At 66.6% G+C, this 114,075-nt stretch carries 111 protein-coding genes and 1 pseudogene (1 of these 112 running past the window's edge); 48 read left to right on the forward strand and 64 right to left on the reverse strand.

The genetic code is table 11. The annotated features are described in order from the left end of the window. The 3 genes in view from GON09_RS05100 to GON09_RS05110 are tightly spaced (each overlapping or abutting the next) and all read right to left on the reverse strand, a layout consistent with a single transcriptional unit that may run on beyond the window. On the reverse strand, window positions 1–413 hold the 5' portion of the coding sequence (locus GON09_RS05100; protein ID WP_213930876.1) for an SRPBCC family protein. The gene continues 49 nt to the left of window position 1, outside the view; 413 of the gene's 462 nt are visible here — the first part of the coding sequence; it begins with the start codon at window positions 411–413; its stop codon lies off the left edge, out of view. Further along, window positions 410–1,405, reverse strand: coding sequence for a patatin-like phospholipase family protein (locus tag GON09_RS05105; protein WP_213930877.1), 996 nt, complete (start codon window positions 1,403–1,405; stop codon window positions 410–412). Before GON09_RS05105 ends, GON09_RS05100 begins: the two co-directional genes overlap by 4 nt. After that, window positions 1,402–1,794 (reverse strand): hypothetical protein, encoded by a 393-nt coding sequence (locus GON09_RS05110; RefSeq protein ID WP_374195387.1) that lies wholly within the window; start codon window positions 1,792–1,794, stop codon window positions 1,402–1,404. The genes GON09_RS05105 and GON09_RS05110 overlap by 4 nt, the downstream gene beginning before the upstream one ends. Window positions 1,795–1,948: 154 nt before the next feature. Here GON09_RS05110 and GON09_RS05115 point away from each other — a divergent pair, with 154 nt between their 5' ends. Together GON09_RS05115 and GON09_RS05120 are read left to right on the forward strand one after the other, a co-directional pair. After that, window positions 1,949–2,644, forward strand: coding sequence for a helix-turn-helix transcriptional regulator (locus tag GON09_RS05115; protein ID WP_213930879.1), 696 nt, complete (start codon window positions 1,949–1,951; stop codon window positions 2,642–2,644). A 40-nt stretch (window positions 2,645–2,684) separates the two neighbouring features. Further along, on the forward strand, window positions 2,685–3,866 hold the full coding sequence (locus GON09_RS05120; RefSeq protein WP_213930880.1) for an MFS transporter: 1,182 nt from the start codon (window positions 2,685–2,687) through the stop codon (window positions 3,864–3,866). Window positions 3,867–3,987: 121 nt separating this feature from the next. Here GON09_RS05120 and GON09_RS05125 read toward each other — a convergent pair whose 3' ends face one another. After that, complete coding sequence (locus GON09_RS05125) at window positions 3,988–4,401, reverse strand: lipopolysaccharide assembly protein LapA domain-containing protein (protein ID WP_213930881.1); 414 nt, start codon at window positions 4,399–4,401, stop codon at window positions 3,988–3,990. A 306-nt stretch (window positions 4,402–4,707) separates the two neighbouring features. Here GON09_RS05125 and GON09_RS05130 point away from each other — a divergent pair, with 306 nt between their 5' ends. Continuing rightward, window positions 4,708–6,555 carry a flavin-containing monooxygenase gene (locus GON09_RS05130; RefSeq protein ID WP_213930882.1) on the forward strand — a complete coding sequence of 616 codons (1,848 nt, stop codon included), beginning with the start codon at window positions 4,708–4,710 and terminating at the stop codon, window positions 6,553–6,555. 85 nt (window positions 6,556–6,640) lie between these two features. Here GON09_RS05130 and GON09_RS05135 read toward each other — a convergent pair whose 3' ends face one another. Further along, a complete protein-coding gene (locus GON09_RS05135; RefSeq protein ID WP_213930883.1) occupies window positions 6,641–7,225 on the reverse strand; it encodes a dihydrofolate reductase family protein in 585 nt (194 codons plus the stop codon). A 95-nt stretch (window positions 7,226–7,320) separates the two neighbouring features. Between GON09_RS05135 and GON09_RS05140 the strand changes: the two genes are divergently transcribed. Next, on the forward strand, window positions 7,321–8,022 hold the full coding sequence (locus tag GON09_RS05140) for a TetR/AcrR family transcriptional regulator (protein WP_213930884.1): 702 nt from the start codon (window positions 7,321–7,323) through the stop codon (window positions 8,020–8,022). A 17-nt stretch (window positions 8,023–8,039) separates the two neighbouring features. Here GON09_RS05140 and GON09_RS05145 read toward each other — a convergent pair whose 3' ends face one another. Next, a complete protein-coding gene (locus GON09_RS05145; protein ID WP_213930885.1) occupies window positions 8,040–8,291 on the reverse strand; it encodes a DUF6480 family protein in 252 nt (83 codons plus the stop codon). A 366-nt stretch (window positions 8,292–8,657) separates the two neighbouring features. On the opposite strand from GON09_RS05145, the gene GON09_RS05150 reads away from it, so the two are divergent. Both GON09_RS05150 and GON09_RS05155 read left to right on the forward strand, forming a co-directional pair. Next, a complete protein-coding gene (locus GON09_RS05150) occupies window positions 8,658–9,926 on the forward strand; it encodes a cupin domain-containing protein (RefSeq protein WP_244865388.1) in 1,269 nt (422 codons plus the stop codon). 66 nt (window positions 9,927–9,992) lie between these two features. Then, complete coding sequence (locus GON09_RS05155; RefSeq protein ID WP_244865389.1) at window positions 9,993–10,832, forward strand: sucrase ferredoxin; 840 nt, start codon at window positions 9,993–9,995, stop codon at window positions 10,830–10,832. Between the two features lie 218 nt (window positions 10,833–11,050). On the opposite strand, the gene GON09_RS05160 is transcribed toward GON09_RS05155, so the two are convergent. Then, window positions 11,051–11,914 carry an oxygenase MpaB family protein gene (locus GON09_RS05160; protein ID WP_307854315.1) on the reverse strand — a complete coding sequence of 288 codons (864 nt, stop codon included), beginning with the start codon at window positions 11,912–11,914 and terminating at the stop codon, window positions 11,051–11,053. A gap of 566 nt (window positions 11,915–12,480) precedes the next feature. Here GON09_RS05160 and GON09_RS05165 point away from each other — a divergent pair. Next, the gene (locus GON09_RS05165; RefSeq protein WP_213930887.1) at window positions 12,481–13,728 is read left to right on the forward strand and encodes an IS256 family transposase; all 1,248 of its coding nucleotides are present in this window, start codon (window positions 12,481–12,483) and stop codon (window positions 13,726–13,728) included. A 603-nt stretch (window positions 13,729–14,331) separates the two neighbouring features. Here the strand turns inward: GON09_RS05165 and GON09_RS05170 are convergent. Then, window positions 14,332–15,324, reverse strand: coding sequence for an NAD-dependent epimerase/dehydratase family protein (locus GON09_RS05170; RefSeq protein WP_213930888.1), 993 nt, complete (start codon window positions 15,322–15,324; stop codon window positions 14,332–14,334). Window positions 15,325–15,365: 41 nt separating this feature from the next. Between GON09_RS05170 and GON09_RS05175 the strand changes: the two genes are divergently transcribed. Continuing rightward, a complete protein-coding gene (locus GON09_RS05175) occupies window positions 15,366–16,022 on the forward strand; it encodes a ScbR family autoregulator-binding transcription factor (RefSeq protein ID WP_213930889.1) in 657 nt (218 codons plus the stop codon). Window positions 16,023–16,029: 7 nt separating this feature from the next. Here GON09_RS05175 and GON09_RS05180 read toward each other — a convergent pair whose 3' ends face one another. From GON09_RS05180 to GON09_RS05190, 3 genes are all read right to left on the reverse strand, one after another. Next, window positions 16,030–16,998, reverse strand: a complete 969-nt coding sequence (locus GON09_RS05180; RefSeq protein ID WP_213930890.1) for a ScbA/BarX family gamma-butyrolactone biosynthesis protein — start codon at window positions 16,996–16,998, stop codon at window positions 16,030–16,032. A 50-nt stretch (window positions 16,999–17,048) separates the two neighbouring features. After that, window positions 17,049–17,657: a TetR/AcrR family transcriptional regulator gene (locus GON09_RS05185; protein ID WP_307854316.1), complete on the reverse strand. Its 609-nt coding sequence runs from the start codon at window positions 17,655–17,657 to the stop codon at window positions 17,049–17,051. A gap of 169 nt (window positions 17,658–17,826) precedes the next feature. Then, entirely contained in the window at window positions 17,827–18,615 is a 789-nt protein-coding gene (locus GON09_RS05190; RefSeq protein ID WP_213934287.1) for a crotonase/enoyl-CoA hydratase family protein, read from the reverse strand. Between the two features lie 576 nt (window positions 18,616–19,191). Here GON09_RS05190 and GON09_RS05195 point away from each other — a divergent pair. The 6 genes from GON09_RS05195 (at window position 19,192) to GON09_RS05220 (ending at window position 24,406) form a co-directional block, all read left to right on the forward strand. After that, window positions 19,192–19,515: a hypothetical protein gene (locus GON09_RS05195; RefSeq protein ID WP_244865390.1), complete on the forward strand. Its 324-nt coding sequence runs from the start codon at window positions 19,192–19,194 to the stop codon at window positions 19,513–19,515. Window positions 19,516–19,766: 251 nt separating this feature from the next. Continuing rightward, a complete protein-coding gene (locus tag GON09_RS05200) occupies window positions 19,767–20,021 on the forward strand; it encodes a hypothetical protein (RefSeq protein ID WP_213930891.1) in 255 nt (84 codons plus the stop codon). Between the two features lie 91 nt (window positions 20,022–20,112). Further along, the gene (locus tag GON09_RS05205; RefSeq protein WP_213934289.1) at window positions 20,113–20,871 is read left to right on the forward strand and encodes an HAD-IIA family hydrolase; all 759 of its coding nucleotides are present in this window, start codon (window positions 20,113–20,115) and stop codon (window positions 20,869–20,871) included. A 185-nt stretch (window positions 20,872–21,056) separates the two neighbouring features. Then, on the forward strand, window positions 21,057–21,992 hold the full coding sequence (locus tag GON09_RS05210) for an ABC transporter ATP-binding protein (protein ID WP_213930892.1): 936 nt from the start codon (window positions 21,057–21,059) through the stop codon (window positions 21,990–21,992). Then, the gene (locus GON09_RS05215) at window positions 21,989–23,620 is read left to right on the forward strand and encodes an ABC transporter permease (protein ID WP_213930893.1); all 1,632 of its coding nucleotides are present in this window, start codon (window positions 21,989–21,991) and stop codon (window positions 23,618–23,620) included. Before GON09_RS05210 ends, GON09_RS05215 begins: the two co-directional genes overlap by 4 nt. 33 nt (window positions 23,621–23,653) lie before the next feature. Continuing rightward, complete coding sequence (locus GON09_RS05220) at window positions 23,654–24,406, forward strand: DUF6544 family protein (protein ID WP_244865391.1); 753 nt, start codon at window positions 23,654–23,656, stop codon at window positions 24,404–24,406. A gap of 47 nt (window positions 24,407–24,453) precedes the next feature. Here the strand turns inward: GON09_RS05220 and GON09_RS05225 are convergent, their stop codons facing one another. The 3 genes from GON09_RS05225 to GON09_RS05235 form a co-directional block, all read right to left on the reverse strand. Beyond that, window positions 24,454–25,062, reverse strand: a complete 609-nt coding sequence (locus tag GON09_RS05225; protein WP_213930894.1) for an Rv1733c family protein — start codon at window positions 25,060–25,062, stop codon at window positions 24,454–24,456. Between the two features lie 222 nt (window positions 25,063–25,284). Further along, window positions 25,285–26,184, reverse strand: coding sequence for a phosphatidylinositol mannoside acyltransferase (locus GON09_RS05230; protein ID WP_213930895.1), 900 nt, complete (start codon window positions 26,182–26,184; stop codon window positions 25,285–25,287). 68 nt (window positions 26,185–26,252) lie between these two features. After that, entirely contained in the window at window positions 26,253–26,960 is a 708-nt protein-coding gene (locus GON09_RS05235; protein ID WP_244865392.1) for a phosphatase PAP2 family protein, read from the reverse strand. A 125-nt stretch (window positions 26,961–27,085) separates the two neighbouring features. Between GON09_RS05235 and GON09_RS05240 the strand changes: the two genes are divergently transcribed. Continuing rightward, the gene (locus tag GON09_RS05240; RefSeq protein ID WP_213930896.1) at window positions 27,086–27,505 is read left to right on the forward strand and encodes a glutaredoxin domain-containing protein; all 420 of its coding nucleotides are present in this window, start codon (window positions 27,086–27,088) and stop codon (window positions 27,503–27,505) included. Between the two features lie 75 nt (window positions 27,506–27,580). On the opposite strand, the gene GON09_RS05245 is transcribed toward GON09_RS05240, so the two are convergent. Then, the gene (locus GON09_RS05245; RefSeq protein WP_213930897.1) at window positions 27,581–27,853 is read right to left on the reverse strand and encodes a GlsB/YeaQ/YmgE family stress response membrane protein; all 273 of its coding nucleotides are present in this window, start codon (window positions 27,851–27,853) and stop codon (window positions 27,581–27,583) included. 110 nt (window positions 27,854–27,963) lie between these two features. Here GON09_RS05245 and GON09_RS05250 point away from each other — a divergent pair, with 110 nt between their 5' ends. The 3 genes and pseudogenes from GON09_RS05250 to GON09_RS05260 all read left to right on the forward strand — a co-directional run bounded on the left by GON09_RS05250 (window position 27,964) and on the right by GON09_RS05260 (window position 31,074). Beyond that, a complete protein-coding gene (locus GON09_RS05250) occupies window positions 27,964–28,662 on the forward strand; it encodes an SIMPL domain-containing protein (protein WP_213930898.1) in 699 nt (232 codons plus the stop codon). Between the two features lie 76 nt (window positions 28,663–28,738). Further along, window positions 28,739–29,413: pseudogene (locus GON09_RS05255) on the forward strand (replication protein); the annotation flags it as partial. A 128-nt stretch (window positions 29,414–29,541) separates the two neighbouring features. Continuing rightward, window positions 29,542–31,074, forward strand: a complete 1,533-nt coding sequence (locus GON09_RS05260; RefSeq protein WP_213930899.1) for an adenylate/guanylate cyclase domain-containing protein — start codon at window positions 29,542–29,544, stop codon at window positions 31,072–31,074. 76 nt (window positions 31,075–31,150) lie between these two features. Here GON09_RS05260 and GON09_RS05265 read toward each other — a convergent pair whose 3' ends face one another. Continuing rightward, window positions 31,151–31,750 carry a TetR/AcrR family transcriptional regulator gene (locus GON09_RS05265; protein ID WP_307854317.1) on the reverse strand — a complete coding sequence of 200 codons (600 nt, stop codon included), beginning with the start codon at window positions 31,748–31,750 and terminating at the stop codon, window positions 31,151–31,153. 97 nt (window positions 31,751–31,847) lie between these two features. Between GON09_RS05265 and GON09_RS05270 the strand changes: the two genes are divergently transcribed. Both GON09_RS05270 and GON09_RS05275 read left to right on the forward strand, forming a co-directional pair. Continuing rightward, a complete protein-coding gene (locus GON09_RS05270) occupies window positions 31,848–32,729 on the forward strand; it encodes an oxygenase MpaB family protein (RefSeq protein ID WP_307854318.1) in 882 nt (293 codons plus the stop codon). A 186-nt stretch (window positions 32,730–32,915) separates the two neighbouring features. Beyond that, a complete protein-coding gene (locus tag GON09_RS05275) occupies window positions 32,916–34,199 on the forward strand; it encodes a competence/damage-inducible protein A (RefSeq protein ID WP_213930900.1) in 1,284 nt (427 codons plus the stop codon). A gap of 193 nt (window positions 34,200–34,392) precedes the next feature. Here the strand turns inward: GON09_RS05275 and GON09_RS05280 are convergent, their stop codons facing one another. Continuing rightward, entirely contained in the window at window positions 34,393–34,974 is a 582-nt protein-coding gene (locus GON09_RS05280; protein WP_307854319.1) for an ester cyclase, read from the reverse strand. A gap of 113 nt (window positions 34,975–35,087) precedes the next feature. Between GON09_RS05280 and GON09_RS05285 the strand changes: the two genes are divergently transcribed. Next, on the forward strand, window positions 35,088–35,846 hold the full coding sequence (locus tag GON09_RS05285; protein WP_213930901.1) for a cutinase family protein: 759 nt from the start codon (window positions 35,088–35,090) through the stop codon (window positions 35,844–35,846). Window positions 35,847–35,902: 56 nt separating this feature from the next. Here GON09_RS05285 and GON09_RS05290 read toward each other — a convergent pair whose 3' ends face one another. Continuing rightward, a complete protein-coding gene (locus tag GON09_RS05290) occupies window positions 35,903–37,309 on the reverse strand; it encodes a selenium-binding protein SBP56-related protein (RefSeq protein ID WP_213930902.1) in 1,407 nt (468 codons plus the stop codon). 280 nt (window positions 37,310–37,589) lie between these two features. Then, window positions 37,590–39,071 (reverse strand): glyceraldehyde-3-phosphate dehydrogenase, encoded by a 1,482-nt coding sequence (locus tag GON09_RS05295; RefSeq protein WP_213930903.1) that lies wholly within the window; start codon window positions 39,069–39,071, stop codon window positions 37,590–37,592. Window positions 39,072–39,736: 665 nt separating this feature from the next. Here GON09_RS05295 and ppnP point away from each other — a divergent pair. Continuing rightward, window positions 39,737–40,060, forward strand: a complete 324-nt coding sequence (gene ppnP / locus GON09_RS05300; RefSeq protein WP_059383442.1) for a pyrimidine/purine nucleoside phosphorylase — start codon at window positions 39,737–39,739, stop codon at window positions 40,058–40,060. A 102-nt stretch (window positions 40,061–40,162) separates the two neighbouring features. Here the strand turns inward: ppnP and GON09_RS05305 are convergent, their stop codons facing one another. The 6 genes from GON09_RS05305 to GON09_RS05330 all read right to left on the reverse strand — a co-directional run bounded on the left by GON09_RS05305 (window position 40,163) and on the right by GON09_RS05330 (window position 47,339). Then, window positions 40,163–41,647 carry a DHA2 family efflux MFS transporter permease subunit gene (locus tag GON09_RS05305; RefSeq protein ID WP_213930904.1) on the reverse strand — a complete coding sequence of 495 codons (1,485 nt, stop codon included), beginning with the start codon at window positions 41,645–41,647 and terminating at the stop codon, window positions 40,163–40,165. A 64-nt stretch (window positions 41,648–41,711) separates the two neighbouring features. After that, window positions 41,712–42,431: a PadR family transcriptional regulator gene (locus GON09_RS05310; protein ID WP_213930905.1), complete on the reverse strand. Its 720-nt coding sequence runs from the start codon at window positions 42,429–42,431 to the stop codon at window positions 41,712–41,714. Window positions 42,432–42,651: 220 nt separating this feature from the next. Then, entirely contained in the window at window positions 42,652–44,826 is a 2,175-nt protein-coding gene (locus GON09_RS05315) for an FG-GAP repeat domain-containing protein (RefSeq protein ID WP_213930906.1), read from the reverse strand. 48 nt (window positions 44,827–44,874) lie between these two features. Next, on the reverse strand, window positions 44,875–45,336 hold the full coding sequence (locus GON09_RS05320; RefSeq protein ID WP_213930907.1) for a hypothetical protein: 462 nt from the start codon (window positions 45,334–45,336) through the stop codon (window positions 44,875–44,877). Window positions 45,337–45,348: 12 nt separating this feature from the next. Further along, window positions 45,349–46,548, reverse strand: a complete 1,200-nt coding sequence (locus tag GON09_RS05325) for a S8 family peptidase (protein ID WP_213930908.1) — start codon at window positions 46,546–46,548, stop codon at window positions 45,349–45,351. A gap of 95 nt (window positions 46,549–46,643) precedes the next feature. Further along, a complete protein-coding gene (locus GON09_RS05330; protein WP_213930909.1) occupies window positions 46,644–47,339 on the reverse strand; it encodes a winged helix-turn-helix transcriptional regulator in 696 nt (231 codons plus the stop codon). Window positions 47,340–47,447: 108 nt separating this feature from the next. Here GON09_RS05330 and GON09_RS05335 point away from each other — a divergent pair, with 108 nt between their 5' ends. Continuing rightward, window positions 47,448–48,464: an alpha/beta fold hydrolase gene (locus GON09_RS05335; RefSeq protein ID WP_213930910.1), complete on the forward strand. Its 1,017-nt coding sequence runs from the start codon at window positions 47,448–47,450 to the stop codon at window positions 48,462–48,464. Here GON09_RS05335 and GON09_RS05340 read toward each other — a convergent pair. The 3 genes from GON09_RS05340 to GON09_RS05350 are packed head-to-tail and all read right to left on the reverse strand — an operon-like array spanning window position 48,373 to window position 51,256. Further along, window positions 48,373–48,996: a LutC/YkgG family protein gene (locus tag GON09_RS05340; protein WP_213930911.1), complete on the reverse strand. Its 624-nt coding sequence runs from the start codon at window positions 48,994–48,996 to the stop codon at window positions 48,373–48,375. The two genes, GON09_RS05335 and GON09_RS05340, sit on opposite strands and share 92 nt — an antisense overlap. Continuing rightward, on the reverse strand, window positions 48,993–50,495 hold the full coding sequence (locus GON09_RS05345) for a LutB/LldF family L-lactate oxidation iron-sulfur protein (RefSeq protein ID WP_213930912.1): 1,503 nt from the start codon (window positions 50,493–50,495) through the stop codon (window positions 48,993–48,995). The genes GON09_RS05340 and GON09_RS05345 overlap by 4 nt, the downstream gene beginning before the upstream one ends. Beyond that, complete coding sequence (locus GON09_RS05350) at window positions 50,492–51,256, reverse strand: (Fe-S)-binding protein (RefSeq protein ID WP_213930913.1); 765 nt, start codon at window positions 51,254–51,256, stop codon at window positions 50,492–50,494. Before GON09_RS05350 ends, GON09_RS05345 begins: the two co-directional genes overlap by 4 nt. Before the next feature lie 226 nt (window positions 51,257–51,482). Between GON09_RS05350 and GON09_RS05355 the strand changes: the two genes are divergently transcribed. Then, window positions 51,483–52,193 (forward strand): FadR/GntR family transcriptional regulator, encoded by a 711-nt coding sequence (locus GON09_RS05355; RefSeq protein ID WP_213930914.1) that lies wholly within the window; start codon window positions 51,483–51,485, stop codon window positions 52,191–52,193. 76 nt (window positions 52,194–52,269) lie between these two features. Here GON09_RS05355 and GON09_RS05360 read toward each other — a convergent pair whose 3' ends face one another. Beyond that, the gene (locus GON09_RS05360) at window positions 52,270–52,725 is read right to left on the reverse strand and encodes a MarR family winged helix-turn-helix transcriptional regulator (protein ID WP_213930915.1); all 456 of its coding nucleotides are present in this window, start codon (window positions 52,723–52,725) and stop codon (window positions 52,270–52,272) included. A 164-nt stretch (window positions 52,726–52,889) separates the two neighbouring features. Here GON09_RS05360 and GON09_RS05365 point away from each other — a divergent pair, with 164 nt between their 5' ends. After that, window positions 52,890–54,116, forward strand: coding sequence for an MFS transporter (locus GON09_RS05365; RefSeq protein WP_213930916.1), 1,227 nt, complete (start codon window positions 52,890–52,892; stop codon window positions 54,114–54,116). A gap of 39 nt (window positions 54,117–54,155) precedes the next feature. After that, complete coding sequence (locus tag GON09_RS05370) at window positions 54,156–54,986, forward strand: aldo/keto reductase (protein ID WP_213930917.1); 831 nt, start codon at window positions 54,156–54,158, stop codon at window positions 54,984–54,986. Window positions 54,987–55,047: 61 nt separating this feature from the next. Here GON09_RS05370 and GON09_RS05375 read toward each other — a convergent pair whose 3' ends face one another. Together GON09_RS05375 and GON09_RS05380 are read right to left on the reverse strand one after the other, a co-directional pair. After that, the gene (locus tag GON09_RS05375; protein ID WP_213930918.1) at window positions 55,048–57,375 is read right to left on the reverse strand and encodes an arylsulfatase; all 2,328 of its coding nucleotides are present in this window, start codon (window positions 57,373–57,375) and stop codon (window positions 55,048–55,050) included. Between the two features lie 88 nt (window positions 57,376–57,463). Further along, window positions 57,464–58,375 (reverse strand): formylglycine-generating enzyme family protein, encoded by a 912-nt coding sequence (locus GON09_RS05380; protein WP_213934294.1) that lies wholly within the window; start codon window positions 58,373–58,375, stop codon window positions 57,464–57,466. A 131-nt stretch (window positions 58,376–58,506) separates the two neighbouring features. Here GON09_RS05380 and ligD point away from each other — a divergent pair, with 131 nt between their 5' ends. From ligD to GON09_RS05400, 4 genes are all read left to right on the forward strand, one after another. Beyond that, window positions 58,507–59,475: a non-homologous end-joining DNA ligase gene (gene ligD, locus GON09_RS05385; protein WP_213930919.1), complete on the forward strand. Its 969-nt coding sequence runs from the start codon at window positions 58,507–58,509 to the stop codon at window positions 59,473–59,475. 284 nt (window positions 59,476–59,759) lie between these two features. Next, a complete protein-coding gene (locus GON09_RS05390) occupies window positions 59,760–60,161 on the forward strand; it encodes a TIGR03668 family PPOX class F420-dependent oxidoreductase (RefSeq protein WP_213930920.1) in 402 nt (133 codons plus the stop codon). Between the two features lie 96 nt (window positions 60,162–60,257). Beyond that, window positions 60,258–60,620 carry a RidA family protein gene (locus tag GON09_RS05395; RefSeq protein ID WP_213930921.1) on the forward strand — a complete coding sequence of 121 codons (363 nt, stop codon included), beginning with the start codon at window positions 60,258–60,260 and terminating at the stop codon, window positions 60,618–60,620. Between the two features lie 100 nt (window positions 60,621–60,720). Further along, entirely contained in the window at window positions 60,721–61,242 is a 522-nt protein-coding gene (locus GON09_RS05400; RefSeq protein WP_213930922.1) for a MarR family winged helix-turn-helix transcriptional regulator, read from the forward strand. A gap of 94 nt (window positions 61,243–61,336) precedes the next feature. Here GON09_RS05400 and GON09_RS05405 read toward each other — a convergent pair whose 3' ends face one another. From GON09_RS05405 to GON09_RS05460, 12 genes are all read right to left on the reverse strand, one after another. Next, complete coding sequence (locus tag GON09_RS05405) at window positions 61,337–62,362, reverse strand: aromatic ring-hydroxylating oxygenase subunit alpha (protein WP_213930923.1); 1,026 nt, start codon at window positions 62,360–62,362, stop codon at window positions 61,337–61,339. A gap of 2 nt (window positions 62,363–62,364) precedes the next feature. Beyond that, entirely contained in the window at window positions 62,365–62,580 is a 216-nt protein-coding gene (locus GON09_RS05410) for a recombinase-like helix-turn-helix domain-containing protein (RefSeq protein WP_213930924.1), read from the reverse strand. A 13-nt stretch (window positions 62,581–62,593) separates the two neighbouring features. Continuing rightward, on the reverse strand, window positions 62,594–63,544 hold the full coding sequence (locus GON09_RS05415) for a PDR/VanB family oxidoreductase (RefSeq protein ID WP_244865395.1): 951 nt from the start codon (window positions 63,542–63,544) through the stop codon (window positions 62,594–62,596). 94 nt (window positions 63,545–63,638) lie between these two features. Continuing rightward, entirely contained in the window at window positions 63,639–65,300 is a 1,662-nt protein-coding gene (locus GON09_RS05420) for a thiamine pyrophosphate-binding protein (protein WP_213930926.1), read from the reverse strand. Further along, window positions 65,293–66,075 (reverse strand): SDR family oxidoreductase, encoded by a 783-nt coding sequence (locus GON09_RS05425; RefSeq protein ID WP_213930927.1) that lies wholly within the window; start codon window positions 66,073–66,075, stop codon window positions 65,293–65,295. Before GON09_RS05425 ends, GON09_RS05420 begins: the two co-directional genes overlap by 8 nt. Window positions 66,076–66,115: 40 nt before the next feature. Then, on the reverse strand, window positions 66,116–66,877 hold the full coding sequence (locus GON09_RS05430; RefSeq protein WP_213930928.1) for a 3-oxoacyl-ACP reductase family protein: 762 nt from the start codon (window positions 66,875–66,877) through the stop codon (window positions 66,116–66,118). A 2-nt stretch (window positions 66,878–66,879) separates the two neighbouring features. Next, complete coding sequence (locus tag GON09_RS05435) at window positions 66,880–67,386, reverse strand: cupin domain-containing protein (protein ID WP_016692243.1); 507 nt, start codon at window positions 67,384–67,386, stop codon at window positions 66,880–66,882. A 35-nt stretch (window positions 67,387–67,421) separates the two neighbouring features. Next, window positions 67,422–68,216: an alpha/beta fold hydrolase gene (locus GON09_RS05440; RefSeq protein ID WP_213930929.1), complete on the reverse strand. Its 795-nt coding sequence runs from the start codon at window positions 68,214–68,216 to the stop codon at window positions 67,422–67,424. After that, complete coding sequence (locus tag GON09_RS05445) at window positions 68,213–69,142, reverse strand: VOC family protein (protein WP_213930930.1); 930 nt, start codon at window positions 69,140–69,142, stop codon at window positions 68,213–68,215. Before GON09_RS05445 ends, GON09_RS05440 begins: the two co-directional genes overlap by 4 nt. Before the next feature lie 87 nt (window positions 69,143–69,229). Further along, entirely contained in the window at window positions 69,230–70,681 is a 1,452-nt protein-coding gene (locus tag GON09_RS05450) for an aldehyde dehydrogenase (protein ID WP_213934295.1), read from the reverse strand. Between the two features lie 62 nt (window positions 70,682–70,743). Beyond that, a complete protein-coding gene (locus GON09_RS05455; RefSeq protein WP_213930931.1) occupies window positions 70,744–72,120 on the reverse strand; it encodes an MFS transporter in 1,377 nt (458 codons plus the stop codon). A gap of 232 nt (window positions 72,121–72,352) precedes the next feature. Then, window positions 72,353–73,231, reverse strand: a complete 879-nt coding sequence (locus GON09_RS05460; protein WP_213930932.1) for a LysR family transcriptional regulator — start codon at window positions 73,229–73,231, stop codon at window positions 72,353–72,355. A 186-nt stretch (window positions 73,232–73,417) separates the two neighbouring features. Here GON09_RS05460 and GON09_RS05465 point away from each other — a divergent pair, with 186 nt between their 5' ends. The 12 genes from GON09_RS05465 (at window position 73,418) to GON09_RS05520 (ending at window position 85,013) form a co-directional block, all read left to right on the forward strand. After that, complete coding sequence (locus GON09_RS05465) at window positions 73,418–74,737, forward strand: MFS transporter (RefSeq protein ID WP_244865888.1); 1,320 nt, start codon at window positions 73,418–73,420, stop codon at window positions 74,735–74,737. A gap of 16 nt (window positions 74,738–74,753) precedes the next feature. After that, window positions 74,754–76,457: an acyl-CoA dehydrogenase family protein gene (locus tag GON09_RS05470; protein WP_213930933.1), complete on the forward strand. Its 1,704-nt coding sequence runs from the start codon at window positions 74,754–74,756 to the stop codon at window positions 76,455–76,457. After that, window positions 76,457–77,635, forward strand: coding sequence for a CaiB/BaiF CoA transferase family protein (locus GON09_RS05475; protein WP_213930934.1), 1,179 nt, complete (start codon window positions 76,457–76,459; stop codon window positions 77,633–77,635). The genes GON09_RS05470 and GON09_RS05475 overlap by 1 nt, the downstream gene beginning before the upstream one ends. A gap of 253 nt (window positions 77,636–77,888) precedes the next feature. Next, the gene (locus tag GON09_RS05480) at window positions 77,889–78,191 is read left to right on the forward strand and encodes an urease subunit gamma (protein WP_213930935.1); all 303 of its coding nucleotides are present in this window, start codon (window positions 77,889–77,891) and stop codon (window positions 78,189–78,191) included. A 13-nt stretch (window positions 78,192–78,204) separates the two neighbouring features. Then, window positions 78,205–78,534, forward strand: coding sequence for an urease subunit beta (ureB, locus tag GON09_RS05485; protein ID WP_213930936.1), 330 nt, complete (start codon window positions 78,205–78,207; stop codon window positions 78,532–78,534). Window positions 78,535–78,538: 4 nt separating this feature from the next. Further along, window positions 78,539–80,239 carry an urease subunit alpha gene (locus GON09_RS05490; RefSeq protein ID WP_213930937.1) on the forward strand — a complete coding sequence of 567 codons (1,701 nt, stop codon included), beginning with the start codon at window positions 78,539–78,541 and terminating at the stop codon, window positions 80,237–80,239. Next, window positions 80,239–80,934 carry an urease accessory protein UreF gene (locus GON09_RS05495; RefSeq protein WP_213930938.1) on the forward strand — a complete coding sequence of 232 codons (696 nt, stop codon included), beginning with the start codon at window positions 80,239–80,241 and terminating at the stop codon, window positions 80,932–80,934. Before GON09_RS05490 ends, GON09_RS05495 begins: the two co-directional genes overlap by 1 nt. Then, complete coding sequence (gene ureG / locus GON09_RS05500) at window positions 80,927–81,667, forward strand: urease accessory protein UreG (protein WP_213930939.1); 741 nt, start codon at window positions 80,927–80,929, stop codon at window positions 81,665–81,667. The genes GON09_RS05495 and ureG overlap by 8 nt, the downstream gene beginning before the upstream one ends. A gap of 2 nt (window positions 81,668–81,669) precedes the next feature. Next, window positions 81,670–82,401 carry an urease accessory protein UreD gene (locus tag GON09_RS05505; RefSeq protein ID WP_213930940.1) on the forward strand — a complete coding sequence of 244 codons (732 nt, stop codon included), beginning with the start codon at window positions 81,670–81,672 and terminating at the stop codon, window positions 82,399–82,401. Next, window positions 82,388–83,323, forward strand: a complete 936-nt coding sequence (locus GON09_RS05510; protein WP_213930941.1) for an energy-coupling factor ABC transporter permease — start codon at window positions 82,388–82,390, stop codon at window positions 83,321–83,323. The genes GON09_RS05505 and GON09_RS05510 overlap by 14 nt, the downstream gene beginning before the upstream one ends. Window positions 83,324–83,447: 124 nt before the next feature. Next, window positions 83,448–84,152 carry a DUF899 domain-containing protein gene (locus tag GON09_RS05515; protein WP_213930942.1) on the forward strand — a complete coding sequence of 235 codons (705 nt, stop codon included), beginning with the start codon at window positions 83,448–83,450 and terminating at the stop codon, window positions 84,150–84,152. 12 nt (window positions 84,153–84,164) lie between these two features. After that, a complete protein-coding gene (locus GON09_RS05520) occupies window positions 84,165–85,013 on the forward strand; it encodes an alpha/beta fold hydrolase (protein WP_213930943.1) in 849 nt (282 codons plus the stop codon). A 15-nt stretch (window positions 85,014–85,028) separates the two neighbouring features. Here the strand turns inward: GON09_RS05520 and GON09_RS05525 are convergent, their stop codons facing one another. The 4 genes from GON09_RS05525 to GON09_RS05540 form a co-directional block, all read right to left on the reverse strand. Then, complete coding sequence (locus GON09_RS05525) at window positions 85,029–85,580, reverse strand: dihydrofolate reductase family protein (RefSeq protein WP_213930944.1); 552 nt, start codon at window positions 85,578–85,580, stop codon at window positions 85,029–85,031. A 58-nt stretch (window positions 85,581–85,638) separates the two neighbouring features. Next, window positions 85,639–86,445 carry a glycoside hydrolase family 19 protein gene (locus GON09_RS05530; protein WP_244865397.1) on the reverse strand — a complete coding sequence of 269 codons (807 nt, stop codon included), beginning with the start codon at window positions 86,443–86,445 and terminating at the stop codon, window positions 85,639–85,641. A gap of 726 nt (window positions 86,446–87,171) precedes the next feature. Beyond that, entirely contained in the window at window positions 87,172–88,221 is a 1,050-nt protein-coding gene (gene rsgA / locus GON09_RS05535; RefSeq protein WP_307854320.1) for a ribosome small subunit-dependent GTPase A, read from the reverse strand. 102 nt (window positions 88,222–88,323) lie between these two features. Further along, window positions 88,324–88,986 (reverse strand): class I SAM-dependent methyltransferase, encoded by a 663-nt coding sequence (locus GON09_RS05540; protein WP_213930945.1) that lies wholly within the window; start codon window positions 88,984–88,986, stop codon window positions 88,324–88,326. A gap of 130 nt (window positions 88,987–89,116) precedes the next feature. Here GON09_RS05540 and GON09_RS05545 point away from each other — a divergent pair, with 130 nt between their 5' ends. Next, on the forward strand, window positions 89,117–90,424 hold the full coding sequence (locus GON09_RS05545; protein ID WP_213930946.1) for an alpha-hydroxy-acid oxidizing protein: 1,308 nt from the start codon (window positions 89,117–89,119) through the stop codon (window positions 90,422–90,424). 8 nt (window positions 90,425–90,432) lie between these two features. Here GON09_RS05545 and GON09_RS05550 read toward each other — a convergent pair whose 3' ends face one another. The 6 genes from GON09_RS05550 to GON09_RS05575 all read right to left on the reverse strand — a co-directional run bounded on the left by GON09_RS05550 (window position 90,433) and on the right by GON09_RS05575 (window position 96,772). Then, complete coding sequence (locus GON09_RS05550) at window positions 90,433–91,506, reverse strand: YeiH family protein (RefSeq protein WP_213930947.1); 1,074 nt, start codon at window positions 91,504–91,506, stop codon at window positions 90,433–90,435. Next, a complete protein-coding gene (locus GON09_RS05555) occupies window positions 91,496–93,064 on the reverse strand; it encodes a long-chain-fatty-acid--CoA ligase (protein ID WP_213930948.1) in 1,569 nt (522 codons plus the stop codon). Before GON09_RS05555 ends, GON09_RS05550 begins: the two co-directional genes overlap by 11 nt. A gap of 13 nt (window positions 93,065–93,077) precedes the next feature. After that, the gene (locus GON09_RS05560) at window positions 93,078–93,689 is read right to left on the reverse strand and encodes an RBBP9/YdeN family alpha/beta hydrolase (RefSeq protein ID WP_213934298.1); all 612 of its coding nucleotides are present in this window, start codon (window positions 93,687–93,689) and stop codon (window positions 93,078–93,080) included. A gap of 59 nt (window positions 93,690–93,748) precedes the next feature. Continuing rightward, window positions 93,749–94,801, reverse strand: a complete 1,053-nt coding sequence (locus GON09_RS05565; RefSeq protein WP_213930949.1) for a 3-keto-5-aminohexanoate cleavage protein — start codon at window positions 94,799–94,801, stop codon at window positions 93,749–93,751. Window positions 94,802–94,854: 53 nt separating this feature from the next. Beyond that, window positions 94,855–95,703 carry a TauD/TfdA dioxygenase family protein gene (locus tag GON09_RS05570; protein ID WP_213934299.1) on the reverse strand — a complete coding sequence of 283 codons (849 nt, stop codon included), beginning with the start codon at window positions 95,701–95,703 and terminating at the stop codon, window positions 94,855–94,857. Window positions 95,704–95,797: 94 nt separating this feature from the next. Next, window positions 95,798–96,772 carry a quinone oxidoreductase family protein gene (locus GON09_RS05575; protein WP_213930950.1) on the reverse strand — a complete coding sequence of 325 codons (975 nt, stop codon included), beginning with the start codon at window positions 96,770–96,772 and terminating at the stop codon, window positions 95,798–95,800. A gap of 173 nt (window positions 96,773–96,945) precedes the next feature. Between GON09_RS05575 and GON09_RS05580 the strand changes: the two genes are divergently transcribed. From GON09_RS05580 to GON09_RS05590, 3 genes are all read left to right on the forward strand, one after another. Then, window positions 96,946–97,956 (forward strand): AraC family transcriptional regulator, encoded by a 1,011-nt coding sequence (locus GON09_RS05580; RefSeq protein WP_213930951.1) that lies wholly within the window; start codon window positions 96,946–96,948, stop codon window positions 97,954–97,956. 241 nt (window positions 97,957–98,197) lie between these two features. Continuing rightward, a complete protein-coding gene (locus GON09_RS28290) occupies window positions 98,198–98,338 on the forward strand; it encodes a hypothetical protein (RefSeq protein ID WP_244865398.1) in 141 nt (46 codons plus the stop codon). Window positions 98,339–98,367: 29 nt separating this feature from the next. After that, entirely contained in the window at window positions 98,368–99,765 is a 1,398-nt protein-coding gene (locus GON09_RS05590) for an MFS transporter (protein ID WP_213930952.1), read from the forward strand. Between the two features lie 59 nt (window positions 99,766–99,824). Here the strand turns inward: GON09_RS05590 and GON09_RS05595 are convergent, their stop codons facing one another. From GON09_RS05595 to GON09_RS05625, 7 genes are all read right to left on the reverse strand, one after another. Next, a complete protein-coding gene (locus GON09_RS05595; protein WP_213930953.1) occupies window positions 99,825–101,240 on the reverse strand; it encodes a phytoene desaturase family protein in 1,416 nt (471 codons plus the stop codon). After that, window positions 101,237–103,054, reverse strand: a complete 1,818-nt coding sequence (locus GON09_RS05600) for a DUF3556 domain-containing protein (protein ID WP_213930954.1) — start codon at window positions 103,052–103,054, stop codon at window positions 101,237–101,239. Before GON09_RS05600 ends, GON09_RS05595 begins: the two co-directional genes overlap by 4 nt. Before the next feature lie 73 nt (window positions 103,055–103,127). Continuing rightward, window positions 103,128–104,591, reverse strand: a complete 1,464-nt coding sequence (locus tag GON09_RS05605; RefSeq protein ID WP_213930955.1) for a class I adenylate-forming enzyme family protein — start codon at window positions 104,589–104,591, stop codon at window positions 103,128–103,130. A 130-nt stretch (window positions 104,592–104,721) separates the two neighbouring features. Then, window positions 104,722–106,032 carry a PucR family transcriptional regulator gene (locus tag GON09_RS05610; protein WP_213930956.1) on the reverse strand — a complete coding sequence of 437 codons (1,311 nt, stop codon included), beginning with the start codon at window positions 106,030–106,032 and terminating at the stop codon, window positions 104,722–104,724. Between the two features lie 106 nt (window positions 106,033–106,138). Continuing rightward, a complete protein-coding gene (locus GON09_RS05615) occupies window positions 106,139–107,398 on the reverse strand; it encodes a hypothetical protein (RefSeq protein ID WP_374195281.1) in 1,260 nt (419 codons plus the stop codon). Window positions 107,399–107,476: 78 nt separating this feature from the next. After that, a complete protein-coding gene (locus tag GON09_RS05620) occupies window positions 107,477–108,328 on the reverse strand; it encodes a hypothetical protein (protein ID WP_213930958.1) in 852 nt (283 codons plus the stop codon). After that, a complete protein-coding gene (locus tag GON09_RS05625; RefSeq protein ID WP_213930959.1) occupies window positions 108,325–109,164 on the reverse strand; it encodes a MerR family transcriptional regulator in 840 nt (279 codons plus the stop codon). Before GON09_RS05625 ends, GON09_RS05620 begins: the two co-directional genes overlap by 4 nt. Before the next feature lie 143 nt (window positions 109,165–109,307). Between GON09_RS05625 and GON09_RS05630 the strand changes: the two genes are divergently transcribed. Continuing rightward, window positions 109,308–110,279: a pirin family protein gene (locus GON09_RS05630; protein ID WP_213930960.1), complete on the forward strand. Its 972-nt coding sequence runs from the start codon at window positions 109,308–109,310 to the stop codon at window positions 110,277–110,279. Between the two features lie 63 nt (window positions 110,280–110,342). Here GON09_RS05630 and GON09_RS05635 read toward each other — a convergent pair whose 3' ends face one another. From GON09_RS05635 to GON09_RS05645, 3 genes are all read right to left on the reverse strand, one after another. Further along, window positions 110,343–110,849 (reverse strand): 2-phosphosulfolactate phosphatase, encoded by a 507-nt coding sequence (locus GON09_RS05635; RefSeq protein ID WP_307854321.1) that lies wholly within the window; start codon window positions 110,847–110,849, stop codon window positions 110,343–110,345. A gap of 129 nt (window positions 110,850–110,978) precedes the next feature. Continuing rightward, window positions 110,979–111,377 carry a DUF1304 domain-containing protein gene (locus tag GON09_RS05640; protein WP_213930961.1) on the reverse strand — a complete coding sequence of 133 codons (399 nt, stop codon included), beginning with the start codon at window positions 111,375–111,377 and terminating at the stop codon, window positions 110,979–110,981. Continuing rightward, window positions 111,374–111,832, reverse strand: coding sequence for a hypothetical protein (locus tag GON09_RS05645; protein ID WP_213930962.1), 459 nt, complete (start codon window positions 111,830–111,832; stop codon window positions 111,374–111,376). The genes GON09_RS05640 and GON09_RS05645 overlap by 4 nt, the downstream gene beginning before the upstream one ends. Before the next feature lie 87 nt (window positions 111,833–111,919). Here GON09_RS05645 and GON09_RS05650 point away from each other — a divergent pair, with 87 nt between their 5' ends. Then, complete coding sequence (locus GON09_RS05650) at window positions 111,920–112,984, forward strand: helix-turn-helix transcriptional regulator (protein ID WP_213930963.1); 1,065 nt, start codon at window positions 111,920–111,922, stop codon at window positions 112,982–112,984. Here GON09_RS05650 and GON09_RS05655 read toward each other — a convergent pair. Next, window positions 112,881–114,023, reverse strand: coding sequence for an ABC transporter ATP-binding protein (locus GON09_RS05655; RefSeq protein ID WP_307854322.1), 1,143 nt, complete (start codon window positions 114,021–114,023; stop codon window positions 112,881–112,883). The genes GON09_RS05650 and GON09_RS05655 overlap by 104 nt on opposite strands. Window positions 114,024–114,075 lie beyond the last annotated feature (52 nt).

The raw sequence follows: 114,075 nt of genomic DNA on the forward strand, positions 1-114,075 counted from the left end.
CCGCGCTGCTCGATGAACTCTTTGAACTTCCTCATGTCGTTCTTGATCCGGTTGCCGAGAACACCGAGTTTGTCGGCTGCATTCTCGACGAATCCCTCGGGGTCGACATCCATTTGGGCTGTCACTCGGGTCTTCTCGTCATCGAGGCGATGGAACGTGATCACTCCCGCGTGGTTGGGTCCCGAGTCGGAGGTCCAGGCCACCCGCTCGTCCGGATGTTGCTCGGTGATGGTGGCATCGAACTCGCGGACCTGACCTGCGATATCGATGACCCAATGAACATGCGTGTCGTCGAGTTGCCGGATCTCTCGCACCCCTTCCATGAAATGAGGAAACGATTCGAACTGCGTCCACTGGTTGTACGCGACCCGGATCGGTACATCGACATCGATGGCTTCTGTGATTGTGCTCATGACGATCGCGTACCCCTCTCCCGAGAAGGCCACACCCGACACGATGCCGCAGGCGTCACGTATCCGCGCTGTCGACCCATCGGATCGGAACCGCGGCCGGGAATGCGACCGCTCGACGCGTCCGGCTCCCCGAGCCGGGGCCGGTGATTGTGCAGGGACAGAATACGTTCGGGGTGGGGCCGCCGATCTCCCCCGGCGGCAATCCAGGCTTGCGTCGCCCGATGGGCCCGCTCGATCAACTCGCCGGCATGGCTGAAGTCGATCGGCGACACGGACACCGGGCACAGCGGTGGTAGCACGTGCAGCTCGACCCGTGCGGAGAAGTCGGCGACCTCGAGCAGCAAGCGTTGGTGAGTGAGCAGCGTCAGAGCCTGCACCGCATTCGCCAGCGCGGTGGTCGGTGGATGTTGCAGGGCGCAGGCGTAGCCGGCGGGCAGCACCCACACGTCGTCGGCACCCAGGGCGACGGCTTGGGAGAGAGCAGCATCGTCGGCGATACCCCCATCGACCAGGTTCAGTCCCTCCCGTTGCACGGAGGGCAGCACACCGGGGACGGCAGCACTGGCCAGCACGGCGCTGACGGCCTCACCGGTCGAGAGCAGGACCTCCCGGCCGGTGAGCAGGTCGGTGGCCACGAGGTGCACGGGGATCGCCGCGTCTTCGAGGTCGCGATAGGACAGGTGAGACTCGATGAGCCGCTTCAGATTCCGGTCGGAACACAGCGAGGGGCGGACCCCGGCCGCGGCCAGGAGTTGACGCACCGGATCGAGCGGGAAGACGTCCTGCCGGCGCAGACTCCGCCAGATCGCCGCCAGGTCGTCCAAAGCCGGGATACCGGTGCCACGACCGGCGAGGTACGCGGCGTTGAGAGCTCCGGCCGACGTGCCGATCATCAGGTCGGGATGTATGCCTCTTTCGGTGAGCGCATAGAGCATGCCGACCTCCACGGCACCGAGACCGGCCCCTCCACCGAAAACGAAAGCGGTGGTCATCGCCGGGGCGGGTCGTACACGGAGGCCAATCGGCCAAGGGTCAGTGCCGCAAGCAGCAGGCCGACATCCCGCAGGGCGACATCATAGAATCCGGAATAGCTCAGCAGGTTGATCACGATGCCGGCAAGCCAAGCGGCGACGATGTAGGCCGCGTACCGCGGTTTGATCGCGACGGCGACACCGGCGACGATCTCGATTACTCCGACCACCAGCATGACCTGGTGCGCGCCGAGGGGACTGATGTCGACGATCCACGGTGCCAGATAGTTCTGCCAGGTGGTGAGCACGTTCGTGAACTTGTCTACGCCCATGGCGATCGGGAGCACGGCGAATCCGATGCGCAGCAGGATGAATGCCCCGTAGGCGGGATCGCTGCGAGCGCGGTGCATCACGTCGCCGCGTACGGATGAAGCGGCCGAGATGGCAGATGAGTGAGCTGCGGGAGTGGTCATCACAGACCCCCTTGTAAAAACAATAGTTACTGCTTTTAGAGTCGTCCCGCCGATCCTATTTGTCAATACTTTTTGGTGTTAGCGTTGGGGTATGTCCACTTCCCGGTCCGCTGCACCGGCGGCGCTGGCGGCGTTGAGCAACCTCGACGATCCGTTGCGGCGCAGGCTGTTCGAGTATGTGTGCGAGAGCGAGGAACCGGTCTCGCGGGAGCAGGTGGCGAGCGCACTCGATATCGGCCGAACCCTGGCGGCCTATCATCTGGACAAGCTTGCCGATGCCGGCTTGGTGACGGTCGATTACCAGCGGCCCGCGGGGCGCAGCGGACCCGGCGCTGGACGGCCTGCGAAGTTCTACACCAGGACGACGACGGAAATGACCGTCAGTGTTCCGCCGCGCGACTACGAACTGCTCGCCCGATTACTCGTCACTTCGGTCGAACAGGACACCGACGGAGCGGTGCGAGCGACGGTGAACGAGGCTGCACGCGACGCCGGGCGGCGAGCCGTCGCCGCCTCGGGTGGTGATCTCCTGAAGGCGCTGCACGGCTGCGGATATCTGCCCCGGGCCGACGCCGACGGCGATATCGATCTGCGTAACTGTCCCTTCCACCTCGTCGCCCGAGACCATCTGGATGTGGTGTGCGGGTTGAATCTGCGTCTGGTCGAGGGCCTGATCGCCGGTAGCAGCGAACCCCATGCGCATGCCGAACTGAACCCGAGACCGGACCGGTGCTGCGTGGTGATCCACAAGGCACCGGCCGGCACGAGGAATACGCCGAACAGGTAATGGCGGCGTTGCATACCGCACCCCACAGCAGTGAGACCGGATGACCGGAAACATCTCCGTGTCCGCGGAGCGATATCGGGTGTGGCCGCTGTACGCCGCGGGATTCACCACGGCCTTCGGCGCGCACAGCATCGCCGCCAACCTCGGCGCCGAAGGGTCGGACCTGCACACCTCGCTGCTGTATCTCGGTGTGCTGCTGGCCCTGTACGACGGCGCCGAGGTCGTCCTCAAGCCGATCTTCGGCACCCTCGCCGACCGCATCGGGGTGCGCCCCGTACTCATCGGCGGCCTGGTCGGATTCTGCGTCGCCTCCACAATTTTCGTGATCATCGACGAGTCCGCATGGCTTTGGCTCGCGCGCCTGGGCCAAGGCGCAGCCGCATCCGCCTTCTCCCCTGCCGCCGGCGCACTCGTCGCCAGGATGAATCCGGTCGCCGCGCACGGTCGGGCCTACGGTACCTACGGCTTCTACAAGAGTCTCGGCTACACCCTCGGTCCGCTCCTCGGCGGCGCCCTCGTCTGGTCGGGCGGCCTGATCACCTTGTTCGCCGCGCTTGCCGTCCTGTCCGCATTCGTGGCCCTGTGGGCCTCGGTCGTCGTGCCCGCCCTGGCGCCACTTCCGAAATCCCGGCAGACGCTCGTCGACCTGGCGCGCCGACTGGCCGAAGGCGCCTTCCTGCGCCCGACGCTGGCCTTGGCGCTGGCCACCGCCGCGCTGTCCGTCGGTGTCGGATTCCTACCCGTCTCCGGTGCTGCCGCCGGGCTCGGCCCGATCATGACCGGCGCTGCAGTCTCCGTTCCGGCCGCGTGCGCCGCGATCGCGCAACCCCGCGCCGGGCGCGCCCTCGACTCCGGTCGTCTCCGCTCGGATATCGGTCTGGCTACCGGACTCGTACTCACCGCGACCGGGCTTGCGTGCGCTCTGATCCCGGGCATCGTCGGAGTGCTTGCGGCCGCGGTCGGTATCGGGGTCGGCACCGGGATGATCACCCCGATCGGCTTCGCCTCCCTGGCGGCTTCGACCCCCGAGAACCGCATCGGCCAGACGATGGGCGCAGCGGAACTCGGTCGCGAACTCGGCGACGCCGGCGGGCCCCTGCTGGTCGCGAGTGTTGCCGCTACCGTGACCCTGACCGCGGGATATGCCGCACTCGCTGCACTCACCATTGTTGCGCCGGCCGCCATGCTCACTCGCCACCGACAACACCCGCCACCGGCGTGACGACGACGCGACTTTCGTCATTGCATCGCTGAGGCCTCGTCGATGTCGTCTCCTCCTCGCAGGTGCCTCGCAACGAACCCGACCGGACAGCACACCGCGGAAGTGCCGTAACCGGGGTCCGTCATCGACCGGCGCCGAGCGTGCGTTGCCGGTTGGCGGCGTGGCGGAGCTGCAAGATCCGCAGGCCCCCGGCGATTCCGACTATCGCCGCTCCGGCGATCGCAGCAAACAGCAGTGCCACACCCAGCGGCAACGAGAAGTCCCACCCGAAGAGTTCGAGGGTGATGCTGTCGAGATTCTGCAGGATGAACACCAACAGCAACAGCAGAATCAGGACACCGACGATCAAAGCGGTCCACAGCGCCCCGGTACGGGTGCCCCTGATGCCTTTCCGCCGAGCGAGGTCGGGATGCAGTTCGGCGGTCGCGTCCGGATCCGGTGTCGTGCCCGATGGGGGAACCGGAACGTCGTTACGCCGCGCGGAAGGCGAGAAGTCGGAATTCGAATCGCCTGGGCCTCTCGGGCTGGTTGTCATGCCGGTCGAGTACCCCCTCGGGCTCCGGTTATCCCGTCCCATTCGGTCACCCGACGAGTGCTGCGGACGGACATGCCGCCACGCGAGCGGTCGAGGCGTCCCCGAGACGAGTCGGCTCGATCGGTCGGCCGGATAACGCGCGGCTCGTCGCCATCGACTTCGGGTGTTGCACCGATCACACGAACCACGTAACCTCGGTCACAACTTGACACACCGTCAAGTAATATTGACTGGTCGTCCAGCGCCGTTTCCCCACGAATACTGCCCACGACTCGGCTCAGGATGCACGCACGCAAAGGATTCCCCATGGCGTTCACACTCCCCGACTCGAAGCTCCCCCTCGACCTCGACTTCGATCCGCACCTTCTGCGTGAGCGCTTCGAAGTGGACAAGAACAAGCGAATCCGGCCCGATACTCTCGCCCAGTTCCAGGGACTCTCCGACGTGCTCGAGCTCGACGATCGAGACCCCTTCGTCGAGCCGATCAACCGCGAGCCCGTGACAGAGGAACTCGACGCCCTCGTTCTCGGCGGCGGCTTCGGTGGCCTCACCGCCGGCGCCTATCTCACCCAGAACGACATCACGAACTTCCGCATCGTCGAGTACGGCGGCGACTTCGGCGGCACCTGGTATTGGAACCGCTATCCGGGCGTGCAGTGCGACATCGAATCGCACATCTACATGCCCCTCCTCGAGGAAACGGGATACGTCCCCAGCCAGCGCTATGCCGACGGCTCCGAGATCTTCGAGCATCCCCAGCGCATCGGGCGCCACTACGGCCTCTACGACCGGACCTACTTCCAGACCCGCGCCACGAAGGCCACCTGGGATGAGGAAGAGCAACGCTGGGAGGTGACCACCGATCGCGGAGACCGCTTCCTGACCAGGTTCCTCCTGCGCTCCAACGGCGCACTGACCAAGCCGCAACTTCCCAAGGTCCCCGGCATCGGCGACTTCGAGGGCAAGATCTTCCACACCAGCCGCTGGGACTACGAGTACACCGGTGGATCACCCGCCGGGAACCTCGAGAACCTGCGCGACAAGCGCGTCGCCGTCGTCGGCACCGGCGCCACCGGCGTCCAGGTCGTCCCCTACCTCGCTGCCGACGCGCAGGAACTCGTCGTGGTCCAACGGACCCCGAGCGTCGTGCAGCCCCGCAACAATCGGAAGACCGACCCTGCCTGGGCCGCGTCGCTGAAGCCGGGGTGGCAGTACGAGCGGCACGACAACTTCAACGGAATCATCTCCGGCCATGAGGTCGAGGGCAACCACGTCGACGACGGCTGGACGCATCTCTTCCCGGCCCTGCAGGGGCAGCATCTGATCGATACGCGCATCTCGGAACTCTCCGCCGCCGACCAGGCCGTCGTCGCCGAGATCGCCGACATGCAGTTGCTCATGAGCGCACACCGACGGATCGACTCGATCGTGACCGACCCCGCCGTCGCCGACGGGCTGAAGCCGTGGTTCGGATACATGTGCAAGCGACCCTGCTTCAACGACGAATACCTCGACGCCTTCAACCGCGAGAACGTGACGCTGGCGGCCGCACCGACGGGTATCGACGGCATCACGGTCGACGGCATCGTCGTCGGAGGCAAGCACTACGAAGTCGACTGCATCGTGTTCGCTACCGGATTCGAGACCGGGTCCGGACCCGCCGGAATCTACGGCTACGACGTCCTCGGACGCGATGGCCGGTCGATGCAGGAGTACTTCTCCGACGGCGCCAAAACCATGCACGGCTTCTTCACACACGGTTTCCCGAACTTCGTCGAGCTGGGCATGAGCCAGACCGCATACTACGTCAACTTCGTGTACATGCTCGACCGGAAGGCGCGGCACGCAGCGCGGCTGATCCGGCACGTGCTGGACACCGGGATCGGCTCGTTCGAACCCACCACGGAGGCCGAGTCGTCGTGGGTCGCCAAAGTCCGTCAGTCGAACGAGCCGCGAGTCGCGTACTGGGCGGCGTGCACGCCCGGCTACTACAACGGCCAGGGCGACGTGTCGAAGGCCGTGTTCAACGAGGTCTACAACTCGAGCGAGATCGATTTCTGGAACATGATCGAGGGTTGGTGGGAGGCCCGTGAGTTCGAAGGCCTGACGTTCGAACCGTCTCGCTCGGTCGTTCCCGTCGAGGTCCAGGCCTGATCCGAGACGTGCTCTTCTCTGTCGACTCGTCGAGCGCTACGGCGTGGCCACTGTCCGGTCGACAACCGGACAGTGGCCACACGTTCTATCGGCGGCGCACCCGATAGCGCAGGTGGAGCACTCTGTTGCCCCGAATCACCACGTCGGGATCCTCCAGCAGGTGCTGTGCGTGCATCGACCCGAAGTAGCGTTTACCCGAACCGAATACGACGGGTACGACATCCATGCGCACCTCGTCGACGAAGCCCGCAGCCAGGACCTGTCCCCCGACGTCGCCGGCAGCGAGCTCGACGATGCGGTCAGCCGCGAGCTCCTGCGCCTGGACCACCGCTGCCTCGACGCCGTCCACGAAACGGAACGGCGTCTCCGGATCCCACCCTTCGGGCATCGGCCGGTGCGTCACGACGACCACGTGGTCGACCCCGCTCGGAGGCTCCCCGTCCCAGCCGCCCGTCATGTCGAAGACGTGTCGGCCGACGATCGTCACCCCGATCTCGTCCCAGTACGGCCGGATGTACTCGTAGGACGTCCGGGACACCTTCACGAAGCCACTGTCGTCCAATGGGACGTCGCCACTGGTCAGCCAGTCGAAAAGCTTTCCGGGCCGGTCGTTCTCGTCCGCGATGAAGCCGTCCACCGATACCGAGGCGTACATGACCACTTTGCCCACAGCGCCCTCCGGGGAGTTCGACGTTCCCGACGCTACTCCCGAGCCGGGTCTTGCCTGCCCCGATCGGACCGCACCACGACACTAGGATGCGAGCCATGGAGTCGATCACGTCCCCGGCAGCGGCGAGCGACGGGGATGCCGGACAACGGATACCCGATCCGGAGAGTGGGCGGCGTCGGCGGATACCTCGCGGCGAGATCCAGCGGCAGTCCATTCTCGACGCGTTCGAGCGATGCCTGCGCGAGATGCCGGCCGTAGACATCTCGGTCAAGGACATCACGGAGGCTGCGGGGATCAAGCGACCGAACTTCTATTTCTATTTCGAATCCAAGGACGAGGTTCTCGGCGAACTGGTCGGCAGAGCCTGGGACGATTGGGCCGACAGCATCGGTGGCTATCACCGCCGCGCCGGAGAGTCCCATGCCGACTATTTCGACCGGCTCTTCGGCACGTCCTATCGCGCATGGGTGAAACGCGACCGCGTGATGGTCGCCGGCATGCAGGCCGTCAATTACGACGACAAGCTGCGGGCTCGATGGACGTCGTTGGTCACGGATCTCAACAGCCAGTTGGCAGCACAGATGAGCAGGGACGCCGATGCCGGCGAGATCACTCCGCTGTCGGACGACCACGAAGGCCTCGTCACGACACTCACAGACATGCTGGTCATGGCCTTCTTCAAGGACCGGTCGCTCAGGCCCCCCGGAGCCGAGTCGACACGAATGCTGACCAGTGTGAAGACGATCTGGCTCGGAACATGGGGCGCACCGAACTCCTCGTCACATCGAATTCACTGATTCGCATCTTCGACGGTTCAGAACAGGCCGATCGCTCGGACGATCAGCCCGACCGCAACCATCAGGACCACGATCACTGCAATCGCAATAGCAACGAGGGCACCGACACTGCGACGTTGCGGAGGCTCATGTTGCGGACCACCCACGGCGGTCTCGGCCGGCGGAGTATCTCCCGGCGCCACGCCGCCTCCGGGTTCGAGACCTGGCGTATTCGCGGGATCGGGGTTCTGCGGATCGAACCTGGACGCATCGGGAGTCTCGTCAGCCATGCTTTCGTGTACCCGAAAATCAGCGGCCGACGCCTCAGCTGCGCCCTTCACAATTCGACTGCTCACTCAGCTCGTGAGTACAACCCCTGGGACAACAATTCGATGATCTCGGATTTCACATGTCCGCTGATTCGCGCAGATAAGCTGAAATCGGCCGAAGGATGCGCCGGTACGGGGCTTCGGCGCCGATAACGCCACTGTTCCCAAGCCTTTTGATCTCGGGAGGAAGCATGACCGATTCACCGCAGGATCCCAGCAAAGAGGAAGGCCAGGAGGGGCCGGCGGACGGCGGCGCAGCCGGCGTCCCGGGCGTTCACGACGGGGGCGCCGATGGCGGAGCCGACGGAGGTGCCGACGGAGGTGCCGATGGCGGAGCCGACGGAGGTGCCGACGGAGGTGCCGATGGCGGAGCCGACGGAGGCAGCTAGGTGTGAGCACCCCTCACACCGCATCCAGGACTCCGGCATCGAGGCAGACGCCGGAGTCCTGGAAACACGCTTGATCGATATCGGCCGGGAGAAGTTCGCGTCCGAAGTCTGGGGACACTCACCGCTGCTCACGCGGCGCGCGAGCACATTCAGCGATCTGTTCTCGGCTGACGCAGTCGACGAACTCATCTCGCGCCGCGGACTCCGCACACCCTTTCTTCGTGCCGCCAAGGACGGGACGACATTCACGGACTCGTCGTTCACCTCCCCCGCCGGCGTCGGCGCTACTATCGCCGACCAGCTCGACGACACCAAGCTCTGGCGCAGCCTCGCCGACGGCGCCACCCTGGTCCTGCAAGCTCTGCACCGTACATGGGAGCCGATCGCACAGTTCAGCACTGATCTGAGCAGCGAACTCGGACATCCCGTCCAAGTCAATGCCTACATCACTCCCCCACAGAACCAGGGATTCGACCACCACTACGATGTCCACGACGTCTTCGTCGTGCAGATCGAGGGAACCAAGCGGTGGGTGATCCACGAGCCTGTCCACCCGGCTCCGCTGCGCCATCAACCCTGGACCGATCACCGCTCCGCCGTCACCCGAGCCGCGACAGGGCCGGCATGTATCGACACCGTACTCGAGCCCGGCGATTGTCTCTATCTGCCGCGCGGCTGGATCCATGCCGCCGAAGCCCGAGGTGAGATCTCCATCCACCTCACTGTCGGCATTCACACTTGGACGCGCTACGCACTGGCCGAATATCTGAGCCGAGCCGCGCTTGCCGAACTTGCCGACGATCCCGAGATGCGTCGCGCACTACCTTTGGGTATGGACGGTCCGGACAACGAAATCGATTCTGTCCGAGACAGTCTTCTCGACGGCATAGCCCGAGCCGACGCCATTTCCCTGTTTCACCGTGCCCGGCGAGAACAGGGACGTCCGGCGCCGCTGGGCCCGTTGGCCCAACTCGCTGCTGTGCACGATCTCGGTCCCGACACCGCGGTGCAGATTCGCGGTGCGCTGCATGCACGTCTGGAGGGTCCGCAGCTGGTTACCCGTGTGGGCCGTTTCGCCGTATCGGACGATGAACTGCCGTGCATCACGCGCCTACTCGACGGCGAGCCCCACCTGACGAACACTCTCGGAATCGACCTGGTCGAGCGGCTGTTGCGCGCGGGGATTCTCGTCCCCGCGGAACAGTGACGGTGCACTGTGTCCTCAGCCGAACGATTCTTCTGCGCAGACAGTGCCCGAACACGCGGCGACCCGATGGCCGGCACAGCACCGCGCGGCTTCGTCTGGGTTCTCATCGAATACCGAGGTCGGTGGCCGCTCAACGGATTCGACGGTCTGGATCTCGAGCCTGCAACCAAGACGCTCGTCTTCTCCGCCGCGCAGACCGCACGCGCGCGGATATTGCTGGTCAAGCGCCCGGGTCGCCGCCGTCGCGAAGGTCCCGACCGTTGGGCAGTGCTGCGCCATGAGACGTCGGGTGTCGCACGTCAGCACTGGGGAACGTGGAGTCGTGACGAGGATCTGGCGCAGATCGCCACCGCCCTCGATACTCCCGGACGTCTGGGCGGACCACCCGTCCTGCTGGTCTGCACACACGGTCACCACGATCCGTGCTGCGCCGTACGTGGGCGACCGGTGGCACGCGCCCTCGCGAAGCACTGGCCGGAACAGGTGTGGGAATGCACCCACGTAGGCGGAGACCGGTTCGCAGCCAATGTCGTCATCGTGCCTGACGGTGTTTATTACGGCGGTCTCGATGCCGAGTCGTCCGTCGTCACGATCGAGGAACACTTCTCCGATCGCATCCACCACCATCACTTGCGCGGGTACACCGACCTCGCCCCGCCCCAACAGGCTGCGATCGCTGCCACGCTCGGACGCTTCGGTCCGGCCGGGCGCAGTGATTACACGATCGCCGAGAGTGCCCGCGAGGGTGACCTGTGGCGGATCCGGCTCATCGGTCGTGCACCGCACCCGGAGTGTGTCGAGGTCGAGTTGCAGGTCCACCGTTCCCCACCGTGTCGATTGACCTGCCGTGGAACGGCGACGAGTTCGGCTGTGGTCTACGAACCCACGTCGGTCCGCACAGTGTGAGAGGGCGGCCCGACGAACGGAACCGCGACGGGATCGACGAGGGAGGTCGCCACCACAACGAGTACATCGACATCGACGGACACCACCGCACTTCGAAAAGACCCGAGGGCCCGAGTCCGGTGCATTACCGGGTCAGGCCCTCGAAGTACAGCCTTCGCATTGCCGATCCAACTGACGGGGACAGAGCCCCTCCCGTCCTTGGTGCTGTGCGGCGACACTCAGGACTTGCGCGCACGGACCTTACGGTACGGAGTCTCATCGATGCGCGTGGTGATCTCGGCGACCATCTTGTCGTACGACTCGTTCTTGCGGGCGATGCCGATGAGTCGCTTCGTGGTGCTCGCGGCGGCACGAAGGTTCATCGGGCGCCCCTCGATGCCATACATCAGGCGTGCCCACTCCGGCAGGATCGACAGCATGCCGTCCTGCACGACGACGAAGGTGAACACCTTCACCGGGTTGCCACGGAGGCTCGGTTTGCGGAGTGCATGCGTCACCTCGGCGGCTGCGAGCGACAGCGACAGCCAGTGACGTTGCTCGTCGACATAGGCCTCGAGGTCGGCACGCGTCGCAGGCAGACGGGCCGGGTCTGCGCCGACGAGTTCCGCGGCAATATGCTGCTCGATAACGAATTTGTCCTGTTCGGCCGGGGTCAGTTCGAGACCGAAGGCCTCCGCACCGCGCAGCAGAGCGAACGCGAGGGCGTTGTGCGTCCAGTCGATCCACGCGGGTTCGTCGGCGCGCAGCGTGGTGCCGGTGTGCGGGTCCTCCCAGACCGCATGCGCGTGCATGCGTCGCACCGACGCAGCAGCGGCATCCGCATGGGCCCTGTCGCCGAACATGACCGTGTCGAGATAGCGGCCGGTGCGCTCGTCTCGACCTTTCGGGTCGGCGTACGCGGCCGACGCGTGCTCGAACAGCCGCATCATGCCGGGGTTGAGCGCCTGCAGCAGCAGGCCCGCCATGCCGGCGACGCGAGAGGACGGGTCGGCGTACACCTTCCAGGAAACGGAACCTGGGCCGAAGTAGCCGTCGTCTTCTCGGGGGGCGTTCTGGGCGGGTCTGGGGGTGGTTGCGGTCACGGGCGTAGGGCTCCTTTTCAGCACCGGGGGTGTGCTTTCGTGAGAATGTTATTGCGATGTGCGGATTTATTCGCGTCGAGAAATATCCGATTGGGATGCGCTCCTCTGCCGACGTCGGAATCCCACAGTTCGAATTCACTTTCGGCCGGTGACCCGACGTCGTTTTCCACAGCGGTGACAGCCATTCGGACGACACTCCGCCCGGCACGATCAGCGCACGTGCTCAGTCTGTGGTAATTCGTCGGATGCAGCGGTATCGAACGTCGCCGTCCAGGACGTTCTGCCATAACCGGTGCAGGCATAGGCACCTCGAGGCTGCGGTGTTTCGGTCCGAAGTTGATTCGGCGACCACGCCGGCATCGGAAAAGACGTCGAAAGCGGTCTCGACCACATGCACGTGGTCCCAGCTCCCCCGTGCCCCGATGGCCTCACTCGGGTTGCGTCCATGAAGATGGTGTACGAGCCGCAGCTGAATGAGTCTGTGGGCGTGTCGTAACCGAACGAAAGACGGCCATCGCGTGATTCTCGAAGAGACCGACCAAAGTCACTCGAGACAGGACCACGCGATGACCACTGCCCACGATATCGACCTGCGCCGCCTTGTCGAAGACCGACTCACCGGCGCCAGCCCCGATCTGCTGCGCGAGTTGTTGTCGATGTTCATCGACGCTCTGATGAGCGCCGAAGCCGACGTGTTGTGCGGTGCCGACTACGGCCAGCGTTCCGGCGAACGCGTCAACGTCCGTAACGGTTACCGGCACCGGGATTTCGATACCCGGGTCGGCACCCTCGATGTGGCGATCCCGAAGTTGCGGCAGGGCTCGTACTTTCCGGATTGGCTGCTGCAGCGCCGCAAACGGGCCGAACGGGCACTTACCTCGGTGGTGGCGACATGCTATCTGCTCGGGGTCTCCACCCGACGGATGGAGAGACTCGTCGACACCCTCGGCATCACCTCGTTGTCGAAATCGCAGGTCAGCGTCATGGCGAAAGAGCTCGACGAGCAGGTCGAGGCCTTCCGTAACCGGCCCCTCGACGCCGGTCCCTACACCTTCGTCGCCGCCGACGCGCTGGTGCTCAAAGTCCGGGAGAACGGGCGGGTGGTCAACGTCCACACCCTGGTCGCGGTCGGGGTCAACGCCGAGGGCTACCGCGAGGTACTCGGTGTCGATGTCACCTCCGCCGAGGACGGCGCCGGCTGGTTGGCCTTCTTCCGCGGACTGGTCGCCCGGGGCCTGTCCGGCGTGTGCTTGGTGACCTCCGACGCGCATACCGGCCTGGTGTCCGCGATCGGCGCGACCCTGCCGGGCGTCTCCTGGCAGAGATGCAGGACGCACTATGCAATCAACTTGATGGCGGTGACCCCGAAGGCCTCGTGGCCCTGGGTGAAGACCCTGTTGCATTCGGTCTACGACCAACCCGACGCCGATTCGGTTCACGCGCAGTACGACCGGGTGATCGATGCCCTCGAATCGAAGCTGCCGAAGGTCGCGGAGCATCTCGATGCTGCGCGAGCGGACCTGCTGGCGTTCACCGCGTTTCCGAAGCAGATCTGGCGCCAGATCTGGTCCAACAATCCGCAGGAGCGGTTGAACAAGGAGATCCGGCGTCGCACCGATGTGGTCGGGATCTTTCCCGATCGGACGGCGTTGATCCGGCTGGTCGGTGCGGTTCTTGCAGAGCAGCACGACGAGTGGATCGAAGGGCGTCGCTATCTCGGCCTCGACGTCCTTGCCCGATCCCGCAGCAACAACCAGTCTGCTGAGACCGTCACCGAGCCCGCCGAGGAGGTGACACCCGCGTTGACCGCATAGCCCGACGATGAGGAATCACGCGACAAGGTCGCACACCACCTGCCGGGACTTGACCCTCACTCGACTCCAGCTGAGAGCATCGAATCTCGGGACAGTGGCGAAGATCGATGTCGACACGTCGGACGGTCTCGCCACGTCCTGTACGTCGGCACCCTTCATCGAGATCTACGTAGAAACGAGGGGTGGTTGTGCGCTCGGTCGAGTTCTCGAATAGTCTGTGCGGTGCCCCCATGCTCCCTACGTGGGGGCATAGTTCGCGCGCTTTCCCCCCCCGACGCGCGGACGAAGGGTTCCGTCGGCGCCGTATGCCGACGGAACCTCGCAGGCCAGTGATGGTGAGCACCCCTCGTAACTCTCGCCATCACTGGCCTGTCGCAACTCCCGATGCACAACATCCGCCGATGCGTGCGAACACTCCCGATATCCATACGCATCGGTGCCATCCGAGACAAACAATACCATTCGACCGGTATTGCGCACCGGGTAGAGAATACCGCATGTGCGACACATAGGGAACGCCCCACCGACACATGTCCGCTGCACGCTCGATACCCCCCGGAGAACCCGTCGAACGCGATCCATTTCAAGGCTTCACGAGGTCCCCTACGGTGACATGGGAGTCGCCGGAAAGGCATCCGGCGAGGGCTCCAGTGCAGTCTCGGCCCATATTCGGGCACTGACGTAGTGATGATCGTGCCCGATCAGATCGACGTGACGTGCGGACAGTCCCCGCTCCCGACCTATCCGCAATGCCTGCTCGAAGTCGACGGAGTCGGCCGGGGGTGCGAGCAGCCCACGCGTAGCGGCAGTGTGGACGAGTTCGCGGACGGTCACCGCGGTCGGATGCGTGAGATGACGCATGCCCCCTCGCCACGCACTGGGTAGAGGACGCGCCGCGATCGCGGCGGCGAGCCGACCGACATCGCGACGTGAAATCACCGATTGCCGTGCGGCGCCGTCGTCGACCCACACCCCGAGAGTCGAGACGATGTGCGCCAACCCGGGCAGGAACCACCGGTCGCCGGGGCCGTGCACGAATCCGGGACGCAGCACCAGACCGCCGTGCTTGCGCACATGGTTTTCGGCAGTCAGGCGACTCGCGCTCAGCGCAGTGACCGGAGCCGGGGCAAGCTCTCCCTCGACGACGTTGCGATGCGGTCCGGGGCCGTAGACGCCGATCGTGCTCAGATACACGATGTGCTCGATGCCGTGGCCGGCGGCGGCCGTCACCAGATTCTCGGTACCGAGAGCGTTGACCTCTTCACACCGGGCTGCGTCGGAGCCCGTGTAGGAGGCTGCATGCACAATCGTGTCGACACCGGCCAGCGCATCGCTCAAAGCCTCCACATCGAGTAGATCTGCCGCCACGACCCGCATCGACGGTCCCGAGGACGTGGGCGGACGGCGCGCTATCGATGTGCATGTCACCCCTATGCTCAGTAGGGCGTCGAGCACCGCCCCACCGAGGAAACCACTCGAACCCACCACTGCGACGCGCAATGCGGATGTCGCCGACGACGATGCGCGGTCCGCGATGTCGTTCCGGTCCGGTGGTACGGTTCGCCTCAGGGGAGGCAAAGGGTCGAGGTGGTCCATGACTCGCCTTTCGGTAGATCTTCGAGTAAAGGACACGGGGTGTGGCCAAACAAGCTCGGGCAGTAGAGACCCGGCAGCAGATCGTGGCGGCAGCGGCCGCCACGTTCGATCGGCTGGGATTCGACGGCGCCAGCCTCGGGGCGATCGTCGACGCGAGTAGTGGGCTCACCAAAGGCGCCCTGTACTTCCATTTCAAATCGAAGGACGAACTCGCACACGCCGTTGTGGAACAACAACACGCCATCTCCATCGCCGCGGTCGACGCGATCGCCGCCACACAGGCCTCGGCGCTCGAGCAGATCGTGATGCTCTGCCACGAAATGGGGCGGCAGATCGTCGAGGATCCGATCGTCCGGGCCGGCATCCGGTTGACCCTCGAATTCAGCGCGGGCGCCGAACCGGACCAGCCGGGACCGTACCAGGACTGGATCGAAGCCTGCCGGCACCTCGTCGAGACCGCGATCGCCGAGGGCGACCTGCTCCCTGCAATCGACCCCCCCGAGCTGGCACGGTTCGTGATCTCGGCGTTCACCGGGGTCCAGATGGTCTCGAATGTCCTCGATCGACGCATCGATCTCGAACAACGCATCGACCAGATGCTGCAGTTCCTGTTCAACGGCATCCTGACCTCCGACTGCCGCCCCGACAGCGACAGGATCCGACACGCCCGCTGGAGCAACACCCACCAACCCGTCTGACACGCCGCTACCCGCCGAACCCTGCTCCCGGCGCACGACACGCGCCGGCGGCGCACCTCAGCGTCGCCGTAGCCATCACCACGCCACCCTGCTCGAGCACGACATGCGCACCCGCGGGCTCCCCCTCGACGCCCGAGACCACCATCTCCGCCGGAACGTCGAGTTCGACGAACCGGTGAAACTGCACGCTCATCGACACCGGATCCGCCTCGGGGTTCCCGCGTTCCGCTCGTGCGGCCTGACGGGCAGCCTCGAGAACGAGCATGCCCGGCAGATGATCGGACGGATGGTCGAACAACACCGGATGCGACAGATCCGGCAACACCCGCCAGCGACCCGGCCGCGTCGTCGCACCCACCACCACATCCCCGACCACCGGCACCCCGATTACGACTGGATCGACCGGCGTTCCCCCTGGTACCGACCCCAACGTCCGCGGCCCACCGGCACCCCAACGAACGACGTCGTACTCCTCGTTCGTCAAGACCGCGGTTCGGCCTCTGCCGGACCCCACACGGCGACCGGCGATCGTGAATTCGAGCGCCGCGCTCAATGCGGTGACTTGCGAGCCACGACGTCGAACATCCGAGATCACCGCGGTGACGGCGACCTCCGCGGCACCGGCACCGATCACCAATCGCTCCAACTCGGCGGTGATCTCGATCGTCTGCATCACGAACCGCCGACCGAGCGCGACCCGATACCGCGTGTGCGCCAGATAGATCACGCATTGGCGCAGCGTCTCCGCGAGCAGCATCGGGTCGTAGCGACCGGCCCGGCTGCGATAGAAGCCGTGCAGACGCGGCCATTGCGCACCCAGGACGAACCGGTCCGGTCCGGGACCGCGAACGCAATCGGTGAGGAAGACTTCGGATACCGCCTGGCGGTGGACGTGCCTGCGCGCCACCGTCGACTCGAACGACAACACCGCGACATCATCATCCCTTAAACCGGACGAACCGTTCACTACTTCCATACCGCAAGTATCACCATGCGGGCGGGACGTGGTGGCACCCGAGGTCACCCCTATTGCCCACCGGGCAGACCGGTCTTCTCGAGAATCTTGCGCATTTCGGCCTGCACGATTGTGTGGTCACGCTTCGGGTCATCGGTATGTGCCAGGTACAACATTGCCTCTTCGACTGCGGCAACCAGGAGGCGGGCAAGCATTGCGGCGGGAATCGACGGTCCTCGCTCGTTCGTTTCGGGCGGTTCCAGCATGGCCGCGATGCCGTGTAGTAGGGGTTTCTGAGCTCTACGGATGTCGATCCACCCGAGGACGGCCGGCGCTTCGATCAGCAGCAACCGACGCGTCGCCGGGTCATGAGCGGAATCGAGAGCAGTGAGCACCCGACCGATGAATGCCTCCCACGAAGCGTCTACCGGCCCGGTCGGCACAAGGGCTTCCGCAATCTCCCTTTGCACGCGCTCGATCACAGCTCGGAACAATTCGTGCTTGTTCGCGAAGTGATGGTAGAGAGCTCCTCGGGTCACCCCTGCAAGGTCCGCGATCTCCTCGGTCGTAGCCTTGCCGTACCCGTCCCTGAGAAAAACCTGGAGCGCTGCATCCAGCAGCGCGGTCTGTGTCCGAGCCGCGTTCCGAACGTGTTCGGCTGCCTCTGTCGTTCTCTTCACCGACGCCCCTTGCGATTACGATTGCATGTGCAAAATTCAGGCTGATCGAGCCGAATCATGGTGTCCAGGCCCACCCGAGCCCGGGGGGTACGGCGGCTGGAGACGGTCGTGGAGGTCTACACACCAGCCCTCGGTCGACGAGTTGTTACGACGAGAAGCTGTGCATAGTTCAGCGGTTTCGCCATACGGGCGGTCGTTTCTCAGTGAATGCGAAGGCACCTTCCAACGCGTCCTCGCTGGCGCACACAGCGTCGGACTCGGCTGAATTGACGTTCCAGACAAGGTTTTCGAGTCCTGATGTTTGCGCGTGTGACATGATCTTCTTGCTCGCGCGTACCGCGACGGGTGCGTTGGCTGCGATGACATGGGCCAGACGCAATGCTTCGGGAAGTACTTCCGAGGGCGGAACTATCGAGTTGACCAGCCCCCAACGCAGGGCCGCCTCGGCCGAAACAGGTTCGCCGGTGAAGACTGCGTGCGCGGCGATCTTCGGGGGAATCTGCCCCGGAAGACGTATGAGACCTCCACCTCCGGCGATGAGGCCGCGTTTGACCTCCGGCAATCCGAGCGTGGCCTCGGAGCTGAGCACGGCGAGATCACACGCCAGTACGATCTCGGTACCACCGCCGACCGCCACGCCGTTGACAGCGGCGATAAGCGGCTTGGACACGTAGTGCTGGACCAAGCCCGCAAAACCCCACTCCGGATGATGTGTCGGCAACACGGATCCACCATCGGCGAAGGCCTGGAGATCGGCGCCGGCACAGAACGCCCGTCCCGCTCCAGTCAAGACGCCGACTCGCAGACCGGGGTCACGATCGATCTCGTCGAGAACGGCACCCAACGCATCGGACAGAGCGGCGTTGACGGCATTGAGAACCTGGGGCCGGTTGAGGGTGATGACTCCTACAGGTCCGTCTCGGTGGAGCAGTACGACGTTCTTCTCCTCGTCCTGCATTGCCGTGTTCGCGTCATCGGACGTGGGACCTCGTGCAATGTCCCGACCGACTCCCGGCCCAGCGCCGGTCACGGAAGCGAGTTCGCCGTCCACGATATTCATTTGATCCTGTCCCTCCATCGGCATCGAATCTCGTCACGACATCAGCAGTCACGTTCACGTGGCAACCCGACTCTTGAAGACCGGGACCGATCCGCCGTCCTGACGCTGGTGGGGTCGATAAGCGCTGCGCACGCACGGAGCCTCCACAAGGCCCGGGCGACTTCGGAATCGAGGTCACCATCGGCCGGCACGGCGTACGACGACGAACACTCGGACGTCAAGACGATGTGCATGATCTGCGTCCGAACGCCGCAATCCGGCAGGCATGCCGCTCCGCGCCCGATAGAGTAGACAGCGACAACCCCGGAGCGGCCTCTGCACCCTCGGTGCACGTCCCCGGGGTTTTGCCTTTCGTCACCCGCACATGCGCGCTCAGCACCAGCTCCGCGCCCACCACCGAGCACACATCTCCGGTACGCGTAATCCCCTACCTCCGCGGCCGGTCCTACTCGTCCCCCACGCGAAGGAGAATCGATGAGCGACCCTCGCGACTCGGATTCGGCCCGCCCCCTGCCTTCGGAAGCACGGGGACGTCGGGGACCGCATCGACCGCACTTCCCGCTGCCCGCTGTATCGGTCTGGCTGGGAGTGCTGTCTCTTGCCTTCTTCTGGTTTTTCGAACTCGGCTTCATCCTCGGGATGATCGCAGCCGTCTGCGGGGCACTTGCTACCTCGCGACCGACCGTTGCCGAGGACGAAGCCGCCTCACTGCGAGCCCTGCTCGCAATCGTCACCGGAGTCGCGGGAATCACCGCCGCCTGCGCGATCGCCCTGTTCCCTACCCTCCAAGCTCTGTGACCCGCCTCCGACCACCCGCGTTCATGCTCGCTGCCGAACAGGCGGTGTCGAAGGCCAGGACCGAGCGGCGGTCCCGTGGCACACCGAGGTGCTCGAAACCCGCCCTTGCGACCGATGAGCCGCGCTTCCGGGTTGCACCGACCCGCTACGCTCCGCCGACCGAGGATCACCGGGTTCAGCCGACACTCGACCGGGTATCTCCGCAGGGGCCCAGCGCTGGGTTCACGAGGACTGCAAGTGAAGGAGGATATGTGCCTACCAACCTGACCGTCGCCGACCTACGAGAACTCCTCGATTCGACACGCGACGACCCCGCACTCGTTCTGGAAAAGGGACGATTCCGCGTTGTCGGAGGCCAGGACGTAACCGATCAGGACCGAGCCTTCCTCGTGGTCACGCGAGAAGAGCTCCGAAAACAGCTGCCGCAGGATCGGGACTACGACGAGAGCGACCTCGAGCTACAGGCGGGTGTGCTCGACTCGACCATCGCCAACCTCGGTGGGTGATCGACTTGTATCGGCTCCCGAGCCGAGCGGTCGGTGACACACTCGAACGGTGAACGACGAGCCCGTATCCGCGCCGGTTTGGAACTACCTCATGGACATGGACGGGGTTCTGGTGCACGAGGATCATCTGATTCCCGGCGCGGACGCGTTCCTGACCGAACTGCGCGAGAGCGGCACGCCGTTCATGGTGCTCACCAACAACTCCATCCGCACGCCACGAGACCTCCGCGCCCGCCTGTTACGCAGCGGGCTCGACGTTCCGGAAAGATCGATCTGGACCTCGGCGTTGGCGACGGCGACGTTTCTGGCGAATCAGCGGCCCGGCGGTAGCGCGTACGTGGTGGGCGAATCCGGATTGACGACGGCCCTGCACGACATCGGATACGTCCTGACCGACAGCGACCCGGACTACGTCGTCCTCGGAGAAACCCGCACGTACTCTTTCGAAGCGATCACCACCGCGATCCGCCTCGTCGAGCGCGGCGCCCGCTTCATCGCCACCAACCCGGATCCGACCGGCCCCTCCAGGGAAGGCTCGCTCCCTGCCACCGGGGCCGTCGCGGCGCTGATCACCCGCGCAACGGGCCGCGAACCGTATTTCGTCGGCAAACCGAACGCCCTGATGATGCGGTCGGCCCTGCGCGCGATCGGTGCGCACTCCGCCCACACGCTGATGATCGGCGACCGCATGGACACCGATATCGTCTGCGGCCTCGAGGCGGGCATGCAGACCCTGTTGGTTCTGACCGGCATCTCCACGCGCGAATCCGTCGAGATGTTCCCTTATAGACCTACCCGCGTCATCAACTCGGTCGCAGATCTGGTGGGGTCCACAGCGAATCCGTTCTGATCGCCGTACCGGTGGATTCGGCCCATCGAGGCCACCACCGGATCGGAGCGTCCGGATCTCCCGACGAAGGACTCTTGCAGTCCGACCGGCGAACTCGCCACAGTGGATGGCAGATCGGTGCCCGAGCCCCACCGTCCGGTCCGGCCGACGGATGTACCGACCTGCACGACAGGACGGGAGCGCAGATGGACGCGCAACACGTGATCGAGGTACGCGATCTCCACAAACATTTCGGTCGGGTCCACGCGCTGGACGGACTCGATCTCATGGTCGACGCCGGAGAGATCCACGGCTTCCTCGGGCCGAACGGAGCCGGCAAGTCCACCACCTTGCGTGTCCTGCTGGGGATTCTGCGGCCCACCTCCGGGTGGGTACGGATGCTCGGACGCGATCCGTGGTCCGAGGCGGTCACCCTGCACCGTGATGTCGCGTACGTGCCGGGCGATGTCACCTTGTGGCCGTCGCTGACCGGGGGCGAAACGATCGATCTGTTGGCCCGGTTGCGGAGCGGACTCGACGAGCACCGCCGCGACGAGCTGATCGAGCGGTTCGCACTCGATCCCCGCAAGAAGACCCGAAGCTATTCCAAGGGAAACCGGCAGAAGGTCGCGCTGATCTCGGCGTTGTCGTCGCATGCGCGGGTGTTGCTGCTCGACGAACCCACCTCCGGCCTCGATCCGTTGATGGAACAGGTCTTCCGCGACTGTGCCCGCGAGGCAGTGGCCCGAGATTCCACCGTCCTGCTGTCGAGCCACATCCTCTCCGAGGTCGAGGCATTGTGCCACAAGGTGACGATCATCCGCGACGGCCGAACCGTCGACTCCGGCGCGGTCGCGGAGATGCGTCACCTCGGACGCATGTCGATCACCGCCGAACTCGTCGGTGATCCGGGCGATCTGCGTCGCATCCCAGGTGTCACGGATGTCGTCTTCGACGGCACCACTGTGCATTGTCGGGTGGACGAGGACGGCCTCGGCGATCTCGTCCGTCTGCTCGGCGACGCGGGTGTGCGCAGCCTGATCAGCACACCACCGACGCTCGAGGAACTGTTCCTGCGGCACTACCGGGTGGAGAGCAAACCGGAACACCGAGTTGCCGCCGAGATCGAGGAGCGGACATGACCACGATTCCGGCACCTGTCCCCCTCGACACCGGCCCCTCCCACACCAGTTTCACCGGCACACCCCAGCTGGTGCGTCTGTGCCTGCGCCGCGACAGGATCGTGCTGCCACTGTGGGTCCTGATCATCGGGGTGCTGCTGCCGATGACCTATGCCGGCAGCATCGAGTCGATCTACCCCACCGCGGCGGATCTGGAGCGTTTCGCCGTCGCGACCGCGGCCGGCCCGGCCCTGATCGCGATGTACGGGCCGATTTTCGAGGCCACGACCGGCGCGGTGGCCATCTGGAAGGCCGGTGCGCTGTATACCGCGATCGGGGTCGCGGTGATTCTGACCGTCATCCGGCACACCCGCGCCGAGGAGGAATCCGGCAGGTCCGAGCTGGTCGACTCGACCGTCGTCGGCCGGTACGCGGAGCTCACGGCCGCACTGCTCGTCGCCGCAGGCGCGTCCATCCTCACGGGAGCGGGATTCGCGCTCGTCCTGTGGCTGTACGACCTACCGGCAGCGGGCTCGGTCGGATTCGGGAGTGCCCTGGCGGCAAGTGGTCTGGTGTACACCGGGGTCGCAGCGGTTGCCGCACAACTGACCGCCTCGGCCCGTCCGGCCCGCGGTCTCGCGCTCGGAACCCTGGGGGTGTTCTTCGCGCTGCGTGCCGTCGGGGACGCCGGGTCCGGGACGCTGTCGTGGCTGTCCCCGCAGGGCTGGTCGCTGCAACTGCGCCCGTTCGCCGACGAACGCTGGTGGGTGCTGCTGCTGCACGCGACCGCCACCGTAGTCACGGTCACCGCTGCCTACGTGCTGCTTCACCGCCGTGACCTCGGCGGCGGACTTCTCGCCGAGCGACCCGGCGAGAAGTCCGCCGGTCCGAGCCTGGCCGGACCTGTCGGACTCGCGCGGCGGATGCACCGCGGCTCCATGCTCGCGTGGAGCATCGCATTGTTCCTCTACGGGCTGCTGTTCGGCAGCGCTGCCCACGGGCTCGGCAACCAGCTCGGCGACAACGAGACTGTCGATGCGGTCATCGCACGGCTCGGTGGCACAGCCGTGCTCGAAGATGCATTCGTGGCGCTGGCACTGACCATGCTGGGCATCGCGGCGTCGGCCTATGCCATCTCCGCCACCCTGCGACTGCACTACGAAGAAACCGCGCACCGCGCCGAGTCGGTCATCGCCGGCTGCGTCGGTCGACTTCATTGGGTGCTGAGCCACCTGATGTTCGCGATGTTCGGCCCAGCGGTGGCACTGCTCACGGCGGGTGTAGCCGTGGCCCTCACCTACGGCGCCGCGGTCGGAGACATCGCCGGCACCGCCCCCGCCTCGCTCGCCGGTGCCGTGGTGCAACTGCCCGCGGTCTGGATCTGCGTCGGCGTCACCATGGTGCTGTTCGGGTGGCTACCGCGGTTCACCCCGGCCGCGTGGGCGGTCTACGTGATGTTTCTACTGATCTTCAGCGTCGGCTCGCTCGCAGAGCTTCCGCAGTGGGCACTCGACGCGGAACCGTTCGGGCATCTGCCGAAACTGCCCGGAGCGGCGTTCACTCCGGCACCGGTGATGGGAGAAATACTGCTCGCGATCATTCTGATCATTGTCGGAGCGGTCGGATTCCGCCGGCGCGATCTCACATGATGGGTGTGGGTAGAGGATTCGGAGGGATGGGTCGTGATCGAACTGTTCCTCGCGCCGCTCGCCATGTCGACGCACACTGGGCGCACCCTGTCCGAGGTTCGGGGCAGCAGCGAACCGTTCTCCCCGGCCCTGATCGAATCCCTGCCACCTGCTGCGCGGCGCTGGATCACCCATGCGGTTGCCGGGGGCACACCGATGGCCGCAGCAGTACGACTGGAGATGTCCGGGCAGATCCGGCTCGGATCCTGGCGGCCGTTCACCGCCGTGCAACTTCTCGCCCCGGCGACAGGATTCATCTGGGCTGCGACCACCCGGATCGGCCCTGTGCCCATATCGGGATACGACCGTTTCACCGCCGGAACAGGTGAGATGCGATGGCGGCTCGGAGAATTCATTCCGATGGTGTCCGCCACCGGCCGGGATGTGAGCGACAGTGCGATCGGCCGCCTGGCCGGAGAGAGCATCTTCGTGCCTACGACTTTTCCCCTCGCGCGGTGGAGAGGCGACGAAATCCTCGCGTCCGCGACCTGGACGGTGGCGGGCCGCGAGGAGACGGTACGCCTGGACATCGCCGAGGACGGGGCGCTGCGCGGGCTGCGGATGCTGCGGTGGGGCAACCCCGACGGGCATGGCTTCGGCCGGTACCCATTCATCGTCACCGTCGAGGCCGAGCGCCGGTTCGGTGGCATGACCATCGCCTCGCGCATCGGCGCGAGGTGGGACACGGGCACCGGCTCGGACGGCGAGTTCTTTCGTCCCGAGATCATCGGAGCCCATTTCGCTTGACCGTCCGATACACCGAATCCGGCGCGTGGGTCCACCCGGCGGCACGCTCAGCCGATGGGCCATCCAGGAAGTTGTCGCGCGTCCTGCCACTCCCGGTGCCACTGAGAGATTCGATGCCTGTTCATCACGCCGTGGATTCCGAGCAGTGTGACCACGCATCCGACGGTTTCGAGGACGAGGAATGCCAGTGCCGCACCCAGCGCAGCGATCGCGTTCTCGGTTCCGGTGCGGGGAGCAGGCATATAGTCGCCCTTCTCGTCGACCCGGATGCGCACCGTCTCGCCTGTCTCGCCCCGAGAGTCGAGACCCACCAGGCCCGTGTGCTCGACGCCTTCCACCTCCCATCGCGCAAGTACCGGCCCGAGACGCGATGGAGACTCGGACAACGGGTCACGCACCGCCACATCGTCCGGATCATCATCGAGAACGATCGCTGGCACCTGCCGCGCTTCGATCACCTGCTGGTGCGATCGTTCGGTCAGCTGCGCATACGAGGCGGTACCGATGACCCCGGCGACAGGCACCAACAGCAGCAAGATTGCGATCAGAAGCACGACCGCGACAGCCTCGAGGCGGTCACTGCCGCGCATGAGCGGGTTCGCGCTCCACGGTCGCAAGCGCCACCACCGAACCGCTGCCGTGTCTCCGCGGATCATCACACTCTCCGGACATCGTGCTTCCGTCCTCAGTGTCGATCGCGCGCCACCGTCCTTGTAGGGCCGAAAGTCGCATCGCCGCTGGGCCCACCCGTCGGGATCGAGGGACATCGGTAACGAACCGTCTCCGTGTGGGCAGTATCAGCGCGCCACCGGAGGCACGTCGCAGCACACTGCATTCCGGAGCCCCTCTTGCGGATCCGTCCGCGAGAACCGACGTCGTCACTCGCTACCGGGCGTCTGTGCGTGGCCCCGCCGGTCGGCCGTCCACACCGGTTGCAGCATGTGCCAGTCGGCGGGATGCGCGGCGATGCCGGCGGCAAACCGGTCGGCCAGGGACTGCGTCGTGGCCTGTACGCTGCCTGCGGTATCGATCGGCGCGTCGACATGGAATCCCCAGCCGCCCGGAGTGAACCAGCAGTGCACCGGCAGCAGCGGTGCGCCGGTGTCCATCGCCAGCCGGGCCGGGCCGGCCGGCATGCAGGCCGGCTCGCCGAAGAAAGTGACCGGAACGCCCACTCCTGTCAGATCACGCTCGCCGAGGAGCCCGACGAACCGTCCCTCCCGAATGCGGACGGTCAGCCGCTCGAACGGTGGAACCGTGCCACCGGTGAGCGGGATGATCTCGAAACCCAGACGTTCACGGAACCGGACGAAGCGGCGGAACAACGATTCCGGTTGCAACCGCTCGGCCACGACAGTCGGTGTGCCGATCCGCTGTACGATCCATACTCCCGCCAGGTCCCAGTTGCCGCTGTGCGGAAGCGCCAAGACAGCTCCGCGTCCACGAGCGACGGCCTCGTGAATGTGTTCGAGTCCGGTGGCCGCGGAGTCGATGGTCTCGGCCAGCCGTACCGGGTCCATCGACGGCAACCGGAATGCTTCACACCAGTACCGCGCGTAGGAACGCAGGCTCGCGCGTACGAGTTCGTCGGGCACCTGATCCGGAGTAGTGGACAACACCCGAGCAAGATTGCGTCGTAGTTGGATCGGCCCACCGTCTCGCGCCGCACGATCCGCGGCCATCTCGAACAGGCGCGTCGCCGGTTTCTCCGGAAGCGCGCATACCGCCCGCCAACCCGCTGCGTACCCGAGATCCCGGACCCGGTCCTTCGTAGTCATCGAGCACCATCGACGCGGAAGCCGACAACAATGCCCATGACGGCCTCCCGAGCCCGGACTGTGTACCTTCAGTCAACGCCCTGGGCCACCCGGTGTCCAGACTCCTCCCCGTTCGACGGGGTTTCGCGGGACAGGATGGGAAGCCGCGATGCGAAGGGCAGGAGCAACGCGACGACGAGTGACACCACGAGTACACCGAGCGCCATGCCCGACAACACGTCGTGCACGTAGTGCACCCCCACCGTCACCCGGGAGAACGCGAGCACCGCCGCGAGCGGCGCGACCAGCCAGATCAGACGCGGAGCCGCAAGCACACACGCGGTGGCGAACGAGGCGGCGATGACGGAATGGTTGGACGGCCAGGACCAGTCACCCACCTCGGGACACTCCAGGACCGTCGCGATCCCGAGAGCGCGACACGGGCGCGGCTCCGTCACCACCAGTTTGACGAGTTCACTCGACAGGTAGGCACCCACCACTCCGATTCCGCCGACGGCGAGGGTGCCGAAGCCCCGGCGGTCGTTCCGCCACAACCAGGCCGCCAGTACACCGGTGAAGGCGACGAGGACGAGCAGTCCCCTGTCGGCGACGAGACCCGCGAGGGGCCCGAGAAACGATCCTTCCACCGCCTGGGCGACGGACAGATACAGGCGATCGCGGATCGGCACCGTCGCTGCCGCGAGCAGAGTCAGCACGAGTGCGACCCCTACGGCAGGGATGAACATCGAACGGACCAACCGTGGGGAGACAGGAGGTGAACTCTCGGTGACGACCATGACCGAATACGCTAGCGCGCACTCTCCTCTACGCGCAGACCCGCAGGTAGCGTCATAGGAGCGGGCGTGAGGGCGGCTGTGTCCTGCTGTGAAACCCCGCATTCGACGGAACTAGGCTCGCCGCTATGTGGCGAACCTGGATCCTGTCCGCGGCGATGGTGGCCGTCGCGACCGTCGTTCTACTCACCGGTTCATTCGATGTGACCTCGGGGGTGACTGCGGTAGTACTGCTCGCGATGGCGTGGGTCGCTTCTCCCCTGTTCTTCCCCCATCATGTCGACGACGCGACCGCTCGTCGCGACGCAATGGACCGCGGCGTTCCCGTGGTGTACTGGCGCCCGGGATGCACCTTCTGTATCCGGCTGCGCGCCACCCTGCGCACGCGAGCACATCGCGCGATCTGGGTGAACATCTGGCGGGATCCCGCCGCCGCGGCACGGGTGCGAGAAGTCAACGGCGGGAACGAAACGGTGCCCACCGTGTTCGTCGGCGATGTGTCGCGTACCAATCCCGACCCGCGCTGGTTCCGCGACCAGCTGGGCTGACGGACGCCGGAGGTCCGGACACGCTTGAGGTCCCGGACCCTGTGCGGATCCGGGACCTCGAGCGGTGCAGAACGGTTAGCGGCGCACGCCCCGGCCGGTGGCGGCCTTGACGACGAACAGCAGGATGACCGCGCCGAGGAGGCAGGTCAGGAAGCTGAAGATCAGTCCGCCGCCTTCGACATCCACGCCGAAGACCTTGAGCAGGAAGCCACCGATCAAGCCGCCGATGACGCCGACAACGATATTGAGGAGAATGCCCTGCTGGGCGTCGGTGCCCATGATCTTGCTACCGATCCAGCCGGCGAGACCACCGATGATGATCCAACCGAGGATTCCGAGTCCGAGCATGTGCAGTCCTTTCGTGAACACTGGCTGGTTCGACTCAACTCAGATACCCAGTCGTCCCACCAGTCACACCTCTCACTTCTGAAAACTTTCGCGGTGGCACACTCGTGCGCATGACCCAGCCTCCCGTCACGATCACCGTCACCGGTCATGCCGAACGCACCATCGCGCCCGACCGGTGCACGGTGGTGTTGCGCGCGCACGCCGACGGCACGTCGCGCAAGCAGGCCGCAGAACCGGTGGCCGCGGCGGTCGCCACGATCACCGATCTCGTGACCGAATTGCGGGAGCACTCCCCGAGCCCGGTGAAGCGGTGGACCTTCGATCGGGTGCGCCACAGCCGGCGACGCCCGTTCAGCCGCGAGGGCAAGAATCGGCCCTGGGTGTACAACTCGTCGGCGTCGATCACCGTGACCTTCCACGAGTTCGACGCGGTGGGCGCCTTCGTCGAGCGGGTTGCGGCGCTCGAGGTGGTCACCGTCGCCGATATCCGCTGGTGGATCACCCGCAAGGCCCAGCAGAAGCGACTCGCGCGGGTCCGCGATCTCGCGGTGGGCGACGCACTGGCCAAGGCGAAGGCGTATACGGCGTCGCTGGGCCTCAACACGATTCGCGCGGTGGCTATCGCCGATCCGGGCATGCTCGGCTCCCAGCCCTCCCCCGTCCACACGGCGGGCGCTCCCATGATGCACACCGCGATGTTGCGGTCGGATGCGATCGGTGCGCCCGAGTCCGCCGAGCCGGAGTTGGTGTTCGAACCCGACCACGTCACCCTCACCGCCGACGTAGAAGCGCGGTTCGAAGCCCATTAGCCGCGCCGGATGTCCGATTCCTTGCGCGAGTTGTACGGACGCTGGCACGATGCCACCACGCCGCCGGTTCGGGCGGCGACAATCGAATAAGGCCCGCCAGGTGCTCGTCTGGTTGCTGTCCAAACCGGACGACTGGCGCACCCGCGCCGACTCGATAGCGGCGCAATCGCCGAAGGAAGGACGCGACGCGATCCGGTCCGCCCTTCGCGAGCTCGCAGACCTCGGCTACTTGGTGCGAGAGAAGATCCAGAACGAACTCGGCCAGTGGATCACCATCCAGACCGTCTGCGAGCGTCCCGTCGCCGACCCGGCGCCTGAGAATCCGACCCGCGGCGGCGCGGACATCGGAGAGCCAGGCGCTCTTTCAAGTACCGATACACCAAGGACGGAAACCGACCGCACACCGCGCGTCGCGAAGGCACCGCTGAGTCCTGCGGTGGTCGAGCTCGCCGCGGCATGCAGACGGGCCGGCCTCACAGCGACCTTCGTCTACCTCAAACCTGATGCGGCAGCGGCGATCGAGGCACTCGTCTCGACGTACGGAGTGCCGGCGCTGGTGTCGGCAGCGAAATCTGTGCACAGACCGGGCAATCCGATGCGCCTGGCGCACGGCTGGTTGCCGTTGTGGCGGTCGCTGCCGACGCCCCGTGTCGTCCAACCGAAGTGCGACGACTGCGACGAGTACGGGTGGTTACCCGATGACGAGCTGGGGCGCGCAGTGCGGTGTGGGTGTCGGGCAGCTGCGGCCTGAGACTTCACGTCCCGCCGATCGCGTACAGGACGTCGCACGCGTCCTCGGGGCGACCGAAGCGCATCGCCGCAGGCTGCCGCAGTCGTACACAATGGTCGCGCGGCCGGTCGGCGCCTATTGTTGTTCCTATGGACCCGCCCGTGACGCGGTACATCCAGCGCGACGGCCACGCACTGGCGTATCAGGTGGTGGGCGAGGGGCCGCATCCGATCGCGTGGTTCTTCGAAGACATGATGCATCCGGACCTGATGTGGACCGATCCGCACTTTCACTACAACTTCGAACGCTGCTCCCGCTTCGCGCGTTCGTTGTTCTTCCAGCGCCGCGGATTCGGCCTGTCCGACCCTGTCGACCACGTCCCCACCCTCGAGGAGCAGGCCGACGACGTCGTCGCGGTGCTCGACGACGCCGAGGTCACTCAGGCCACACTCGTCGGCGCGGCCAGCACCTGCGGCGCCCTCGCCTTGGTCGCCGCTCGGTACCCCGACCGTGTCTCCGGACTGGTTCTCGCGGAGCCCTGGTCCGACGCCCTGCTGCCCGAGGACGGCGGTCCGCCACCGGGGTGGACCGCCTGCGAGCGAGACCGGTTCGTCGAGTCGTATCGGGATGTGTATGCATGCTGGGGCCAAGGGCAGCTCACGTCCCTTACGCACCCGACCCTCGACACCCCCCACAATCGACGCATCATGGCGTTACTCGAACGTTGCTCTGCCACACCGAGAACCGCCCGGGAACATCTCGAGTGGGCTCTCCGAGCGAACTACTCGTCGGTTCTGCCGGCAATCCAATGCCCGACGAAAGTGCTGCACCAGCCGGACAGCCTGTTCGCACGAGAGGCCGTTCGCAGGGTTGCCGCGCACGTCCCGAACGGCCGATTCTACGATCTGCCGCCGATCCCGGTCGGCGCAACGCTGGGTGAAGTGCTGATCCCTGTTCTCGACCACGTGGAGGAGCTTGCCAGCGGCGTGGACCATCCGGTCGATGCGGATCGGTTTCTGGGCACGGTCCTGTTCACCGATGTCGTCCGCTCCACCGACCTGCTCGCGGAGGTCGGTGACCGCCACTTCGCGAGGTTGCTGGGCGCGCACGACAGACTCGTGCGTGTGGAGGTCGAGGCCGGCGGAGGCACGCTGGTGGGCATCGCGGGCGATGGAACCCTCAGTGTGTTCGACGGTCCGGTGGCCGCCCTTCAGTGCGCACACCGGATCATCCGAACGACGACGACTCTCGGATTGACCTTGCGTTCCGGTGTGCACGTCGGGACGGTGACCCGCGCCGGTCCCGAGTTGACCGGCATGACGGTCCACATCGGAGCGCGGATCGCCGCTTCCTCCGGGCCTGCGGAGGTGCGATGCTCCCAGGCGGTCCGCGATCTCGCGGTAGGTGCGGAGTTCGATTTCACCGACCTGGGCCGGCATCGACTCAAGGGTGTGCCCGTTCAGGTGCAGATGTTCACGGCGACGATCAGGGCCCGGCCCACACAACCTGCGCTGCCACCACGCCCGACCGTCTCGGACCGCGCAGTACTGACCATGGCACGCCGGGCTCCCAGCATGCTTCGTGAGCTCGCCCGCCTCACCGACCGTCGTAACAGGGCACGGAACGTCAGGAACTCTCGTCGTGGCGACCCTCCGGAAGACAACGTGTCGACAAGGCCCTGAACGTGAGATGTCCACTCGCACTGTGGTGGCATGGCGTTCTGCTTTGCACACTGCCCGGGCTCCAGGGATGTCCAGATCAGGTGGGCAGGCCCTTCTCCATGAACGAGCGGAAAGCCCACCCGAGCGCGTCGCGGTCGCGGTAGGTACCGCTTTCGTAGCCGACCAGCAGATACATCGCGACCGTCGCGTTGCGCTCGGCGAGGTCACGATCGCCGGTGGCCTCGAAGTAGGCGTCGGCAATGATCCGGCGACGTTCCTCATCGGTGCCGGTCTGGACGGCGCGCACGTCGGGATCGTGAGCGGCCCACACCCGGATCGCGGCCTCGGAATCGTGGGGCAACTGCAGTCCGATGTCGATGAGCGCGGTGAGCCGTTCGACAGGATCGGAAATCTCCGCGGCGCGGCGGATGAGCAGGTCGCTCTTCTCTTCGCGCCAGTAACCGATGAGCGCTGTGGTGAACTCCGGCCAACTGGGAAACGCATGGTAGAAGGACCCGGTGGTGGCGCCGGCGGCCTTGCAGACGGTGGCGAGTTTGAGTCCGGCGTGGCCTTCGCGGCCGAGCACGTCGAGTCCGGCGTCGAGGAAGCGCAATTGGGCGCCGCGTGTGGGCCCCTTCCCTTTTCCGCCGTCCTTCGCCATACCCCCTTCTACCAGCCGGAAGGGTCCGGGGGTCACCTCCGGCCACTATCGTGTGACCCCTTGCACAAAAGTATAAGTCTACTTACACTCGGTTCCGATCGGTCCGCTCCCGTCCATCGAAGAGGAGACTCGCGTGAGCAAGACCAACCGCACCCTCGGCATGAACCCCGAAACCCACTTCCGAGAGATCTACCGAACGCTCTCCACCTACGAATTCCCGTGGGATATCAACCAAGCCCTCAGCTTCGCACTGTTCCGCACCTACGCGGTCCCCAGCGTGGGCAAACTCCTTTACGAAACAGGGCAATTCACCGAAGACACCCAGAAGCGCTACGACGACACCTCGCTCCTCCTCGAGGTCCCCCTACTGCACGGATTCGACAGCGAGGAAGGCAAGTCCGCGATCCGTCGCATCAATCAGATGCACCGCATGTACGACATCACCAACGACGACTTCCTGTACGTGTTGTCGACCTTCGTCGTCGTGCCGCAACGCTGGATCCGCGACTACGGGTGGCGACAACTCACCGACGACGAGCTCCTCGCCTCCGTGCGCTACTACCAGACACTCGGCCGTCACATGGGAATCAAGAACATCCCCGAGACGTTCGAAGGGTTCGAAACCTTGATGGACGATTACGAACACGAGCACTTCGCCTACGACGCGGGCGCGCGGGCTGTTGCCGACTCCACGATGGATCTGCTCGCATCGTTCTATCCGCGACCCGCGAAACGCATCGTGAACCTGTTCAGCCGCACCCTCATGGACGAACCCCTCCTCGACGCGTTCCGTTACAAGCATCCACACCCGCTCGCACGGAAGGCATCCCTGGCCGCCATGAAGGCACGTGCCTTCGCCGTCTCGAAGATGCCGGCGCGACGCAAGCCGAAGCACGTCTACGAGATGAGTCGGATCCGCAGCTACCCCAACGGGTTCGACATCCGGGCAATGGGCACCTTCGCGCCCGGCTGTCCGGTGGACCACTCGTCTCCGACAGCGGACAGCGTGGGCTGACGGTTACGCCCACCTATACCGCGCGGTCCTTGGAGGAGACCCACCGCGACACCGCTCGCCCGGAAGCCTGCATGTCGAGGACGAATGTCACCCGTCGAACGGGAAATTGGCATCGCCGTCTGTCTCGCCGCCTGACTTACCGAGGGCACAGCTGATCAGGACCCGTTGTCGACTAGGCTCGACGCCGTGAGCGTGCGTGCAGGAATCATCGTGACCGGGACCGAAGTGCTGACCGGGAGGATCGCCGACCAGAACGGACCGTGGTTGTCCGATCAGCTCTTGAAGCTCGGCGTCGACGTCGCTCACATCACGATCTGCGGCGACCGGCCCGCCGACCTGACCGCACAACTGCATTTCCTCGCCGACCAGGGCGTCGACCTCATCGTCACCAGTGGTGGTCTCGGCCCCACCGCCGACGATCTCACCGTCCCCACCGTCGCCGAGTTCTGCGATCGTGAGCTGCTGCTCGACCCCGAACTCGAAGAACACATCGCGAGTGTCATCCGCCGCTTCCGCCCGGACACCCCGGATCTCGACGCAGGGCCGACGCGTATCGGGATCCGCAAGCAGGCGTACGTTCCCGCCGGTGCCACCGCTCTGCCGCCCACGGGTACAGCGCCGGGCGTGGTCATCCCTGCGGTGGCGCGCAACCGGCCGGTCCCGACCATCGTGATCCTTCCCGGCCCGCCCGGTGAGCTGCAGGCGATGTGGCCGAGCGCGGTCACCTCACCTGCGGTCGCCGAGGTGCTGTCCCGAGCCGACGACCTACAGCAGGAAACTGTGCGCGCCTACGGGTTACACGAGGCGCAACTCGCCGAGACACTACGCCGGGCCGAAGCAGAGATCCCCGGCCTCGAGTGCCTCGAGATCACCACATGCCTTCGACACGGTGAACTCGACATGGTGACGCGATTCGCCTCCGGTGACGCGGACGTCTATCGTCGCCTGCTCGATGTCCTCACCGAACACCATGGACGCCAGATTTTCTCCACCGACGGTTCCACCATCGACGACCAGCTGATCGCAGCCCTCGACGGCCGCTCGATCGCGACCGCGGAGTCGTGCACCGGCGGACTCGTCGCCGCGCGTCTCACCGACCGCCCCGGATCGTCGGCGTATGTCATGGGTGGCGTGGTCTCGTACTCCAACGACGCGAAGTCCGATCTGATCGACGTACCGGCCGAGATGATCGCCGCGCACGGGGCGGTGAGCGAACAGGTCGCCGCAGCCATGGCCGAGGGCGCCCGACGTCGCCTGAAGGTCGACGTCGCGGTCTCCACCACCGGGATCGCCGGCCCCGACGGTGGCACCGAGGACAAGCCGGTGGGCACGGTCTGCTTCGGCGTCGCTATCGAGGGACGGCCGACCTACACCGTCACCCGCCGCTTCCCCGGGAACCGCGAGCGGGTTCGAACTCTCACCACCACGGCCGCGCTGCATCTGGTTGTCGCACAGCTCAATCGGGGCTGAGCCCGTACCCGCGCCCCTCGACGACCGTCAGCCCTCCCCCGCTGTTCTCGATTGAGCACGGAGAGAATCCACTTCGGCTCGGAGGTCGTGGATTTCATCGATATAGGGACGGGTCTCGGCGCGGACATCCGGGTCGAACGCCGGGGTCAGCCCGAATACGAACCCGTGTCTGCTCGTCCGTACTTCCAGCCGATCAGCGCGACGGGCGTCGGCGAACAAGGTGCCCGACACGAGTCGTGGCATTGAAGGCGGCCTTCAACGCACGGTCGGCGAACGACCTATCGGCTGGGAGCAGCTTGATCTGGCGGGCGAATTCCATCTGGTCGTAGCGCACGGTGTTGGTCACGACGTGTCCGTTCTCGAGGATGAAGTGGTCGAAGCCCTCGAGGTCGATATGCCGCCCTGTGGCGGCGATGCCGGCGAAGGTGCCGACATGCCGCCCGCTCAGGTGCCAGTGGACAAGGACGTCGTTGCCCGCCTCGGCGATCGAGATGATCTCCAGGGTGAAGTCGGCGAGAGCGACGAAGACCTCTTCGAAGTAGGCGGCGATCTCGGCGTAGCCGTGGCATGTCCCGTAGGGAAATGCACAGTGGAGTCGGCGGTCCAGAACGTGTGCAGACTGTCGAGATCCTGGGCGTCGACGCGATCGATCGCCCACCGGACGAGTTGCGTTGCGGATGCGTCGCTCGGCGGTGCGGTCGTGGTCGTGGTCGTGGTCGTGGTCGTGGTCGAAGTCGAAGTAAAGGTGTGATCGGGCATCTCTGCTCCCCTGCACGGAGGTGATCATGATCACCGCAAAGTTCGCAGCCTGAACATGCAGAACAAACGGGACGTCGATATCATCGGCGTGATTTGTTGTCTGTCGGGGGCACACGAGGAGAATCGCGCATGTCCCGGATCACTCGCAGACGCTCTCGCACGGTCGGCCTGCTTGCCGCAGGTTTGCTCACCGCAACCCTGAGCGTCGCGGGTCCGGTCGGTTCCGCGTCCGCCGATCCGGTCCGCAACTGCCCTGAACGGTATGTCCTTGCCGTCGACGGCACCCGCGGCTTCGAGACCCTCGACTCGATCGATCCGGAATCCCCGCTGGCGGAGATCTCCGCTCGCTACGAGGCTCCCGGCACCGTGGTCGAACACATCCGGTACCCGGCAGTGGTCGTACCGATGCCGGGTACCGGCTCGCACGACGACGGCGACGGTATAGACGACGACGGCGCCATCGCGTACGACAGATCGAAGCAGATCGGACATCAGCGGCTCCGCCAGACCATCACCGTCCGACACAGCACCTGCCCCGATGCTGAACTGTTGGTTCTCGGTTATTCGCAGGGTGCCTCGATCGCCGGCGACGTTCTTGCCGAGATCGCAGCCGACGGCTCCGTTCCCCCCGACCGGATCTCGGGCATTCTCTATTCCGATCCCCGCGACAACCGTGGCGTCGAGACCTTGTTCCCGGGTCGGGTCGTTCCAGGCGTGACGCTCGGCGGCGCCCGCGACGAATTCGGCGAGATTCACGTCGAACGAATCTGCATCGAACGCGACGCGGTCTGCGACGGCCGCACTCCCGACGACGGCAAGGACTGGCTGCGGGAGAGCGTGACGGGTTATCTCGAACTGCACACGAAATACCCCGAATACCAGCCCTGAGCAAGACGGGTCGGCAAGCGCGCCGACCGAGCGGAAGTCGCGGACCCGAGCAGTGGCTACCGATAGCAGTAGGAGTCGGAGGAGGCGTCGCCGCCCTGGAGGCGAACCTGGTGCGGCCGAAGACCCCTGAAGTCCTCACCGTGCGGGAAGAAGCGCTCGTCGATGTCCATCCCGCCGCGAGGGTCGGTATGCAGCAGCGCCATCCAGGCGCCGACCCCGTCCGGGTAGAACTGATCGTCCCAGGCGCCGTACAGGGAGTTGGTGACATAGACCCGCTTACCGTCCCGGCTGATCTCGACCATCTGCGGACCACCGGACAGCGGCTCGGTCGGTGCCGCCGGGTGTGCGCCGCGCCCGACGATCCCGCCGAGTCGGACGGACCCGGTCTCCTCGGGATGGGCGGGATCCCGCACGTCGAACTGCTTGAGCTCGCCGGTGCCCCAGCACGAGACGTAGAGGAACGCGTCGTCGACGGACAGGTCGATATCGGTGATCAGCGGCGGCACCGCACCGAACGGCTTCAGCGCCGGCGGCAGCAGGTCCGGTTCGGCCGGCTCGGCCGCGACAGTGATCACCTTGTCCACCGCCCAGCCGTCATCACCGTGGTGCCAGCGCCACACCGACGCGGACAGGTCCTCGGTCGAGACGACCACGCCGACGAAACCCCACGTGGCCTCGGGGTCGTGCGACGGGCGCAGCTCGAGCGGCATCTGATACTGCGCGCCGAGGTCCACTCGCTGCTGGTGCGCGCCCGTGGACAGGTCCCAGAAATGAATCGCATGGCCGTATTCGTTCGCCAGTAGTAGCTCGGGCACCAACCCGTCCTCGATCATCGACGGTGTGCCCCATTCGCTGCTGACCAGCGTGTTCTGGTTGAGATGCCACCAGGCGTCGTACGCGAAATACTGCGGCCCCCGGTCGGTTTCCCATTGCCGGAGCACGTCGAATGTGCCGTGATCGAGCAGGGCGATCCCGCCCGGACCGTCCGATCCGTCGGCACCGCCCAGGCAGGTCATGAACACGCCGTCCGGTCCACAATGCAAGGTGTGTGGTCGGGAGTAGCCCGCCTTGGTGGCGAGGTCGACGGCGTCCACGACCTTGGTCACGGTCGGTTGACGCGGGTCGGGCCCGGTGTCGAGCACATACAGGGAAGACGAGCGTAGACCCGGCACGATCAGGTATCGGCGCGCCAGCCCCGCCATATCGTGGCCCTCGTGTTTCAACGCGCTGCTACAGGCGTTCCAACCGAAATGGTGCAGCTCGTTCCCCGAGCCGGGAACCTCGGTCCAGCCCACCACCCGGCCATAGGTGTCCGAGCCGGGATCCACGTCGATCACGCTCATCGCGTCGGGTTTGTCCGCCGCGCGATCGAACGCGGCCACGTAGGCCAATCGTTCCGGCGGGGCGGCGGCCGCGTCCGCTGCCGTCCGATAGAAGGTCGGGTCCGTGATTGGCTGACTCATTTCAGCCTCCTTTGTCGAGGAGACCCCACATGACAGAGTACGAGGATCGCGCGAGGGACGGAACCGTGGCGAACTCGCGGTAGGACGCCGCGAGCCGGTGTGCACTGCGCCGTGCTGTGGACCGGATCACGACGGTCGAGCGGTAGAGGTGCGGGCGGGTGAACCTCCGCCGAATACCGCAGCGGCCCAAGGAAAAAGGGAACCCATCCTCAGGCGAGGATGGGTTCCCTCGTCGACGAGTCCCTGGAAGACTGTCGCTACTGCAATCCTTGCAGGGCCGCTATCCCTGTGCAGCGGCAGGCGTACCGACAAGTTCCACGGCACCGCCGTCCGTGAGGGGATAGACGGGGTACTCCACACCCGACAGGTACTGGACGGTACGCACCACCTGGCACGAGTAGCCGAACTCGTTGTCGTACCAGACGTAGAGAATCGCGGTGTCACCGTCGACGATCGCTGCGTTGGCGTCGATGATGCACGCCGCGCGCGATCCGATGAAGTCGCTCGACACGGCGTCGGTGGCCGAGGTGTAGTCGAGGTTGCGACGCAGCGCCCCGGTGAGCGACTCCTGGTGCAGGTGCTCGAGCACCTCGCCCTTGGTGGTCTCACGAGTCAGCTGAAGATGAAGAATCGCGACGGACACATCCGGCGTAGGGACGCGGATCGAGTTGCCGGTGATCTTCGCCTTCAGATCGGGAAGCGCCTTCGCGACCGCCGAGGCTGCCCCGGTCTCGGTGAGCACCAGGTTGAACGGCGCGGAACGACCCCGACGGTCGGCCTTGTGGTAGTTGTCCAGCAGGTTCTGATCGTTGGTGAACGAGTGCACCGTCTCGACGTGGCCACGCACCACACCGAACTTGTCGTCCATGGTCTTCAGCGGCGGCACGATGGCATTGGTGGTGCAGGACGCACACGACACGATCTTCTCGTCCGGATCGAGGTCGCGGTGGTTGACGCCGTGCACGATATTCGGGACGTCACCCTTGCCCGGCGCGGTGAGCACCACCTTGGCGATACCGGGGCGGAGATGCTTCGACAGTCCGTCACGGTCGCGCCAGATCCCGGTGTTGTCGATCAGGATGGCGTTGTCGATGCCGTACTCGGTGTAGTCGACGCTCTCCGGATCGTTGCTGTAGATGAACTTGATGACGTTGCCATTGGCGATCAGGGTGTTGTTCTCGTTGTCGACCTTGATGGTGCCACTGAATTGTCCGTGGACGGAGTCGCGACGAAGCAGAGAGGCACGCTTGGTCAGGTCGTCACTCCCACCCTTCCGGACCACCACAGCCCGGAGGTTCAGACCGTTACCCGAACCGGCCTTCTCGATGAGCAGACGCGCGACGAGCCGACCGATTCGCCCGAATCCGTACAGGACCACGTCCTGCGGTTTCGCGGGGCTCGTCTGGGCGCCACCAACCAGATCCGAGAGGCTCTCAGCGACGAACTCCGGGATGGACCGTGCCGCCCCCTCGGTGTGATACGCCGTCACCAGCAGGCCGAGATCGATCTTCGACGGTGGCAGGTCGAGATCCGTCAGCGCTTCGAGGAACGGGAATGTGGCCTCGACGGACAGCTCGTCGCCGCGGATCTGCCGCGCGAAACGATGGGTCCGCAGGATGCCGATGACCGACTTGTTCACGAGGGAACGGCTGTGAAGCAGGATCGTGACCGAGTGCCGGCGGTGCAGATTGCCGATGATCGGGATCATTGCTTCCGCAATAGCCTCTTGGGAGTTCCACTGTGCCAATTCCGGGGTGCTCACTGCGCTCCTCTGCCTTTCGGGCTCGTCTGACCCGTCGCAGGCTGTGGGGTGCCGCCCGGACGAGACGCACGTCACTCGCCGGCCGGCGTTCCGGATCGGTGGAACCGTTCGCGACCGACGCCGATTACGGCGTGCGCAACGACAAGCATATGAAAGCGCTTCCGCGGGTCGACGCCCGGTAGCCGAAACCTCTCCCGCGTGCGGCGCCTGCTCGTCTCTCGGGCGAACCGCACCCTCGTTAGGGCACCGCGGGGCTCGACGAGGACCCCGACGTATCGTTGTCGAGGACGTCCGTTCGCCGTGCCCCGGGCCGCGCTGCCTGCGTGTCCACCGTGCCGCCCCGAGGCACCGGTACCGAACGCGAACCGCTCCGGCATCCGTGCGGTCGCCTCGAGCGCACGGGGGACCGGGAGGCTCGCCGACCAGAACGGACCATGGTTGTCCGACCACCTCGTTCCCCCTCTCCGACTGCGACACGCATCTCTCGGGACACAACCACGTCGCCCCGGGCACGGCCTTGGTAGCCGGCAAGTGGACGACCCGTGGGTGAGGTTCACAACCCTGATGGTCGACCATTCGGGTTGTGAGCCTTACTTCTGCGTTGTGAGCCCTCCCTCGACCCCCGCCGACCGGCGACCCGCATCCGCGTCGCTACGCTCCAGCTCATGAGTGAGCCGACTTCGACCTATGCCAACGTGACGCTCGACCCGCGTGCCAACGTCTATTTCGACGGCAAGTGCGTCAGCCACAACTTCCATCTGGCGGATGGAACCCGCAAGTCGGCCGGCGTGATCCTGCCCGCCACACTGAATTTCGGCACCGCCGCGCCGGAGGTCATGGAGCTGCACAGCGGCGCGTGCCGCGTCCGACTGGCCGGCAGCGAGGACTGGACCTCCTACGGTGCCGGCGATTCCTTCTCGGTGCCCGGCGACTCCTCGTTCGACATCGAGGTCACCGAGGCCGTCAGCTACGTCTGCCACTACGGCTGACCTCACTTCGACAAACGACACGCTCCCACCGAGTACTGCACTCGGTGGGAGCGTTTTTCCTTCGTGCCCCAGGACAGGACGACCACTACGAGAGTGCCCCGCTCAGCCGGTGACCTCGGCGCGATCGGGTTCGGTTCCGGTCTGCGCCCTCCGCTGCGACGAGGCGTGGCCGACGAACATCGCCGACGCCACGATCCCGATGATCAGGACCGACGCGGGCAGGAGCATCGACTGACTCAGCGCAGTACTGAACTTTTCGGCGACCTGCGCCGGGAGAGCGGTTCCCATCGCGGCGCCTCCCTCCCCGGCCTGTACCTCGCCGAGTCCCTGCGCGGCCATCCGCGACGAGATCAGAGCACCGATCGCCGCACTGCCCAGCACCGAACCGACCTGGCGGGTGGTGTTGTAGATGCCGGCACCGGCGCCCGCCTGATGAATGGGCAGATTGTGGGTTGCGGTGGAGGCCAGCGGTGCCCAGATACACGAATTCGACACGCCTGCAACGGCGGCGATGATCAAGAACAGCACGATCGGACTGTCCGGCGTCATCAGCACCGCAAAGCCGAAGACCGTCGCCGAGAACAGCGTGAAGCCGATGGTGGGCAGGACCCGCGGTGGCATCCGATCGGAGAACTTGCCGACGAGCGGTGCCGTCAGACCCGTGACGATCGCCATCGGGGCGAAGATCAGGGCGGCTCGCGTGGGGGAGAATCCGCGGACGGTCTCGAGATAGAAGTAGGCCGGAACCATCAGGGCGGTCATGGCTGCGCCCATCGACGAGATGGCGATGTTCGACATCGAGAAGTTCCGGTCGCGGAACAGGCTCAGCGGCACCAACGGTTCACCCTTGTTGCGGGCCTGATTGACCACGAACAGCACCATCACCGCGATGCCCGCGACGATCATCACCCAAGTCCAGACGTCCCAGTCCCGGCTCGATCCTTCCTGGATGCCGAAGACCAGCAGGAACAGTCCGATACCACTGAGGATCACACCGACGACGTCGAACTTGTGCGGTTGGGTTTCGAGACTGGGCACGAGCCAGGCAGCCAACGCGAACGCCGCGACACCGATCGGGACGTTGATGTAGAAGATCCAGTTCCAGCCCTGCCAGTCCACCAGCACACCGCCGACCAGGGGGCCGAGCAGGGAGGCCAGGCCGGCGACCGCGCCCCACAGACCCATGGCGGCCCCTCGCTTGTCCGGCGCGAACGTGCGGGTGATGATCGCCATCGTCTGCGGCGTCATCAGCGCCGCGCCGAGTCCCTGGACGGCGCGGGCCGCGATGAGAATCTCGATCGAACCGGAGGCCGCGCACCACAGCGATGCCGCGGTGAATACCACCAGACCGGCGAGGTAGACGTTCTTCGGCCCGAACCGGTCGCCGAGGCGACCGGTGAACAGCAGGGGCACCGCATAAGTGAGCAGATAGGCGCTGGTCACCCAGACGACTTGATTGATGTCTGCCCGCAGGTCGGCCATGATCGCCGGGTTGGCCACCGCGACGATGGTCAGGTCCAGCAGGATCATGAAGAACCCGACTACCAAGGCCGACAGGCCCCACCACGGATTACGTTCGGTCTTCATCGATGTCGTTCCTGTCCGTACCGGCCGAGCGCGACCGGCGATCTATCGGTGCGAGATGTCATGGTCAGGTCGAAACCCGCGGCCGCTCCGGGGCGCCGACTGCGCTGTTCCTCCGCAGCTCGGCGAGAGTCTCGTCGGTCAGCGCCGCACCCCAATCGCGACCGAGATCGCGAGGCGGGTCCGGGATCCGTGCGCCTTCGGCGTCGAAGCTCTGCCACGCGAGAGAGCCGTCACCGATCTCGCCGATCAGCCCCCGCAACCATTCCGCTTCGTGAGCGGTTCTGTCGCGGAGGAAGTCGACGGCCACCCAGTAGCGCCGGGGCACGTCGTTGTCCACGGCCCAGGCACGGATGGCGTCGAGTTCGACGAGCTCGTCCCCGAGTCGGTCGATGCGTTCGCCGAGCAGGGCGACGACCTCGTCGGCCGGCAGATTGTGCGATTCGGCGAGGCCGAGAGGAAAGATCGGATACTCCCGAGCCGGTCGACGAATGATCTCCGCAATGCGGGCCCGCACCGCCTCAGCTCCGGCTGCCGTGATGCTGTAGGTGGTGCGCTCGGGTCTGTTGCCTGCGCGTTCGGTGCCCGCCTGACGGATCAGTCCGCTCTCCGCCAGACGGGAGACGGTGTGGTACAGCGAACTGGGCCGCAGCTTGATCAGGTTGTCTTCCCGGCGCTTGAGCAGAAGCTGATGCATTTCGTAGGGATGCATCGGTCTCTCCTCGAGCAACCCGAGCACGGCGATGGCTATCGGCGTCAGGACGGCGATACGGGATTGTTCGGACACCGGTCCTGCCTCCTTCGATTGTCGGGAGGGCGTTCGGGAACCGCGACTGTTGCCCCTCGAATAGTCGACGCCGAATATACGACGTGGACTATCCTACGGACAACAACGCCACCTTCCTGACGTTCGTCGCTGCGCTGGACGTGGGATAGGCGCGGATCAGGGTTCCGACCGGTGCGACGCATCGGCCGGAACCCTGATCCGGTGACGAATACTGCTCCCGTCACGCCCTGTGCAACCACACACCGGCGCTGCCGAACCCGACGATGTCGGCGCGCCCGTCACCGGTGGTGTCCGCCAGGAACCGCGGATGTCGGTCGACCCGCCATCCACCGGCGTCGTAACCGAAGTTGGTGACGGTCAATCCGGGCGCGTCGAATCCGCCGTTGCCGAGCGCGCGCGACACGTAGACGCCGGCAGTGCCGAATCCGACGATGTCCGCGCGACCGTCGCCGGTCGTGTCCGCCATGAAGCGCGGATGGCGTTCGATTCGCCATCCTCCGGCGCTGTAGGCGAAGTTGTCGACGACGCGCGTGACCGGTCCGAACGTCCCGTCGGCTTGCGCCTGTGAGACATACACGCCCGCATCGCCGAACCCGACGATGTCCGCCCGACCGTCACCGGTCGTGTCCGCCAGGAACCGCAGATGCCGCTCCACTCGCCATCCACCGGCGGTGTACCCGAAGTCGTCCACCACCCGCGTCACCGGACCATACGTTCCGTCGGCTCGTGCCCGGGAGACATACACGCCCGCATCGCCGAACCCGACGATGTCCGCCCGACCGTCACCTGTGGTATCCGCCAGGAACCGCGGATGCCGCTCCACTCGCCATCCACCGGCGGTGTACCCGAAGTCGTCCACCACCCGCGTCACCGGACCATACGTCCCGTCGGGTCGCGCTCGGGAGACATATACCCCCGCATCGCCGAACCCGACTATATCGGCCCGGCCATCACCGGTCGTGTCGGCCAGGAATCGCGGATGCCGCTCTACCCGCCATCCACCGGCGGTGTAACCGAAATCGTCCACCACCCGCGTCACCGGACCGAACGACCCGTCCGCCTGCGCCCGCGAGATATACACCCCGGCATCACCGAACCCGACGATGTCCGCCCGACCGTCACCGGTCGTGTCGGCCAGGAACCGCGGATGCCGCTCCACCCGCCACCCACCGGCCTGGTACGCGAAGTCCTTGACGACGAGGCGCGGTGTTTCGAACCGTCCATTGGGCTGGGAGCGCGACACGTACACACCGGCATCACCGAATCCGACGATGTCGGCTCGGCCGTTGCCGGTGGTGTCCGCCAGGAACCGCGGGTGCCGATCGGTGCGCCACGATCCGGCGTTGTACCCGAAATTGTTGACGACGAGCTGCGGCGCCCATCCGAGGTGTCCGGGAGTGAAGCCGCAGACGGCGAACGTATTGCCCTTCATCAGGCACGGGACGCCGCCTTCGCCTGCGCAGTTCTCACAGTTGCCGTTGGCGAGTCCGTACCGCCCGAACGCACCGCCGCACGTGCAACCGCTGTCCGCGTACTCGTCCGGACAGCCGAAGATGTGACCGGTCTCGTGCGCGAACACCCGGTCGATGTTGTCCGGACCCCAACCGTCGTTGTTGTAGTCCATGACGACCCGGGGCGCACCCGCGTACGCGAAGTGACCGAGCGGATACTTCGTGAAGAAGGCGCAGTACGTCCAGCGGGTCCCGTAACGGTTGCGGATGTCTTCGACATAGGCACCCACGCCACTCCAATCGGCGCTGTATCCCAGCACGCCCATCGCCGGATCACGCCAGAGCGCCTCCAGGTCGGCAGCAGACGGGTCCGCCTGCACAGCCACGTTGACGTTCTGGATGTCGTAGGAGAAGGAGATGCCTGCCAAGGGATTTGCGGTGGCGAGCCATCCCAGACCGTTCTGGACCTCGGCAACCACCTTCACGACCTCTGCCTCGGAGAAGCTCAGTGCCGCAGTCGGTCCCTGAACGATGACGATACCGACCGCCACCGACCCCTCGAGATAGGAACTCGTCGGTCCCGCCTCCGACTCGCTGTCTCCCGGTGCTGCCTGACGCGGGACGGACACGACCGACGTGCAGTCCCCCATATTCCACTCTTCACCGTCACGCGGTCGGTCCTCCTTCGCCCGACGGTATTCGGCAGATTGTCGCAACCGTTGCGCCGCGAGACCCAGGGTCTCGACCTCGGTGGGGTCGCCGACCAGGTCCCCAGCGTCTCGGGACTCCGGGACGGATTCCTCCGCGGATACCTCCGGAGCAGCAAGAATGGCGATCCGTCCGTAACGATGGATCGTCCGTTCCTGTGCCTCTTCGCTCGGATCCGCAGCGCGTACGTCGTCCGCGCGCACGACGCGTTCCGTGAGGTGTAGATCGCCGGCCATTTCATTCTCCTGATGTGGAAACTGGTGTGGAAACCGGCCCGGTGCACGTCACCGGCCGGGGATATCCGGCGGTTCGAACCCGGGAGCGTCCCAGTTCGACCCCTCGCCGGGGCGCGTCTTCGGCGCGCTTCGAGCGGCCCAGGCGTCCACGAACAGCTGCTCCTCGGGCGACAAACCGAGTGGCCCGCCCTCGGGGGCAGTGTCGTAGATCTCCAGGACGCCAGGGATTCTTCGAATACCCTCCCTTACTTCGGGATCCGTGAGGACGAGGAGCAGCCGTGGCCGAAGCAACTGGGTCACCGAGGCGACGGCCTCGATCTCGGCAAGGGCCTCGTCGGCCTGCTCGGGGGCAAGGACGACCAGTTGCTCTCGATGTGTCTCGATCACGGATGCTTCCCCACCCTTCGACGTGCTGTCTCGTCGTGGATTCGTGGCGTCGCGCGAACAGGCCATCGCCGACACCAGGACCACGAAGAACAGGACTACGCAGCCGACGGAGGTCGTACGCACAGCCCGCCGTCCTCACGGCGCGGTGGCCAGCCCCGCGCCTGCATCGGTCTGCGGCAGCGGCAGCACCTCGGCTCCGTCGACCAGCGTTTTCCAGAGTTCCTTTCCGGTCTTCGCCGTGCTCTGCACGATGAGCGCCGCCAATCCCGCCACGTGGGGTGTGGCCATGGACGTTCCGCTGATCGTGTTGTAGCGGTCCGGCATCGGCCATGACGAGTACACGTCTACACCGGGTGCGGCGATGTCGATGGCGCCACCGGGAACCACGGTGGCTCTGGCGGAGAAGGCTGCCATCTTCAGGTCGGACGCCAGTGCCGCGACCGCCATGATCGACGGCGAGTTCGCGGGGCTTCCGACGAATCCGGGGTCCGCCGGCCGGCGCGCATTGTTACCCGCGGCCGCGATGATCAGCGTTCCGGCGGACAGTGCACGCTGTCCGACGGCCTCGTACGCCGATACTGGCTGAGGTACGTTGGCGCCGAGCGACATCGAGACCACATGGCATCCGTTGGCCAACGCCCATTCGATCCCGGCGAGGATCGTGGAATCGGACCCGCTGCCCTGATTGCTCAGCACCTTCCCGACGAAGATCGCGGCCCGTGGCGCGACGCCGTAACCGCGCGCGTTCGGAAGATTCCGCGGGCCGCACGACGTGCCGACGCAGTGGGTGCCGTGACCGTTCCCGTCCTGGACGGCCTGGCCTGCGATGAACGACTTGCTGGTGATCGTCCGGCCCGCGAAGTCCGGATGGTTCAGGTCGAACCCGGTGTCGAGCACGGCTACCCGGACGCCCGCCCCATCGAACTGCGACGCGAGCGCACGGGTGGCCTGTAGGCCCCAGGTGTGCCTGCGACCGTCCGCCAGGTGCGTCTCCATGGCCGGCGGTGCCGCCAGGCTATGGACGACGTGTTCGGGTTCCACGGCCACGATCGCGGGATCCTGGCGTGCGACTTCCTCGAGTGATTCGACCTGAGACCCGTCGACTGCGGCGACAGCCACCCCGAGTCGTTCGAAGATGGTTGCGTCGGCGGATTCGAGTTCGTCGGCGGGAACCGCTTCGGGACCCGCCTCGTCGCTGGAGGCGATCGAGTTCACGCCGCTGATCGCCTCGAGCGCGGCCACACGTTCCTCGTGGGTGCTGTCCTCGGTGAAAGTGATGATCTGCCGGCCCGTGGTCTCGGCTTCGACACGGCCGTCGGCATCGTCCGTCATCATGATGTGTTCCTCTGATCCGAAGAGTGACAAGAAATGCGGGAGAATCCCGCGGGATCAGTATGGGAACCGGGCGATGCCGCCGCCTGCGTAGACGACTACCCCATTTCGACGGGACGGGTGGCGCCACTGGTGCGTAGCCGGAACCATTCCCCCACACGCGAAACCAGTTCGGGATCACCTGCAGCCGTGACCGATCCGTCCCCGCACGCGCGCGACCAATCGCACCGACCGCGGGCGAGCGCCAGCAAGGCCGGCATCGACGACTCCACGTACACGTAGCGGGTCGGGTCCAGCAGCGGATCGGTGAGGCATCCGTAGGGCTCAGCGCCGCGCTGCACGACGAGCCAGTACCTGCGGTCGCACCGCTGATGCGGCCGGAACTCGAGGACGACCGGCCGGACCGGACAGTGGGCGCGATCCACCCGTTGCGCCAGCCAAGCGAGCACGACGTCCGGGTCGCGTTCGACCATCTCCGGATCGTCCGGCAGCCATGCCTCCGCCCAGGTGCGCAGCGCGCCGAGCGGTGTCATCAACCCGAGACCGACGTCGGTGAGACGATAGTCCGGGTGCGGGCCCTCGCAGCGGGACACCACCCCCAGCATCTCCAGCCGGCGCAACCGGTCGGCGAGCACCGATCGCGAGATGCGGCCGGGCAACCCGGTGGCCAGGTCGTTGAAGCCCTGCGGCCCGAAGGTCCCCAGCTGCCGTACGACGAGCAGACTCCACCGGTCACCGAGGTGTTCGATGGCCTTGGTGAAGGAGCAGTACCCGACGGATCCGCTCGCGCCCACACCTCGAGTGTCCCACCGCCCGACCCCCGTGCGCGGTTCGGATTTCGAACTGGTCACGCCGTGTTCGACGACGGATCGTGAAGACGAGGACGAGATCCGGAGGTCATCATGAACACCCAGACGCGCGTACCGAGCCATCCGGCTCGGGTGCAGGACAGATACGACCGGATGGTCCGGAACGCGGGGGGCCGGAGCCGATTCATACGGACGCGGGCGGGCCGGGCACACGTAGTCGAGGCCGGTGACGGTGCGCCGGTCGTCCACCTGCACGGCAACAACACCTCGTCGTTGTCGCATCTGATGCTGCTCGAGCACACGACGGCAGTGCACTCGTACCTCGTCGATCGGCCGGGGTTCGGCCTGAGCGATCCGTCGGAGTTCCGCCGCGCCGACCTTCGGCAGCATGCGGTCGGCTTCGTCGAGGACGTGCTCGACGGGCTCGGACTCGAGTCGGCGGTCCTCGTCGGAGCGTCGGGCGGAGGGATCTGGTCGGTCTGGTACGCCCTCGATCGCCCGGCGCGGGTGCGGGGCGTGGTCATGCTCGGGTCCGTCCCGCTGCTGCCCGGTGCCCGGATTCCGCCGGATATCCGGCTCATGGCGACCCCGGTGCTCGGACAATTCCTCGGGCGCACGGTGAAGCCGGGTCGGCGGATGCTGCTGCACCTGCTGTCCTCGATGGGTGAGGGCGACACGATCCGGCGGTACCCGGAACTGCTCGACTCGCTCGTCGACGCGGCGCACGACCCCGTCGCGCGGGCGGCGAACGTGGCGGAGTTGCGGGCGATCCTGTCGCCGTTCGGCCCGCGGCCGGCAGCCAGGATCCGCCCGGAGGCGCTGCGCCGGCTACAGGTCCCCACGCTGATGATCTGGGGCGACCACGATCCTGTCGTGCGGGTGAGGGACGCGCAGGCGGTCGCGGAACTCGTACCGGACGCTCGACTGGAAGTGCTGGCCGCGGGGCATGTGCCGCAACTCGGCCGGCCCGCACGGGTGGCGGCGCTGATCGAGGAGTTCACCCGCTCGGTCAGCACACTCACCCGACGATCACCACCTCCAGGGTGCGGGGGCCGTGCACGCCCTCGACGCGTTCGAGTTCGATATCCGAGGTCGCCGACGGTCCGCTGATCATCGTGATGGGCCGGTCCGGGACGAGCCGGGCCAGCGTTTCGGGTACTCCCACCTCGACGTCGCTCATCGCCACCACGCACACGTGCAGGTCGGGGACCAGCGTCAGCGCGCGTCGTCCCTGGCCGGGGCTGCCATCGAGAAAGATTGTGCCCGTCTCGGCGCAGGTGACGGCCGAGGCGGTGACGACGCCGTCGAGCTCGCCGAGGTCGGCTGCGGGCCGGTCGGTGGAGTCGACCACCACGGCGCCGCCGAACTGCGCCGACCAGGACGGCTCCAGACCCTCCGGGATTCCCACGCGGCGCACCCCACGATCCGTGAGAATTCTTGCCAGCACGACGGGCAGATCCTCCGACGTGCTCGTGTGCACGTGGGCCTTGTAATCGACCAGCCGGTCCACCAGCAGTTCGCGGCGCTCCGCGTCCGGCAGGGTGCGTCCGAGCCGGTAGTCGCGCGACACCTCGACCGGCACCGGCGGTGCCAGGGTCTGAGCCGAGCGGATCCGGCCGAGAATCGCGTCGCGGCTGCTCATCTCTGCTGCCCTTCCTCGCGTGCCTCGGCGAGCGCGGCACGTCCTTCGTCGGATGCCCACCATTGCCGGAAGGTCCGTTTCGGCGGGGCCGGCATGTCGCGGGCGTCGGTCCAGCCGGCGAGCGGACCGGGCAGACTGGTGATCTTCCCCTTCTTCCCGGCGAGGACGCGGCCGAGTCCGGCGGCCTTCTGCGCGGCCGTCCAGCGTCGTGAGGACGACATCGCCAGCGACGCGGCCTTCATCGCCGCGGCCTCGGGTCCGAAACGGGCGTGTTCGACCTTCTGGTGCCGCAGTTCGACCAGCAGCGACGGGATGTCGATCTTCACGGGGCACGCGTCGTAGCAGGCACCGCACAGGCTCGACGCGAACGGCAGGCTGGAGTTGGGGTCGTCGGGTTGATCCATCCCGGCCAACTGGGGGCTGAGGACGGCGCCGATCGGACCCGGATACGTCGAGCCGTAGGCGTGGCCTCCGGTGCGCTCGTAGACCGGGCATACGTTCAGGCAGGCCGAGCATCGGATGCAGTGCAGCGCTTCGCGTCCGATCTCGTCGGCGAGCGCAGCGGTGCGACCGTTGTCGAGCAGGACGAGGTGGAATTCCTGCGGGCCGTCGCCGGGGGTGACCCCGGTCCACATCGACGTGTAGGGGTTCATGCGCTCCCCCGTCGACGAGCGCGGCAGCAACTGCAGGAAGACCTCGAGATCGCGGAAGGTGGGCAGCAGCTTCTCGATGCCCATGACGGTGATGAGGGTCTGCGGCAGGGTCAGGCACATGCGGCCGTTACCCTCGGATTCGACGACGGCAAGGGTGCCGGTCTCGGCGATGCCGAAGTTCGCGCCCGACACCGCGACCGGCACGGTCATGAACTTGTGTCGCAGGAACTTTCGTGCCGCGGCCGCAAGGTGACGGGGGTTGTCGTCGAGTTCCGGGTCGACGCCCGGCATCTCGCGCAGGAAGATCTCGCGGATCTCCGCGCGGTTGCGGTGGATGGCGGGGACGAGGATGTGCGAGGGCTTGTCGTGGCCGAGTTGGACGATGAGCTCCGCGAGATCGGTTTCGTAGGCCGCGATTCCTTGCGCCTCGAGGTGCTCGTTGAGACCGATCTCCTGGGTGGCCATCGATTTGACCTTGAGGACCTCGTCCGATCCCGTCCTCCGGATCAGCTCGGTGACGATGGCGTTGGCCTCGGCGGCGTCGGCCGCCCAGTGCACCACCCCCCCGCGGGCGGTGACCGCCTCCTCGAGCCGGATGAGCAACTCCGGTAGCCGGTTGAGCACGTCGGCCTTGATGGCGGCACCAGCGTCACGAAGTTGCTCCCAATCGGGCAGTTCTCCGGTCACGTTCAGTCGCTTGGCGCGGATCGTGTGGGTGGCCTTGCCGATGTTGCGGCGCAGCTGCGGGTTCGAGAGTTCCTGGCGCGCTGCGTCGGGAAACTTCTTCACGCCGCGCAGGTTTCCGGATCCGCGCGGGGGGACGACGGGCATACCGAGTGCGGTCACGCGGGTACTCCCTTGGGGGCGACGGCCGGTTCCACGGAGGCGAGGATCTCGGCAAGGTGGATAGTGCGGGTACCGGTACGCAGTCGTGTGAGACCGCCACCGATGTGCATCAGGCACGACGAGTCACCGGCGCTGCAGTATTCGGCGCCGGTGGCGGCGACATCGGTGAGCTTGTCGGCGAGCATCGCGGTGGAGGTCTCGGCGTTCTTGATCGCGAACGTGCCGCCGAATCCGCAGCACGAATCCGCCTGGGGCAGTTCGACGAGGTCGATCTCACGGACGGCACGCAACAGCTGGAGCGGCTTCTCCCCAACCCGCAGCATCCGCAACGAGTGGCAGGTCGGGTGATAGGTCACCCGGTGCGGGAAGTAGGCGCCGACGTCGGTGACTCCGAGGACGTCGACGAGGAATTCGGACAACTCGTAGGTTTTTGCCTTCACGGTGTCGACCCGCCCGCACAACGACGCGGAACCGTAACGGGAGGCGACGATGCCGTGCTGGTGACGGACGGATCCGACGCACGAGCCCGAGGGGGCGACGATCGCGTCGATGCTGCTGTCGTCGAAGGCCTCGACGTAGTTCTCGACGAGCGGCAGCGCGTCGGGTTGGTAGCCGGTGTTGACGTGCATCTGGCCGCAGCAGGTCTGGCGTTCGGGGAAGACGACGTCGTGCCCGAGCCGGGCGAGCAGGAGGGCGGTCGCCGAAACGGCTTCCGGGAACATCGTGTCGCCGAGGCACGTCGCGAACAGGGCGATTCGCATGGAGATCTCCGAATCCGGTATGTGGTCAGACCACATTGAACCATACGCTCGAGGATTCGATGCACGTTTTACGATCGTCACCGCCAACCCACCGGAGGTGCTGCGCCGGTGCCAGGGAGCCGCTGCCGCAATCGTCGCGAGAGCACGCCCTCGAGGTGATTCACGAGTCGACACCGGTGTTGTCCTGAATGCTCCCCCCATCGGGAATCGGCTAGGCTCTGAAGTCATGTCGTCGTCCGAGGGTCGCGCGTGGGAGCAGGTGCTCGACCGCCTCGAGCAGATGCTGGTCACGGGAGAACTCGGCCCGGGCCAGCGTCTGCCACCGGAACGAACGCTCGCGGCACAACTCGGCGTCGGCCGGTCCTCGGTTCGTGAGGCGCTGCGGGTGATGGAGGCCCTCGGACTGCTCAGCACCCACACCGGGTCCGGGCCGAACGCCGGTGCGATGATCGTCTCACGGCCCACCGGCGGAATGTCGATGCTCATGCGCCTGCAGGTGGCGGCGCAGAATTTCCCGGTGTCCGACATCGTCCGCACGCGCCTGGTGCTTGAGACGGAAGTGATGCAGACGCTGGCCAACCACACACCGGTACCGGAACTCGCGCAGGCCGAGGAAATTCTGGACGCGATGGACGATCCGGAGTTGGCCGCACCCGAGTTCCTGGTCCTCGACGCCCAGTTCCATGTCGCGATGGCCGACGCGGCCGGCAACCTCGTGGTCGCAGCGATGATGGCCGGTCTGCGCGACTCCATCGAGAGCTACGTCCTCGCGGGTGCACCGCACACCGACTGGCCCGCGACCTGTGTGCGGCTGCGTCACGAGCACCGCGGTCTCGTCGACGCGGTCCGCGCCGGCGATGCCACGCTCGCCCGGAAGTGCATCGTCGAGCACATCCGCGGCTACTACGCCCAGAGTGTCGGTGCCGACCCGTTCTGACCCTGCCCCCGTACACCCGTCCGTCCATCCCGCTCCGACAAGATGTTCTGCCGGAGCGGGTTTTTCGGATATCCGATCACGAGCCCTGCAATTGCCGGATGGCGTCGACCAACGGCGCGAGGACGGGTTCGGCCGCGGCCTCGTCGAGTGCCTCACGCAGAGCGGTGTTGTGGGTCGGCCGTGCTTCCTCGAGCAGACGCCGACCGGCATCGGTGACGTCGGTGTAGATTCCGCGGCGGTCGGTCGGACACAGATAGCGCGAGAGCAACCCACGGTCCTCGAGCCGGGTGACCAGGCGCGTGGTGGCACTCTGACTGAGGACGACGGCATCGGCGACCTGTCGCATCTGGAGATGACCGCCTTCCCCGTCGTACTGCCGGTTGAGCACATCCAGCAGTGAGTATTCGCGCGCACTCAACCCGTGACCGAACTGCAGGGCGCTCTCGATCCGATTCTCGATCCGCCCGTGCAACAGCGACAGCGCCGACCAGCTGTTGGCCAGGGCGGTCATCGTCGGATCCGTGGCGGTCATGGTCGGCTCCCTCGGTCGATCGTACGAGAAGGTGACGCCGACTGCCTGCCGGCGTTGTCACATCGCTCACTATACCCGCGCTTGCACTTAGTCGGCGTCTGCAATTATTGTCGACGCAAATAAAGCGCGTCTGCGCCTCTTCTATCGATCGAAGGATCGTTCTCATGCCACTCGCCCTGCTGGCCCTGGCCATCGGCGCCTTCGGAATCGGCACCACCGAATTCGTGATCATGGGGTTGCTTCCCCAGGTCGGATCGGATCTCGGCGTCTCGATCCCTACTGCCGGATATCTGGTCACCGGCTACGCCCTCGGTGTCATGATCGGCGCGCCGATCATGACGGCACTCGGCACCAGGATCTCCCGCAAGAACATGTTGATGCTGCTCATGGGCTTGTTCGTCCTGGGCAACGTCGTCTCCGCCCTCGCTCCCACCTTCGCCGTCATGCTGATCGGCCGCGTCGTCGCCTCCCTCGCCCACGGCGCCTTCTTCGGCATCGGCTCGGTCGTCGCCGCCGAACTGGTCGCGCCGCAGAAGAAGGCGTCCGCCATCTCCCTGATGTTCACCGGGCTGACGGTGGCCAATGTCGTCGGTGTGCCGATGGGCACCTTCGTCGGCCATACCGCAGGTTGGCGTGCCACCTTCCTGATCGTCGCCGCGCTCGGCGTCGTCGGCCTGGCCGGCATCGCGAAGCTCGTCCCCGACATCCCCCGACCCGAAGGCGTGCGGCTACGTCATGAGGTCGCGGCCTTCAAGAACGTCCAGGTCGTGCTGGCCATGACCATGACCGTCCTCGGCTTCGGCGGCGTGTTCGCCGCAATCACCTACATCGCCCCGATCCTGACCGATATCGGCGGCTTCGCCGAGTCCTCCGTCCCGTGGCTGATGGCGGTCTTCGGCATGGGCATGGTGGTCGGCAACCTCATCGGCGGACATTTCGCCGACCGCAACCTCATGCCGATGCTCTACACCGCGCTCACCGGCCTCGCCGTGGTCCTCGGGCTGTTCACCTTCCTGGCCTCCGACAAAGCAATATCGGTCGCGGCCGTCTTCCTCATCGGTGCCCTCGGTTTCGCCACCGTCCCGCCCTTGCAGAAGCACGTCCTCGACCATGCACACGGTGCACCGACACTGGCTTCGGCCGCCAACATCGGCGCGTTCAATCTCGGCAACGCTCTCGCCGCCTGGCTCGGCGGAATGGTGATCTCCGCCGGATTCGGGTACACGGCACCCAACGCGGTCGGGGCCGTCCTGGCCGTCTCCGCTCTGATCCCAGCGGTCCTGTCACACCGACTTCAGCGAAAGGACGAGCACACCAACACTGTTCGACCATCCACAGAACCCGGCCTCCACAGCACATCCGATGCTGCAGTCGAACCCGTCCACCCCTGACCCGGACCATCGCACACACCCCTGAAGGAGCACCACCTCGTGACATCCTCCACGATCCCCACCGTCACCCTGAACAACGGCGTCGAGATCCCCCAGCTCGGTTTCGGCGTCTTCCAGATCCCTGAAGACGAGACCACGGCTGCCGTGAGCGCCGCGCTCGAGACCGGCTACCGCCACATCGACACCGCCGCGATCTACGGCAACGAGGCCGGCGTCGGTCGCGCGCTGGCGGACTCCGGGCTGCCTCGCGAAGAACTGTTCGTCACGACGAAGGTATGGAACTCCGACCAGGGCTACGACGCCACCCTCCGTGCCTTCGACACCAGCCTCGCCGCACTCGGCCTCGAGCGTCTCGACCTCTACCTGATCCACTGGCCGACCCCGGCCCGGGATCTCTATGCCGACACCTGGCGCGCTCTCGAACGCCTCGTCGAGGAAGGACGCATCCGCACCGCGGGCGTGTCGAACTTCCAGCCCGCCCATCTTCAGCGCCTGCTGGACAGCAGCTCCCTCGTCCCGGCGATCAACCAGATCGAACTCCACCCCGGACTGCAGCAGAGCGAACTGCGCGCCTTCCACATCGAGCACGGCATTGCCACCGAAGCGTGGAGCCCGCTCGCTCAGGGCGCCGTCCTGGATGATGCGGCAATCACGTCGATCGCCGCGCGCACCGGCACATCGCCGGCCCAGGTGGTGCTGCGCTGGCACCTGCAGCTCGGCAACGTTGTCATTCCCAAGTCGGTCACCCCGTCCCGGATCCGGGAGAACTTCGAGGTCTTCGACTTCGAGCTGACCGACGAGGACATGTCCACCATCGGCGCCGCAGATCGCGGTCTGCGCACCGGACCTCATCCGGACCAGCTCAACTGACGCATCCCGCCGCTCCGGGCGGTCGTATCGCCCGGAGCGGGGTCGCGCGAGGAGGTGCAGCTCAGGTGTATTCGACGGTCATCCTGTCGATGCTCCCGTCGAACGGGAACGGTGCACGGTCGTAGTAGTCGAGCGATACCGGTGAACCCAGGCAGGTGCCGATGTCCAAGCAGTCGTTCGCAGTGAACAGCAACGGTGCGCTGACCGGCACGACGGTCTCCCCCACCGCCTGCCCGTCGACGGACATCCGGACGTTCAACGGACCACCGAGGCGCGCCTCGGCATACTCGGTGATCACCTCGACGAGGTGGCGTCCGGGCGCGACCCGGGTCGCCGAGCGCATCTTCGTCCGCATCAAAATGAACAGGTTGTACTCGTAGCAGAGATAACCGTCGTCCGCGAAGCACGTGAGACCACCTGCGTTGGCACCCAACGCGTAAAGGACGCCGTGGGCCCGCTCCGGGAAAGTCACTTCGACGCAGACCCGGTTGTTCTTGTTTCCCAACGCGGGAGCACAGAATTCGGGCATTCGGGTGACGTCGCCGGTGAAGTCCCAGCTCGTGTAGGGCGTGGAGATGCGTTGTTCGGGATGGATCGCCGCGACCCAGAGCCCCCCACCGATCGGAAGGGCGTTGTTCTTGGCCGCTTCGATCGCGAACAACTCCCGCAGTTGCGTCAACTTCTCGGGGTACTGCTCTGCGAGGTCCCGGTTCTGTGTCCAGTCCTTGTCGAGATGGTAGAGCTCCCAGGTGTCGTCGTCCGGGCTCCAATCCCGGATGCCGCCGGGCAGACCGGGCAGCCAGGGTGTGCGGGGTCCGAAAGCCGACGCCATCCAGCCGTCGTGATAGATCGCACGGCTGCCCATGATCTCGAAGTACTGGGTGAGTTTGCCCGCCGGAGCGTCACGGTCGACGAAAGTCCGGGCGAAACCGGCACCGTCGAGGGGGTCCTGCGGAATCCCGTCGACGGTACGTGGCGGTGTGATGCCCAGCAGTTCGTAGAAGGTCGGTACCAGGTCGTTGCAGTGCAGGAACTGGGTGCGTGGGGTGTGATCCGGAGTGATACGCGCGGGCCAGCGCACCACCATGGGATTACGCGTTCCCCCGAGATGGGACGCAAGGAGCTTCATGCCCTTGTAGGGCGTGCTGCCGGCCCAGGCCCATCCCGCGTGGTACATGTTGTCCGTCTTCGGGGAGCCGAGAACATCGAGTCCGCCGAGTTCGTCGAGGGCCGCGATGTGCTGGGCGGGGGTCGTGGGGATCCCGTTCTGCGCGAGCAGTTCGCTGATGGTGCCGTTCTGGCCCTCGCCGGAGGACCCGTTGTCGCCCCAGATGTAGAAGACCAGGGTGTTGTCGCGGTAGCCCAGCCGGTCGAGTTCGTCGAACAACCGCCCCGCCTGGACGTCGCAGTGCTCGGCGTATCCGGCCGCGACCTCCATGAGCCGTCGTTGGAAGGGCTTCTCCTCCTCGGGGATATCGTCCCACGCCGCCATGGTGGGGTGACGATCGGTGAGTTCGGCCTCCGGCGGGATCCAGCCCGTCTCCTTGGCCCGCTCGAACACGCGCTCGCGGTAGGCGTCCCATCCGTCGTCGAACTTGCCTGCATACCGATCGGCCCACGGCTTCATGATGTGGTGCGGTCCGTGCAGACAACCACTGGCCCAGTACATGAAGAACGGCCGGGACGGATCGAGTGCCTTGTGGCGGCGCAACCAGCCGATCGCGTCGTCGGCGAGGTCCTCACTGAGGTGGTAGCCCTGCTCGGGAGTCTTCGGAGGCAGGACGACGGTCGTGTTGCGGACGAGATTCGGCTCGTACTGCGACGCCTCACCGGCGAGGAAGCCGTAGAAGTAGTCGAACCCGACTCCGGTGGGCCAGTTGTCGAAGGGACCGGCCGCGGTGGTCTCCTCCGCCGGGGTGTTGTGCCACTTGCCGAAAGCCGCTGTGGTGTAACCGTAGTGGCGTAGCACCTCGGCTCCGGTGGCGCTCGATTCCGGGATGTGCCCGGAATAACCGTCCCAATCGTTGGCGAGTTCGGCGATCTGTCCGTTTCCCACGCGATGGTGGTTGCGTCCGGTGAGCAACGATGCGCGCGTCGGCGAACACATCGCCGTGGTGTGGAAGCGGTTGTAACCGATCCCTTCGCCGAGCATGCGACCGAGGGTGGGTGTGCTCACTTCGCCGCCGAACGCGCTCGGCAGACCGGGACCCGCGTCGTCGATGAGGACGACGAGAATGTTCGGAGCGTCCTCGGGAAGGCGACGGTGCTGTGCGCGTGGGCTGTAGACCGATTCCTGCATGGTCCGTCCGGCGATGCTTCCTGACGGCATCGGTGGGAACGGCAGACTTTCTCCGCCCGGGATCGGATCCGGACGCAGATCCTGGCTCATGGTGGATGCCTCTTCTCACCCCCATCCGCTCCAGTACACCACCGGTATCGGACCGAATGCACCCCTGATCAGGGTGAAACCTGCCCTGTCACGTACGAATGATGCACCGGAATCCGATATGGCACGTCGAGGTTTCCGCGGTGTCGCCCTGGCGGGCCGCGGGTCGGTACCGCAGGCAATAGTTCGGGGCACACAGGTGCGATCCGCCCTTGATGACGCGACGCGGATACGCCTCGCGCGGATCCTGTTCGGCTTTGTCGACCCGGGGATTCGTCGGGATGCAGCACGACGACGCCGGCGCGACGTTCTTGCCGCTCGAAGCATGGTTTGCGGTGAAGTGGTCGGCCGTCCACTCCCACACGTTGCCCGCCATGTCGTGGAGGCCGTACCCGTTCGGTCGGAAGTGTCCGACGGGTGAGGTTCCGGCGAATCCGTCCGTCTCGAGGTTCTGCCACGGGAATTCTCCTTGCCAGACGTTGCCGCCGGGCCGACCCTTCGGTTCGTGCTCATCGCCCCATGTAAATGCCTTACGGTCGAGTCCACCGCGGGCCGCGAACTCCCATTCCGCTTCGGTCGGCAGTTCCTTGCCGGCCCATTCGGCATAGGCCCGGGCATCGAACCACGACACGTGCGTGACGGGATGCCGTTCCCGCCCGCCGGCGGTGCTGCCGGGCCCTTCCGGGTGGCGCCAGTCGGCACCCGGGACGAACGACCACCACCGTGTGTAGTCGTCGAGCGGTACCGGCCCCGGCGGAGGCGTGAACACGAGCGAGCCAGGTACGAGCAGGGACGGATCGGCGCCCGGATAGTCGGCGGGGTCGGGCGCGACTTCGGCGGTCGTGACGTGGCCGGTGTCCTTCACGAAGCGTCGAAACTCGGCGACGGTCACCGGATGCGTGTCCATCCAGAAGCCGTCGACCGTCACCTGGTGGACCGGTCGTTCTTCCGGATAGAAATCCTCGGACCCCATCCAGAACGTGCCCCCGGGGATGAGAGTCATGTTCTGGGTAACAACACTCGCCATGACGTCAGCCTCGCACGGCCCGGGTCACGGCGCGAGGGACGCAGACCGACTCGACGAGACCACGCATTCGCCGGTCCCGCTCCGGCCCCGTGCCGCAGACTCGGGACATGCCCTCTACATCGACGGAACTGTCCCCGATGCTGGCGACCCTCGGCCCGCCGCCGACCGGGAACTGGGCGTTCGAGATGAAATGGGACGGCCAGCGCACCCTCGCCACGGTCGCCGACGGACAATGTCGGCTGACCAGCCGCACCGGCAACGACATCACCCGAAGTTTCCCCGAACTCCCGCACGAGCTCACCACTGCGACGGGCGGCCGGGACTGCATCGTCGACGGTGAGATCGTCACCCTGGACGCCGGCGGCCGGCCGGCCTTCGCCCGGTTGCAGCGCCGCATGCACGTCCACCGTCCCACCGAGGAACTACGCGTCGAGTTTCCGGTCCTGATCTACCTCTTCGACGTCCTCGCTCTCGACGGACACTCCACGACGGAGTTGTCCTATCTCGAGCGCCGGGCGGTCCTCGACGATCTGGTCGTCCCCGGCCCGCGGGTTCAGCTGTCGCCGTATCGGACCGACGTGGCCGCACCGACCATGCTCACCGTCGCCCGCGAACACGGTCTCGAAGGGATCATCGCCAAGGATCCGGATGCTCCGTATCTGCCCGGAACCCGCAGCGACGGCTGGATCAAGACACCACTGCGGCGGAACACCGAGGTTGTGGTCGTGGGCTGGCTTCCCGGAGCCGGGAAGGCAGCCGGAGGTATCGGCTCGTTGCTGCTCGGCGCGCACGACGACGAGGAGCGGTTGGTGTTCATCGGCCGGGTCGGGACCGGATTCACCGCCGCGACGCGTCGTGAGTTGCGGTCGCAGCTACGTCCGCTGGAGCGACCCACCACCCCCCTGACGGTCGCGCCACCGGTCCGGGAGACCCACGGCGCCCACTGGGTGGAGCCGATCCTCGTCGGGGAGGTCGAGTATCGGGAGTACGCGGGCGGAAGCCTGCGGCATCCGAGTTGGCGAGGACTCCGGACCGACAAGACCGTGCCGGAGGTCGATCTGCCCGGCCGACACTGACCATTCCTCCGGCAGACGGTCATCCGTCGGTGCCGCGCTGCGGACACCAGAGGACCACGCAGGGCGAGATAGGGTGACGACCGATGACTGCCGCTCGTAAGTCCGTGTCCCAGCGCGTCCTCTGACTCGCGATTGTCGTGTTCGCCGGTTGGTGCCATCTCGTCCCGTGTGCCGGGGCCCTGATCAATCCGCCCGGAAAGCGTTACCGCATAACGACATAGAAGAGCCTGCGTTCCCGCGCGGCACCACTGCCTCGATGACGTCGAGGGACTACGGTGATGTGCATGGACGCCCGCCGCCTGGTCGCCGATGCCCGAGTTGCCCGTCTGGCCACCGCGGACGGAGCCGGCAAGCCGCACCTCGTCCCGATCGTGTTCGCCCTCGACAACGACGTGATCCACACGTGCGTCGACGACAAGCCGAAATCCACCCGACGCCTACGTCGCCTCGCCGACATCGCCGAGAACCCGCGGGTGTGCGTGCTCGTCGACCACTACAGCGACGACTGGGCGCAACTGTGGTGGGTTCGAATCGACGGTATCGCCACAGTCCACGACGCCGACACCGACGAGGGCGCCGCCGGTCTCGACGCCCTCGTCCGCAAATACCCGCAGTACCAATCGCAACGACCACCGGGACCGGTGATCACCATCGGCGGGCTGTGCTGGCGTTCCTGGTCGGCATGAGTCACCCGTCCACGCAAGAGTGATTCGACCCTGGCACACCCACTATCTTAGCGCTAAGATAAATGACACCGTGTCCCGCAACCAGGAGTGATCACGATGTCCCTGACCACCGTCAGCGCCCACCATCCCTACAGCCCCGCCTTCATTGCCGGCGATCTCGTCTTCGTCTCCGGCGCCCTCTCCGTCGACCCCGAAGGCGTGGCGGTCGAGGGGCGTGACGAAGCCCTCGACGCCGCGATCGACCGCATGACCGACCGGCTCGCCGTGGTCGGCGGCAAACTGGAGGACGTCGCCAAGCTCACCTACTACGTCACCGATCTGTCGTTGCGTGAGGAGGCGAACCGCCAGTTCGAGCGGCTGTTCGCCGAGCCGCGACCGGCTCGCACCTTCGTCGAGGTCAGCGCCCTGCCCTACGGTGCGACCGTCGAGATCGACGCGATCGCCACCGCGACGCGCTGAGACCCGAACTCCCCACGCGCCCCGCGCTGCCCGTATCGTGAGGGATGCCTTGGCGCTCAATCACTGAGGCCAAGAATTTCCGACAGCACGAGGAGGGCACGTGGGGCGCGACAGGGTTCCCGACCGTGACGCCGTCGACGACATCGTCGACCAATGGGCCCGCGAGTGGCCCGGCCTGGACGTCACCCCCCTCGAGGTGCTCGGACGCCTCCACCGCACGTATCTGCGGTATCAGAGCGCGATCGGCCGCGTCTTCGACGAATACGGCATCAACATGGCCTCGTTCGACGTTCTGGCCGCACTGCGCCGCGCCGGGAAGCCGTACCGCATGACCTCGGGTCAGCTCGCGGAGAGTTCACTGGTCACCACCGGTGGGATCACGCTGCGCATCGACCGACTCGAGAAGGCCGGACTGGTGCGACGCGAACGCGACGCAGAGGATCGGCGCATCGTGTACGCCGAACTCACCCCCGCCGGAAAGAAACTCATCGACGAGATCGCGGTTGCGCACTTCGAGAACGAGACGCGCATGCTCGCCGAGCTGTCGAGGAACGACCAGGGCGAACTCGTGCAGCTGCTGCGCAAACTCGAGCACTCCCTCGTCCGACACCAGGGCGGATGACTACCACTCGTCGTTACCGTTGCATCCCGACGAATCACACAACCCACATAGGAGAGAGCGGCGGAGACCGAAGTCTCCGCCGCTCTTCCGCTCGTCAGCCGGCCATCTCCTTGGCGAGTTCGTCGGCGCGGGAACGGTACAGGCGGCGCAGGCGCATCACCCCGAGGTCGTGCTGGTAGAGATTCTCGGCCCGATCGGCGTCGGGGGCCATGCCCTCGAGCATGACGCGGTCCTGCTCGAGGACCTCCCAGTGGCGTTCCTCGAGTACCGTGCGGTACAGGAACCGCCACACGTCGCGTTCCCAGCCCTGCACCCGGCGGTAACGCCAGAAGAGCACCGCGGTGGTCTCGGCGTCGATGGGGGTGCCCATGCCGACGATTCCGAACGATCCGCCCGGGCCGGCGGTGGGCGGATACGGGATCTCGAGGTCCACCCAGTCGACGCCGGTGCGGCAGTACTCGACCCAGTCGAAGTTGACCCCGCGCTGATCGGTCTTCTCGAAGAAGAAACCGCGATCGGTCTCCCGGATACGGAATCGCGCGGAGGTCTCGCCGCCGAACATCGAGTGCGATTCGTGGTGCAGGAAAGCGCCGTGCATTGGGTCGAGGAGGTTCTCGAGGGCGAACCGCCACGGCGCTTCCCATTCGGCGTAGCAGAGGAAGGCCGAGACATCCTCGTCCTCGAGCGGATCCGGAAGATCCAGCGGTGCGGGCTCGACGTCGGGGTCGGTGCCGAACCAGGCCAGGATCGCGCCGCCCACCTCGCGTACGGGCAGCGAGGCCACCAGCTTCTTTCCTTCGAGGTTGCAGCCGGGCATGCCCGGCACCCTCGCGACGGTGCCGGTACCGTCGATCTCGACGCCGTGGTACTTGCAGGCGATGCGATCGCCGAGGTGCACACCCTGCGAGAGCGGGGCGCCGCGGTGCGGGCAACGGTCGGCGAGCATGCGGACCGTGCCGTCGGAGCCGCGGTACAGAACCCAGTCCTCTCCCAGCCGGCGCAGCTTGCGGATGCTGCCGCGTTCCACGAAGTCGGACGGGCACACGGCGTGCCACTGGTTGCGCATGCCGGTCGCGAAGATCTCGTCGGCGGTGAGGGTACGGTGCAATCGATTGACCATGGTCAGGCTCCGATCCGGCGCATCTCGGCGGTAAACGATTCGGCGGTCCATTCCTGCGCGTCGGGCGCGTGGATTCCGGAAGCGTTGAGTCCGCGGACGAGTCCGTCGAGGTCGTGGACGCCGGATCCGAAGACGGCTTCGATGGCCTTGGCGAGTTTGGTCTCGTAGGGGGTGGGGTCGGCCGTGCGGGCCTGATTGATCACCAGGTACCGATCCATCGGGAGGTCCTTTCTACAGATCCAGCACCAGCTCGGCGGAGCGGGCGCGGGAGACACAGATCATCATGGTGGCGCCGGACTCCTGTTCGGCGGCCGAGAGCAGGGAGTCGCGGTGGTCGGGGGTCCCACACAGGACGCGGGTCTCGCACGTGCCGCAGATTCCTTCGCGGCACGAGTTCGGTACGTCCACACCGGCTTCCTCGAGGGTGTCGAGGACGGTCTTCTCCGGTGCGACGGTGGCGGAGATTCCGGAGCGTTCGCACACCACCGTGAACGACGCGTCGGCGGCAGCGTCGGTCTTGCGTTCCTTGGCCTTGAACCGTTCGAGCCGAATAGCCCCTGCCTGCCAGCGGTCGGCGAACGCCTCGACGGCGGTGAGCAACCCGTCGGGCCCGCAGGCGTAGACGAGGGTGTCGGGCCGGGAGGAGCCGAGGATCGACGGCAGGTCGAGCATTCCGTCGGCGTCCTCGGCAACGAGGTGCACCCGGTCGCCGTAGGGGGCGAGTTCGTCGACGAAGGCCATCGTCTCCTTCGAACGGCCGCCGTAGTGCAGCTCCCAATCGGCGCCGGCGCGGTCGGCTTCGCGCACCATCGCGAGGACGGGGGTGATGCCGATGCCGCCGGCGAGGAAGACGTAGCGTGGCGAGGGCAGCAGTTCGAAGTTGTTGCGCGGGACGCTCACGGTGATGACATCGCCCGGGCGGATGGCTTCGTGGACGCGGCGGGATCCGCCGCGACCGGCCTTCTCGTGCAGCACGGCGACGCGGTAGCCGGTCTTGTCGTCGGGGTCTCCGCACAGGGAGTACTGCCGGATGTGACCACCGCCGAGGTGCAGGTCGAGGTGGGCGCCGGGGGTCCAGTGGTCCACAGCCGCTCCGTCGGGTCGCTCCAGGCGGAGCGAGAGGACTCCGGTGGATTCGACCCGCATCTGACGGACCATGAGGTCGACGGTCTCAGCAGTCATGATCACCCTCCGAGTAATTGATTCAGTACTCATTATCTTAGCGCTAAGATGTTACTCGCGCCACAGTCGATCCGAGATTTCTTTTCCGGCTGGGCTACGTGCCTGGCACCGTCACCGGCGGCGTGAACGGCGCCGGCATCTCCCCGTACGAGGCCAGGTCGACCTCGACGATCACCGGGGCCTGCAGCGACACCGCACCCTCGAGCACCGGGTGCGCCTCCCCCGCCGATCCGATGCGCCGGTACTCGACCCCGATCGCCCGCGCGAGCAGCGCGAAGTCCGGGGTGGTCAGGTCGACGGCGTAGGGCCGTTGCCCCGAGCCGGTCTGCATGTTGCGCAGCACCCCGTAGCCGCCGTCGTTGCAGACGAGCAGCACCAGCCACGGCTTCTCCTGCGCCATCGTCAGGACCTCACCGAGGTGCACCGCCAGTCCCCCGTCTCCGACGAGCGCCAGGGTCGGCCGGGTCTCGTCGGCCAGGGCCGCGCCGATCGCCATGCCGAGGCCCTGCCCGATGCCGCCGCCGCGCGGGAAGATGTTGCTGCGCGGGTCGTAGACGGGCAGGAGTCGGTTGCCCCACGAACTCGACGCGATCGTCACGTCCCGAGCGATGACGGCATCGTCGGGCAGCACGGCGCGCACTGCATCGCACAAGACCGCGTGGTCACCGAGACCGGTGCGCTGGTTCTCCCGCACACGCTGCCGCGTCTCGCGGGCGCGTTCCGTCCACGCTGCCTCGACGGCATCGCCGAGTCCATCGAGTTCCAGTACCGCCGAGAGGAATTCACCGACCTCGCCGACAACCGGCAGATCCGCGGCAAATACACGGCCGGGTGCGGCCGGATCCAGATCCACCTGCACGTGCCGCGGGGGCATCGGGATCGAGTAGTCGCCGGTCTCGTTGGAGCGGAAGTGGGTGCCCAGTGAGACCACGAGGTCGGCGTCGGCGAGCAGCGCCCGGCCGAGCGGCGACGAGCCGTAATTGCCGATGCACAGCCGGTGGCTCTCCGGCACGGCGCCGCGACCGGAGTTGCTGGTCAGCAGCGGCACACCCCAGCGGTCGACGAGGGCGGTCAGCGTGTCCCCTGCCCGCGCTGCCCCGCCACCCGCCCAAATCACCGGTCGCCGGGCCTGCGCGATCGCAGCGAGCGCCGCCTCCACCTGGGCGCGGTCCGCGCTGCGCGGCATCCCGAGCGTGACCGGTGCCGGTTCGAGGGTGTAGTCGTCGGCGTACTGCAGGTCGATCGGCCATTCGATGCTGGCCGGTCCGCCCGGTGTCGACAACGCGTGGGCGACGGCTTCGCGCAGTACTTTTCCGGCACTGCCGGTGTCGAGGATCGTCGCGGCGTGCGCCGAGACCGCCTCGAGCATGCCGAGCTGATCCTTCGTCTCGTGGATGAACCCGCGGCCCGAGCCGAGGAAGCGCGACTCGATCTGTCCCGTCACGTGGAGCACCGACGTTCCGGCACTGAGGGATTCGATGAGGGAGCCAGCGGCGTTGCCGGCCCCCGTGCCGGTACTGGTGAGGGCACAGCCGAGTCCTCCGGTGGCACGGGCGTATCCGTCGGCGGCGTTGACGGCGGTCGCCTCGTGTCGCACGGGCACGAACCGCAGGTGCCGGCTCACCGCTTCCACCAGCGGCTGGTTGTGCACGCTGACGATGCCGAAGACGGTGTCGACACCGGCCTCGCGCAGCACCTGGACCAGCAGATCCCCACCGTTACCCGAGCGTGCGGTCATGACATTCCTTTCAGACATAGCGCGCGACACCGCCGCACACGTCGATGCTGGTGCCCGTCACATACGACGAGCGGGGTGAGAGCAGGCCGACGATGTGGAAGGCCACCTCGTCGGCGGTGCCGAAGCGTCCGAGCCCGATACCGCGGTCGGCGGCGATCTCGGCCTCCCACTCGTCGAAACTTCCGGTGTAGCCGGAGTTCTCGTAGCGGCGACGCCACTGTCCGGTGTCGACGAGACCGAGGGCGACCGAGTTGACGCGGATCCCGTCGCCGGCCAGTTCCAGCGACAGCGACTTGCTCAGATTCAGCAGTCCGGCCCGTGCGGCGCTGGTGGTGACCAGCTTGGTCTCGGGCTGACGCGCGAGCACCGCGGAGATGTTGACGATCGACGCCGCATCCGATTTCCGCAGCAGCGGGAGCGCTGCGTCGACGGTGTTGAGCACGCTCGAGAACTTCAGGTCGAACTCGTCGCGCCAGTCGTCGAGGGTGGTGTCGGCGCGGGCCTTCATCCGCGAGTTGCCGGCGTTGTTGACCAGGCCGTCGAGTCCGCCGAACCGCTCGTATCCGCCCTGGACGAGGGCCCCCACCGCGGCGGGGTCGCGGACGTCGCAGGCCGCGGCGTGCACCCGATCGCGTCCGGGCAGCGCGTCCAGCGCGGCGTTGAGCCGCTCGAGGTCGCGGGCGCAGGTGACGACGTTGGCACCTTCCGCGAGCAGCATGGTGACGGTCGCGAGACCGATGCCGGAGCTGCCGCCGGTGACGAGACAGGTGCGGTTGTTCAGAAGCAGGTCCACAACCCGGTCCTTCCGTGAGATCAGTGCAGGACTCGAAGAGTCAGTGCAGGACGAAGCCGCCGTCGACGACCAGTTCCTGCCCGGTGATGTACGACGCTTCGTCGCCCATGAGGAAGGCGACGGCGCCGACGAGATCGGCGGGCTGCTGCGGCCGGGTCAACGCCCGATTCAGCCGGTACAGATCGTGCCGGTGTTGCGGAACGAACTGTGCCGATTCGCTTTCCGTCAGACCGGGTGAGACGGTGTTGACGGTGACCCCGTACGGGCCGAGGTCGCGTGCCATGGTGCGGGTCAGCGCCGACACTCCGCCCTTGGAGGCGATGTAGTGCGTCAGGCGCGGCGATCCGTACAGCGCAGCGTCGGAACCGATGGCGACGACCCGGCCGGTGCCGTGCTGCTCGGCGTAGTCGAGGATCGACGGGACGAGGGCGCGGCTGACGAGGAAGGTGCCCCGCAGGTTCACGTTCAGCACCCGGTCCCATTCCTCGACGGCCAGTTCGTGCACGGCCTTGCCGCCGACGCCGTCGGCGAGAGCGGCGTTGTTGACCAGTCCGTAGACCGATCCGTCGGCGGTGACCTGCGCAGCGAAGGCGTCGACGGAGTCGGCGTCGGCGAGGTCGACGTGCACGAACCGCGCGGAGATGCCGTCGGCGCGCAGTTTCGCGGCGGCGTCCTCACCGTGGGGGTTGATGTCGGCGATCCAGACCGCGGCGCCGGCGTCGCCGAGGCGGCGCGCGATGGCCAGTCCGAGGCCGCGCGCCGCTCCGGTGACGACAATCGTGCGGTCGTCGAGGGTGCCCACGCTCAGTCCCGGGAGATGCCGAAGACGGCGGAGGTCTCCGGGTAGGTCGGGACCTGCGGCTTCTGCGTGCCGATGATGACGCAGAACAGGGCGTCGGTGGTGCCGGTGTTCTCGAGGCTGCGCGGCACCCCGGCGGGGACGACGATCATGTCGCGGTAGCCGAGGGTGCGCTTCTCGACGACGCCGTCGCGGTGGATGCCGACCTCGACCTCGCCTTCGAGGACGAAGAACGCTTCCTCGGCGTCGTGGTGGGTGTGCTCGGGGCCTTCGGCACCGGCGGGCAGCAGCATGTTGGAGAAGGTGAAGCCGCGCGACGGGATGGTGCGGTTGTCGTTCTCGTGGTTGCCGGTGGCGCCGGAACCGACGTAGCGGATCTGGGCGCGGCGGAACCGGTCGCCGGCCTTGGCCTGGAATCCGAGGGTGTCCCAGTCCTCGTGGCGGGTGCCACGGGTGAGGATGAGCGAGTCGGTGAATTCCTTCAGGTCCGAGGTGGTGTAGTCGAGTGCCATGGTGATGCTCCGTTCCGGAATCGATGCGGGTGGGGTCAGACGTGCGCGGGGGTGTGTTCGCGCAGGCGTTCGGTGATGTGGACGAAGGATTCGGTCCACGCGTTGAAGGCGTCGGGGCGTTCCTGGTTGGCGAGGTGCCCTGCGCCGCGGAGGGTCACGAATACCGCGCCGGGGATGCCGCCGGCGAGTACTTGACTCGCGGGGACACCGGTGACGGTGTCGGCGTCCCCGCACAACACGAGAGTGGGGACGTCGATGTTCGCGAGGTCGCCGGTGTGGTCGGTCGCGGCCATCGACTCGGCGGCGTGGCCGTAGCCGGGTAGCCGGACCGAGCCGGCCATGATGTCGGTTACGCGGTCGACGAGGTCGTCGGGTGCCTCGGGTGAGAGCAGACGTGGTGCGCGCCGCGCAGCGAAGTCGGCGGGGCCGTTCGCTGCGAGGTCGGCGGCCCGGGAGCGCATCGCCGAGGCGGTGTCGGCGTCCGTGCCCGAACCGGCGTGGGTGTCTCCGAGGATCAGGCTGCGCACGAGGCCCGGGTGGCGCAGGGCCAGCCGGGTCGCGACGACGCCTCCCCACGACATGCCGAGGACATGGGCGCCGTCGTCGCCGCAGTGTGCGCGGATGACGTCGGCGGCGGCGTCGGCGTAGTCGTCGAGGTCGAACGGGCGGTCGGGATCGTCGCTGCGGGCGTAACCGGGCGCGTCCCAGGCCAGGATGCGCAGGGAGTCACCGAGACCGGAGAACTGTGGGGAGAAGCTGTCGGAGCTGCCGCCGATGCCGTGCAGCATCAGCACGGCCGGTCCGGTGCCGTAGTCGGCGACGTGGATCATGATGCCTGCCCGAGGTCGTAGCGTTCGAAGGCACCGGGGTCGGGGATGCCGGCCATGTGCTCACGCACCTGACGCGAGGGTGGTCCGGCGGTGCCCCAGAGGTCGGACAGTTCCGGGACGCGGCGCCACACCCGGCACAGCCAGCGGTCCTCGTCGACCTGTGCGATGCCGGAGGTGTACTCGCACACCAGACCGGCGGGGTCGGCGAAATAGGAGAAGGTGTTGTCGCCGGGCCCGTGCTTGCCCGGTCCCCACAGGGGCAGTTGCCCGTGGTGGCGCAGCCGGCCGATGCCGCGCATGAAGTGATCCACGGTGGGCATCTCGTAGGCGACGTGGTTGACCGACGCCCACTGCGCCTGGTTGAAGGCGATGCTGTGGTGATCGGAGTTGCAGCGCAGGAACGCCATCTGGTGTTCGGACCAGTCGGAGACGCGCATGCCGAGGACGTCGCAGTAGAAGCGGACGGCGGCGTCGATGTCGACGGTGTTGAGCACCACGTGGGTGACACCGACCGGGACGGCGTCCTCGCGACCGAGGGCGGGAACGGCGAGGGTGTCGGCGACGAGCTCGAGTATGCGTCCCTCGGGATCGACGATGCGCAGTCCGTATCCCCCACCGACGTCGTCCAAGGGCGCGGGGCCGAAGACGACGGGGATGTCCCAGGCGGTGACGCGCCGGGCGGCTTCGTCGACCTCGGCGGGCGTGGAAACCGCGAAGCTGATGCGGCCCAGTCCGTTCCGGTCGGCCTGGGTGAGCTGTAGGGCGTGGTGCTGGTCGCCGGTGCCGCGCAGCCAGGCCCCCTCGCGGCCCTGTTCGACGACGCGCAGGCCCCAGACCTGGGAGTAGAAATCGGTGGATTCGGCGGCGGCGTGCGTGCGCAGCTCGACGGAGCGTAGGCGCCGCAGTCGGGCGATCGGTTGGTTCATGACGATCCCTCCAATGTCTTACAGGTCACTATCTTACCGCTAAGATATTTGAGTGTACAGAGCCGATTCCGGCCGCATGGCCGGGGATCAGTCGGCCCAGGCGTCGGGGCCATCGTCGAGCCCGAAATACACGCTCTTGCACCGCGAATAGGCGGCGATGCCGTCGCGGCCCTTCTCGACGCCGAGACCGCTCTCCTTCACCCCACCGAACGGGGTGGAGATGCTGAAGCGTTTGTAGGTGTTGATCCACACCGTGCCGGCGTCGAGGCGCCGCGCGAGCCGCCACGCACGGCGGTAGTCGCGGGTCCAGATCCCGGCGGCCAAGCCGAACACCGAATCGTTCGCCTGTGCGAGGAGGTCGTCCACGCCATCGAACGGCAGGGCCACGAGGACGGGGCCGAAGATCTCCTCGCGGCACACACGGGTGTCGTTGGTCAGCCCCTCGATGATCGTCGGCAGGTAATACGCGCCCTCCGCGAGGACGGGATCGTCCGGGGCCGCTCCCCCGCACAGGACGCGTCCACCTTCGCGGCGGGCAAGATCGACATACGAGGCGACGGAGTCGCGGTGGGCGTGGTGCACGAGCGGCCCGACCTGGGTGCGCGGATCGCGGCCGTTGCCGATGCGCAGGGCGCGGGTGCGTTCGACCAGCCGCGCGACGAACGGTGCGTAGAGTGCTCGGTCGACGAACAGGCGCGAACCCGCGATGCAACTCTGCCCGCTCGACGAGAAGATCCCGTACATCACGCCCGCGACGGCCTGGTCGATGTCGGCGTCGTCGAGCACGATCGTCGGCGACTTGCCACCGAGTTCGAGCGACACGGGCATGAGCTTCTCGGCCGCGGCATGGGCGATCGCGCGACCGGTGCACGTGCCACCGGTGAAGGTGACCTTACCGATGCCCGGGTGCTGCACGATCGCATCGCCGACGATCGAGCCCTTGCCGGGCAGCACCGACAGCAATCCGGCGGGCAGACCGCTGTCGTCGATGATCCGCCCCAGCTCGAGCGACACGAGCGGCGTCCACTCGGCCGGCTTGAGGACGACGGCGTTACCGGCGGCGAGAGCGGGTGCGATCTTCTGGGCGTCGCTCGCGATCGGTGAGTTCCAGGGGGCGATCGCCCCGATGACGCCGATCGGTTCGTGGACGCTCATCGACAGGTAGTTGCCGCGCGGGACGGTCAGGTCGTCGTCGCCGGATTCGAGGACAGCCGCGAAGTACCGGAAGGTTCCCGCGGCGCTGCCGACGAGGGCAGTGGTCTCGGTGAGCGTCTTACCGGTGTTGTAGCTCTGAAGCAGCGCGAGTCGCGCCGAGTTCGCTTCGATGCCGTCGGCGATGCGGTGCAGGTAGCGGGCGCGTTGGTGCGGGAGCAGTCCGCGCCAGGCCGGATCCTCGGAGGCGGCCAGGCCGGCCGCGACGGCATCGTCGACGTCGGTGGCGACGGCCTGGTGCACGGTCTGCAGGACGCGGCCGGTGGCGGGGTCGGTGACCTCGAAGACCGGGCCGGCGGCACGGCGCCGTCTGCCGGCGACGAGCATCTCGTCGGGGACGGGCACGAAGTCGAGGTCGGTGTCCGTGGAGGCGGGATGGAGTGCGGTGGTCACTGGGAGATCTCCTCGAGGGTCTTCTCACGGGTTTCGGTCGCGAACAGGCCCACGACGATCGCACCGACGAGGGCGACGAGTCCGAACAGGCCGAAGACCAAGGTCAGGGTGCCGCCGGCATCGAGGATTCCGCCGAGGACGAGCGGGCCGACGATGATGCCGAGGCGGCCGGCGCCGCCGCCGATCGCGCAGCCGATGGCGCGCATCCGGGTCGGGTACAACTCGGCGGTGTAGACGTACAGGGCCATGTTCACAGCGAAGACGAACAGTGCCGCGCCGGCCGACCACAGCAGTACCGTCACGGCCGATCCGGTGCCGGTGCCGGCGAGCAGGAACAGCAGTGCCGCACACAGAACCATCGACGACGTGATGCACACGCGACGGCCGAGATTGTCGATGAGGAACGCGACGATCAGGCAGCCGACGAGACCTGCGACGGTAGTGAAGATCGAGTAGTGCAGCGCGGTGTCGACGCTGACCTCGAAGACGGTGCGGTAGAGGGTGGGCAGCCACGAGGCGATGCCGTAATTCACGAAGTAGGCGCTGCCCCAGATCGCGGCGAGCATGAGGGTGCGGCGCAGGTACACACCCTGGAATGCCTCGATGAAGCGGCCGCGGGAAGTGTCGACGGCGACGGCGGTGACGATCGGGCGGGGTTCGGGCAGTTCACCGTGGCGACCGGCGATCTCGGTCTCGATCCGTCGCATCGCGGCGTCGGCGTCGGCGAGGCGTCCGCGGGCGGCGAGCCAGCGCGGTGACTCGGGCAGCCGGAACAGGGCCGGCAGCAGCAGGATCGGCAGGGCACCGAGGGCGAACAGGATCTGGTAGCCGAATCGCGGGACCACCCAGGCGGAGACGATCGCGGACGCGACGAGGCCGATGGGGAAGATCACCTCGTAGAGCAGGACGAAGCGTCCGCGCTTGTGAGCCTTGGTGATCTCGCCGATGTAGGTCGCGGCGACGGGGACCTCGGCCCCGAGTCCGATGCCCTGGACGAAGCGGAAGACCAGGAAGAGCATCAGCGAGTCGGTGAACGCCATTCCCAGGCTCATCACGGCGTACAGCGCGAGCGAGACGATGATGACGTTGAGGCGGCCCATGCGGTCGGCGAGCCAGCCGCCGCCCAGAGCGCCGACGAGCATGCCGATGCCGCCGATCGCGATCACCCACGCGACCGAGGCGGGGGTGAGATTCCATTTGGGGATCAGGACGGGAAGCGAGTACGCGATCATCAGCTGGTCGAAGCCGTCGAAGAAGGTCACGGCGCCGACGGCGACCCGCGCCTTGATGTGCCACCGGCTCATCGGCAGCCGTTCGAGGCGCGCACTGATCATTTCCGCACTACTGGACATGGTGGTCGATACCGGTGTCATGGGGTCCTCGGTTTCGTGTTCCAGTTACTTAAGCCCTCAATGGCTTACCACTAAGATGTAACCTGCAGCACTCGACATCCGTCAACCGTTGACTTTTCATTCCGCGTGAATTATGCGGATGCAGACACCGTCGGGTCACCTCCCTCCGTTCGAGCGTCGGGACCCTGAAGGGCGCTTCCCACCTTGGCACGTCCGGTCCGCCCCGAGGGCACATACGGTGACGCGGAACCGGTCAGTTCGCGTGGGCTCGCAGCACATCCACCACTCGGCGAACCGCCGGTGCCGGGTTGTCGCGGCGCCACGCGAGCGCGATGGGCAGCACCGGACTGTTCCGGAGCGGGACGTACCGCACCCCCGCCACAGTGATGTCCGTAGTCGATGCGACGACGACGGCGACCCCGACCCCCGCTCCGACGAGAGCCAGCAAGCTGTACGGATCCGGGGCCTCACGGGCGATCACCGGGGTGAAACCGGCGGAGTGGCACACCGCGAAGGTCATCTCCCGCACGCTCGAACCGTGAGCGGCCGGATAGACCACGAACCGCTCACCGGCAAGGTCGGCGACGTCGAGTCCCTCCCGCGTCGCCAATCGATGGTCGGCCGGTACCGCCACCATGAGCGATTCGTGCCGAACCGTCTCGGTGGCAATGTCCTGCGGCACGGGAAGGCCCACGATCCCCATGTCGAGCAGTCCCTGCGAGACGAGATCGAGCACTTCTCCCGTGTAGGTCTGCGGACGCAGATCCAGCTCGATTCCCGGATAGCGATCCTCGAGCAACCGGGTCAGCCGGGAAATCACGGTGTACCCGCTCGCGCCGCCGAAGCCGACGCTCACCACACCGGTCGCACCTGCGGCAGTCGAACGTACCGCGGTCCGCGCGACCTCGACTTGCGCGGCGATCACGCGCGCGGGCCCGAGCAGCGCCTCGCCCGCCGCCGTGAGCTGCACGGAGCGGGTGGTGCGAGCGAACAACTCGGCTCCCAGTTCGCGTTCGAGGGCACGAATCGTCTGACTCAGCGGCGACTGGGCGATGTGCAGCCGTTCCGCCGCGCGCCCGAAGTGCAGTTCCTCGGCCACCGCGAGAAACGCCTGAAACTGCCGAAGTTCCACGCCCAACCTCGATTTTGTCGAAGTATCTACATAATCATGCTCGATTAGGTCTTGGACTTTACACGGTTGTGCCGGTGATAGTGATCCACGACTCATTCATCCGCGGACCGAGTCCGCCTGAGACGCCCTCGGAAGTGCAGCGTGAATACTCCTTCAGAGCACACCGCGACCCCGTCCCCACGCCCGATGCACGACACCCGGGCAGCGCGTCGCGCGGGTGTGACCGCCTTCGTCGGCACCACCATCGAATGGTTCGACTTCTACATCTACGGCACCGCGTCCGCCCTCGTGCTCGGGGCCCTGTTCTTCCCCGACGCCTCCCCCGCCGTCGGCACGCTCGCCGCCTTCGCGACATTCGCCGTCGGTTTCATCGCCCGGCCTCTCGGCGGGATCGTCTTCGGCCACTTCGGCGACCGCTTCGGACGGAAGAACGCGGTCATCATCACCCTCGCGCTCATGGGCGCCGGCACCGTCGGCGTGGGCCTGCTGCCCACCTACGACCAGATCGGGATCTGGGCGCCCATCCTTCTCGTCCTCCTGCGAGTGCTGCAAGGCATCGCGATGGGCGGCGAATGGGGCGGAGCAGTCCTCATCGCCACCGAGTTCGCCCCACCCGGCAAGAAGGTTCTCTACGGCGCGTTCGCCCAGCAGGGTTCGCCGGTGGGCAATCTCCTTGCCACTCTCGCCTTCCTCGGACTCACCGCGATGTCCGATGCCACCTTCGAAGGCTGGGGCTGGCGCATTCCGTTCCTCGCATCCGCCGCTCTGGTGATCGTCGCCCTCTACATCCGCGTGCGGATCCAGGAAACGCCGGAGATGCGCGTGGCCGCGGCCGCCCAGGAACGCACGAAACTTCCGCTCGTCGAGGTCCTGCGCTCCCACCCTGCCTCGTTGCTACTCGGCGTCGGTGCCGTGGTGGCGGGCGTGGCGATCACCTATGTCAAGACGACCTTCGCCCTCGCCTGGGCCACCACCGATCTCGGGTTCACCCGATCGGACTTCCTGCTCGTCATCACCCTCGCCCTGGTCGCGCAGGTGATCGTCCAACCCTTCGGCGCGGTCCTCGCGACCAGGATGGACGCACCGCGGGCCGTGCTGTGGATGCTCGTCCCCGAACTCATCGTTCTCCCGCTGATGTTCGTGCTGATCCGCACCGGCTCGCTCACCTGGGCGATCATCGGCATGGTGCTCGCCACCGCGCCGCACGCGATGTACTACTCGGCGCTCGCCGGCATCCTCGCCCAAGTCTTCCCCACCCACGTGCGCTACACCGGTATCTCGTTGTCGTACCAGATCTCCACGGCGATCTTCGCCGGCACCGCGCCGATGGCGAGCCAGTTCCTCCTCAACCGCACCGATTCGATCTGGCCGGTCGTCGGACTCGGGATCGGATATGTGCTGCTCTCCTTGGTCTGCATGACCGCCCTGCTCAAACACGCACCGATCACCACCGAGCCCGACGAACGACTCACCGCCGCCGCCCGGACGACGGCCGACGCCTCCTGACACCGAACGGACGATCATGAACTACGCCCACACCGACCCGTCCCTGCATGCGGTACTCGACCGCTGGATCTCCGACACCGACCGCCCCCTGACCGACCGCCTTCTCGAGCGCCTGGGTGCCGATGCCGCCGACCGTCTCGATGCGCTCGCGGCCACGGCGAACGCCCATCCGCCGGTGCTGCACCAGTACGACCCCGACGGCGAGCGTATCGACCGCATCGAGTACCACCCCGCCTATCTCGAACTGTGCCGCGCCGTCTACAGCGAGTACGGCCTCTCGGCACTGTCACACCGCCCGATCCACGGCTGGACGGACACACCCCCGCATCTCGTCAAGTACCTGGCGTCGTATCTGTTCGTGCAGGCCGAATTCGGCCTCGCCTGCCCGGTGTCGATGACCGACGCAGCCGCGCGGACCCTGCGGTTGTTCGGTGACCCCGAGGTGTTCGGGCCGTGGATCGACGGCCTGACCTCCACCGATCCAGGCGCCGCCCTGACGGGCGCGATGTTCATGACCGAGACCCAGGCGGGCACCGACATCGCGAAGACCGAGACGCGTGCCGAATTCGACGGAACCGTATGGCGATTGACCGGACGCAAGTGGTTCGCCTCCAACCCGGATGCCGATGTCGTGATCACCCTCGCGCGCTTCCCCGGCGGCGATGAGAACTCGACCCGCGGGGTGGGAATGTTCATGCTGCCCAAGCGACTTCCCGACGGCAGCCGGAATTCGTACACGATCGACCGGCTCAAGGACAAGCTCGGCACCCGCTCGATGCCCAGTGGTGAGGTCACCCTGCACGGCGCCTACGCCCTGCCGGTCGGCGACCTCGAACGCGGATTCCGGCAGATGACGGAGATGCTCAACACCTCCCGCCTGTCGAACGCGATGCGCTCGAGCGCCCTGATACGCCGCGCCGTGCGCGACGCAGTCACCCACACCAAGGAACGGGAGGTCTTCGGCAAGTCATTGTTCGATCAACCGCTCATGCGCGCCACCCTGCTGCCGCTGTTGCTGGACGCCGAAGCCGCTCTCGCGCTCGTCGCCTACAGCGGCGCGACCCTCGACCGCGCCGACCACGGTGACGAGCAGGCCCGCAGTGTCGTCCGAATCCTCACACCCGTCGCCAAGCATTACATCTGCAAGCGCGCCCGCACCGTCACCGGTGAGGCGATGGAGATCCGGGGTGGCTGCGGCTACATCGAGGACCGTGCGTTCGCCCGCCTCGTCCGCGACTCGCATCTCGGATCGATCTGGGAGGGTTCGAGCAACGTCATCGCGCTCGACGTGCTGCGGTCGATGCGCAAGAGCGGCGCGCACCGTGTCCTCGCCGACGCCCAACGCGACCTGCTCGACGCGGCGCACCCGGAGTGCGCCCCGGCCGTCGCGGCACTACGGGAACGATGGGATGCGCTCGAGGCGCGTGGAGAAGACCTGCTCGCCGGTGGCGATGCGCACGCCCAGATCCGGTGCGCCACCTACACCGACGATCTCGCACGGACCGTGATGGCCACTCTGCTCGTGGACCTGGCATCACACCGAATCGAGCGCGGTCTCGGTCACCGCTCACTGCTCGTCGCCCATGCCTACCTCGACCGTCTCGCCGACGAACCCAATGCGGCCGCTCTCGACCACCTGGCTGCGATCGCCGACGGCACCGACGTCGCCCCGTCCGTCGCCGCCGCTGCGGCACCGACCGCACCGACAGGAGCACGATGATGACTGCGAACCCCGCTACCGGCCCCGCCCCGCTCGCCGGCATCAAGGTCCTCGACCTGTCGAAGATCCTCGCCGGACCGTACGCGACCATGTCGTTCGCCGACCTCGGCGCCGATGTCACCAAGGTCGAACACCCCGACGGCGGCGACCCCACTCGGATGTGGGGGCCACCCTTCGTCGGCGACGACGCAACCTACTATCTCGCGGTCAACCGCGGCAAGAAGTCGGCGACCATCGATCTCAAATCCGCGGAAGGGCAGCGGATCGTGCACCGCATGCTCGCCGACGCCGACGTCGTGGTCGAGAACTTCAAGCCCGGCAGCGGGCTGCAGAAGATCTTCGACTACCGTGCCCTGTCCGAACAGCATCCACACCTGATCGTGTTGCACATCTCCGCGTTCGGTGACGAAGGTCCGCTGGCCGACCAGCCCGGCTACGACATGGTCGCCCAGGCCGCCGGCGGTCTGATGTCGCTGACCGGGGAACCGAACGGCGCGCCGATGAAGGCCGGCTACGCGATGGGCGATCTCGGTGCAGCCCTGTTCGGGGTGATCGGGGTGCTCGCCGCGCTGGTCGAACGCGCTCGCACCGGCCGCGGCCAGTACGTCACCACGTCGCTGTTCGAATGCCAGCTGGCGATGCACGTCAACTGGGCGACCAACTACTTCGCCACCCGGGAGCGACCGTACGCCCTGGGGTCGGCGCACCCCAATCTCGCGCCCTACCAGGCGTATCCGGCGAGCGATGGCCACTTCGTCGTCGCGGTCGGGAACGACGGATTGTGGGAGAAGCTGTGCGCGGCACTGGGACGGCCCGAGCTTGCGACCGATGCGCGGTTCCTCCGCAACCGCGATCGCATCGAGCATCGCAGCGAACTCGACGAGGTCCTCACCGAGGCATTCGCCATCGGGACGGTCGAACATTGGTGCCGGGTCCTCGAGGGACACGGCGTGCCGGTCTCCCCCATCCGGCATCTCGACGAGATCTACAGCGACCCGCACACCGCCGCGATCGGCATGGTCGGCACCGTCGACCATGCGTCGGGTCCGCTCGAACAGATCGCCTTCCCGGTCAATTTCGGTGGGCAGCGACCGCCGCTGCGGTCGGCACCGCCGCTGCACGGAGAACACACCGGCGAGATCCTCGCGGGATATCAGGAGGTCTCCCTTCCGTCCTAGCGACGAGCGTCTCGAATATCGCTGACCTACGGCCGTTTCCGATCGATCGGGAACGGCCGTAGGACTGGTCGGCCATGAACGGCGGTGGCGGCCTCCCACTGCGGGTGTTGCCGGGGTCACGCAGTGCGGCAGCACTTCTGAGGCCGACGCGTCCGGATTTCTCCGCGATACGCGGGGGTAACGTCGGCGAAACAAGAGCCGCGCATGATCGGCATCGATTGCACGACCGCCGACTCGCACGAAAGAACGACATATGCAGCTGACTCCCGCCGACACCGAGAAACTCCTTCTGGCCGTCGCCGGCATGGTGGCGCGCGACCGGCGGGACCGCGGCATCCGACTGAACTATCCCGAAGCCGTTGCCCTGTTGTCCACCTGGGTGATCGAACGGGCGCGCGAAGGCGCCGACGTCGCCGACCTCATGGTGAAGGGCCGCGAGGTCCTCGCCCGCGACGAGGTCATGGACGGTGTCGCCGAGATGCTGACCGACGTGCAGGTCGAGGCCACTTTCCCGGACGGACGCAAGCTCGTCACGATCCACCACCCGATTTCCTGAAAGGAGCTCCGACATGGCATCCGGACCGACTTCGGGACCCGGAGCGATTCGCGTCGCCGAGGGCTCCCTCACCCTCAACGCGGACCGCTCCGACGACGAGCGCATCACCCTGGTCTTCCTCAACACCGGTGACCGTCCCATCCAGATCGGCTCGCACATCCACCTGCCGGACGCGAACGCGGCCCTCGAATTCGACCGCGAACGCGCGCAGGGCTTCCGTCTGGACATCCCGTCGGGGACCTCGCAGCGCTTCGAACCCGGCAGCAGCCGCGAACTGGACGCCGTCGCCCTCCGCGGGCGACGCGTCGTGCCCGGCATCCGAGTGCGGAAGCAGGAGGACTGAGAACATGGAGATCACACGCGCCGAGTACGCGGCACTGTACGGACCGACGGTCGGCGACCAGGTACGCCTGGGCGACACCGACCTGTGGATCCAGATCGAGAAGGACCGCACCTTCGGCGGAGAGGAAGCCGTCTTCGGTGGCGGCAAGTCCATCCGCGAATCGATGGCCCAGGGCGTGACGACCCGGGCCGAAGGTGCTCCCGACACCGTCATCACGAACGTGATCGTGCTGGACTGGTGGGGAATCGTGCGCTCCGACGTCGGTATCCGCGACGGTCGCATCGTCGCTCTCGGCCGCGCCGGCAACCCGGACATCGCCGACGGCGTGCACCCGAAGCTGCAGATCGGCCCGTCCACCGACGTCATCTCCGGTGAAGGGCGCATCCTCACCGCGGGCGCGTTCGACTCGCACGTGCACCTGCTGTCGCCGTCGCAGATCGTCGAGGCACTCGCCACCGGCATCACCACGATCGCCGGCGGCGGAACCGGTCCGTCCGAAGGATCGAAGGCCACCACCGTCACGCCGGGCCCGTGGCATCTGATGCAGATGCACCGCGCGCTCGACGTGCTGCCGGTGAACGTGCTGCTGCTCGGGAAGGGCAACACCGTCTCCGACGAGGGGCTGCGCGAGCAGGCCCTGGCCGGTGCCGCCGGGTACAAGGTGCACGAGGACTGGGGCTCGACACCGGCCGCCATCGATGCGGCGTTGCGCGCGGCCGACGAGCACGGACTGCAGGTTGCGCTGCATTCGGACTCGCTCAACGAGGCGGGCTTCGTGGAGAGCACCCTCGCCGCGATCGGCGGGCGCTCGATCCACGCCTTCCACGTCGAAGGCGCAGGCGGCGGGCACGCCCCGGACATCCTGAGCATCGCCGCGTTGCCGCACATCATCCCGGGCTCGACGAACCCGACGTTGCCGCACACGATCAACACCGTCGACGAGCACCTCGATATGCTGATGGTCTGCCATCACCTCAACCCGGCCGTCCCGGAGGACCTCGCGTTCGCCGAGTCCCGTATCCGGGCCACCACCATCGCGGCCGAGGACATCCTGCACGACATGGGCGCGCTGTCGATCACCTCGTCCGACGCCCAGGCGATGGGCCGCATCGGCGAGGTCATCACCCGCACCTGGCAGGTCGCGCACGTGATGAAGAACCGGCGCGGGGCGCTCGGCGGCGGCATGCCCGCCGACAACGAACGGGCCCGCCGCTACGTCGCGAAGTACACGATCAACCCCGCGATCGCGCACGGCGTCGACCACGAACTCGGTTCGATCGAGGAGGGCAAGCTCGCCGACCTCGTGCTGTGGGATCCGAAGTTCTTCGGGATCCGGCCGTTGCTGGTCATCAAGGGTGGATCGATCGCCTGGGCGGCGCTCGGCGACCCGAACGCGTCGATCCCGACGCCGCAGCCGGTGCTGCAGCGACCCGCATTCGGTGATGCGCTCGCCTCGCACACGTCGGTGTCGTTCGTCTCACCCGCCGCCCTCGACGACGGGCTCGAGGAACGACTCGGATTGCGCCGGAAGCTGTTGCCGTTGCACCCCACTCGGCACATCGGCAAGGCCGACATGAAACAGAACGACGTGCTGCCGCACATCGAGATCCGTCCCGACACCTTCGACATCGACATCGACGGCGAACGGGTCGTTCCGGCGCCGGCCACCGAACTGCCGCTCGCGCAGCTGTATTCGATGTTCTGATGTTGCCCGGCACTCTCTCCCCCACCACGGTGCTGCTCCTCCTCGCGGACGGGCGCGCACCGGTCGGCGGGAACGTCAACTCGGGTGGGCTCGAACCCGCGCTCCAGGGTGGGATGTCGCCGACCGAGGTGCGTCGCTTTCTCGTCGCACGGTTGCGCACCTCGGCGGCGGTCGAGGCCGGTGTCGCCGTGGTGACCCGGCACGCGGTGGACTCCGATGCCGGAGCCGTCCTGGCATTGCGGATCGACGAGATCGAGGACCACTGGGCGGCGCGCACTCCGGGTCCGGCCCAGCGCGATGCGTCCCGGTTGCTGGCCCGCGGCTATCTGCGACTGGCTCGGAACCTGTGGCCCTCCACCGTTCTCGACGATCTCGACGCCCGAACCCCGCGGCCCTCGCGGGGGCTGGTCGTCGGAGCCATCGCGGCGCTCGCTCACATCCCGACGATCGACACCGTCCGGCTGGTGCTGTACGAGGAGGCGCAGGCGATCGTCGCGGCGTTCCTCAAACTGCACCCCACCGACCCGGCCACCGGTTCGCGATGGGCGCTCGAGGCCTGCGCCCATCTCGAACCCCTCATCGCCGAGCTGTCTGCTCTCACCGATCCAGCGGACATCCCGGCCACCGGTGGTCCCCAGACCGAACTGTGGGCCGAGGCCCACGCATCCGCTCCAGAAAGGCTGTTCCGTGCCTGAACACACCACCAACCGTTCGCTCCGTCTCGGCGTCGCCGGGCCCGTCGGCACGGGCAAGAGCTCGCTGATCGCGACCATCTGCCGCACTCTCGCGTCCGAACTGCAGCTCGGTGTGATCACCAACGACATCTACACCGACGAGGACGCCCGCTTCCTCCGCTCGGCCGGCGTGCTCGATCCCGAGCGCATCCGCGCGGTGGAGACCGGTGCGTGCCCGCACACCGCGATCCGCGACGACGTGACCATGAACCTGCTGGCCGTCGAGGATCTCGAGCGCGACTTCGCGCCGCTCGACGTGGTGCTGGTGGAGAGCGGCGGCGACAACCTCACCGCGACGTTCTCCCCCGCGCTCGTCGATGCGCAGATCTTCGTGCTCGACGTCGCCGGTGGTGGCGACGTCGCCCGCAAGGGCGGTCCCGGCATCAGCCGCGCCGACCTGCTCGTGGTGAACAAGACCGATCTGTCCCCCTACGTGGGTGTCGACGTGCCGCAGATGGTCGCCGACGCCGAGAAGGCCCGCGAGGGCGGACCGGTGCTGGCGCTGTCCCGGACCGACGCCGCATCCGTGCAGGCGCTCGGCGACTGGGTCCGCGAGATGCTGGCAGCCCACCGCGCCGGGTCGCACACCCCGGTCGATCCCGGCCCGATGGCTCCGCACTTCCACGCCGACGACGACCACGATCACGATCACGATCACGGGCACAGCCACACCGTCGCACACACGCACGACTGATCATGTCCCGCACCACGATCCGCATCGACCGTGCTCCGGGCCGGGCACGCCTGACCCTGCGGGCGGGCATGCTCGTCCCCCGCACGGTCGAGGTCGGTCCGGACCACGCGCGTGTCGCCCTCGTCGCCGCCGGCGCGTTGTTGCTCGGTGGTGACTCGGTGACCGTCGACGTCCACGTCGACGCCGGGTGCACACTCGAACTGCAGGACATCGGTGGCACCGTCGCCTACGACGCCGACAACCGGCTGTCCCGGTGGGACGTGCGGATCACCGTCGCCGAGGGCGGCACCCTCGTCTGGGACACCTACCCGTTCGTGATCTCCACCGGTGCGCGCGTGCACCGCGACACCCGGATCGAACTCGCCTCCGAGGCCGCCGCGAGCATGCGGGAGACCCTTGTCCTCGGGCGCCACGGAGAAACCGGGGGTGCGATCCGCAGCCGTACCTCGGTCACTCTCGATCGTCGTCCCCTCTTCGTCGAGGAGTTGTACGCGCACGGCGCGTTCCCCGAACCGGGGATCTTCGGTTCCGCGCGGGTGCACGACGTCGTCGCAACCTACGGACGACGCATCGAGGGCGACAGTGTCGTCCAGCTCGAAGGGCCCGGCAGCCTGCTGCGGTTCCTCGGCACCCACGCCCACTCCTCGCCGCTCGAGTCGACCTGGCGCTCCTGGCGCTCCACACACGTTCACCCGTCCACCCTCGAAGGGAGTCTCACCCATGCACGTCCCTGACCATTTCCTCCCCATGAGCGTCACCGCGCCCACCGCGGCGATCGCAACCGGTGCGGTCGTCCTCGCCGCCACCGCCGGGCGCCCGCGCATCACGACCCGAGACACTCTTCTCGCCGGCACCACTGCAGCGATGATCTTCGGCGCCCAGATGGTCAACTACCCCATCGCCGGCAGCATCAGCGGCCACCTCATCGGCGGCGCGCTCGCGACCGCGCTCCTCGGGCCTCGACTCGCGCTTCTCGCGATGACCGCGGTGGTCGGCGTGCAGGCATTGCTGTTCGGAGACGGCGGCATCAACGCCCTCGGGGTGAACGTGCTGCTGATGGCGGTGCTGCCCGTCCTCGTCACCGCCGCCGTCCGCACCGGCGCCGAGCGGTTCGGACTCGGGAAGCTGACGCGGACCACCGCCGCCGTCAGCGCCGGTCTGTCCGTGCCGGTGAGCGCCGCGGTTCTCGGCGTCGCGTACTCGGCGACCGTCGGAACCGGCACCGTAGCAGCATTCATCGGCGATCTGACCGCGGTCCATCTGGCCATCGGCCTCGGTGAAGCCCTCATCACCGCTGCCGTGCTGAGCGCCGTGATGGCGTTCGCGCCCGGCGTCGCCGCATGGGACGCGCGATCCTCCATCACCCCCGTTGCCGTTCGGCGTGGTCTCGCAGCGATCGGCGGTCTGGGCGTGATCAGCGCCTGCGCGTTGGCTCTCGTCGCGTCCGGCAGCCCGGACGGTCTCGAGCACATCGTCGGCGCCTATTCGCTGCCGGTCGGTGACACCACCTTCGCCGGTCTTCCCGGCCTCGCCGACTACGGCACCCTCAGCGGCACCGAATTCCTGGCGGCACTGGCGGGACTCGCCGCGACCGCGGTGATCGGCGCCGCTCTCGCTGCGATGGGCCGCCGTACCCCGGTCCGCCAGGGCGCGTAACGGTCACGGCACGCGCCTCATCGAGCCCCTCGGTCGGAACACCTCCGATCGCCGGGCTCGATGAGTTTCGGGCCTGCCCCCGGTCAACACTCGTGAACGGATCCGTCCGACTTCGGGAGACGTCATGACCCAGCAGACCACCCGCGCCCTTCCTCCGATCGTCGACGAACAGACCTGGAGGTCGACTCTCGCCGATCTGCGGCGACGAGAGAAGGCCGCCACTCGCGAACTCGACGCCATCGCAGCGCAACGCCGCCGACTGCCGATGGTCGAACTGCCCGACTACACACTGATCGGCGCCGACGGCCCGAGCCGGCTCGTCGATGTGTTCCAGGACCGCTCGCAACTCATCACCTATCACCACATGTGGTCCGACGGCGCCGAATGGCAGTGCGGTGGATGCACGAGCCTGACGACGCAGTGGACTCGGCTCGGAATTCTCGACAACTACGACGCCCGCATGGTCATCGTCACCAACGGACCGATCGACGAAGCCCTGGCCTACAAGGCGAAGGTGGGCAACACGATGGAGTGGTACTCGTCGTCGGAGAGTTCGTTCGGCGCCGACGTCGACGCACCTCCCGGCGGAGGGTTCGCAGTCAACGTCTTCCTGCGCGACGGCGACAAGGTCTACCGCACCTGGCACACCACCGGCCGAGGCACCGAACAGCTCGGCTACACCTTCGCGCTGATCGACATCCTTCCGTGGGGCCGTCAGGAGGAATGGCAGGACTCGCCCGAAGGATGGCCGCAGTCGCCGACCTATTCGGGGTGGCTCGATTCACCCGACGTGGCACGCCTCTACGGTCCGGGCACCGGCGCGCAGTGAGGGCCGGGTGACATGGCGGACTCGACACCCTCGCGTAGCGGACATCTGCCGATCGACGGTCTGAGCCTCTACTTCGAGGTGCACGGCGAACTCGACGGGTTCGCTCCGCTGCCGCTGCTGCTGATCCCCGGCGCGTTCATGAGCACCGAGTCGATGCCGTCCTGGGTGACCGCATTCGCCGACCAGCGCCCGGTGATCATCTTCGATCAGCAGGGTCACGGTCGTACCCCGGACACCGACCGTCCGATGTCGTACGAGCAGTTCGGCGACGATGCGGCGGAGCTCCTGCGGGCTCTGAATGTCGATCGTGCGGACGTGATGGGCTATTCGCAGGGCGGCGGGGTGGCGTTGCAGCTGGCGCTCCGACATCCGGATCTCGTCGGAAAGCTGGTCTCCTTGTCTGCCACGTACCGGCAGGACGGTTGGTATGCGTCGGTGTTCGAGGGCATTGAGGGACTCGACGTCGAGACCCTTGCCGGTACCTCGATCGAGAAGGCATTCATGGAGCACACGCCCGACCCCGCGGCGTTCGCCGCCTACCTCGAGAAGATGAAGGTTCTGAATATCGAAGACCAGCAGATCAGCGACGCGCAGATGCGATCGATCTCTGCGCGCGCGATGGTGGTCGTGGGCGATGCGGACGGAGTGAAGCCGGAACATGCGGTAGCGATGTTCCGGCTGCTCGGCGGTGTCGACGATGAAGCAGCAGCGACAGGGATACTGCAGAGGGTTCCTCGGGCACGCCTGGTGATCCTGCCCGCGATGTCACACCTCGGTATCTCCGGAGAGGCGGACGTGCTGGTGCCGATGGTGACGGCGTTCCTCGACGACGTCCCGCCGGTGACGCCCGAACTGTTCTGAACCGACCGACGATCCTCAGTCGGCGATATAGCGCAGCATCACGGCGGTCGCGAACTGTCGGGTCTCGACCAGACGCAGATCCACGCGCTTCGCCAGGGGCGGGAACATCGGTGTGCCACCACCGAGCAGGACGGGTGAGACGAACACCTGGTACTCGTCGATGAGACCGTGCGCAATCAGCGACGCGGCGAGGTTCGCCCCACCGACCTCCATGACGCCGTCTCCCTCGGCCTTGAGCCTGCGCACCTCCTCCACCGCGTCGTCGCTGACGAGGCGACTGTTCCAGCGCACCTCGGTGAGAGTGCGGGAGAACACGACCTTGGGCGTGGTCGTCCACAGCTCGGCGAAGTCGCGTTCGATGGGCGAGGCGTCCTTCGGCAGGTGCGGCCAGTACTCGGCCATCAGCTCGTACATCCGCCGACCGTGCAACGAGAGCTCGAGCTGACGGAACCGGTCGTTGTGGAACTGGTGCAGTTCTTCGTCCGGATCGGTCCAGTCGATGTTGCCGTCACGGTCGTTGATGTAGCCGTCGAGGGACACGCCGAAGTCGTAGATCAGTTTCCTCATGATCCGATAGACCGGCGGCGCGCCCCGAACTCATCGGTCCGGTCCGACCGTGCCGGGCTTACGGCTGGAGCAGCACGTCCAGGCCTCGCTTGAAATCGTCGACGCGACGCCCGAGTGCATGGTGACCGCCGTTGACGAGTTCGGAAACCCGGACGATCCCTGCGGTGTCCGCGACCTCGTTGAGGTTGCGCGACGTCCAGTACCAGGCCGCGGTGGTGAAGGCGTTCTCGGGTGCAGCGAGCAGCTCGGGGTGTGCGACGAAGTCGACGCCGATGTGCTCGCTGACCTTCTCGTAGTTGTGACGGCCCGTGATCTGGATCGCGCCGCGGCCCTTGTAGCGCTCGCCGTCTCCGGGATGGGTGTTGCCGAGGTCGGCACGGCCCTCGTAGGCGCGTCCGGACGCGTACTCCTCGAAGGTACGGAAGGAGTCCGATTCGACGGCGAGTTGGGCGATGAACGCCGCCTGACGGACCGGGTTGTCGATGCTGCTGCGCATCATCGCCTCGTTCAGCGGAGCGATGTACTGCTCGACCTTCTCTGCCGGGATACCGGGCACGATGCGGGTCAGCTCCTCGGGGGTGACGGCAGGCGGCGCGGGGGTCGTCTCGGCGACGAGTTCGACCACTTCGGTCCCCTCTGCCGAGTCGGTCTCTTCCTCGTGGTCCGTCACGGTCCAGCCGTCCGCGGCCAGGGCGTCGAAGTCGAGCGCCCGGAGGAGGTCGCGGGGCTCCTGGAAGCGGGTAGGGGCGGGGGTGGTGGGTGCGGTGTCGGCCTGGGCGGCGGAGGTACCGACGCCGATCGCGGCGGTGAGGACGGCCGCGGCGGAGACCGTGGCACGGAAACGGCGCAATGATGAAACGGACAAGGGTCGTGCTCCAAGATTCGCCGAAACTGGTTCGGCCTTCGAACGGGGCCGCGGGTATCGCCGGCGGGATCGGTACCACCGCACAGAGCGTCATCACGCAACCATCAGGTCACAACCAGGTAACGTCGCAGGTCGAGAGGTTTTCAAGCAATCGTGACTGACGCCACCCGAACTCCGAACAGTGATGTGCGTCATGCTCGAGAGTTGATCATTGCGCCCACCGATCCCGTCCCGACCGGCAAGAAGCGGTCGCGGCGACATCCGGCCGAGCTCACCCCTCATACGCCGAGATCGACACCTTCTTCTCGAATTCCTTGTGCGGCAATACCATCAACCATCCAGGCGCACGTGCGGAACGTTCACCTCACACGTGATAGATCGCGCTCGACCTGTGTCGACCCCATCGGGAAACAGAACGGTTCGATTCGCCTCCGTAGACACCCGGCCACACCCCGACCCGTGACCTTCTCGTGTCCGACGACACACCTCGATAACGCACCGCCGCGACCCCGCCGAGACCGTCCGCATTCACTGCGCACCGGACGGCAGCGGAAGTACCGACCGGTATGTTCACACAGGTCGAAGGCCCCGACCGTTCGGTCGGGGCCCGTCGTTCTCGGCGCGGTGAACCGGGGTTGACGCGGCGTGTTGCAGTAGCGAGCCCCGGTTGATCGCGTATGAATCGCGAAGCGGTACCGACCGCCCTGTACGTCGCGCCGAGAACGCTCAGCGGTCTCGGAAGTACGCTCGGATCGCCCGGCTCATCACCTTGGCCTCGCGGGTGCGCTCGTGCCTCAACCGCGCGTCAGCTCGGGCCGCCATCCACTCGTTCTCGCGTCGCAGCTTGCGATGGCTCTCCACTCGTCGCGCATCGAGATCACCGCATTCGACGGCGGCGCGAACCGCGCATCCCGGTTCTGTCTCGTGCGCACAGTCCGCGAAGCGACAGTGCTGCGCGAGTTCGTCGATCTCGGGAAAGGCAGCGGCAATGCCGGCACCGGCGTCCCACACGCCGACGCCGCGCAGACCCGGCGTGTCGATGAGGGTCATGCCGTCGCCCAGCGGAAACATCTCGCGGTCGGTGGTGGTATGTCGACCTTTGCCGTCACCCTGCCGCACCGGCGCCGTTGCCTGGAGGTCGCGACCGCACAATGCGTTGACCAGAGTCGATTTCCCCGCACCGGACGAACCGAGGAACACCACGGTGCCGTGGATCCGGTCGCGCAGCTCGCCGAGTCCGGATCCGTCCGGCGCACACACCTCGACCACGCTCGCTCCCGGCGCGAGCGCGACGACCCTCTCGAGTACCGGTTCGGTCGCGAGGTCGACCTTCGTGAGCGCGACGAGCGGCTGGGCCCCACTGTCCCAGCCCAGAGCCAGCAGGCGTTCGACGCGGCCGAGGTCGACGGTGTCGGCCGCGACCGTCACCACGACCGTGTCGACGTTGGCAGCGAGGACCTGCTCCTCCGAGCGGCCCGACGCGTCGGCGCGACGGATCGCACCGGTACGCGGCAGCACTGCGTAGACCGTTCCGATCGTGTCGCCGTCGGAGGCCGGGCCGCGCACGATCACCCAATCACCGGTGCAGACATGGTGGCCCGACGCCCGTACCCGCAACGATCCTGCGGATGTGACAGCTTCGCCGAGTCCACGACCGGATCGTACGATCCGGCCGGGAATTCCCTGAATGTCGCTGTCCGCGAACCGCTCCGCGACCTGCTGGGACCAGCCGTACTCACACAGCGGGTCGGCTCCGGGCAGGACATCGAGGTGCACTGTGACTCCTGGGTCATGGTGAGTCGCGGGTGGTCCGCTTCGACAGATCCGATAGTGAACTCCGCGTCCCGGCAATGCAATCGAATTTCCGCGTGTGCGCCCTCAACCGCGGTGCGCCGACAACAACCATGCCGGGAGCATGGACCGGCCCTTCTCGTCGCGCTGCCACATCGCCGCGTCCCGCTCACCGAGCAACGCATGCACGAACGCCGGGCGCAGGTCGTCGACGGTCCAGTACTCGGCAACCGCCTCGCGCAGCTCGTCGTCGGTCACCGGGTTGGGTCCCTGTCCTTCGGGGAAGGCACCTTTCGCGAACGCCAGCACGAAGTAGGACGCCCCCGGGGCAGCCGCACGGGCGACGGAGCTCAGGTAGTTGCCGCGCCCATCCACGGGCAGCGAATGGAACAGGGTGCTGTCGACGATCGTCGCGAACCGGCCGTCGAAACCCGTGAACGAACAGATATCGGCCACCTCGAAGGAGGCCGTCGTCAGGCGCCGCTCCGTCGCGGCCGCCCGAGCGGCCGCGATGGCTGTCGGCGACAGATCGAGACCGACGACCGTGTACCCCTGTGCCGCCAGGTGAAGCGAGGTCTCGGCATGCCCGCAGCCTGCGTCCAGCACATCGCTGCGGAATCTGTCCTCCGCGATCAAGCGGGCGATCTCGGGCTGAGGTTCGCCGATGTTCCAGGGTACGGGGCCCGAAAACCCTTCGGCGACGCCCCGGTAGATGTCGTCCCACGGTGCGACCTGGCCGTTCTCGGTCATAGCTTCGACGGTACGCCCGTCACAGGATTCGCCGTGTCGATTCGAAGTGGGGTACCGATGACCGGTTTCATGGTCCAGGGTTGTGGGGAAAGATCGGAACGCCACCGCGCTCGAGAAGGGGAGTTCACTCGTGACCGATACAGCCGCATCTGTGCCCACCGGCCCCGGCCGGGAACGTCAGGGGATCGTGTACCGCGACGGCGCGTTGGGCCGTCGCCCTGCGGTTCCGGCCGACTTCGGCAAGCTCGAACGTGCCGCGCGTCGCGCCGTCTCGAAGCGGGCCTGGGCCTATGTCGCAGGCGGCGCCGGCGAGGGACGCACGATGCGCAACAACCGGCGTGCGTTCGACCGGTGGACGATCGTTCCGCGTATGGCGCACGGGGTCACCGAACGTGACTTGCGTACGACCGTGGCCGGCACGTCGCTCTCGTCTCCGCTGTTGCTCGCGCCGATCGGAGCCGGAGCGTTGATGGCAGCGGACAGCGACCTGGCGATCGCGCGGGCGGCTGCCGCGACCGGCGTGCCGTACATCTTCTCCAATCAGGGATGTGATTCCATGGAGGACTGTGCCGCCGCGATGGGTTCTGTGTCACGCTGGTTCCAGCTCTATTGGAGTTCCGACGAGGATCTCGTCGACAGCCTGCTGCGACGTGCCGAAACGGCCGGCGCCGAAGCCGTGGTCGTCACGCTCGACACGACGATGCTGGGGTGGCGTCCTCAGGACCTGAACCTCGGCTCGTTGCCGTTCGCACGTGGAGAGGGCATCGCCCAGTACACCTCGGATCCCCGCTTCCGCGACATCGTCCGGAGGCGGATCGACGCTGCCCGCGACATGGTCACGGAGCGACCCGATGTCACCCTGGGTGCAATTCGCACACTGCTGTCGATGACTCGCAATTACCCGGGCAAGTTTCTCGACAACCTGCGCTCCCCCGTACCGCGCGCCGCCGCGGAGACATTCCTGGATATCTACTCCAATCCGGGACTGAGCTGGGAGCACCTGGCGACGCTGCGTGATCGGACTCGACTTCCTATCGTGCTCAAGGGAATTCTGCATCCGGACGACGCGCGTCGTGCTATGGACCTCGGTGTCGACGCCATCGTGGTGTCGAACCACGGTGGACGCCAGGTCGACGGGTCGATCGCCTCGCTCGATGCCCTGCTCGACATCCGTGCCGCGATCGGACGGGAGCCGACCGTCCTGCTGGACAGCGGGATTCGCAGCGGGGCCGACGTCTTCGTCGCACTTGCACTCGGAGCCGACGCGGTGCTGCTCGGCCGGCCCTATATGTATGGGCTGGCGATCGCGGGTCGGCGCGGCGTCGAGGAGGTGATCCGCAACGTGATCGCCGAGTTCGACCTCACGATGGCATTGGCGGGTGCGCGGTCGATCTCCGACATCGACGAACGGTTCGTCCGCTCGAATCCCTCCTTCTGAGAGGAGCCTCAGCCCACCAGCACGACGCCGACGAACGCCATGAACACCACCCACAGCGTGGCGGCAGCCGCGAGCGCGAACGGCCGTAGACCGACCGAGCGCAGCAGCCCCACCCGAACCCCGAGACCCAACCCGAACATCGCTGTGGTGAGCAGCGCCGACTGCACGAGCGCGGCCTGATCGATCACGACGTCGGGGAGCAGACCCGACGACCGCACCGCCACCGATGCGAGGAACCCGATCACGAATATCGGCACCAGAGGCGGCTGCCGGCCGGTCGTGCCGTCGGAGGCGCCCGCGTCGCGAGTGCGTCGTCGCTGCACGACGCCGAGGTATGCCATCACCGGGGCCAGCATCAGGACACGGGCGAGCTTGACCACAGTGGCGATAGCGAGGGCTCCGCCACCGATCATTCCGCCGGCGGCGACCACCTGTGCGACCTCGTGGATCGCCCCACCGGCGAGGATGCCGGACTGCCGGTCGTCCATCCCCAGGGCTCCTGCCAACAGCGGAACCCCCGGAATCATCAGAGTGCCGAAGACGACGACCAACGCGATCGAGGTGACCACCTCCCTGTCCTTCGCGTCGACGACACCGTCGGCGGCAGCCACCGCTGCGGCGCCACAGATCGAGAATCCGCACGCGATGAGGACTCGTTGAGTCCAGGACAGCCCGAGGATCCGGCCCAGGTACATCGTGCCCGTGATCCCGGCCGCGACGATGACCACAACGAGGGCGATGACCTCCCAACCGAGGGCGAGGATGTCGTGGAACATCAGTTGGAGCCCGAGGACGGCGATGCCGAGGCGCAGCAACCGCTTGGTGGAGAAGTCCACGCCGGGTCTGATCCACGCCGGAGCGGGAATCAGATTGGCTACCAATGTTCCGAGCACGATCGCGATCAGCATCGGGTTCACGGCGGGGAGCAGCCGGCCGATCCCGATCGCGAGTGCGGCGCCGACCGCGCACACCCCGATGCCTGCGGCGAGGGCGACCGCGCGGGACCGCGGCGAGCCTCCCGACGTCTTCTCCGGTAGGGCGACCGCCTGCGGCGCCGGTGTCACGTCCACGTCACCCGACATCCGGCGACCCCTGCTTCGTCGATGCCGTGGTGACGAGTTCGCGTTTGAGGATCTTGCCCGTCGCGGTCGTCGGGAGTTTCGTGACGAACTCGATCGACCGCGGATATTTGTATCCCGCCATCCGGTCGCGGCACCAGGAGATCAGCTCCCCTTCCGTGACCTGCTCCCCTGCCGCGAGGACGACGAACGCCCTGACCTCTTCGTTGTACACCTCGTGAGGGACGCCGATCACCGCTGCGAGTGACACCGCCTCATGGGTGATCAGTACTTCTTCGATCTCTCGGGGGTAGACGTTGAAGCCGCCGCGGACGATCAGATCCTTCGCTCGGTCGACGATGTAGTAGAAGCCGTCCGCGTCCCGGCGAGCGAGGTCGCCGGTACGCAGCCAGCCGTCCCGCACCACCTCGGCGGTTTCCTCGGGCCGCCCGAGATAGCCGGACATGACGTTGTGTCCGCGCAGTGCGAGTTCTCCGATGGCGTCGACGTCCGTGACGGTGTTCCAGTCGGCGTCGACGAGGCGGGCCTCGACTCCCCATACCGGGACGCCGATCGATCCGGCACGTGGGTCGCGTTCCGGGTCGCTGAACAGGGCAAGCGGGGAGGTCTCGGACAGCCCGTAACCCTCGAGGATCCGGACGCCGAAGCGCTCGGAGAACCGGGTGAGGATCTCCACGGGCAGGGCTGCGCCGCCGGAGATCGCGCGACGCATCGTGGCCGCTATCCGGAGCACATCCACGTCCTCGTCCATTGCGTCGAGCAGAGCCCAGTACATCGTCGGGACTCCCGCGAAGACGGTGACATCCTCGTCGATCATCAATGTCAGCGCAGTGCGGGCATCGAAGCGAGGCAGGAGCACCAGGGTGGCGCCCACCGCCAACCCCGCGTTCATGGTCACGGTCTGGCCGAAGGAGTGGAACAGGGGCAGTGTGACCAGGTAGGTGTCGGGGCGTACCGGAGTGCTGTCGAACAGACGGTTCGCAACGAGTGCGTTCGTCACCATGTTCGAGTGCGAAAGACAGGCTCCCTTCGGTTTTCCGGTAGTGCCGCTGGTGTAGAGGATCACTGCCGTGTCCTGCGGTTCGCGTACCACCGAGGAGAAGGTGTCCGAGACGCCCGCCAGGGCAGCCTCGAGGCTGTGTGCGCGGTCGGATCCGCCGACAACGAACATGTCCCGGCACTGCGGGGCCGCGGCGAACCCGGCGCGGGCGAACTCGCCGATCGGCAGGTCCGGCCCGCCATCGAAGCAGAAGAGCGCCCGGGCACCCGAATCCTGGAGATGATAGGCGATTTCACGGTCCTTGAGCATGATGTTCAAGGGCACCACGACGGCGCCGGCCTTGAGGATTCCGAAGTAGACGATCGCGAACTCCGGCACGTTGGGCAGGGACATCGCGACGGTGTCGCCCGGCGCGATTCCACGCGCGATCAGTAGATCGGCCACACGGTTCGCGCCGGCGTCGAGTTCGCCGTAGCTGATGCGGGTGTCCCCCAGCACCAGTGCGTCCCGGTGGGGATACCGGCGGGCGGAGTCCTCCAGGAGAACGGACAAGTTGAGCATCGTGGGTTCGCTTTCAGGATTCGGACAGAACAGGGACGATCTCGGGCGTCGGTGCCGCGGAACGCTGAAGCAGTTCCTGCAGGAACAGGTCGGCGGCGGGCCAGTCGCCGAAGCCGGACGCCGGATTGAGGTGCCCGACCTCACCGAGGTCGACGAACCGACTGCCCCACGCCTCGGCCAGCCCTGCGACCCGTCGCCGGTCTGCGAGGGGATCGTTGCTGCTTGCTGCAAGGATGCTCGGGAAGGGAAGGCGGCGACGCGGTATCGGAAGCCAACCGCCCCGATCGAGGTCGGCCATGCTCGGATAGCTCTCGGGTAGCGGTTTCTCGAGGTCGGCCGGTGTTGCGAGCAGCGCACCGAGAACCGGTCTGGTCGATGTGTGCGCCCAGTGCACGGCAATCAGAACACCGGCACTGTGCGCCACCAGCACCACCGGCCCGTCGATGTCGCTGACGACCGTGTCGAGGGCGGCGATCCGTGCGGCCAGACTCAACCGGTCGTGTTCGAGCGGAGGTACGGTGCGCACCCGGTCGAGTCGATCGGCGAGCAGTGTCTGCCAGTGGTCGGCGACGTGGTCGCGCAAGCCGGGCACGACGACCACGGTCGGTTCGATATCGTCGTTCATCATTCTCCGAAACCTTCTTCCACACAGCGCATTACCGATATCAGCGGAGCAAGGATGTCTCAGCCGTGCTGGGTGAATCCGACCTGACCGGGACGGCGGTTGGGGGCGTAGCCGAGCTTGGCGAGGGTTTCGTCGGCGTCGCGGTAGGTTTCGCCGATCCGGTAGATCTCGCGGGCTTCCTTGCCGGTGGCGACCTCACGACCGAGTTCGTCCGCGATGCGGACCAGCTGCCGGATCTGCTGCACCGACGTCAGCTTCTCGCCCTTGCGACCCCAGAGGGTGTCCTCGTTGCCGCAGCGGGTGTGCAGCCCCATCGCGATGGCCATCGCGTTGACCGGCAGCACCGAACGCATGAGGGTTTCGAGGGTCAGGCACGCCCCGTCGGGCACGCGCTGGACGAAGTTCATGATGTTGTACGGGTTCGGTCCGTCGAAGCCGCCGCCGATACCGACCCAGGTCAGGTTGAGGGGGCCGGTGTAGATGCCACGCCGGATGAGTCGCTCGACGGTTTCGAGTTGCGGGATGGACGAGAGCTGGAAGTGCGGCTGGATTCCGGCGATCTGCAGTCGGCGTAGGTGCTCCTCGACCCATTCGGGCCCAGCGGGCACCGTCATCTCCCGGTAGGTCACCGCGAGCTCCGGGCGTTCCATCGAGGTGCCGGCAATGTCGTCCGCGGTCATCAGTTCCATGATGTTCATCTGGCTCGTGTTGATGGCGATGGTCACCTGATCCGGCTTCGGGTCCAGTTCGGCGAGCATGTGCCGCACATCGTCCGAGAGCCACTTCGCCTCGGCACCTTCACCTTCCGGAGCGAACGAGATCGAACCACCGACCTGCAGGATCATGTCCGGAACTGCTTCGCGCAGACGGGAGAGCAGTTCGTTGAACTTCGACAGTCGCTTACTGCCCTTGCCGTCGAGTTCACGCACGTGGATGTGCAGCACCGTGGCTCCGGCCTCGTAGCAGTCCACCGCCTGCTGGACGTGCTCGTCCATCGTCAGCGGCAGGTCCTCCGGGAAATCCTCCGGTTCCCATTCCGGTCCGTACGGGGCGGCGGTGATGACCAGCTTCTCCTGGCATTCGGGGAACAAGGCATCGTCGTGGAAGTGCATGGCGGTCTCCTGGGGTCGGGTCGTGAAGTACTGAGGGAAAGGGATTTCGGTGGTCAGAAGGGCCGGTCGCCGACGATTCCGGCGCGCTCCATCTTTCGGACGGCCGGCCAGTAGTCCTGGACCGCGTAGTGCTGAGTGGACCGGTTGTCCCAGATCGCTACGCTGTTCGGTGTCCACCGCCAGCGGACCTGGTACTCCGGGATCGTCGCCTGGCTCTGCAGGTAACGCATCAACTCGCCCGCTCCGGGGGCGTAGTCGATACCGCAGCGGACGTTGTCCGCATTGTGGAAGTTCGTGAAATGCGTGGTGAAGCTGTTGACGAAGAGGACCTTCTCGCCCGTTTCGGGATGGGTGCGGACAACGGGGTGTTCGGCGTCCGGGAATCGGTCCTTCAACTCGAGGCGCTTGTCGATCGGCAGTCGCGCACCGAATGAGGCCTCGATGCTGTGTCGTGCGCGCAGCTCGGAGATCTGTTCCTTCACATGCTCGGGGAGCCGCTCGTACGCACGTGCCATGTTCACCCAGATCGTGTCGCCGCCGACGGCCGGGCCTTCGACGCAGCGGAGGACGGAGCCCATGGGCGGGTTCTCCCGCCAGGTGGCGTCGCAGTGGTAGGAATTCTCGAACGCCTCCGGCGGGCTGTCGAGGTCCTTGTAGATGCGGACCAGGCCGGGATGTTCCGGATCACTGCCGAGTACCGGATGGTCCTCGAGCGGGCCGAATCGTTCCGCGAGTGCGACGTGGTCGGCCCGGCTCATGTCCTGAGCCCGGAAGAACAGCACCTTGTATTCGAGCAGCAGCGCTTTCAGTTCGGCGAATCGTTCGTCGTCGCGGGCCACACCGGCGAGGTCCACGCCGTGCAGTTCCGCGCCGATGCTGCCGGTCAGTGGTCGTGCGTCCATCGAGTATCGGGAGCGTGCCTCGTCCCTGATGTGGGCATGGTCGGCGGTGGTGGTCATGACGGTCTCCTGGGCGTGACGGTGGGTGGATCGGATGTCAGAGCGAGAACACCGACGAGCCCACGCTGAGGCCGGCTTCGAGCTCGCGGTGTGCTTGTTCGGCGTCGGCGAGCGCGTATCTCTGGTTGATCTCGATCTCGATGTGTCCGGCTGCGACGTGGTGGAACAGGTCGTTCGCCAGTTCGGCCCGCTCGGCCGGATCGGCGATGTAGTCGGCGAGCGCAGGTCGGGTGACGAACAGCGATCCTTTGACGGCGAGGTCCATGGCATCGATCGGTGGGATGGGGCCGGAAGCCGTTCCGAAGGCGACCAGCAGGCCACGGCGGGCGAGGGAGTCGAGAGAGGACCGGAAGGTCGACGCGCCGATGCTGTCGTACACGACCGGCACGCCGACGCCGTCGGTGAGTTCGCGGACACGATCGGCGACGTCCTCCCGGGTGTAGACGATGACGTCGCCACACCCGTGGGCACGCGCCACCTCGGCCTTCGCGTCGCTGGACGTGGTACCGATGACGTTGATGCCCAACCGTTTCGCCCACTGACAGAAGATCAGCCCGACTCCGCCGGCTGCGGCGTGCAGCAGAACCGTGTCACCGGCTCGCAGCGGGTGGATGCGGCGCAGAAGGTATGCCGCGGTCAAACCGCGCATGGTCATTGCGGCCGCGGTCTCGAACGAGATGTCGGGCGGTAGTGCGATCAGGTGGGCGGCGGGCATCACCCGTTCGGTGCTGTATGCCCCGAGGGGGCTGCCGGTATAGGTGACGCGGTCGCCTTCGCGGAAGTCGGGCACATCCGGACCGACGGCCTCGATCACACCGGCCGCCTCGACGCCCATGCCTGCCGGGAGCGGAGCCGGGTACATCCCGGTCCGGAAATAGGTGTCCGCGAAGTTCAGCCCCACGGCTTCGTGCCGGATCCGCACCTCGCCGGGGCCGGGATCGCCGACCTCGACGGTTCCCCATTCGAGGACCTCGGGGCCGCCCGTCTCGTGGAAGCGGATCGCGTGTGCCATCTGTGTTCTCCTTGAATGTCGGGCGTTCTGCCATCTCTGAGGGGGTGTGACGCCGATAACACGAGATTAATCAGGGAACACGAGGAATACTTACCCTCAGGGGACATACTTGTTGCCATTTGGGGACAGGCACCTTTCTGCCGCCGCAGCGGTGAGACCGAGGAGATGCCGCAATGACACTGCCGAAGCCTCTGGCGCGCTACGCCACCCTGACGGGGTTCGTCGACCTGGCACGTTCGCTCTCGGTCGACCCGATCGAACTGTTACGGAGTGAGGATCTGGACCCGGCAGGTCTGGACCTGCAGGACCGATGGGTGCCGGCCGCGTCGATCGTCCGATTGCTGGAATTGTCCGCTGCCGTCACCGCTCACCAGGATTTCGCGCTGAGGCTCGCCGAACGACGACGCCTGTCGACGCTCGGCCCCCTGAGCGTGGCGATCCGTGACGAGCCGAACGCCCGCAGCGCCCTGCGCATGCTGATCCGCTTCCAGCACACCTACAACGAGGCATTGTTCATCGACGTCACCGAACGCGACGGCCTGTCCACGATCGTTCTGCGCGTCGAACCGGGCGAACCCATGCCCGTGCGTCAGGCCACAGAACTCGCGGTCGCGGTCATCCATCAACTCCTGCAATACCTGCTCGGCGACCGTTGGCGGCCCGTGTCGGTGTGCTTCGAACACCGGAGGCCCGGCGACGACAGCACGCACCGTCGCGTCTTCGACGCACCCCTGGTCTTCGGTGGCAACTATTCCGGGATCGTCATGTACACCGGTGATCTGGATCTGCCCAATCGTCTCTCCGATCCCGTCCTTCGCAGTTATTCGCAGCAGGTCCTCGACGACCTCTCGGCGTCCGAGACCCCCACGCTCGATCGGCGGGTCCGGGAACTCGTCGAACTGCTGTTACCGACCGGGCGGTGCTCCGTCGAGCAGGTCGCGGCGAGCCTCGGCGTGGACCGCCGCACCGTCCACCGGCACCTGGCCAGGTCGGGGCAGACCTTCACCGCAGTCGTCGACGACACCCGCGCCGAACTCGCCCAACGGCTGGTGACGAGCGGGCGCCATACCTTCGCCGAGATCTCCGAGATGTTGTCGTTCTCGGCTCCGAGCGGCTTCTCGCGCTGGTTCACGCGTCGCTTCGGCATGACTCCCCGGGAATGGCGCAAGCGCTCCGAACCGTGAATGTCCCGAAACGTACAGAAGGACGTCCCCACGGGATAAGTAAGGGCGTAGCGCACCGATTAATGTGATGTGCACCACGACAACCGTGGACAGGCGTGCAAGCCCCGCCACCTCTTACTTCCTTCGCGTGAAACGAGTCCCGCGTGACGACAGAAGCCGACGCTACCCCAATCCTGGACGCCACGCGCCGACAGTGACATCGGAAATCTTTGTGGGACAACCTGTCCGATTGGGATCCGGAGTGGATGGAGCAGTTCATGGCGACGAGGTCGTCACCGTCGTGCAGATGGTCAGCTTTCCCCGGATCCATGCCTGCAATCTCGGTGTTCCGATTCTGGCGGAGGAACTCGAGGCGCAGCGTACCCGCCACACCGACTCCTGACCCATACCCTTCCCTACCGAGGAGCATCCATGGGAATTCTCCCCACCTCGATCGACACCTCCGTCGAACTCGACCGAAGGCCTCCGGGTATCGAGACGACCCCCGGCGACACCACCCCCGAGAGGCACCCGCGCAGGCGGATCCCGTACCCCTGGCTGGTCTTCGCGCTGACGTTCGCGCTACTGCTGTCCGACTACATGTCCCGCCAGGTGCTCAGCGCGGTCTTCCCGTTCCTGAAAGCGGATTGGGCCCTGTCCGATTCGCAACTCGCGTCGCTCACCAGCATCGTCGCCCTCATGGTCGGCCTGTTGACCTTCCCACTGTCGCTCCTCGCCGATCGTTGGGGTCGCGTGCGGAGCCTCACCCTGATGGCGGTGATCTGGAGCATCGCGACGCTGTTCTGCGCCGTGGCAGCCAACTACGAACAGTTGCTGATCGCTCGCTTCCTGGTCGGCGTGGGTGAGGCCGCTTACGGCAGCGTCGGAATCGCTGTCATCCTGAGCGTTTTCGTCCCGCGGGTCCATTCCGCGCTCAGCGGCGCCTTCATGGCCGGTGGCTCGTTCGGTTCGGTCATCGGCGTAGCGCTCGGCGGCGTCATCGCGGTACACCTGAGCTGGCGGTGGTCGTTCGCGGCCATGGCCGTGCTCGGCCTGATCCTCGTCGCCCTGTTCCGCGCCCTGGTCACCGAACGCAGACTGGCAGCGCACAAGATCTATCAGGACGCACAGCCATCCGAACCACCCACTCGTTCCGATTCACCGACCATCCGGGTGCCGATCTCGACACTGTTCACCAGCCCTGCGGTTTGGTGCGCCTATCTCGGTGGCGGCCTGCAGATGTTCACCGCCGCGGTGTTGTTGGCATGGACCCCCAGCTTCTTCAACCGCGAGTACGGCCTCGCCCCCGACAAGGCCGGGATGGTCGCGTCGATCTTCGTACTGCTGATCGGTACCGGCATGGTGGTGTGCGGGGTGATCACCGACCGGGTCAGCCGCACCAACCCGTCGGCGAAGTGGACCAGCGCCATCGCATTCTGTGTCATCTCGCTGGTGTCCCTCGGCATCGGATTCCAGCTGACACCCGGACCGGCGCAATTGACGCTCATCGGAATCGGCGCCTTCTTCGCCGCCGGGTCCTCCGGCTCCACCGCAGCCATGGTGGCACGGCTGACCCACGAGTCGGTCCGGGCCTCCGCACTCGGCACCCTCACCGTCGCCAACAACGTGCTCGGATTGGCAACCGGACCGTTCGTCGTCGGGGTCCTCGCCGATCGCCTGGGTCTGCTCGCCGCACTTCAATTGGCCCCGCTGGTCTACGCACTCGCGATCGTGTCATTGATCTTCGGTAGGCGTCTGTACGCATCCGGTGTGCAGAAGCTCGCGGACTACAGTGCCGCAGCAGCAGGCCGCTGCATGTCGACGCGGTAGCACCTCGGACAGAACGGATACCGAAGGCGCACACAGTGTTCGCGCCTTCGGTATCCGGTTCACCTCGCCAGATAGGCCAGCGCCGACCGGGCCGCGTGGTACCCGCACATCCCGTGCGCTCCGGCACCCGGTGGGGTCGCGGCCGAGCACAGATACACGCCGGGAACGCCGGTCGCGTACGGATCGAGGGCCGGCCGGGGCCGGAGAACGAGTTGCACCGCGGTGTTGGCGCCGGTGACGATGTCGCCTCCGACATAGTTCGCGTTGTGGACGGACATGTCGGTCGTCGTGCGCACGTGCACGGCGCGGATCGTATCGCGGAAGCCTGGGGCGAAACGTTCGATCTGCGCGGTGATCGCCTCGGTTGCGTCCCCGGTGTACCCGCTCGGAACATGCGCGTAGGCGTAGAGCGGGTTCAGGCCTCCTCTCGAGCGCGACGGGTCGGCCACGAACTGTTGTCCCACCAGTACGTAGGGACGGCCCGGCATGATGCCGCGGTTCACCTGGCGTTCTGCCGCAGCTGTCTCGGCGAACGAACCGCAGACGTGAACGGTGCCCGCGCGGCGGGACGGATCGTGCTGCCACGGCACGGTGCCTTCGATGGCGTATTCGACCTTGAACGCGCCGGGACCGTGCTTGTAACGACGATAGGCACGAGCGGTTCGCCGCGGCAGACGGTCGCCGACGATCCGCACAGCATCGGCGGGTGAGGTGTCGAGAAGCACCAAGTCGGGATTGCCGACTTCGCCGAGGGACTCGACCCGCACACCGGTTTCGATGGTGCCGCCGTTCTTCTCGACCAGCGAGACCATCGCCGCGGAGATGGCGCGTGACCCGCCCTGTGCCACCGGCCATCCGTAGGCATGCGCCGCGGTTCCCAGCGCGACACCGATCGCCGAGGACATCGGCGACGCCAAGGGACGTAGTGCGTGGGCCGCTACCCCACCGAACAAGGCGCGCGCTTCGGGCGTGGACCACGCGCGCGCAAGCACCTCCGCCGGCATCGCGGCGAACACTCCGAACCGGGCGAGCAGCGCCGGATGGGCCGGCACATGGAGCATCGGGCGAAGGAAATCCTCGGTGATACCGGTGAAGCGGTCGGTCAGCGAACCGAAGATGCGACGCCACGCGGCCGCATCCGTCCCCAGCGCTGCCGCGGTGTCCTCCACGGATCGGTAGGCCGCACCACCATGTCCGCCATCGAGCGGATGAGAGTACTGAATCTCGGGCCACAACCAGGTCAGGCCGTGTGCCGCGAGGTCGTACTGCCGGCTGAACGGTGTGTCCACGGCCAAGGGGTGGAAGCCGCTGCATTCGTCGTGGAGCAGGCCCGGCAGGGTCAGTTCGCTGCTCCGGGTGCCGCCACCGATCGTCCCGGCTGCTTCAAGCACTCGTACCCGTACGCCCTCGGAGGAGAGGACGACGGCGGCAGCGAGCCCGTTGGGCCCGCTGCCGACTATCACCGCGTCGGTCATGCTCCAACCTTGACACGGTCCGGCTCGACCTGCGGGTGGAGGTAGGTCGTCCCGGCCGGTTCGTAGCCGGACCTCCGCCACGTGACGGTGTGCCGGATCGGGCCGTTGGGCAGCCACGGCTGCTCCGAGACCGCATCCTCGATGTGGTAGTGCCCACGCTCGACGACACCGAGCGCAGCGTCGATCACCTTGTAATCCAGGGTCTTCCGATGGATCGGTTGGGATTCGATCCACACCACGACGCATTCTCCCGGCTCGAATCGGCACCGCTTCTGCACCGCGGTGATCGTCTGCTCGTTGTGGAGGTGACCGTCACCGAACTGCCAGCCCACAAGCGTGGTGCAGGTGAACTCCGCCTCGCGGATCCGGTAGTTCTCGAGTTTGTCGAGATGCCGCATCATCAGCGACATCAGACCGCGGCCCTGGCTGTGCATGGTGCGCCACGCGACCGCCTTCTGCATGAAGATCTCGGCGACCTCCTTGCCGTACGCCCCGCCCAGCTGGTCGATCTGGTTGGCGTTGAACTTGGTGAGGTTCTCGTTGAGCTTGTTCTCCGCCTCGTCGCCGCGGAAGGCCCACAACGCCGAGGCCCAGTTGCCCGCGTACTGACGCATCGAGGGCAGGAAGGAGACGAGATCGGGGCGCAGGTTCCCGAGGATGGGGAACAGCAGGAACGCCGTGAGAATCGGCACGAGCATCCAGACGGAGCTGACATCACCGAGCCCGTAACCGGCGCCGGCGGGGAACCCGCCGAAGAGCCAGACCGCGGCGAACATGTAGAACACATTCCATTCCAGCGGCACCGCGAGCGGGAAGGTCGAAGTGATGAAGATGTGGAACATGACCATGCCGATGATGGCGAGCCAGGTAATCGTCATGTTCGTGGAGAACAGCAATACCAGCGGGACTACAAGTTCGACGACGGTGCCGCAGACGTGGGCGAGGAACCAGCTGATCTTGGACGGGCGCAGGTCCTCCGGGAAATTGCGGTAGAGCGAGCGCTTGAACCGCTTGGACGTGATCCACGGGGTGTTGCTCAGCATCGGCGGGATCACGTTGGTGAAGTGGTGACCGAACTTCGACACGCCCGCACCGAACCACACGGTGACCAGGGCGATCTTCGCGGCCAGGATCATGTCGACGTGGTTGCCGAAGACGCCGAAGAAGAACATCACGGCGACGTACTGTTCCGAGCGTGCAGCCAGGAACACCACTCGATCGCGCAGGCCCATGAGGATGATGAGGCCGACGTAGGTCAGCAGTGCCCACTGCGGCAACAGCCCGGCCTCGCTGCCGGGCAGGGCACTGGTCGTCACACCGGGTCCGATCAGCAGGAACAACAGCGTCGCCAAGAGCGCGAAGTAGATTCCCACGTCGACGGCGGTGCGGTGGTCCCCCCGGGTGAACGGCACCACCTTCGGCCACGGTGGAAGCCGTAGTGTGTCGCGACGGGTCCAATAGCGCCAGCCACCGGTGAACGGCTTGAACTTGAAAGCCAAGGGTCCCGAGGACGAGGCGTAACCGGTGATCTCGAACAGGATGGTCCACACCATCAGCTTCTGGTAGACGATCGGCTCACCCCACCAACCCGCGAAGTCTCCGAAACTCAGACCGGGAGTAGTGATTCCGACGACTGCGACGCCGCCGAGGATGTAGAAGATCAGTTTGTACACATAAAGCATGTGCATCTGTTTCGGACCGCCGAATCCGTACTCGGCCCAGTGGGTTGCAAGGACGCGCATGCGTTCCATGAAGGGCATGTCGTCGTAGGTGGCGGGGTCGACCGGTGGCATGTCTGCCGTCTTGAATCCCATTGTGACTCCTGAAAGTAAGCAGGGTTGATCATCGCGAGGGGTCACTCGCGTCGATGCGGAATGCGGGGTGAGGTCAGGCGTGCTGCAAACTGCGCCTGAGCGACGGTTTGTCGATCTTGCCGACGGGGTTCTTCGGTAGCGCGTCGAGGATGTCGATCCGCTCGGGCACCTTCGCCCGCATCAGCTGTCGCCGGCAGTGATCGACAAGGTCCGCCGCCGCCGTCGTCGCATCCGGATACAGCACCACGTACGCGACGGGAACCTCCCCGAGGACCGGGTCGGGCCGAGCGACGACTGCCGCTTCGAGAACGCCGTCCATCGAGGTCAGGACGGTTTCGATCTCCTTGGGGTAGATGTTCTCGCCGCCGCGGATGATCATGTCCTTGATGCGGTCGACGATGCGCAGATAGCCGTCCTCGTCCAGGATCCCGATGTCTCCGGTATGTAGCCAACCGTCGCGGACGGTCTCGGCGGTCGCGTCGGGGCGGTTCAGATAGCCGCGCATGACGGTGGGTCCCGCGATGACCACTTCCCCAGCTTCACCGGGTGCCAGCAGCTCACCGTCGGGAGACATGATGCCGATGCGCTGTCCGGGCAGGGCGGGGCCGACCGTTCCGAGCTTGCGCACACCGGCGACGGGATTGCAGGCGGACGCGCAGGTCGCTTCGGTGAGTCCGTATCCTTCGACCATGACGAATCCGAAGCGGTCGTGGCAGCGCTGCAGCAGCTCCTCGGAGACCGGTGCGGCGCCACACACGACGAACCGCAGCGACGAGGTGTCGGGGCGCACGGTATCGGGCAGGGCGGCGAGCATCGCGTAGATCGCGGGTACGGCGGAAAAGTATGTGGGGCGGAGCTTTTCCACGTGATCGAAGAACCGGCTCGCGGAGAAGGATCCGATCACGCTGAGCTGTCCGAGTGAGCGCCATATCGCGAGTGCGCTCACCATGATGGCGTTCACGTGGAACAGCGGCAGGACCAGCATGCAGTGGTCGTCTGCGGTGAGACGGAAATGTTGCGCCATCGTCGACGACATCGCCTCGGCGTTGTCGTGATCGAGCATCACGCCCTTCGGCTTGCCGGTCGATCCGCTGGTGTAGATGACCAGGCTCAGTTCGTCTCCGCGAAGGTTCACGGGGTCGGGTCCGTCGCCCTCGCGGGCGAGATCGTCGACGGCGATGCTCGGCCGGCCGCCGTCGGGCGCATCAGCTCCGTCGTTGACGACGAGGACAGCGCCCGAATCGGAGATCTGGTAGGCCGCTTCCGATTCCGTGAACGCCGGATTGACGGGTGTTGCGGCTGCCCCGAGACGCCAGGCCGCGAGCATCGCGACCAGCAACTCGACCCGATTCGGCAGCATGATCGCGACAACGTCGCCCGGGGCGACACCGTGACGTGCGAACTGCGCTGCGACAGCACGGGTTCGGTCGTCGATCTGGGCGTAGGTGAGCTCGAGCCTGTCGTCTCGGACCGCCGTACGAGAGCGATCCCCGGCGGGGACGTTCCAGGGGAGGAAGGGAAAGCGAGGGAAGGACATCTACAGCTCCTCGGGCCGACGAGCACGTATCGGTTGTGATGCCCAACACTATGCGTCCGGAGTGACTCAGGACACGTTCGAGTGGAACCAAGTTCCGGTCCTGCTTTGGCGAAATTGCACAAAAGCGCGGTCAGCGGCCCGACGGACGTCCCGTCGTCCGCAACAGCACAGGTCGTCCGAGTACATGACACACGTGCAATGCCAATTCGAGATCCAACCTGTTCTCGGACAGGGAGCGCCCTCGCTCCTCCTCTGCCTTGTGCAGTCGGTATTTCACAGTATTCCGATGAAGCACCAGTTCTTCGGACGTGTGCACGTAGCTGCCGCCGGTCCGCATGAAGACCCTCGTCGTTTCCCGCAGTCGTTCGGCGGCCGGTGTGTCGGCGGCAAGCCTGCCGAGGGTGTCCGCGACGAACCGCCTGGTGGTCGCGAGATCGCGGGCCAGCACCGCCGTAGCGGACATACCGTCCTCGCCGTAGTACACCATCCGGCTGTCGGGAACGGTCGCAGTGCTCGCGACGATCCGCACCGACTCGGCCTGCTCGTGGCTACGACGGAATCCCGCCACGCCGCCGGCCGGTTTGCCGAGCGCCACGCGCAATCCGGGGACCGTCTGCACCGCCGACCGAAGGCGCGGTACGTCCACGGTTGCGCCTGTCTGCAGCATGGTCCACACCCAGGCCGTGCGCCGATCGACCGGCACGAACAGTGGGGTCGTTCCCCGACCGGCAACAGCGAGAGCCTCTGCTGCCGCAGCGAGCGTGTGGGTCTGGTCCGCGCCCTGAGCGGGACCTTCGATCCATACGACGGCACCGAGGTGGGAAACGTCGAGCCGATAGCCCGTCTTCGTTGCGAACTCCCCGGCGTCGAACGTTCCGCCACTCAACACCTGCCCCACCAGCGCTGATGTCACGTTTTCCGACTGCTGGAGCAGAGCCAACTGCTCCTCCTCGTGGGCCTCGAGCACGACCCGCGTCATCCAGTCCACATACCTGTGCATCCACCCGGCCAGGTAGTGGAGGAGCTCGAGTTTCAGATCGGGCGCACAGTCGAGTTGCTGGATCTCCGCGAACATCTGGTTGAACAGGTCGTCCGAGCCGATGTGATAGGCCCGGCGCAGCGCCGCCGCGGGAACGCCGTGTCGCGCGAGCCTGGCAGCATACTCGGTCGCCGCGGTGATGGGCTGGATCCGGTCGAGCGGTATGTCGTTGCGGATCATGTGGAGGATGGTCGCGACGTTGCCCTCCACGCTCGCCCGCAGCATGTCGGTCAATTCGGGCTCGCCGAGATCCTCGACGGCCGACTCGATCGCGGTGTCCATACTCGCGGCGATCTCGTCGGACCGCCGTTGCAGCCGCTCACCGACCACCACCACGAGTTCCTTCACGTCGGTGGCACGCGCGTCCTTCGACGGAGTATCGCGTCGGGCGTCATCGCTCATTGCACTCGTCTACCAGAAAACCCACGCGCGCAGTGTCCGATCACCACACCCCCGTCGAGGTGCCGTGCCCGAGAGCCAGAGACCCCGAGAGCCCGAGAGCCCGAAGTCAGCCTGCGGCTTCGTCCCGGCATGCCGCATAGCCGCCGGCGACGAAGGTCGTCGCGGAGCAGTACACGGCCTCGGGATAGTACGGGCCCATCACCGCCGCAGGATCCGCACCGGTCGCCTGCGAGGCCTGGATGGACTGCGGGTAGAACGCGGATGTCGGCAGCATGTAGCGCAGGAACAGCACCTTCTTCGGCACGGCGGTATCGCCCCACGGCAGCACGGTCACGGTCGGATCGGTGACCCAGGGAAGGTCGGCGGGTGCGGCGATCGCGTACGTGTAGTAGCCCGACGCGTCGAGCGCGGTCTCGAAGTCGCCGGCGCACGCCACCACCGGGTACGGCGAGACCAGATCGTTCTGACACATCGACCAGTACCGCACCTGTTGATCCGGATCCGTGGCCGGCACTCCCGCGCGGGTGTCGGGGAACAGCGGAGCCTTGCCCCGCACCACGACGATCCGCCCTGGCTGGTAGGTCAGCGCCGTTCCGAGATACTTGTTGTCGCCGTTGGGGAACAGACCCGACGAACTCGCCGGGTTCACGAACACCGTCTCCGGTGTGCCACCGGGGAACGCACCACTCGCCGCACTGGCGATGACCTGGTTGAAACCTGCCTGCGCAAGCTGTGCGACGGGTCCGGTGTAGGAGTTCGGGTCGAACGGCTGCTCGCACGGCTGCCTGAGCATCGTCGCCCCACCGAGGCGCATGGTCACCTCGGGCAACGGCACACCGCCGCTGACGGACGCTGCGTCATCGGGCACGTACACGCGGATGATCAGGAAGCCCACCGGGGTACTCTGTCCCGCCGGAACTCCGCGGATCTCGTTGCGCGCGTGGTCCGCCGGTCCTGCGACCACGGTGGCATGCCACTTCTGCTGCGACGGAGGAAGATTCCGAGCCGCCGCATCAGCGAACGGATTCCCGCTACCCGGATCCGGAACGATCATGTCGTCGCGCAGCGTATCGACGGTGTCGAAGTTCGTGCCGTAGGTGTTGAGCGAGAAGTACCGCGCGGCCGGATAGGTGCCGGACACCTCGATAGAATCGCCCGGGCCCAGCGCATAGGGCAGCACCCAGTAGGTGGCGTTGACATCGGGGAACGCGACGTTGAGCACCGTCTCGTTCGACATGAACCGCCACGCGCACAACGCGGGTTCGGCGCTCGCAGCCGGGGGCACGGCGATCGTGACGCTCGCGCACAGGAACGCGATCGCAGCAACGACGCGAGCGCGGAGGGCTCGGGATGAACTGCCGGACACGCTGTCTCCGTTCGTCGCATCCACGATAAGCGCAGTTCGGCGCCTGCGGAACGGATTCGGTGAGCGGAATCGACGACTTCACCTCGTCGTGTCAGGCGCGAGGAGCACAGCGTCGAGCACTCGGCGCGCTGCTGCGGGATCGTCGACGTGGATCGAGAATCGACTCACGAGCGCCGAACGGCGACGGTGTTCGAAGAAGGCCGGCAACACGACGTCGACGGGTTCGGCGAGCACGAGGTCGAGATTGGTGCCATCGGGTCCGGGCAGGAACAGTATCTCGTCGTCCCCGCCCGTCTCCGTCGGCTGGAACCGGCGCCGCGGAATGCATCGCCGCAGGTTGTCGGGCTCGATACGAGCCACGATCTGATGTCCGGAGCGAAGGACCAATCCGTCTGGCGCCACCAGGTGCGGGTGGACGACGCGATCCGCGAGCCGGCCGACCAGGGGTAGGAGCGCGTACACCGAAATGATCAGCAACGTCCAGCGCAGCCATCCCCAGGGCACGAGTATGTGGACCACCGCGATCTCGATGACCGACGCCACGAGCCACGCGATCGGCACGCTCATGGTGCCGCGGGTGTAACCGATCGTCGTCATCCCTGGACCTGCGCCGACGCGATGCCCTCGTATCAGGAACCACAGTGCGCGGTAGCTTCTCAGTTCCGCGCGCATCAGGGTCGCCGGCACGCGGCCGACGAGCTCGTCGAGCACCCCCGCCCACTGTGTTCCGGATCGGCGCAGAACTCGGACGCGCAGTGCTCCGACGATCAGGACCAAGGCCCCGAAAGGCAGCTCGAATCCGAGCCAGACCCTCAGGGCGGTTGCCGGAGTGAGAACGCCGAACGCGGCAAAGGCGGCGTTCGTGCAGGCCACCAACACCGTGAGGACGAGTGTGGCCTGGTGGACGAGCCGGACGGTGCGCTCGGTCATGCCTGCGCTCCGCCCTGCTGCGCCCCCGACTGTGCGGCGAGGCGCCGGACAAACCCTATGGCGACGGCCTGCTGCGCCGGATCCGGGAGGAACTCGGCAAGCACATCCGTGTTCGATTCGAGGGCCGTCGCCGCCTCGACCGCCCACGAGCCGAGCACCTCCACCATGATCGGGATGTCACAGAGGAGTCCCGTCATACCGTCGACCACTGCGGTGATCTCATCGGCCGCCGTGGTGGGATCCTGCCCGGCGAGCGCACCGAATCGTCGGTAGACCGTGACCATCGCGTGCCGTCGGTCGGGATCGTCGAGCAAGGTTCGCAGTGCGTCGAGGTATTCCGGCGGGGCCTGCCCGGTGAGTGCGAGCATCTCCCAGCTGTCGCGCTCGCGCACGAACAGGGTGCGGGTGTGCGGGTCGCCTTCGCCGTCGATGAGTTCGTCGAACGCATCGACGATCGGTGACGGCAAGGGCGAGAGTCGGTCGCCGGCGCGGTGACGCTCCAGAATCGCAGCGAGGGCGTCACGCTTGACCTGGAGGGTCCGGATCTGGGAATCCGCCGCCTCGAGCAGCGATTCGAGGTCCGCGGTGAGATCGGACCCGGCGTCGCGGTCGTTGCCGTCGGTGAAGCGCCCGCCGAGGACCGTCGCCACCGAACCCAGCGGAACACCTGACTGGGCGAGCCAGCGAATGCGCAGCAGGCGGACCAGGTCGGCGAGTTCGTAGTCCCGGTATCCGTTGGGTGTTCGCGGGGGCTCGGGCATCAGTCCGAGGCGGTGGTAGTGCCGGACGGCGCGAACGGTGGTTCCTGCGGCCTGAGCCAAGTCGCTGATCCTCATGGCTTCAGCATCAACCCTGACGCTACGTCAGGGTCAAGTCGTGGATGCGTCGGCACACTTTCGGCGGGAACAACTCGAGAAGGACAGCGGTTGAGTGCGATAAGGTAGTTGACAACGCAACTACATGACCGAGAGGGGTTACCGTGCCCGCCGTAACCGTCGACAACGTTCTTGCTCTTCCTCGCGTCGAAGAGCCCACGCCCGATGCACTCTCCCGTCCCGTCCTGTCGGTGACCACCGCCCCGCGCGGCTTCGAAGGCGAAGGCTTCCCCGTCCGCCGTGCGTTCGCGGGCATCGAGACCAAGCACCTCGACCCGTTCATCCACATGGATCAGATGGGCGAGGTGAACTACGCGCCCGGCGAACCGAAAGGCACACCCTGGCATCCGCATCGCGGCTTCGAGACCGTCACCTACATGATCGACGGCATCATGCAGCATCGCGACTCCCACGGAGGCGGCGGCACGATCGGTGGCGGCGACACCCAATGGATGACCGCCGGCAGCGGCATCCTGCACATCGAAGCACCCCCGGAACACCTGGTGATCAGCGGCGGACTGTTCCACGGCGTGCAGCTGTGGGTGAATCTGCCCAAGGCCGAGAAGTTCGTCGCCCCGCGGTACCAGGACATCGGAGGCACCGAGGTCGCACTGTTGTCCTCGGCCGACGGCGGTGCGCTCATCCGGGTGATCGCCGGAGAACTCGACGGGCACCGCGGACCGGGTTCGACGTACACGCCCATCACCCTGCTGCACGCGACCGTGGCGCCGGGGGCGAGCGTCACCCTGCCGTGGAACCCCGAGTTCAACGCCCTGGCATACGTGCTTGCCGGCGGCGGCGCGGTCGGATCGGAACACCGTCCGATCCGGACCGGACAGACGGCCGTCTTCGGCAGGGGTGAGAGCCTGACCATCTCCGCTGCCGCGACGCAGGATTCACGCACCGACGCCGTCGAGGTGTTCGTGCTCGGAGGCAAGCCGATTCGTGAACGCGTCGTCATGGCCGGCCCGTTCGTCATGAACACCCGCGCCGAAATCATCGAAGCGATGGAGGATTTCCAGGCGGGGCGTTTCGGTTCCATTCCCGCCGTGCGCACCTCGGACGAGAAGGGCTAGACGGGTAGGGGCGATTCGAGTGGTTCAGGCCCCGGAAAGCGGGGTCGAAGCCACCCGAATCGTCTATCGCCTGTTGTCCACGAAGCGATCGTCGACGAGCACGGGCACGGTCGCACTCCGATCGACCTCCGCCGCCACGGCGACGTCGGATTCGTATCCCATGTCGATCAGCTCCCGACCGGATGCGCATGCTTCCAATGACGAGTTCACATTGCCTCGAACTGCATGCCAGGCGGCCACTGCCATCGCGGCCTCGGTCGACGCGGCCAGTTCCGGACGCCGAACCAACACGTCGGCGAGCACCGCGCCCGCACCCCACAGATCTTCGACGCACGGTCGCAGGGACCCGTCGGGCCACTTCTCCCCGGCGGCGATCACTGCCACGGCCGCCCCCTCCGCCAGCGCTTCCACGATCCATCTCGCCACCTCGGTGGCATTGCGCAGGCACGCTCCGACGACGACAGTCGACGACGCGGCCAGCGAGTGGGCGATCGACGACCCGTTCGGTGAGGGCAGGACCAAACGATGCAGGTTGTCGGCGTCGCGAACGGTGCTCGGGGACAGACTCACCTCCCCCGCTGTCGCTCGGCCGCGGCCGACCGCCAGGACGGCATCGTGTCTCGTTCACACATGCCACGAATCCGGTTCCCGACCGCGCTGAGCGAGGTCGAGAACACCAAATCGTCGGCCGCGCCGCTTCTACGCCAGCGCCACGAGCGCGACCAGCGACGGCACGCTCTGGCACAGCGCCCCCACCACTCCGGCCCCACGTGGGCGGCTCATCGCCATCCGGTCCGAGACGAACAATGCGATACCGGCCAGGAACATGAAAGTGCATGTATAGACGACGAGCGTGCGGCCCGGGGTCTCGTGACCGGTCCACCACAGGATCACCCCGGTGATCGCACCGGAGCCGAGGAAGAGATTGTAGAAACCGACGTTGAACGCCCACATCCGCACCGGCGGAACATCCGCAGTGGGGACGCGGAACAGGTCCCGGTGGATGCTCGGGCGCCGGAACAGGATCGATTCCCACGCGAACGCCAACAGGTGCACCACGGCAGCGACCAGCGCCGCGAGCTGCGCGATCAGGATCATGACGCGGCCTCCTCGGCGAACCGGATGCCATAGCGAGCGGCGATCTGCGCGAACCTGCTCATCAGCACCTCCCGGGGAAGGTGCTCCTCCCCCAGCGCGTGGAGCTCGATGAAGAAGCCGCTCATCCCGGTACCGGGACAGACGAGAAGGAAGACCGCGACGTCGGTCAGCACCGAGAAGCTGTTCATCGTCCCCGTCGCGATGGTGAGGGTGTCGCCGGCCGCAAGTTCACAGCCGTCGCCGTCGAGCAGGACGAGGATCCGCCCGCGCAGCAGGTGGTAGGTCTTGGGCCAGGGTTCCGAGTGCAGCGGCGGTGGGATGCCTCGGGGCGCCTCCACCAGCATGAGCTCGTAAGCGTCGCCGGTGCGCTCACCGGACGACAGGATCGTGACGACGGCGTCCGGCACCGACAAACGCCTGCCCGTACCGGCCTGTGTGAGATGAAATGTGGACACAACTGCGACGCTAGGGGCCGGCGGACTGCCGAACCATCCCCGAAACCGGGGATGCTCCTACAGTTGGGACCGGCGCATACTGGGCTCATGCTCGAAGTACGGGCGGAGCGGCTCCGCCGCGAGATCCTGGAGTTCGCAGGCACCGGTGCGGGCGTCACCGAACTGCACCAGCGTGCCATCGAACTGGTCGATCACATCGTGCGCAGTGATCTGACATGCTGGGCGCTGTTCGATCCCTTGACCCTGGCGTTCGGTTCGATGACCAGTGGGCGCAACCGGATTCCCGCAGAGTACGAACCGCTGCTCGCCGAATCGGAGTACGGTGGCCACGATCCCGCGACGTTCGCCGAGATCGCCCGCAGTGGGCGAACGGTGGTGCGGGCCTCGGATCTACCGTCGACCGAACTCGCTCACAGTCTTCGACACGCTGCGGTATGGCGCCCACTCGGACTCGACCGTGAGGTGCGGGTCGTCTTCACCACGGACGGGTTGTGTTGGGGATCGGCCGGTTTCGTGCGCTCGGGTCCGGACTTCACCGATCGGGAACTCGAGTTCCTGACGATGGTCGCTCCGGCAGTGGCGGTCGCGACCCGCGCGGCCGCCGTTCACTCCTTGCGAGCACGTCCCGGAGGCGACCCCGGGCCGGCGGTCATCGTGACCGATCCTGAGGGTGAGCCGGTCGCGTCGACCGTCGCGGCGAGGGCCTGGGAGGAGCGACTCGCCGGGCCGGTGCGACTGGCACTGCTGTTGCGGGCGGCGACATTCGGCGCCCGGTCGAGTACGACCGGGGTGTTTCGTGCTCGGGTCCGCAACGAAGGCGGGGGCTGGATCGTCGTGCGTGCGGCTGCGTTGAGCCCCGACGGAGACGAGTCCCGCACCGCGGTCACCATCGAACCCGCGGCCGACAGTGAGCTCACGGACGTATTGTTCGCCGCGTACGCACTGACCGCCCGCGAGTGTGAGGTGTGCACCGACGTGCTGAACGGACTCTCTACAGCCGAGATCGCTCGGCACCGAGGCATCACGCCGAACACGGTGCACGACCACCTCAAGTCCGTCTATGCGAAGACGGGTGCGGGTAGTCGCGCGGAACTCGTCGCTCGGTTGGCCGGCCGGCAGATGCCTCGGCCGTCGCTGTCGTCCCGAACCTAGGCAGCGCCACGGGGATCAATTCGGTGAGCGCGTCGGAACCCGTGAACGTCGGGGCCCGGTGTGGGGTGTCCATGTCCTCGAGGATGGCGGACTGGGCGGCCGGGGGCAGAGTGTGCAGGATCGAACGCACCCGCTCCTGCCGACGCGCCACCGCCTGCCGCTCCGGCATCCCCGGAGTCGCCTGCATCTGCGGCACGATCCCCTCGACATCGTCCACCCCACCGGCATGATGCCCGGCCTCCACGAGCGCCTGCTCGTGCGCCATCGTCGCCTCGTCCTTCTCCTCCGACATCCCGATCGGACCGATCATCGTGCCGTTGAGGAACTGCTTGACCACCGGCTCATCCGAAGTCAACAACACCTCCCGCGGACCGAACATCACCAACTGCCGACGGAACAACATCCCGATATTGTCCGGCACCGTCCGCGCCAGATTGATGTTGTGCGACACGATCAGGATCGTCGCATCGATCTCCGCATTGATATCGATCAACGTCTGCGAAATATAGGTCGTGCGCACCGGATCCAGACCCGAATCCGGCTCGTCCACCAGAATGATCTCCGGATCGAGCACCAACGCCCGCGCCAACCCGGCACGCTTGCGCATCCCACCGGAGATCTCCCCCGGCAACTTGTCCTCCGCGCCGAGCAGACCGACGAGCTCGAGCTTGCTCATCACGATCTGCCGGATCTCCGACTCGGACTTGCGGGTGTGCTCACGCAACGGAAAGGCGACATTGTCGTACAGATTCATCGACCCGAACAACGCACCGTCCTGGAACAACACCCCGAACAACTTGCGGATCTCGTAGAGCTCCTTCGAGGAGCACTGCAGGATGTCGGTGCCGTCGATCACGATCGAACCCTGCTCCGGACGCAGCAGACCGATCAGCGACTTGAGGAACACCGACTTACCGGTACCCGACGGACCGAGCAGCGCAGACACCTCACCCGCCGGCAGCGTCAATGTCACGTCCTGCCAGATACGCTGCGAGCCGAAGGACTTGGTCAGCCCCTCGACGGAAACCTCGACACCCACGATTACCTCCTGATGGACCCGACTGTCGTGTCGGATGAGCGTTCTGCTGTCT

The organism is Rhodococcus sp. B50, assembly GCF_013602415.1.
Taxonomy (GTDB): domain Bacteria; phylum Actinomycetota; class Actinomycetes; order Mycobacteriales; family Mycobacteriaceae; genus Rhodococcus.

Excerpts from the sequence above, each read along its gene's own strand:
- GON09_RS05380 (WP_213934294.1), bottom strand. The coding sequence starts at position 58,375 with ATGACTCTCATCCCCGGGGGCACGTTCTGGATGGGGTCCGAGGATTTC.
- GON09_RS05105 (WP_213930877.1), bottom strand. The coding sequence starts at position 1,405 with ATGACCACCGCTTTCGTTTTCGGTGGAGGGGCCGGTCTCGGTGCCGTG.
- GON09_RS05450 (WP_213934295.1), bottom strand. The coding sequence starts at position 70,681 with ATGCTCGTCGCCGGCAGACGGCGCCGTGCCGCCGGCCCGGTCTTCGAG.
- GON09_RS05260 (WP_213930899.1), top strand. The coding sequence starts at position 29,542 with ATGGACCCGCCCGTGACGCGGTACATCCAGCGCGACGGCCACGCACTG.
- ureB (WP_213930936.1), top strand. The coding sequence starts at position 78,205 with ATGGCATCCGGACCGACTTCGGGACCCGGAGCGATTCGCGTCGCCGAG.
- GON09_RS05640 (WP_213930961.1), bottom strand. The coding sequence starts at position 111,377 with ATGATCCTGATCGCGCAGCTCGCGGCGCTGGTCGCTGCCGTGGTGCAC.
- GON09_RS05395 (WP_213930921.1), top strand. The coding sequence starts at position 60,258 with ATGTCCCTGACCACCGTCAGCGCCCACCATCCCTACAGCCCCGCCTTC.
- GON09_RS05365 (WP_213930916.1), top strand. The coding sequence starts at position 52,890 with ATGCCACTCGCCCTGCTGGCCCTGGCCATCGGCGCCTTCGGAATCGGC.
- GON09_RS05230 (WP_213930895.1), bottom strand. The coding sequence starts at position 26,184 with ATGACTACGAAGGACCGGGTCCGGGATCTCGGGTACGCAGCGGGTTGG.
- GON09_RS05570 (WP_213934299.1), bottom strand. The coding sequence starts at position 95,703 with ATGGACGCACGACCACTGACCGGCAGCATCGGCGCGGAACTGCACGGC.
- GON09_RS05470 (WP_213930933.1), top strand. The coding sequence starts at position 74,754 with ATGAACTACGCCCACACCGACCCGTCCCTGCATGCGGTACTCGACCGC.
- GON09_RS05315 (WP_213930906.1), bottom strand. The coding sequence starts at position 44,826 with ATGGCCGGCGATCTACACCTCACGGAACGCGTCGTGCGCGCGGACGAC.
- GON09_RS05575 (WP_213930950.1), bottom strand. The coding sequence starts at position 96,772 with ATGGCACACGCGATCCGCTTCCACGAGACGGGCGGCCCCGAGGTCCTC.
- GON09_RS05420 (WP_213930926.1), bottom strand. The coding sequence starts at position 65,300 with ATGTCTGAAAGGAATGTCATGACCGCACGCTCGGGTAACGGTGGGGAT.
- GON09_RS05125 (WP_213930881.1), bottom strand. The coding sequence starts at position 4,401 with ATGACAACCAGCCCGAGAGGCCCAGGCGATTCGAATTCCGACTTCTCG.
- GON09_RS05475 (WP_213930934.1), top strand. The coding sequence starts at position 76,457 with ATGACTGCGAACCCCGCTACCGGCCCCGCCCCGCTCGCCGGCATCAAG.
- GON09_RS05290 (WP_213930902.1), bottom strand. The coding sequence starts at position 37,309 with ATGAGTCAGCCAATCACGGACCCGACCTTCTATCGGACGGCAGCGGAC.
- GON09_RS05495 (WP_213930938.1), top strand. The coding sequence starts at position 80,239 with ATGTTGCCCGGCACTCTCTCCCCCACCACGGTGCTGCTCCTCCTCGCG.
- GON09_RS05195 (WP_244865390.1), top strand. The coding sequence starts at position 19,192 with ATGAGCGACCCTCGCGACTCGGATTCGGCCCGCCCCCTGCCTTCGGAA.
- GON09_RS05490 (WP_213930937.1), top strand. The coding sequence starts at position 78,539 with ATGGAGATCACACGCGCCGAGTACGCGGCACTGTACGGACCGACGGTC.
- GON09_RS05520 (WP_213930943.1), top strand. The coding sequence starts at position 84,165 with ATGGCGGACTCGACACCCTCGCGTAGCGGACATCTGCCGATCGACGGT.
- GON09_RS05625 (WP_213930959.1), bottom strand. The coding sequence starts at position 109,164 with ATGAGGATCAGCGACTTGGCTCAGGCCGCAGGAACCACCGTTCGCGCC.
- GON09_RS05205 (WP_213934289.1), top strand. The coding sequence starts at position 20,113 with ATGGACATGGACGGGGTTCTGGTGCACGAGGATCATCTGATTCCCGGC.
- GON09_RS05305 (WP_213930904.1), bottom strand. The coding sequence starts at position 41,647 with ATGAAGACCGAACGTAATCCGTGGTGGGGCCTGTCGGCCTTGGTAGTC.
- GON09_RS05595 (WP_213930953.1), bottom strand. The coding sequence starts at position 101,240 with ATGACCGACGCGGTGATAGTCGGCAGCGGGCCCAACGGGCTCGCTGCC.
- GON09_RS05235 (WP_244865392.1), bottom strand. The coding sequence starts at position 26,960 with ATGGTCGTCACCGAGAGTTCACCTCCTGTCTCCCCACGGTTGGTCCGT.
- GON09_RS05145 (WP_213930885.1), bottom strand. The coding sequence starts at position 8,291 with ATGGCTGACGAGACTCCCGATGCGTCCAGGTTCGATCCGCAGAACCCC.
- GON09_RS05285 (WP_213930901.1), top strand. The coding sequence starts at position 35,088 with ATGTCCCGGATCACTCGCAGACGCTCTCGCACGGTCGGCCTGCTTGCC.
- GON09_RS05550 (WP_213930947.1), bottom strand. The coding sequence starts at position 91,506 with ATGTCGGGTGACGTGGACGTGACACCGGCGCCGCAGGCGGTCGCCCTA.
- GON09_RS05465 (WP_244865888.1), top strand. The coding sequence starts at position 73,418 with ATGCACGACACCCGGGCAGCGCGTCGCGCGGGTGTGACCGCCTTCGTC.
- GON09_RS05115 (WP_213930879.1), top strand. The coding sequence starts at position 1,949 with ATGTCCACTTCCCGGTCCGCTGCACCGGCGGCGCTGGCGGCGTTGAGC.
- GON09_RS05250 (WP_213930898.1), top strand. The coding sequence starts at position 27,964 with ATGACCCAGCCTCCCGTCACGATCACCGTCACCGGTCATGCCGAACGC.
- GON09_RS05610 (WP_213930956.1), bottom strand. The coding sequence starts at position 106,032 with ATGAGCGATGACGCCCGACGCGATACTCCGTCGAAGGACGCGCGTGCC.
- GON09_RS05350 (WP_213930913.1), bottom strand. The coding sequence starts at position 51,256 with ATGCGAATCGCCCTGTTCGCGACGTGCCTCGGCGACACGATGTTCCCG.
- GON09_RS05445 (WP_213930930.1), bottom strand. The coding sequence starts at position 69,142 with ATGAACCAACCGATCGCCCGACTGCGGCGCCTACGCTCCGTCGAGCTG.
- GON09_RS05505 (WP_213930940.1), top strand. The coding sequence starts at position 81,670 with ATGTCCCGCACCACGATCCGCATCGACCGTGCTCCGGGCCGGGCACGC.
- GON09_RS05565 (WP_213930949.1), bottom strand. The coding sequence starts at position 94,801 with ATGCACTTCCACGACGATGCCTTGTTCCCCGAATGCCAGGAGAAGCTG.
- GON09_RS05555 (WP_213930948.1), bottom strand. The coding sequence starts at position 93,064 with ATGCTCAACTTGTCCGTTCTCCTGGAGGACTCCGCCCGCCGGTATCCC.
- GON09_RS05480 (WP_213930935.1), top strand. The coding sequence starts at position 77,889 with ATGCAGCTGACTCCCGCCGACACCGAGAAACTCCTTCTGGCCGTCGCC.
- GON09_RS05225 (WP_213930894.1), bottom strand. The coding sequence starts at position 25,062 with ATGATCCGCGGAGACACGGCAGCGGTTCGGTGGTGGCGCTTGCGACCG.
- GON09_RS05140 (WP_213930884.1), top strand. The coding sequence starts at position 7,321 with ATGGAGTCGATCACGTCCCCGGCAGCGGCGAGCGACGGGGATGCCGGA.
- GON09_RS05120 (WP_213930880.1), top strand. The coding sequence starts at position 2,685 with ATGACCGGAAACATCTCCGTGTCCGCGGAGCGATATCGGGTGTGGCCG.
- GON09_RS05170 (WP_213930888.1), bottom strand. The coding sequence starts at position 15,324 with ATGGACCACCTCGACCCTTTGCCTCCCCTGAGGCGAACCGTACCACCG.
- GON09_RS05150 (WP_244865388.1), top strand. The coding sequence starts at position 8,658 with ATGGCGGAGCCGACGGAGGTGCCGACGGAGGTGCCGATGGCGGAGCCG.
- GON09_RS05580 (WP_213930951.1), top strand. The coding sequence starts at position 96,946 with ATGACACTGCCGAAGCCTCTGGCGCGCTACGCCACCCTGACGGGGTTC.
- GON09_RS05110 (WP_374195387.1), bottom strand. The coding sequence starts at position 1,794 with ATGCACCGCGCTCGCAGCGATCCCGCCTACGGGGCATTCATCCTGCTG.
- GON09_RS05390 (WP_213930920.1), top strand. The coding sequence starts at position 59,760 with ATGGACGCCCGCCGCCTGGTCGCCGATGCCCGAGTTGCCCGTCTGGCC.
- GON09_RS05210 (WP_213930892.1), top strand. The coding sequence starts at position 21,057 with ATGGACGCGCAACACGTGATCGAGGTACGCGATCTCCACAAACATTTC.
- GON09_RS05650 (WP_213930963.1), top strand. The coding sequence starts at position 111,920 with ATGCTCGAAGTACGGGCGGAGCGGCTCCGCCGCGAGATCCTGGAGTTC.
- GON09_RS05435 (WP_016692243.1), bottom strand. The coding sequence starts at position 67,386 with ATGGCACTCGACTACACCACCTCGGACCTGAAGGAATTCACCGACTCG.
- GON09_RS05410 (WP_213930924.1), bottom strand. The coding sequence starts at position 62,580 with ATGGATCGGTACCTGGTGATCAATCAGGCCCGCACGGCCGACCCCACC.
- GON09_RS05325 (WP_213930908.1), bottom strand. The coding sequence starts at position 46,548 with ATGATGACGGACGATGCCGACGGCCGTGTCGAAGCCGAGACCACGGGC.
- GON09_RS05560 (WP_213934298.1), bottom strand. The coding sequence starts at position 93,689 with ATGAACGACGATATCGAACCGACCGTGGTCGTCGTGCCCGGCTTGCGC.
- GON09_RS05440 (WP_213930929.1), bottom strand. The coding sequence starts at position 68,216 with ATGATCCACGTCGCCGACTACGGCACCGGACCGGCCGTGCTGATGCTG.
- GON09_RS05510 (WP_213930941.1), top strand. The coding sequence starts at position 82,388 with ATGCACGTCCCTGACCATTTCCTCCCCATGAGCGTCACCGCGCCCACC.
- GON09_RS05540 (WP_213930945.1), bottom strand. The coding sequence starts at position 88,986 with ATGACCGAGAACGGCCAGGTCGCACCGTGGGACGACATCTACCGGGGC.
- GON09_RS05415 (WP_244865395.1), bottom strand. The coding sequence starts at position 63,544 with ATGACTGCTGAGACCGTCGACCTCATGGTCCGTCAGATGCGGGTCGAA.
- GON09_RS05375 (WP_213930918.1), bottom strand. The coding sequence starts at position 57,375 with ATGAGCCAGGATCTGCGTCCGGATCCGATCCCGGGCGGAGAAAGTCTG.
- GON09_RS05525 (WP_213930944.1), bottom strand. The coding sequence starts at position 85,580 with ATGAGGAAACTGATCTACGACTTCGGCGTGTCCCTCGACGGCTACATC.
- GON09_RS05355 (WP_213930914.1), top strand. The coding sequence starts at position 51,483 with ATGTCGTCGTCCGAGGGTCGCGCGTGGGAGCAGGTGCTCGACCGCCTC.
- GON09_RS05360 (WP_213930915.1), bottom strand. The coding sequence starts at position 52,725 with ATGACCGCCACGGATCCGACGATGACCGCCCTGGCCAACAGCTGGTCG.
- GON09_RS05215 (WP_213930893.1), top strand. The coding sequence starts at position 21,989 with ATGACCACGATTCCGGCACCTGTCCCCCTCGACACCGGCCCCTCCCAC.
- GON09_RS05405 (WP_213930923.1), bottom strand. The coding sequence starts at position 62,362 with ATGGTCAATCGATTGCACCGTACCCTCACCGCCGACGAGATCTTCGCG.
- GON09_RS05620 (WP_213930958.1), bottom strand. The coding sequence starts at position 108,328 with ATGACCGAGCGCACCGTCCGGCTCGTCCACCAGGCCACACTCGTCCTC.
- GON09_RS05155 (WP_244865389.1), top strand. The coding sequence starts at position 9,993 with ATGGCCGGCACAGCACCGCGCGGCTTCGTCTGGGTTCTCATCGAATAC.
- GON09_RS05240 (WP_213930896.1), top strand. The coding sequence starts at position 27,086 with ATGTGGCGAACCTGGATCCTGTCCGCGGCGATGGTGGCCGTCGCGACC.
- GON09_RS05455 (WP_213930931.1), bottom strand. The coding sequence starts at position 72,120 with ATGACACCGGTATCGACCACCATGTCCAGTAGTGCGGAAATGATCAGT.
- GON09_RS05340 (WP_213930911.1), bottom strand. The coding sequence starts at position 48,996 with ATGAGCAGCCGCGACGCGATTCTCGGCCGGATCCGCTCGGCTCAGACC.
- GON09_RS05605 (WP_213930955.1), bottom strand. The coding sequence starts at position 104,591 with ATGTCCTTCCCTCGCTTTCCCTTCCTCCCCTGGAACGTCCCCGCCGGG.
- GON09_RS05245 (WP_213930897.1), bottom strand. The coding sequence starts at position 27,853 with ATGCTCGGACTCGGAATCCTCGGTTGGATCATCATCGGTGGTCTCGCC.
- GON09_RS05515 (WP_213930942.1), top strand. The coding sequence starts at position 83,448 with ATGACCCAGCAGACCACCCGCGCCCTTCCTCCGATCGTCGACGAACAG.
- ppnP (WP_059383442.1), top strand. The coding sequence starts at position 39,737 with ATGAGTGAGCCGACTTCGACCTATGCCAACGTGACGCTCGACCCGCGT.
- GON09_RS05590 (WP_213930952.1), top strand. The coding sequence starts at position 98,368 with ATGGGAATTCTCCCCACCTCGATCGACACCTCCGTCGAACTCGACCGA.
- GON09_RS05130 (WP_213930882.1), top strand. The coding sequence starts at position 4,708 with ATGGCGTTCACACTCCCCGACTCGAAGCTCCCCCTCGACCTCGACTTC.
- GON09_RS05165 (WP_213930887.1), top strand. The coding sequence starts at position 12,481 with ATGACCACTGCCCACGATATCGACCTGCGCCGCCTTGTCGAAGACCGA.
- ligD (WP_213930919.1), top strand. The coding sequence starts at position 58,507 with ATGCCCTCTACATCGACGGAACTGTCCCCGATGCTGGCGACCCTCGGC.
- GON09_RS05190 (WP_213934287.1), bottom strand. The coding sequence starts at position 18,615 with ATGCAGGACGAGGAGAAGAACGTCGTACTGCTCCACCGAGACGGACCT.
- GON09_RS05180 (WP_213930890.1), bottom strand. The coding sequence starts at position 16,998 with ATGGAAGTAGTGAACGGTTCGTCCGGTTTAAGGGATGATGATGTCGCG.
- GON09_RS05600 (WP_213930954.1), bottom strand. The coding sequence starts at position 103,054 with ATGGGATTCAAGACGGCAGACATGCCACCGGTCGACCCCGCCACCTAC.
- GON09_RS05335 (WP_213930910.1), top strand. The coding sequence starts at position 47,448 with ATGAACACCCAGACGCGCGTACCGAGCCATCCGGCTCGGGTGCAGGAC.